Consider the following 113406-nt stretch of genomic DNA (forward strand, 5'->3'; position numbering starts at 1 on the left):
TCGCCTGGCTCGCGGCCTGACATCTCTCAGCTCTCTGGGGGTCGCCGGTCGCGCTGCTTCCAGGCTCGGGGCACGGGAGCGTTCCAGTTGAAGCGCACGCCGAGCACGCGGATCAGAAAGCACGTCGCCGCGGCGATGACGGCGGTGACGGGGCCGTAGAGTCCCAGGAGCCACGCGCCGACGGCGAACAGGGCACCGATGAACGCGGGCACGGCGTAGAGTCCATCGCTCAGCACCGACGGGATGCGGCCGAGCAGCGCGTCGCGAATGGTGCCGCCGCCGACGGCGGTGATGGTGCCGAGAATGATCGCCTGCGCGGGACCGAGCCCGAAGCCGACGGCCTTCATGGCACCCGTGACAGCGAAGAAGCTGAGACCGACAGCATCCAGCACCTCGATCGGCAACGTCAATCGATCGAGCCGATGGCCGAACGCGAACGCGATGAGCGCGCCGACGACCGCCGTCGCGAGGTAGCGCCAGTCCTGAAAGGTCGCGGGCGATGTGCTGAGCATGACGTCGCGAATGATCCCGCCGCCCATCGCCGTGATCATGCCGAGCGCGATCACGCCCACAATGTCAACGCGAGCGGCGCGCACGGCGGTGAGCGCCCCGTTGAGCGCGAACGCGAACGTTCCCGTCAGATCGAGGATCAGCAGAAGCAGCGACTGCTCCATCAGTGCTGCGTCCCTGTGCTCATGCGTCCATTCTGGTCACGTGCCGTGACCGGGGGCAACTGGGCCGCTCGCGGGTCAGTTGCCCCACTCAGTGGGAGGCCCGAGCGTGAGCAGCACGCAGAAGACCACGACGACAGCGATCACCAGGACGGCGCTGAGCAGAATCGGATGTTTCAAGAAGAACCGCAGAAGCGCGCTCACCCAGGTGGTGTCACGCGGATCGTCCGTCTTCTCACGCCGCCAGTCGCCGTCGAGCATGCCGCGGCGCTCGAGCCAGTTGTCGAACGGAATCGTCGCATAGGGAACGATCGCCGTCGCGACGGCTCCGACGATCTGCAGAGGGCGCCAGCGCTGATTGACACCGACGAGGCCCGCTGTGAACGCGTAGGCAACAAAAACGATGCCGTGCACGCTGCCGCCGACCGTAACGGGCCAGTCGCCAATCTGCACGACGTACTTGAGCAGCATCCCGAGAATAAGCAGCGTCCACGTGACGGTTTCGGCGATCGCGAGGATGCGGTAAAGACGGCGAGGCGTCAGCGACCCCGAAGCGGTCGTGGATGCTGGTGGAGTCGACATGTCGGTAGGGGCCATGCTCTCAATCCTCCCGGGTCGCCGGTGGCGGGGCATCGTCCGAAAGATGGAATGTGCGGGTCAGACCGCCTGCAGCGCCTGAATCGCCGAGGTGAAGAACCGCAGACCATCGACACCGCTGCGCATCGCAGCATCCGTGTCAGGTCCGAACCCGGGCTCGATTGCGTGCTCGGGGTGCGGCATGAGGCCCACGACATTTCCGCGCTCGTTCGTGACGCCGGCAATGTCTCGCAGCGATCCATTCGGGTTCACGCCGACATAGCGGAACGCGACGCGGCCCTCGCCCTCGAGGCGGTCGAGCTCGTCGTCGCTCGCGATGAATCCGCCCTCGCCGTTCTTGAGCGGAATGACGATCTCATCGCCCGAGGCGAAGTCGTTCGTCCACGCGGTGTCGGCGTTCTCGACGCGCAGCGTCTGGTCGCGGCGCACGAAGGTGCCGATCTCGTTGCGAATCAGACCACCGGGGAGCAAGTGCGCCTCGGTGAGCATCTGGAATCCGTTGCAGATGCCGAGAACGGGCACCCCCTTTTTCGCCGCATCGATGACCTCGGCCATGATCGGCGAAACCGACGCGATGGCGCCGGCCCGCAGGTAGTCGCCGTAGCTGAAGCCGCCGGGAAGCACGATCGCGTCGACGCCGCGCAGGTCATGGTCGCCGTGCCAGAGCGCGACGGGCTCAGCATCCGCAAACCGAATCGCCCGCTGTGCGTCGCGATCGTCGAGGGAGCCGGGAAAGGTGACGACGCCGATTCTCATCGTTCGTTTGCCTCGCGCACCGAGACGACGTCTTCGATGACGGAGTTCGAGAGGATCTCGCCAGCCACCTTCGTGACGTCGGCGATGACCTCGTCTGTCACCTCGTCGACGGTGATCTCGAATCGCTTGCCGATGCGCACACTCGAGACGGCAGAATGCCCGAGGCGCGACAGCGCACCGTGCACGGCCTTCCCCTGCGGGTCGAGAAGCTCGGCCTTCGGCATGACATCAACAACAAGAGTGGGCACGTGGGACTCCGAAACGAAAACGCTTGGCACAAGGATGCCTCCATTCTACTGTGTCGCGGGCTCAGCAAACTTTCGACGGATGCCAGCGAGATTCAGCACCCCATAGGCTCGGTGCATGAGACATTCTGCGCTGACTCCCGTCTTCACGGGACTGCGCTGGGCGTTGCACGCGCTGCTCGTGGCGCTCGTGGTCTTCGCCATGGTGCACGCCAGCGTCGTGCAGTCGGCGCACGAGGTGGCGGTGCACGTGCTGGGCAGCGCGATGCTCGTGGTGTACCTCGGGGGTGCAGCCGTCTCGCGCGTGCGATGGCTGACGGGACGGCGCCTCTCGATCTTCGCGATCGTCTGGATCGGCGTGCTCACGCTCGTCTGGCTGAGCATGCTCATGGTGACGCTGGACGCCGCATACATCGTCTTTCCGCTGTTCTTTCTCTTTCTGCACCTGCTTCCCATGACAGCGGGCATCGTCATGGTTGTCGTCTCGACGACCCTGACGATTGCGATGCTCGGATACCACTCAGGAATCAGTGTCGGCGGCGTCATCGGGCCGGTGATCGGAGCAAGCGTCGCCCTCGCGATATCGGGCGGCTACGGCGCACTTTACCGTGAAGCGCAAGAGCGCGAGAAGCTCATCGGAGAGCTGCAGGAGACCCGCGGCGAGCTCGCGATCGCCGAGCGCGAAGCCGGCGTGCTCGCCGAGCGGGAGCGCCTTGCTCGTGAGATTCACGACACCGTCGCACAGGGGCTGTCAAGCATTCAGATTCTGCTGCACGCTGCAGAGCGCTCCGATCCTGACCGGCCCGGGGTCGAGCAGTTGCAGCTGGCACGCGAGACCGCTGCGGACGCGCTCGTCGATGCGCGGCGCATCATCCGCGAGCTCACGCCGCCCGTGCTCGACGAGCAGACGCTGGCCGGCGCGCTCACACGGCTGACCGCGTCGTCTGAGCACACCCTGCGCACGAGCGGACGACCGACGCGCGTCAGGTTTCACCGCGTCGGCGAGATGCGGCCGCTTCCCATGGCCATCGAGACGACGCTGCTGCGCGTGGCGCAGAGCGGCATTGCCAACGTGCAGCAGCACGCGGGTGCCACGGTGCTTGATGTCACGTTGACGTTTGACGAGGATGCTGTCACGCTCGACGTCGTCGATGACGGAGCCGGCTTCGACGCCGCGTCGCTCGAGCGACGAGCGAACTCATCGTTTGGGCTCGCCGCCATGCGAGGGCGCGTGACTGAGCTGGGCGGTACGCTCACGATCGAGTCAGCACCGGGCGAGGGGACGGCGCTGGCCGCGACGATCCCGCTGACAGAGGAGACCTCATGATCCGCCTGCTGATCGCCGACGATCACCCCGTCGTGCGCGCGGGGCTGCGCGCGCTCTTCGCGACGGAAGCGGACATGGACGTCGTAGGCGAGGCTGCGACGGGCGAAGGGGCTGTGCGCCTCGCGAAGGCCGGCGTCGACCTTGTGCTCATGGACCTGCAGTTCGGCGAAGGGTCGCAGGGCGTCGACGCCACACGGCGCATTCGGGAGTCTGGCGGGCCGCGCGTGCTCGTGCTCACCAATTACGACACGGATGCTGACATTCTCGGCGCCGTGGAAGCCGGAGCGGCCGGGTACCTGCTCAAGGACGCCCCGCCCGCGGAGCTGCTCGCGGCCGTACGTGCGGCTGCGGCGGGAGAGACTGCGCTTGCGCCCAGCGTTGCCGGTCGGCTCGAAGCGCGGCGAGACGCAGCATCCGTGTCTCTGAGCCTGCGCGAAGCCGAAGTTCTCGATCTCGTGGCGAATGGGCAGTCGAACCGCACGATCGCGCGTCAGCTGTTTCTCTCGGAGGCGACGGTGAAATCGCATCTCGTGCACATTTTCACAAAGCTCGGCGTATCGAGCCGAACCCAGGCCGTCGCAGCGGCACGTGAGCGCGGCCTCATCCGCTCGCAGTAGGGCTGCGCCGCTCGCTGGCGCCGACACACCGGGTGCTGCAGATCCCATCGACGTCACGCGCTCCTTGCTCGTCGTTCACGGGAACGACACCCCGGCGACTCTCGAGGTTCGGTCGCGCCCCGTATGGTCGAGCCGACAGCGAGTCAGAGGGGGCGACGCGATAATGACGATCGACGGTGGAACGCTGACGGTTGAGCCGGCGCGGCGGATCGACGACGATGTCGAATTCTATGACGTGCCGGTTGAGCTTGCCGTGCTCGACATCGCGGGCACGACTCTGCGCGATACGTGGCTTGTCGAGGGTGCGTTCACGCGTGCCTCGGAGCACATCGGTCTCGTGCAGAGCGATGACGACCAGGAGCGCATGCTCACGTTCGTCCGAGAGACCATGGGGCAGTCCGCGATCGAGGTCTTCCGCTCGCTGGCTCACAACGAGTTCGCAGCGCAGCGTGCCGTGAGCATCTTCGAGAGCGCGTACCGTGAGCGCCTCAGCTCTGTCGTCCCCGTCGACGGTGCGGAACAGACGTTTGAGCTTCTGCGGGAAGCAGGCGTGTCAGTCGTACTCACGAGTGGCTTCAGTCGAGGCACACTTGACGCACTCATTGACGAGCTGGCGTGGCGTGATCTGGTCGATGCGACGCTCTGTCCGGCGGACGCGGGGCGGGGGAGCCCGTCTCCTGATCTGCCGCTCACGGCGCTTGTTCGAACAGAGGCGCAGAGCGTCGATTCGATGGTCGTCGTGGGAGACACCGTCAGCGACATGCGCGCGGGGATCGCTGCGGGCGCCGGCCTCGTCGGTGGTGTGCTCACGGGCGTGCACTCCGCCGAGCAGCTGCACCGCGCGGGAGCAGACGAGGTGCTGACGTCGATCGCGGTGCTCCCCGCAATGCTCGGCGTCAGCGCTGAGCTGTGATCTGCGGGTGAGCTGCCGGCGTCACCGTGCCTCGTCAGAGGGGTGCAGCGTCTGCAGCGCACTGACGACGTCGCGGTGCCAGCGTTCGGCAAGTGGCACGACGGCCCGGTAATCGACGGTGTCATGCACAGCACCCTTGTACTCGACCGCGGTCGCGTCGACACCCGCTGCCCGAAGCGCGTGGGCATATGCAGCGCCATCCCCGCGCAGCACGTCGTACTCCGCGGTGAGAATCGTCGCAGGCGGAAGGCCGCGCAAGCTCGTCGCGAGCAGCGGGGAAGCGAGCGGATGCCGTGCGCGCGTTCGATCTCCCAGGTAGGCCTTCGCCACCCCGACCATCTCTCGGCGGGCAAAGAAATACGGCACGCGCAGCGTTCGCAGGGGGCGCAGATCGAGGTGCTTTCCCGTGAGATCGAGAGTGGGTACCTCGAGAATCTGCATGCAGACCGGATGCTGCGACCGCTGCCGGTTCGCGAGGGCGACCGCCGCCGCGATGTTGCCACCGGATGAGATGCCGTTCAGTGCGATCTTCGTGGCGTCGACGCCAAGCTCTTCAGCGTTCTCATGCATCCATTCGAGTACGGCATAGCCCTGCTCGACGGGAGTCGGGAATCGGTGCTCAGGCGCGAGCGCGTAGTCGACGGCGATCGTGATCACGCCGGAGTCCGCCGTGCGCGAGCGAAACAGGGCGTCTTCGCTCGTCCAGTCGATGCCGCCGAGCTGAAACGAACCGCCGAAGAAGGCGATCACAGCGGGCCGGGACTTCCGCTCGCTCGCTGCTGGGCGGTAAAGACGTACCCGAACGTCGGGGAAGCCGGCGACGGCGACTGTGTGATCCTCAGTATCGAGGCCTGGGCCGTGCACGCCGATGCGCTCGAAGAACCTCGTGTCCCAGGCTCGAGCATTCTTGCGCTTCCACTCCGACGTCGACTGGCGCGCGGTCTTCGCCGCCTGAGCGCGTCGTTCCTCGTGCGCGGTGTCACGCACCGTGCGGCGACCGAATCGGGCGCCGAAGTGGCGTGCTGACAGCAGCATCCGCTTGCGAAACTGGTCGGTGAGGTCGCGCATGTGCGCGCGGTGCATGGTCTCGAAGTACGGATCTAGCGGCACGGGACACCTCCAGCATCCACTTTATGCCGTCAGGTCAACGACGCCTCGGGCCGTATTACGCCGCAGCGGTCACGGTGATGAGGTTGTTCCACGGGTCATCGAAGCTGAGTGAGCGCCCGTCGTCGCGCGTCTGCACCTTGTGGTGGCGCAGCCGCTCGTCGAGCTCGCCGACGCCATCCCGGGCAGGCAGCTCGATGTCGATGCGTCCGAGGCCGAGCGCTGGCATTCGGGGGCCAGCGCCCCTGCTGTTCCAGACGTTCATGGCCATGTGGTGGTGATAGCCGCCAGCCGAGACGAACAACGCTTGATTGCCGAGGGATGCTGTCGCGTCGAAGCCGAGCGTGTCCACGTAGAACGCGCGCGCGGTCTCCGTGTCGCCGACCGAGAGATGCACGTGTCCGACGACGGCACCGCCGAGCTCGACAGCATCCGGTGTTGTCGCACCCTGATCGGTGAGGTGCTCGCGCAGGTACTGGTTCGGGTCGAGGTAGAGCGTCGCCATCTCGACCTGTCCGTGCACCCAGCTCCACTCGGTGCGGTCGCGATCCCAGTAGAGTTCGACGCCGTTTCCTTCGGGATCGGTGAAGTAGAAGGCCTGGCTGACCAGGTGATCGGCGCTACCTGTGAAGGTCCCGGGCTCGGAGCGTGCAACCGAGTAGAGCGCTGCTGCGAGCGCCGATTGCGACTCGAAGAGGATGGCCGTGTGAAAGAGACCGGCTGCACCGGAAGCGGCGTGCTTCAGCTCAGGAGCGTGCTCGAGAATAACGACGGGCGTGCCCCCGCGGCCCAGCGTGGTCGAGTTGTCAGATTGTGACATCACGTGAAGCGAGACGGCGTCGCGGTAGTACGCGGTCATACGGTCGAGATCGGCGACAAGAAGAGTGACGGGGCCCATTGCCGTGTCGGCGGCGAGTTTGCCCGAGGTGTCAAGTGTGGTGGTCATGATAGAGACAACAATAGTTGTAGCGACAACATTCCCACAAGCTGTGACCCCTTGGCGGGAGTGAAATTCCGCCGTACGCTTCGAGAAAGCGACGAGAAGGAGGCAACGGTGAGTTGGGGACGTGTGTTGGTCAGAGTCGTCGTCGGGGGAATCTTCGTCGGTCATGGTCTGCAGAAGCTGAAGGGCTCGTTCGGCGGACCGGGGCTTGAGGGCACGGAGAAGATGATGGAGAGCCTCGAGATGGAGCCCGCTCGTGAGAATGCGCTCGCTGTCGCGCTCGCCGAGACTGGAGCCGGGGCGGGAATCGTTCTCGGTGCTGCGACGCCCGTGGTGGCGGGTGGGCTCATCGGCTCGATGGTGACGGCGGTGCGCAAGGTTCATGCCAAGAACGGCATCTGGAATTCAAACGGCGGTTACGAGTACAACGCCGTGCTTATTGCCACGCTCGTTGCCATTGCAGCGGAGGGGCCGGGTCGCGCATCGGTCGACGCGATGTTCGGGAAGTCCCGATGGGGCGGTGGCGGCGGCTTGTTCGCATTGCTCCTCGGTGTCGGGTCTTCGTTCGCCGTCGTCGAGATGGGCAAGCGCGCGGCCGAGCAGAAGCGTCTTGCCGACAACGACGGTGAGAGCTAGCGCGTCATGCGCTCAAGGAGTTCGCGGTAGCGATGTGACGTGCGCTCGATGATGTCGGCTGGCAGCTCAGGCGGAGTGCCTGTCATGTCCCAAATCTGGGTCAGCCAGTCGCGGACGATCTGCTTGTCGAAGCTGGCCATGCGCTGATCAGGCGTCTCGCCCGTCGTCCACGCTTGGGCGTCCCAGTAGCGCGACGAGTCAGGCGTGAGCACCTCGTCAGCGAGAGCGATGTCACCGGAATCCGGGTCACGACCGAACTCGAACTTTGTGTCGGCGAGGATGAGCCCTTTCGCCTCGGCAATGGCCGCCGCCTTCGTGTAGATCGAGAGGGCGAGGTCTCGAACGGCTGCGGCATCATCGCCACCGATGAGTTCGACGGTGCGCTCGAATGAGATGTTCTCGTCGTGCTCGCCCATGGGGGCTTTCCATGCGGGCGTGTAGATCGGCTCCGGAAGCCGGTCGCCGTTCTGCAGGCCGTCGGCAAGAGGGATGCCGCACACGGTGCCGTTCTGCTGATATTCCTTCCAGCCGGAGCCTGTCAGGTACCCGCGCACGACGGCCTCGACGGGAAACATGTCGAGCTTCTTCACGAGCATGGCACGGTCGGCTACCTCGGCCGGCAGGGCAGCATGCCCTGCTTCGCCGGGCGCGTGGCTCGCAACGAGGTGGTTCGGAACGTCGAGATTGTCGAACCACCACAGACTGAGCCGGGTGAGCACTTCGCCTTTGCCGGGGATGCCGGGGGAGAGCACGTAGTCGTATGCGCTTACTCGATCACTCGCCACGAGGAGCATGGCGTCACCGGCACCAGCGACATCGGTCGATGGTGATGCAGGCTCGAAGAGATCACGTACCTTTCCCGAGTAGAGGTGATTCCAGCCGGCGGGTGTCAGGTTTGTGCTCACTCGTCCATTATCAACGGTCTTTGTGGCGGTCGCTCGTGTGACAGAGTGATGCACGCGTTCGCAGTCGGGTTTCTCCACAGATTGGTCTCGAATACATCTTCGAGTCAAGTTATCCACATTCGTTGGTTTGCTCGAATGAATGTCGGTGGTTCGTGGTGGAATTGGTGCATGGATGAGTTCAGAGATTCCGCTCCGGACCCGGACAATTGGGGTCCGGCGGATGGGAGGGAAGAGTTATATCAACCGCCGCCGATCGGCTCGAACAATCGTGGGGAGAGTGGTCCACGCTTCGACGAATCCGAGCCTGACGAGCCAGACGCAGGGGTGCAGCCTCCTGCCGGGTTCACTCCGGCAGTCAGCGCTGACGAGCCGGCACAAGGCCCTGACGAGCCGGCTGATGCTGAGACTGCACCAGACGTGACGGTCCCGGCTCAGTCGCCGGAAGATGCTCACGAGGATGCTGTAGCGAGCGCGTTGCGTGAGCGGCTGGCTGGTGTTGTTGCTGATTCTCGTGCGATCTCGGCAGCGGAAGCATCGCGCATGCGCGGCATCTACGGGATGCTGCAGGAGGCCCTTGAGCATCCGGGTGTGTTCATCCCTGTCCCGGCCGGAACGTCTCGGGCGGATCTTGATGCGGAGGCTGAGGGGTGGGTGCGGTCTTCTTTGGCGCAGGAGATCGGTGCGGCGATCGGTGTCACGAAGGGTCACGCGCAGGGCCTGCTGAATGATGCTGAGTTTCTGTGTGAGAAGCTCTCGTCAACATTCGGCGCTTTAGAGGCTGGTGAGATTACGCGGCAGCATGTGGATGCGATGCTGCGTCAGGCCGTGAGCCTCGACCCAGAAGAAGCGGCCGCGTTCGAGACGAAAGCTCTCCCTAAGGCAAGGCAGCAGTCGGCGACGCAGTTTGCTCGTGCTGCGATCAAGATCCGGGAGGGTTTGTTTCCGGAGACGATTAGTGAGCGTCGGTGTGAGGCGGTGAAGCAGCGTCGGGTGGAGTGCTACGGCACCCAAGACGGCATGGGAGCTCTCACCCTGCACGGTCCGGTCGAGGTGGTGCAGAGCTTTCTGAATGCGGCCACGCGGACGGCGCGGGCGTTGAAAGCTGCCGGCGACGACCGGACTCTGGCGCAGATCGAAGCAGATGCTGTCACTGATGCCCTGATGAAAGGCTTCACCACCGACGGGCCTAAACCCGGTGTTGGTGCTTCGGGGGTGGGGGCTGACCGTTTGGGTGGGATTCGTCCGACCGTGCATGTCACCGTCCCCGTCATGACACTCCTCGGACACTCCGACGAGCCCGGACAGTTGGACGGATACGGGCCCATCGCCCCCGACATCGCACGCGAGTTGGCGGCGCGGGCACCGAGTTTCACGAGGTTATTGACGCACCCGGAGACCGGGGCGGTGCTGTCGGTGGGGCGTGACAGTTATGCGGTGCCGGCGGATCTGAAACGCACCGTGCGACTGCGCGATGAAACCTGCACCGGCATCGGCTGCGACCGGCCTGCCACCATTTGTGACCTGGATCACATCGAACAATGGCAACACGGCGGTGAAACAAAGTTGTCGAATCTGCAGCCCGGATGCGAACAGCACCACATGCTCCGACACCACACCATGTGGCAGGTTCATACCGACGGCGACCGGATCGAATGGATCTCACCCCTCGGAATCGCTTACCAGGTGCCACGCACCTCCAACGTCCAATTCCTGAAGACGGGCGCCGAGGACAAGGCGACGGTGAGCGGCGAGGCCGCAGCAGATGATGATCAGCGGGAGGCGCTACCCGAAGAACCGTTGTTCTGACGAACCGTCCCCAGGCTGACCATGGGCTGGCCGACGATGTCGTCGGCGGCGCTACCTGCCAGTTTTGCGGGACCGCATCGGGGAGGCGCTAAGGGAAGTTCCTGGGCCTGAACCCGAGCAGAGCCACTGCTCGGGCGGTCAACGCTGCATCAGAGCTGCCGGGGCGGCTGCGTCGCGAACTTGCGCTGTCGCTAGCTTGCCCTGTTATTAGCGTGCTCTGACGGTGGGCTGCGTTGTCGGCAGTCAGCGCTGTCTGCGGCCGGGAGTATATTCCTGTAGGGACTCGCGACGAATGACGGCGTTCCCTCACGCACGCAGATCAGGCAGGAACACTCATGGATCGCACTCTTCGCCCCTGGCCCGCCCTCTGGGCATTGGTCATCGGCTTCTTCATGATCCTCGTCGATACGACGATCGTGTCGGTGGCGAACCCCGCGATCATCGACGGCCTCGACACTGACATCGAGCAAGTGCTATGGGTCACGAGTGCCTACCTTCTCGCCTACGCCGTGCCCCTGCTCATCACAGGACGTCTCGGCGACCGCTTCGGCCCGAAACGGCTGTACCTGACCGGGCTCGCCCTCTTCACGCTTGCATCCGCCGCATGCGGACTATCGACAGACATCACCATGCTCATCGCGGCTCGCGTCGCTCAAGGCCTGGGAGCATCCATGATGACGCCACAGACAATGGCCGTCATCACACGAGTGTTCCCACCGAATAAGCGCGGAACGGCAATGGGACTGTGGGGCGCAACCGCTGGCGTCGCGTCGCTCGTCGGTCCCATCCTCGGAGGTGTACTCCTCGACAGTCTCGGCTGGGAATGGATCTTCTTCATCAACCTTCCCGTCGGCGTCATCGCTTTCGTCGCAGCGGTTCGGTACGTTCCACGTCTTCCTACGCACGCCCACCGCTTCGACATCGTCGGAGTCATTCTGAGTGCGCTCGGCATGTTTCTTCTCGTCTTCGGCATTCAAGAAGGGCAAAGCTACGACTGGGGATACATCTGGGGCCCGATTTCTGTCTGGTCACTGATCATCGCCGGCATTGTCGTACTCATCGCCTTCGTCGTCTGGCAGCGATTCACCTCGACAGAACCTCTCGTTCCGCTTCGCGTTTTTCACGACCGCAACTTCTCACTCGGCAACGCAGTGATCACCACCGTCGGCTTCGCCGTCACAAGCATGGCAATTCCGCTCATCTTCTATCTGCAACTCGTACTCGGACTCAGCCCGACGGAATCCGCGCTGATGATGGTACCCATGGCGGTGATCTCGGGAGTTCTCGCCCCATTCGTCGGCCGACTGATCGACCGCATCAACCCTCGGCTCGTCGCGACCGCAGGAATGACGTGCTGCGCCGTCGGGCTCACTTGGTACGCAGCCGTTCTGACGCCTGGCCAATCCATCATCGTGCTGCTGATGCCAAGCGCCATGCTCGGACTGGCGAACGCGGCGATGTGGGGCCCCCTCGCAACGATGACCACACGCAATCTCCCGCCTGCACTGGCCGGCGCTGGTTCCGGCGTCTACAACACAACGCGCCAGGTCGGTGCGGTGCTCGGCAGCGCGTCGATCGCGATGATGATGCAGGCACGACTCGCCGCCGAACTCCCCTCATCGGGAGACGCGCCAGCCGGCACGGAGGTTGGCCTCGCGACCGCGCTGCCGGAGTTTCTACACGAGGGCTTCAGCGCGGCAATGGGACAGGCGATGCTTCTTCCCGCCGCGCTCTCGCTCGTCGGCGCTGTCGTCACCCTGTTCTTCGCCAAGCCGAAGCCCCTCATCGACGAATGGGGCACCGCGGCCCAAGCTGATTGACCCGGCGACATTGCCTGGATAGCCTCAGGGCAAGCAATGAGTGCCGTGGGTGAGGGGAGCCACGATGAGCGAGTCGAAGAACTCCAGCGGGGTGATGAGTTTTCTTGCGACCGTCAACTGGGCTGCGCTCGTGTTGCTCGTGCTTGTCGTCATCTTCATGGTGCAGAACTCGCACGACGCGAATCTGACGATCCTATGGGTGACTGTACGGTGGCCGCTTTGGCTCGCAATCGGCATCGTGCTCGTACTGTCGTTCGCCGCAGGCTTTCTCTTTCGCGGACGCCGCGATAAGCGCAGACGCTCACGCCGGTAAGCAGTGCTCCTATAGCGCCGCGCGCTTCGCGATATCGGTGCGGTACTGCGCCCCCTCGAGCCCAATCAGACCGATCGCATCGTACGCACGCTCACGTGCCTCACCGAAGGTTGTGCCGAGAGCGACGACATTGAGTACACGACCACCGGATGCTGTCAGACGGGTTCCGTCGACGAGCGCGGTTGCCGCGTGCGCGATGTGCACGCCGTCAATCGCCTCGGCAGCGTCGAGTCCCGTGATCTCCCGACCGGTGATCGGGGTAGCCGGGTAGTTCTCGCTCGCGAGAACGACGGTGACGGCCGTTGTCATACCGAACTCGGGGCGCTCGGATTCGTTGAGCGTACCCGTCGCTGCCGCGTATAGAAGCGTCGACAGGGGAGTCGCCAGCCGCGGCAGCACGACCTGCGTCTCGGGGTCTCCGAACCGCGCATTGAATTCGATCACGCGGATTCCCGAGTCGCCGGCAGAGTCCTTCTTGTCTGTCAAGATGAGTCCTGCATAGAGCAACCCGATGAACGGCGTCTGCTCCTCGGCAAGCTGCGTGATCACGGGCTGCGCGATGGTCCTGATCACCTCGTCGACAAAGGCATCCTCACTGCCGAAACGCTCATCGAGCCAGGGCAGCGGAGAATAGGCGCCCATTCCGCCCGTGTTCGGTCCCGCATCCCCGTCACCCAGGCGCTTGTAGTCTTGCGCGGGCGACAGCGGAAGCACTCGGTGCCCGTCGCTGAGCAGAAAGAGCGAGACCTCTTGGCCGTCGAGAAATTCTTCGACGAGGATGCTGCCGCTGGGCAGGTACCGGCGCGCGTGATCGAGAGCAGCATCACGCTCTGACGTCACGAGCACACCCTTGCCCGCAGCAAGACCATCGGCCTTGACGACGTACGGCGCGCCGTAGGCATCCAGCGCTGCCTCGACCTCGGCCAGGTTCGTGGCACGCTGCGCGCGGCCGGTGGGTACGCCCGCAGCATCCATAACGCGCTTGGCGAATGTCTTGGACCCCTCAAGGTGCGCTGCGGCCTTTCCAGGCCCGAAGACGGGGATCCCCTGCTCGCGCAACTCGTCTGCAACACCCGCGACAAGCGGTGCCTCGGGGCCGATCACGACGAGGTCGACGGCACGGTCGATTGCGACATTCGCCACCGTCACCGGATCGTTGATGTCGAACGAGGCGACAGCGACGTCGCGTGCAATGCCAGCATTGCCCGGTGCCGCGATGATGTCGTGACCCGCATTCTCCGACAGAAGCGACAGGATGATGGCGTGTTCCCGGGCGCCAGACCCCAGCACAAGAATCTTCACGGGTACTAGCCTATGGGTATGGCTCGCGCGCGTATTTCGGATGACGTCGGCATTCCCGCCGTCGACAGCGCTGTGCGCGAGGCTGCTTCGCGCGACGCCATCGCGACGGCCGTGCGATACACGCTGCAGCTGCTTGCCGAACGGTTCCCGGGCAACACCGTCGAGGTGCGGGTTCCGCCGTTTGGCGCGACGCAGTGCATCGAAGGGCCGAAGCACACGCGTGGCACCCCGCCCAACGTCATCGAGACCGACGCCGAGACATGGCTCGCTCTGGCGACGGGAACGACAGCGTGGGCGGATGCTGTCGAAACAGCGTCCGTCTCAGCATCCGGAAGCCGAGCCGACCTGACCGGCAGACTGCCTGTACTGCGCGTGCGCGACTGACTGTGCTGTGCGTGCGCGGCTGCCCGTGCTACGCGTGCGCGACTGACTGTGCTGCGCGTGCGCGACTGGTCGTGTGCTCAGCACACAGCTTCATGCGCGACAATAGAGGGCATGAGCACCACTCCGGGCGACGCCTCCGATCGCCCCGTTTCTGACGCACCCACTGGGCAGCCCGCCGAGTCCAGCGTGCCCATCGAGCGCGCGACCTCGCACGAGGTGCCTGTGCGACGCGTACCCAAGTACCAGACGTTCTTGCTCATCGGGGTGATCGTCGGGCTGGTCGCCGCGATGATCCTCACATTCGCGTTTCAGCGGTCACCCGACGAGATCGATCCCTCGACGGGCGACGTGTACTTCTCACCCGTCCAGGTGTTCGGATTTCTGCTGCTGATCAGCATTCCGGTCGGAGTCGCGATCTTCGGTCTGCTCGCCTGGATTCTCGATGTGAGGGCCCGCAAGAAGACGCACACGGTGCGAGTCGATAAGGTTAATGTGCGCGTCAGCGAGCCGGATGCCGAGGCGCCCCACACAGCCGGATCATCCGACAAAGAGGACAATCTGTGAGCAGTTCCGCGACATATCGCGAAGCAGGAGTCGACACCGCTGCAGGCGATCTCGCCGTCGAACTCATGAAATCAGCCGTCTCGGCTACTCACGGGCCGCAGGTGCAGGGCGGTTTCGGCGGCTTTGCCGGGCTCTTCGACGTCTCGTACCTCACGAGCTATCGCAAGCCGCTGCTCGCGACATCGACGGACGGCGTCGGCACGAAGGTCGCGATCGCGCAGGCCATCGACAAGCACGACACGATCGGCCAGGACCTCGTGGGCATGGTCGTCGATGACATCGTGGTCGTCGGCGCGAAGCCGCTGTTCATGACCGACTACATCGCGTGCGGCAAGGTCGTTCCGGAGCGCATCGCCGACATCGTGCGCGGCATTGCCGAGGCGTGCTCCGCGACGGGAACAGCGCTTGTCGGGGGAGAGACCGCTGAGCATCCGGGGCTCATCGCCGCCGACGACTACGACGTGGCAGGGGCTGCGACGGGAGCGGTCGAGGCGGATGCTGTCTTGGGCGCTCACCTCGTGAAAGACGGCGACGTCGTCATTGCGTTCGCCTCGAGTGGCCTGCACTCCAATGGCTTCTCGCTCGTGCGGCACATTCTCGCGCAGCAGAAGATCGGCTTCACCGACACCTCGGCAGAACTCGGCGGCGTCGTCGGCGAAGTGCTGCTCGAGCCGACCCGTCTTTACACGGCTGCTGTGCTCGACGTGCTCGACGCTGTTCCCGGCGCCATTCACTCGCTGTCGCACGTGACCGGAGGAGGCATCGCCGCGAACCTCGCTCGCGTGCTGCCCGCCGGATCGTGGGCTGAGGTCGACCGGTCGACGTGGTCTCCGGCACCGGTTTTCCGCGCTCTGAGCGACATGGCCGGTACAGAGCTCGAGTCGAGCGAGGGCACGTGGAACCTCGGAATCGGATTCTTCGCGGTCGTCGACGCTGCGTCGGCAGCATCCGTCATCTCGCATCTGCACGCCGCGGACATTGCCTCGTGGCAAGTCGGCGAGGTGCACGTGGGCGCTCGCGATCTGAGCGGCTTCGAGCAGGGCGCGAAGGGTGTCGACGGCGGTGCCGTGCGCCTCGTCGGACGCTATGCGAACTGACATCTTCACCGCAGAACAACTGAACCTTTCGGGAGCTCCCTGACATGTGTGGAATCGTCGGAATCGTCTCACACGAGCCCGTCAACCAGCAGATCTACGATGCCCTGCTGCTGCTGCAGCACCGCGGGCAAGACTCCACGGGAATCGCCACGGCAGAGGGCCCGACCTTTCACATGGCCAAGGCGAAGGGGCAAGTGCGCGAAGCGTTCCGAACGCGCGACATGAGGTCTCTTGTCGGCAACATCGGGCTCGGTCACGTGCGGTACGTCACGAAGGGCGACGCTGCGAATGAGCAGGAGGCCCAGCCGTTCTACGTAAACGCCCCGTACGGGATCATTCTCGTGCACAACGGGAATCTGACGAACACGCGTGAGCTTGCAGAAGACCTGTTTCACGTCGATCGGCGTCATGTGAACTCGACGAGCGACACCGAGATGCTGCTGAACGTGCTCGCGAACGAGCTGCAGAGCCAGATCTCGGGTCTTGAACTCGACCCGGATCAGATCTTCACTGCCGTGTCGCAGGTGCACGAGCGCGTCGAGGGGTCGTATGCCGCGATTGCGATGATCGCGGGGCACGGTCTGCTGGCATTTCGCGATCCCTACGGCATCCGTCCGCTCGTGCTCGGCCGCCGGGCGACCGGAATGGTGGGTGACGACTGGGTCGTCGCGTCGGAGTCACTCGTGCTTGAAGCCGCGGGCTACGAGGTCGTGCGCGACATTGCACCGGGTGAAGCGGTCTTCATCACGCCGGACGGCGAGCTGCACTCACGCCAGTGCTCGCGCTCGCCGCGCCTTGTACCGTGCTCGTTCGAGTACGTGTACCTCGCCCGGCCCGATTCGATCATGAACGGCATTTCGGTGTACGACGCCCGGCTGCGCCTCGGCAACCGTCTGGCCGATACGATCACGCGGCACATGCCGCTCGGCGATGTCGACGTCGTCATGCCCATTCCCGACTCATCCCGTCCGGCAGCAATGCAAGTGGCTCAGAAGCTCGGCATCGAGTACCGCGAAGGGTTCTACAAGAACCGCTACGTGGGGCGAACCTTCATTATGCCCGGGCAGTCGCAGCGCAAGAAGAGCGTGCGCCAGAAGCTCAACGCCATGGGAAGCGAGTTCAAGGGAAAGAACATTCTGATCGTCGACGACTCGATCGTGCGCGGAACAACGTCGAAGGAGATCGTCGAGATGGCTCGGGCTGCGGGCGCGAACAAGGTGACGTTCACATCGGCGGCGCCGCCCGTGCGGCATCCTCATGTCTACGGCATCAACATGCCGTCGCGGGCGGAGCTGATCGCGCACGACCGCAAGATTCCGGAGATCGGTGAGGTTCTCGATGCAGACCACATGATCTTCCAGGAGATCAGCGATATGAAGGACGCCATCATTGAGGGGTCCCACGTGACAGACCTCGAGATGAGCTGCTTCACGGGCGATTACGTCACGGGCACGGTCACTCCCGAGTACCTCGACTGGATCGAGCGCACGCAACTGTCGTGATTGTGGCTGTCGCGAGCACGGCAGAGCCTTACCTGGTACCCAGGCACAGTCGTGCAAACGACGCAGCCGGGCACGGGTTAGCCGGCCCGGCTCTGCCTCGTTACGATGCGATCGCTATGCGCGCTCTTATGCTCGCTTCTGCTGATCTGACGAGAAGTCGTCTGCGTACTCAGACCACTTCGACATCTCGTCTTCGTAGGGGTCAGGTGATTTGCCCCCGAGCTCGCGCTCAAGCTGGTCGTAGTCCACTTCTGGACTGAACGACTTGAGCTCACGTGCGATCTTCGTGTGCTTTGCCTTTTGACGGCCACGCCCCATGCGAGACCCCCTCACAAAATCAGTATTCGGACAGCTGGTTGGCTGCCCGCGGTTGCACTAACCAGGGAACGATAAGACTAGCCTCAAGTTTAGCATGAGCTCTTCTTGATCTCTCCTGTGAGACGGCCCGCCTCGGTTCTGACTCGCGAGCCCGTGACACTACATGCGAGTGTCGGAATATGCTGGGAAACGAGCAATCAGCGATACGCTGAAGATACGGCGACGATGCCGATTCCAGTGGCGAGAGGAGTTCGACCATGCAGAACCTCGAGAACGGTCCGGTACTTGTCGGAGTCACAGGAGAACAGCCTGAGAGCGTTCCCCAGCGCGGGGTCTCGTTCGCCAAGGCGTTCGGGCGCGATGTTGTATTCGTCTGGGTGGATACCACGCAGTACACGTCTGGCTTTATGTCAGACGGAACCGTCGCGTTCACGACATTCGATCCGGACCCGTCTGCCGATCACGATGCCAATACCGAATGGCTCGAGGAGCGCGCGCGTGCCGCTGCGGATTCCGAAGGAGTCGCGTGGACGACCCGGGTGGGGGCCGGTCAGCCGTCTGCCGTGCTCGGAGCGATTGCCGACGAGATCGGCGCGAGCATGATCGTCGTCGGAACCCGCGAGCCCGGATTCATCGCCGGCCTGCAGGAGTTTCTCGGCGGCTCCGTGGCCGCGCACCTGGCGCACACGCAGTCCCGGCCCGTCGTTGTCGTTCCGCTGCTTCCGGCAGACAAGGGTGGCCGCGTGCCGTGGGAGCCCGAGGCCTGATCTGACCGCGGCCCCACTCAAGCGATGCCCTGCCCGGGCTGGCTCACCGAGTCATCGCGGGCGAAGGAGCTCTCGAACACGGGCAAGCTCTGCTCGCGCCATCGTGACGAGTTCGTCGTCGACGACTTTGCCTGCCGCGACGGCCTTGCGCAGGTCTGAGCGCAGCTCGCGCCGAAACTCGGAGACCGCGTTCTCGATCTCGTAGACGGCGACGCGACTCTCTGTTCGAGCGTCGGGCTCGCGGGGAGTCGCAACAGGCTCGTCCTGGGCGCGAGTCTTCGCCTCACGCGCCGCTGCAGCAAGTTCGGCGCGCAGAGAGCGCATCGCGTCAGTGACGCCCGTGCGCACCTCGTCGGCGAGTCGGCGCACCGAGTCGCTCACTTCGTCTTCGATCGCGTCGAGCTCGTCGGAGCGACGCTCGAGCTCGTCTCTTCCAGCATCCGTGATCTCGTAGACGTTCTTGTGCCCATCGCTGTTCTTGACGATGAGGCCGTCGTCGGCGAGCTTTGCCAGCCGCGGATAGACCGTGCCGGCACTTGGGCTGTAGGTTCCCCCGAAACGCTCACTCAACGCCTGGATGATCTCGTAGCCATTGCGAGGATGCTCCTCGAGGAGCTTGAGCAGGTACAGTCGGAGGTTTCCGTGTGCGAATACCGGGGTCATTGAACGGCTCCGTTCGCGTCGACGTTGTAGCCAGAAGAGTGCTGCGCTCGGCGGATCAGCGCGATGTCTCCCGACACCGTGTTGGCCGTCACCTCCACGGTGACGTTCGTGGTTCCGGGCGTGGTGACGGAGTATCCGCGGCCGAACGTGCCGTCGACGGACTCGCCATCGACGTGCATGCGACCGCTCACGGTATTGAGAACGCAGCGCGCGCCGACGTCGCCGTCAATGCGCGCCGTGAGGTTTCCCGACATGGAATTGACACGGATGCGGTCGCACGCACCACGAGCGTCGATGAAGACGTCGCCCGAAACCGTGTCTCCTGTGAACCGCTCGATCTCGCCGGACGCCGTGACGTCGCCGGAGACGGTGTGCACCGAGACGGCACCCGCATGATTGCTTACGTTGAGAGCGCCCGAGACCGCGTTGAGCTCGAGATCGCCTGTGAGGCTGTCGGCGCCGATCTCACCGCTCACGGTGCTGAGCCGCGCGTCTGTCTCGAGTCCCGAGAGCAGAGCCGTCGCGCTCACCACGCCGAACGACAGATCGATGTCGCGGGGAACGAGCACGCTCACGGCGGCCGTCGCCTTATTGGGCCCGAACGCCTTGAATGTGTCGATGAAGTTCTCCCAGCGGAGCTGGGGGTGGTCGATTTCGAGCCGGTCGCCGTCGATCGTCACCTTGAGCTCACGACCGGTCACATCGTGCACCTCGATGCGTGCGCTGTCTTCGTCGTGCCCGATCACGTCGATTGCGCCTCCGATGAGTGCGACCTTGAGCGATCGCACGATGCCGGTGTCGATCACGCGGGACTCTCCCGGGTTGATGAACCATTTCTCTTTGCTCACAAGATGCCTCCTCGGTGCATCCGATCGCGATATATCGCGAGTTATAGAAAACACGATATATCGCGTTTGTTCTCGCGTAAAGAGGATCGTGAGATATTTTTCTTGACATTGACGCTGCGTCAACTTCTAGCGTGGTGTTGGCGTCACAGCAGAGAGGAGAGCGAGATGCGTTTGTCAATCAACGAGACAGCCCGGCATGCCGGCACCACGAGTCGCACGTTGCGGCACTACGACCACATCGGTCTGCTGGCGCCCAGCCACGTCGGAGCGAACGGCTACCGCTACTACGACGAGGCTGCTCTCGTGCGACTGCAGCGCATTTTGCTGCTTCGCGAGCTGGGACTTGGCCTCGGGTCGATCGCAGAGGTCATCGATCGTGAGTCGGATGCTCCGACGGCGCTCCGTTCCCATCTCACGTGGCTGCGACGCGAAAACGACCGCATCGCAAGACAGATCGCGTCGGTTGAAGGCACCATCACGTCGTTAGAGAGAGGAGAGAGTGTCATGGCAGAGAACATGTTCGACGGGTTCGACCACACGCAGTACAAAGAAGAGGTCGAGCAGCGCTGGGGCGCGAGTGCCTACGAGCGCTCCGACTCCTGGTGGCGCAGCATGAGCGACGCCGAGCGCGCCGAATGGCAGAAGCGGGTGACAGACCTCAGCCGAGACTGGGCGGATGCTGCTGAGCGCAGCGTGGACCCGGCGAGCGATGAAGCGCGGGCCCTTGCTCGCCGTCACGCCGAGTGGCTCGGCGGGGTGCCGGGAACGCCGGGCAGCGAGCAGGGTCGTCCCACAGACGAGTACTTGCTCGGGCTCGGCGAGATGTACGTGGCCGACCCACGATTCGCCGCCAACTACGGTGGGCAGCCCGGCGCGGAGTTCGTGCGGGATGCCCTGCGAGCGTACGTGGAAGGCGGACGCGACGAGTAGCGGGGTGAGGGGCGGATGCTTCGCGACAGCATCCGCCCTGATCTCTCTCGTGCTCCCGCATGAAGCCGCGCAAACATGCGGCGTACTCGGAGGAAATGCACACAGGCTTGTGTGAAAGAATGCAGGCGCGGATTCCTGGCGTGCACGGCACAGCATGTGCACGCATCCGTTCCATCTCTGACCTTTTCGCAGGAGAATTGTGCATCTTCTCAGCGTCGCCAGCCTGAAGAACCGCGCGCTCATTGCGCTCGTCACCATTGTCGTCGCCGTGTTCGGGGTGATCTCACTGACGGGGCTCAAACAGGAGCTCGCGCCGAACATCACCTTCCCCCAGCTGGCGATCGTGACCAACTACCCTGGGGCGTCGCCCAACGTCGTGAACGACGATGTGTCGACGCCGATCGAGAAGGCGATCAGCGGGGTGCCCGGGCTTGAGTCGACGAGCGCGACGTCGAGTACGAATCTGAGCCTCGTCTCGGCGACGTTCGATTACGGAACCGACCTGAACACGGCCGAGCAGAAGATCAACCAGTCGATCGAGCGCATCTCGTCGACGCTGCCCGAAGACGTCGATCCGCAGGTGATGACCGGCAGCCTCGACGATCTGCCGATCATTCAGCTCGCCGTCACAGGCGGTGACAACGCCGAGCTCAATGACCTGCTCGAGCGCGTTGCCGTGCCGCAGCTTGAAGATGTCGAGGGCGTGCGCGAAGCCGCGATCGTCGGTGCGGCGGGGCAGCGGGTGACGATCACCCCCGACACCGAAGAACTTGCCGCCGCCGGGGCGACGACGCAGGCGATTCAAGACGCCCTGCAGCAGAACGGTACGCTTATCGGCGCAGGCGAGATCACTGAAGACGGCAGCACGTATTCGGTGCAATCGGGAACGAAGGTGCACTCGGTCGACGAGCTCGAGGCTCTGCCGCTCACGGGCGTCACCCCTCCCGACGGAGACGTCGTCACGCTCGGCGACGTCGCAACGGTCGAGCTCACGGAGAACCCGCAGACCACCCGCTCGCGCGTCAACGGCGAAGAGGCGCTCACGCTCTCGATCACCAAGCTTCCCGACGCCAACACGGTTGACGTCTCGCACGGCGTCACCGACGCGCTTCCCGAGCTCGAGGAGTCGCTGGGAGACAACGTCACGCTCACTGTCGTGTTCGACCAGGCGCCCTACATTGAGCAGTCGATCGAATCGCTCTCGACCGAGGGACTGCTCGGCCTTGTCTTCGCGGTTCTCGTGATCCTGCTCTTCCTGCTCGATGTGCGCGCCACGCTCGTGACCGCCATCTCGATCCCGACGTCCGTTCTGATCACGTTCATCGGCCTGCAGGTGTCGGACTACACGCTCAACATTCTGACCCTCGGCGCGTTGACGATCGCGATCGGGCGCGTTGTTGACGACTCGATCGTTGTCATCGAGAACATCAAACGGCACCTCGGCCTGAGCTACGACCGCAGCGGAAGCGGTCGGCTCCAGGCGATCGCCGCCGCAGTGCGCGAAGTGGCCGGCGCGATTACCGCATCGACGATCACCACCGTCGCGGTGTTCCTGCCGCTCGCCCTCGTCGGCGACATGACAGGTGAGCTGTTCCGGCCGTTCGCCCTCACCGTCACCATCGCTCTTCTCGCGTCGCTGCTCGTCTCGCTCACGATCGTGCCCGTGCTCGCGTATTGGTTCCTACGTGCCCCGAACGAGAAGCAGCTGGCGAAGATCGAGGCGCGCAATCAGAAGCGAACGGATGCCATCGAGGCCAAGAACCGTGCGCGTGACGATGCCGAGGCGGCCCGTGTTGCCAAGCGCGAGCAGAAAGAGGCAGCCAAGGCAGCCAAGCGCGAGTCGAAGAAGACAAAGACGCCGGATGCTGTCGCGTCGAGTTCCGCGGTCGAGCCTGCCGCAGCATCCGATGTTTCTACGGGTGCGAGCGCAACCGGGGCGAGCGAGACAGCCACGCCGTCGATCGCGCCGATGCCCGCGATCGTCTCTGCGTCGTACGTGCGCCCCGCGAAGGTGCGCGGCGTTCCCTTCGCCGAAACGGATGCTGACGAGTCCGCCGACGTCGGCGAGACGGCTCCCGTCTCGCCGGACGACGCCGACCTGACAGCATCCGCCCCCACTCGTCGGGGTCGCCGCCAGGCACAGACCGACCACGAAGACGAACTGAAGCACCCGACGCTGCTGCAGCGCGGGTACCTGCCGATCATTCGCTGGACGCTCAAGCACTCCGTGACGACGATCATTCTGTCGCTGCTGATCATGGGAGTCACCCTGGCGGCCGCACCGTTCATGAAGACGAATTTCCTCGGCGACAGCGGCCAGAACACGCTCTCGGTGACGCAGACGCTCGAGCCGGGAGCGAGCCTCGAGGCCCAGGACACCGCGGCGCAGAAGGTAGAAGACGCTCTTCTCGACATCGACGGAATCGAGACGGTACAGGTGTCAATCGGGTCGAGTGGCAGCTCCCTGAGCGACGCCTTCCTCGGCGGCGGCGCGGGAACGATCACGTTCTCAATTACGACAGACGTCGACGCAGATCAGGCTGCCCTGCAGCAGACGGTGCGCGACGAACTCGAGACGATCGACGATGCCGGAACTATCGAGGTCGCGTCGTCGAGCGGATTCGGAGCGTCGACCGACATCGAGGTCGACATTACGGCGACGTCGGCCGATGATCTTCAGGCCGCCGCCGATGCCGTGCATGATGCGGTGGCCGGTCTCGACAGCGTGGCTGAAGTGAGTGACAACCTTGCCGAGTCGCGTCCGTTCATCGAGGTAGCCGTCAATAGACAGGATGCTGCCGAGGCGGGGTACAGCGAAATCGCGCTGAGTTCGTTCGTTGCGAGCGCGACGAAGCCGCAACAGGCGGGCACGGTCGTGATCGACGATACGACGCTCACGATCTACATTCAGTCCGGCGATGAACCGTCGACGGTCGACGAGCTGCGTGACCTGGACGTGCCGACGCCGACGGGCATGGTTGCGCTGTCGACGCTCGCGAGTGTCGAGGTCGCTGATGGGCCGCAGAGCGTCACAACCGTGGACGGCGATCGCTCGGCCACGGTCAGCGCGACGCCCGCCGGAGACAACATCGGCGCAGCCAGTGCAGAGGTTCTGGAAGCGATCGAGAGCGTGGATCTGCCCGCCGGCGCGTCGGCTGAGCTCGGCGGAGTGAGTGCCGACCAAGAGACGGCGTTCCAGCAGCTGGGACTCGCGATGCTCGCGGCAATACTTATCGTGTACATCGTCATGGTCGCCACATTCCGGTCGCTGCGTCAGCCGCTGCTGCTGCTGGTGTCGGTGCCGTTCGCCGCGACCGGCGCGATCGGGCTGCAGCTGGCGACGGGTGTTCCGCTCGGTGTGCCGTCGCTCATTGGTGTGCTCATGCTCATCGGCATCGTCGTGACCAACGCGATCGTGCTCGTCGACCTCGTCAACCAGTACCGCGATAGGGGTCTGACGGTGGCGGATGCTGTCGAGCACGGGGCCGTGCGACGACTGCGCCCGATTCTCATGACGGCGCTTGCGACAATCTTCGCGCTCACGCCCATGGCGCTCGGCATCACCGGCCACGGCGGCTTCATTTCGCAGCCGCTCGCGATCGTGGTGATCGGCGGTCTCGTCTCGTCGACCGTGCTGACGCTTGTCGTGCTCCCGACGCTGTACAACCTTGTCGAGGGCGCGAAGGAACGTCGGGCGGCCAAACGCGAGCGCAAGAATGCGAAACGCGCAGAGCACGACGCGGCCGAGGCAGAGTCACCGAAAGCTGAGTCCGCCGGGGTACGGTAAGGCATGCCAACGCCAGAGTTCATCACGGCCCTCAGACGCAAGATCGGGCACGATGAGCTGTGGCTGAGTGGTGTGACGGCGGTTGTGACGCGTCGTGGTGCGCGCGGCACCGAGATTCTGCTGGTTCGGCGTGCAGACACGGGGCAGTGGACGAACGTCTCTGGCATCATCGATCCGGGGGAGCAACCGGCGGATGCTGTCGAGCGTGAGGTCCTCGAAGAGGCGGGCACTGTCGTTGTCGCCGAGAGGCTCGCCTGGGTGCACTCCCTTCCGCCCACGCAGTGGCCGAATGGAGACAAGGCTCGGTTTCTCGACCTGGTCTTCGCGTGTCGCTACGTCTCGGGCGAGGCAGCGCCCGAAGACGGCGAGAACACGGAAGCGCGCTGGTTTCTGTTGCGCAACATGCCGTCCATGAGTGTGTCGCAGCTGGAGCGTGTCGACGTGGTGCTCGAGGGCGATGCTGGCGCGCGCTTCGAACGTGGTGCGACGTCCTCCTGACCCGCGGGGTTCGCAACGTGTGGCCGCGACATCTTTCTTGATCGTGAAGCCCTGTGGATAACTCTCATGGGAGGGCGCCGTCTTTTCTACGCTGGTTCGTATGCGTTTCTCCAGGCTTCGGCGTGCTGTCGCGACTCTGGCATGTGCAACCGCTGTTGTCGCTGGGGCGACGGCCTGCACTCCGGCCGAGCCAGAGAAAACGCCGACGCCGACGAAGACGGCGATCTTTGCGAGTGAGGACGAGGCGCTGCAGGCCGCGGTCGATGTCTACCAGCAATACAGTGCAGCGTACGACGAGGCACTATCTTCTGCAGAGCCGGACTATTCAGCAGTGTCAAAGTACGCGACAGAACGCTTCATTAGCGAATTAGTCGCGGCGGACGAGGAGGTTGCGAACGGCTCCATGGTTGAGGGAACCTCCAGCTTCGATACGGTGTCGCTTGTTGATTTCGATCATCGATCAGATCCTGTCAAAGTCGACATAAAGCTCTGCCGGGACGTATCCAAACAAGCCATTGTGGACGCCAACGGTAAGGACATCACACCGGACGAACGGTTGGAGAGGTTTCCGTTCGAAGTACTGCTCGTGTGGGATGACGCGAATTCAACGCTAAAAGTAGATGATTTGGGCTCATGGCAAGGCGAAAACTTCTGCGCGTAGCGGCGCTGGGGATCTTGATCGGCGCGGTCCTTGGAGCTTCTCCGATAGGTATCACCCCACAGAGCTCGGCGGCCACGTGCTCGAAGCGTGAGGTGCAGCTCGGCACCTGCGTGAACACCGGTATTCGAGATGGCAACGTCGATGTCGGAGCAGACAAGACGTATCCCGGTGATGGAGGATCCGACGGTCGCGGCGGCGGCAATGGCGGCGGCGACCACAACGGTTCCGACAGTGACAACGGAGATGGCGACGGTCGCGTCATCCCAGAGCTGGAGAAGCCCTGCAGGCTAGAGGGCACGTGCCCCGACGAGGGAAGCGATCCCATCACCATTCACGACCTGGCGTCCTTCAGCCCTGAACAGGTACATGTGGCAATGGAGCCCGACGGATGGATGATCGTCGGACTGCCCGCCAACTTCTACGCCGACGCCGAGACCAACACCACGACGGGCGAACTGTTCGAAATTCCTATCACCGTACGATTTACACCCACCAGCTACGACTGGTCCTGGGGCGACGGATCGACAGCGAGAACAGACTCTGGCGGCAGCTCGTGGAAGAACCTCGACGTCAAGGAGTTCACAGCGACAGCAACCAGCCACACGTACACCGAGAAGGGCACATACACGGTGTCCCTGACCGTGAACTACTCCGTAGAGCTTCGGGTGCAAGGCGGAAATTGGGTTCCGGTGCAAGGGACACTGTCCAAAGCGGCATCCGGAGTCACCGCAATCGCAACGAGCGCTAACTCCGTCATCGTCGACAAAGAATGCAATCGCAACCCCGACGGGCCAGGATGCTGACGGTGCGAGATTCCTAGGAGCTCGCGGGCTCAGCCTGCCGCGCCAGCACCTCAATGAGAAGACGTTCCGCGAACTCGGCTGGCAGCTGCTCGACAAGGGCCATGAGCGGCGCCATCTTCGACGGCAACGGCGTCGAAGCGTCATCCGTCGAGGCAGAGGCACCGATACCGAATCGAGTCAGCAGCGCAAACGCCTTGTCAGCCGTGAGTTCACGCCCCAGAGCCCCCGACAGCCGCAGCACCTGCACCGCAAACCTCGGATTGGCCGGCGCTTTGCCCCGCACGTCGTCAGCGGCACGTGTCAGAGCAGCGCTGAGCTCTGGCAGCATCCGCTCGGTCACCGGCGTGATCGTCAGGTGCGTTGTTCGGGGAAGGGCAAAGCCGTTCGACTGCGTGAAACCGGGTTGCATCTGCAGGGTGAATCCGAGCTCGGCGACTCGGTCAGCCCAGTGATGAGGATCAACGCGCGACCGTTTGGACGCCGACGTGTCGGACTCCACGGCAATTAGTGGACCGGTGGGCGAGCCGACGACTCGGAGACCGACGGTGCCGTCGATGAGTGTGTGCAACTGCTCTGTCGACCGACGGCATGACGCCACGAGATCTGCGAAGCCGTCGGAACCGAGGCGCTGCACGATCGCCCACGCGGCAGCGAGAGCCCCCGCCGATTTGGAGCCGAGCAGCGTCGGATTGACGACGGGATATCCAGGCCACCTCGCCGTCGCGAAGAACTGCTGGCGCTGCCTGTCACGGTCGCGCTGCAGCAGCACAGAGGCACCCTTCGGCGCGTACCCGTACTTGTGCAGGTCTGCAGAGATGCTCGTGACACCGGGTACGGCGAGGTCCCACGGCGGCAGATCGCCCCACCAGGCAAGAGCGAATCCGCCGATGCATGCATCGACGTGGCAGGGAATGCCGTAGCGGGCAGCGGCGCTCGCCACCTCTTCGATGGGGTCGAGTGTGCCGAACGGATAGCTCGGTGCCGAGACGACGACGAGAGCGACATCGGGTCCGAATCGCGCAACGAGATCGGCAACGTTCACTCTCCCCTCAGCATCCACGGGAACGAGGTCGAGGTCGAGCCCGAAGTAGTGCGCCGCCTTGTGAAAGGCAGCGTGAACCGTCGACGGCGCTATGACGCGCGGCCTGAGCCCCAGCATCGGCTGCGTCGCGGGATCGCCAGAGATCTGCGCGGCGGCCCACACGTCGCGAGCGGTCTTGACCGCGAGCATGCAGCTCTCTGTGCCGCCGCTCGTGACGGTGCCGACCGTATCGTCGTCGCCGTGGAGCACCGTGCGGGCGAAGCCGACGACCTCACGCTCGAGTGTCGCGACCGACGGGAACACCGTGGGATCGAGACCATTCACCGGCTGCACGAGGCGCATCGCCTCGGTAGCGAGATCGTCGAGCTCGGCGAGCCCGGAGTCGTAGACATACGACAGCACGCGCCCGCCGTGGGTCGCGGCGTCGGCGCTACGAAGGCGTCGCAGTCGCTCGAGGATCGCCTGCGACTCGGCGCTCAGCGGCTGCATGGCTCAGTTCTCCTCGGGCTCGATGTCGGCGCGTCGAAGCCGATAGCGGCTCAGGGTGATGAGGCTCAGCAGCATGGCGATGGCAGGCACAACACTGAAGCTCAGGACGATCCCCGTGATCGCAGCATCCGATTGGCTGACGACGGCGACGCCGACCGACTCCTGGTAACCCGTGATCGCGAGCATGATCGTAAGCGCCGTTGCACCGAAGGCCATGCCCGCTGTTTCTCCCGCGGTCCAGAGACCGCCGAACACGCCGGCGCGACCCTCGCCATGCCGCTCGGCGTCGTGCGAGATGACATCGGGGAGCATCGCCATGGGAAGCGCCTGCATTCCGGCGTATGCTGCGCCGGCGACCGCGACAGGAACGAAGATCCACCACCCGGGCGACCACATGAGCATGACGAGCGACGCAGACGCGATGAAGAAGATGATGCTGGCGAACCAGTAGCCGCGCTCTTTGCCGATGCGCTTGGCGATGCCACCCCATGCCGGCGTGAGCAGCAGCGCGGGCGCGATGAGCGCGACGAACAGCAGCGTCACGGCCGTCTCTGAGCGCAGGACCCAGGTGGCTACGTACTGGGCGCCCGCGAGCATCATTCCGGTGGCGAGGCCCTGCAGCATGTACGTCGCGAGCAGGGCGCGGAACGGCTGGCTCCGAATGAGAGCTCGGATGCCGCCGCGGTAGTTCTGCACGAGAGACGCCGTGGGGCGAGTCTCGGGTTCGGGCACGTTGCGCGGCGCGACCGTCGACGACAACAGCATCCCGGTGCCGAGAATCACCCCGGCGACGATCGCCATGACGAGATAGCCCAGGTACGGGTCGTCGGGAAAGAGGTCGCGCAGCAGCGGCCCACCGGCGCCGAAGAGCAGAATGGCGACGGTCAGCACCACGACCCGCCACGTGAGAAGGCGCGTGCGTTCGTCGTAGCGGCGCGTGAGCTCGGCCGGCAGAGCGATGTACGGCACCTGGAACAGGCTGAACGAGCTGGCACAGAGAATGAAGGCGACGGTGACCCAGATGGCGGATGCTGCGGGCGCGAGTCCCGGCACAACCGCGAACGTCAACACGAAGAAGACGGGAAGCGCGACACCGCCGATTGTCATGAACCGCCGCCTGGAGCCGCTTCGCACGAGGCTGAAGTCGCTGCGCCCGCCGATCACCGGATCGATCACGACGTCCCAGATCTTGGAGATCGTGAGGATGAGCCCAGCAACTAGCGCTGTGACACCGAGCGTGTCCGTGAGGTAATACACGAGCACGAGGCCGGGCAGCGTCGCGAAGCCTCCCGTTCCGAGGGAGCCGATGCCGTAGCGCCAGAGCGTGCTTCGCGGCAGGCGAGAGCGCGAGACGCTGATGGGCCCTGTGGCGTCGTTGGGTTCGTTCACAGGACCTGCCTGTGAGCCGCGCATCGCCACATCACTGCCATGAACCGATCCTAGTGCTCGCGCGCAACCAAGGGCCAAGCCCCGCGTGCACGGTGCTAGCGTCGAAGTATGGCTGGCAACACCGCGTCGCTTTCGTACGACGACCTGTGGCCGCGTGCGGGGGACTGGCCCGGCTCGGAGACGATCAACGGCGATCTCGATCTGGCGCTCATCGGCATTCCCACGGCGCGGACGTCGCTGTCGTCTACGAACGCAGACGCGACGCCCGCGGCGGTTCGCGATGCGCTGCGTCGGTACAGCCCCTTCGCACATGCGCCCGACGCCGACATCGATGTGCTCACGCTCGCCGATGCCGGCGACATCGTCGACCCGGATGGCGAAGAGGATGCTGCGACACAGCGTGTCGCCGACGTCGCGACGCGCAGCCGGCTCGTCGTCGCGCTCGGCGGAGACAACGCCGCGACGGTTCCCGCGGCACTCGGCGCGTGGGGCAGCGATGTCGCGACGGCTGGCCTCATCACGTTCGACGCGCACTACGATTTGCGCGACGGCCGCTCGAACGGCTCACCGGTTCGTCGGCTCGTCGAGGCGGGGCTCGATGGGCGCCGCATTGTGCAGATCGGCATTCAGGACTTCGCGAACTCACGCGCCTATGCCGAGCGCGCCCGCGAGCTGGGCATCACGGTGATCGGACGCGACGCCCTGCTCGAGCGCTCCGTTGACGATGTGCTGGCAGAAGCGCTCGAGATAGCGGGCAGCGCGGGCGGCCCGATCCACGTTGACCTCGACGTCGACGTGTGCGACCGCTCCGTGGCTCCCGCGTGCCCGGCGTCGGCTCCGGGAGGCATCGCTGCCCACGAGTTGCGTCGTGCGGCACGCGTTGCGGCGCAGCATCCTCGGGTCTCGTCGATTGACATCACCGAGATCGACGCCACGACAGATGCCGTCGACGGACGCACGGTGCGGCTTGCGGCTCTCTGCGTGCTCGAGGCCGCGGCGGGGCTCGCCGTGCGCTGACGAGCCCGGCCCGCTGCCTCTGCCCACCGCACCATTCATATGTCGAAGATGGCGGGAACGCGAGCAAATTGCCGACAGTATTGACATCTGAATTGAGCCCGCCCTCGGGCTTGTGGATAACCGCCGTGGCTCTGCGGTCACTTTGGCAAAGTGTCGGTCATGACGCGCTCGCTCACCCCGCTTCCCGCATCGCTTGGCACTCACTTTTCGGTGGCGACGGCCGTTAAACGCGGAGTCACACACGGCAGACTGCGGGCAGTGGATCTTGAGTCTCCTTTCTACGGTGTGAGGATGCTCGTTGACGACGCCGTAGAGGAGGAGCCCGGTCCAGAGGAACTGATCCGTCGCCAGGCGCGTGCGTATTCGCCACGCATGCGTGATGTGGACTTTCTCAGTCACAGCACGGCGGCCGCCCTGCACCGTGCGCCATTGCCGCTCAAGACAGACACTCAGATTCACGTGTCCACGTTCAGGCCGGCACGCGCGCCACGAACACGGGGTGTCATCGGGCACAGCGCCTCAACGGAGGTGCCCGTTGCGACGGTGAACGGGGTACGCGTCTCAGAACCTGCCGAGACCTGGGCGATGCTCGGTCTGAGCCTTGATGTGCCGTGGCTCGTCGCCGTCGGGGACTACTTCTGCCGGGTGTGGCGAGAAGGGTACGGGCGACCGAACGCCGAGAGTGTGCCCCTGGCGACGCCCGAGAAACTTGCCCGTGCGCTGAACAGCTGCCGCAGGCTGGGTGCAGCGAAGCTGCGCGAGGCTCTTCCTTTCGTGCGCTGCGACTCGTGGTCGCCCCGCGAATCGTTGACGCGCTTCATCATGGTCACGAACGGGCTTCCCGAACCCGTGCTCAACAGCGACTTCTACGACGCGCGCGGCGGTCATCTTGCGTGCATCGACATGGCCTATCCCGAGTACAAGGTGGCTGTCGAGTACCAGGGCCGCGTCCACGGCGTGCAGTATTCTCACGACATCGAACGCATCGAACGGCTGCGCGCTGACGGTTGGATCGTCGTGCAGGTGTCGTCGGAGCTGTTCAACGAGCCGGACACACTCGTTCGCCGTGTTCGAAGTGCTCTGCGCTCACGCGGCTGGCACGGCTGAGTCGCGTGGCCCGCCCGAGCCGGACGCTCATCTGGCAAAATCTGCGTCCCAGAGGCACCCGGAGCGCCAACTTTGCCATCTGAATCTGCGGCAGCACACAGCTCAGATGCTGAGGCCGGCTACCCAGGTCCGTGCCACAAGCGGGACACCGGGGCGGTAGGCGAGGTGCACGTGACTCGGCGCGCGCAGCATCACGACGTCGGCACGGGCGCCAGGCGCGATGCGACCGACATCGTCACGGCGCAGAGCCGCAGCGCCTCCCGCAGTTGACGACCACAGCGCTTCTGCCGGCGTGAGGCCCATGTCTCGTGTCGCGACGGCAATGCAGAACGGCATGCTCGACGTGAAGCTCGATCCGGGGTTGCAGTCACTCGCAAGCGCAACGATGACGCCAGCATCCACCAGCCGTCGCGCGTCGGGATACGGCTGCTTGGTTGAGAACTCGACGCCGGGCAGCAAAGTGCAGACGGTGTCGGATGCTGCCAGCGCGGGGACGTCGTCATCGCTCAGGTACGTGCAGTGGTCGACGCTCGCGGCGCCCAGCTCTATCGCGAGTCGCACTCCGTCACCGTGTCCCAGCTGATTTCCGTGCACGCGCACGCCCAGGCCCCGGGCGGCTCCGGCCTCGAGCACGCGTCGTGTCTGCTCGGGCGAGAACGCACCGCGTTCGCAGAAGGCATCGACCCAGCGCACGTGCGGAGCACACGCGTCGAGCATGGCGCCGCAGACCAGCGAGACGTAGTCGTCGGGGTCGCCGTCGCTGCCCATACCGTTGTCGAACTCAGGAGGCACGACATGGGCGCCGAGGAACGTCACGTCGTCGGTGACCTCCCGCGCCAGACGCGCGAGCCGCTGCTCGTCGTTGACCGTCAGACCGTAGCCCGTCTTGATCTCGAACGTCGTAGTCCCCTGCGCGTGAAGCTCGGCGACGAAGCCCGCGAGCCGTGTACGCAGTTCGTCGTCGGTCGCCGCCCGCGTCGCAGCGACCGTCGACAGGATGCCGCCCGCCTCGTACGGCCGCCCCGCCATGCGCGAGGCGAACTCGGCAGAGCGGTCACCGCCGAACACGAGATGCGTATGGCTGTCGACGAAGCCTGGAATGACCGCTCTTCCTGCAGCATCCACGACCTCGAGGTCGTCGTCGCCGGCGTGAGGGCGAGCGGATGCTGCGTCGCCCACCCATGCGACGCGGTCGCCGTCCAGCAGCACGGCGGCGTTGTGACGGATTCCCAGACGCGCCGTTCCATCGTCGGGGACGCGTGCTCCGAGCCCCGCCGATGACGCGTTGTCGCTGACCGCATCCGGAGTGTTCGTGACGAGTTCGCCGATGTTGGTGATGAGCGTGCGCACGGCTACCTCTCGGTGTCTGTGTCGGGTCGGTCGTCGGCGTTCAGCATCGGAACGCGCACACCACGCTCGCGCGCGACGTCTGCCGCGCGATCGTATCCGGCGTCGACGTGGCGCATGACGCCCGTGCCCGGGTCATTCGTGAGCACGCGCTCGATCTTCTGCGCGGCAAGGTCGGTGCCGTCGGCGACGATCACCTGGCCCGCGTGAATTGACCGGCCGATGCCCACGCCTCCGCCGTGGTGCAGCGACACCCAGGTGGCGCCCGACGCCGTGTTGAGCAGGGCGTTCAGCAGCGGCCAGTCAGCGATCGCGTCTGAACCATCGGCCATGGCCTCGGTTTCGCGATACGGCGACGCGACCGAGCCCGAGTCGAGGTGGTCGCGCCCGATCACGATCGGCGCTGAGAGCTCGCCCGAGGCCACCATCTCGTTGAACTTCAGTCCCGCGCGGTGGCGCTCGCCGAAGCCGAGCCAGCAGATGCGCGCGGGCAGGCCCTCGAAGTGCACCTTCTCGCTCGCGCGGGTGATCCACCGGTGCAGATTCTCGTCGTCGGGAAAGAGCTCGAGGATCGCGCGGTCTGTTGCCGCGATGTCGGCGGGGTCTCCCGAGAGTGCCGCCCAGCGGAACGGTCCCTTGCCCTCGCAGAACAGCGGTCTGATGTACGCCGGAACGAAGCCCGGATACGCGAAGGCGCTCTCGCAGCCGCCCTCCGCAGCTTCGGCACGCAGCGAGTTTCCGTAGTCGAACACCTCCGCGCCAGCATCCTGAAACCCCACCATTGCATCGCAGTGCTTCGCCATCGAGGCGCGCGCGGCGGAGGTGAACCACTCGGGGTCGGATGCTGCCCGTTCGCGCCACTGCGCCACGTCGACGCCCTCGGGCAGGTAGCTGAGCGGATCGTGAGCGCTCGTCTGATCGGTGACCACGTCAACGGGGACTCCGCGCGCGAGAATCTCGGGGAATACGGATGCTGCGTTGCCGACGATGCCGATCGAAACGGCCTCGCGATCGGCCTTCGCCTGCAGTGCGCGCTCGAGTGCGGCATCGAGGCCATCAGAGATTTCGTCGAGATAGCCGTGCTCGCGACGCCGCTCGAGCCGGTCGCGGTCGACGTCGACGATGAGGCAGACGCCGTCGTTCATCGTGACGGCGAGCGGCTGCGCGCCGCCCATACCGCCGCATCCGGCCGTGAGTGTGAGCGTGCCCGCGAGCGTGCCCTCGCCGCGGCCTCGGGTCTCGAGCGACCGCGCGACCGCGGCGAACGTCTCGTAGGTTCCCTGCAGAATCCCCTGCGTGCCGATGTAGATCCAGCTGCCGGCCGTCATCTGCCCGTACATGGTGAGGCCCGCCGCCTCGAGGCGGCGAAACTCTGGCCAGGTCGCCCAGTCGGGAACGAGGTTGGAGTTAGCGATAAGCACACGCGGCGCCCACTCGTGCGTGCGGAACACGCCAACCGGCTTTCCCGACTGCACGAGCAACGTCTCGTCGGACTCGAGGTCGCGCAGCGTGGCGCAGATCGCGTCGAATGCCTCCCAGCTGCGCGCCGCGCGCCCTGTGCCGCCGTACACCACGAGGTCGTCTGGGCGCTCGGCGACCTCGGCGTCAAGGTTGTTCATGAGCATGCGCAGCGGCGCCTCGATCTGCCAGGACTTCGCGTTCAGCATGGTGCCGCGCGGTGCCCTGATCCGCGTGCTCGGTGTGCTGGCGCGGGTATCGTTCTGCGTCATCGCAGTTCTCCTGTCTCGTCTTGTGCCGCGGTCACGATGCGCCCCGTGCGCACCAGCTCGACGACGGCATCGATCTCGTTCGCCACGATGCGATCGGGCCCCGGCCCGTCCACCATCTCGCGCACGCACGCGAGCACCGCCCCGGTCGCGCGTCCGGGCTCGAGCGGGGCACGCAGATCGAGCGATCGGCACGCCGTCATGATCTCGATCGCGACGACCCGCGTCAGTCCGTCGACGGCGCGGCGCAGTTTGCGAGCGGCGTTCCACCCCATCGAGACATGGTCTTCTTGCATTGCCGACGACGGGATCGAGTCGACGGATGCCGGCACGGCGAGGCGCTTCAGCTCGCTCACGATGCCCGCCGCGGTGTACTGCGCGATCATGAGGCCAGAGTCGACGCCCGCGTCGTGCGCGAGAAACGCCGGAAGGCCCTTGCTGCGGCTCGGGTCGAGGTGGCGATCGGTGCGGCGCTCCGACATCGACGCGACGTCGGCGGCAGCGATTGCGAGAAAGTCGAGCACGTACGCGACGGGTGCTCCGTGGAAGTTGCCGTTCGACTCGACCCGGCCGTCGAGCGTGACGACGGGATTATCGATCGCGCTTGCCAGCTCGGCATGGGCGACGGATGCTGCGTGAGCAGCGGTATCGCGGGCAGCGCCGTGCACTTGCGGCGTGCAGCGCAGCGAGTACGCGTCTTGCACGCTCGGGTCGTCTGGTCCTCGGTGCGACGCGACGATGGGGGAGCCGGCGAGCAGTGCGCGAAGGTTCGCTGCCGAGAGCGCCTGTCCGCGCTGGGGCCGCAGCTGCTGCAGATCGTCGGCGAACACGCGGTCGGTGCCGAGCAGCGACTCGACGCTGAGCGCCGCCGCGATGTCGGCGGTGCGAAGCAGCATCCTCATGTCGTGCAGCGCAAGCAGCAGCATCCCGAGCATTCCGTCTGTGCCGTTGATGAGCGCGAGTCCCTCTTTCTCAGCGAGCGCGACCGGACGCAGACCCGCGGCAGCGAGGGCGTCGGCGGCGTTACGGAGCTGACCCTCGGCATTGCGCACCTGCCCTTCGCCCATGACGGCGAGAGCGCAGTGCGACAGTGGTGCGAGGTCGCCAGAGCAGCCGAGAGAGCCGTACTCGCGCACGACGGGCGTGATTCCCGCGTTGAGCATGTCGGCGTAGGCCTGCGCCGTCTCGAGTCGAACGCCCGTGCGGCCGGTCGCGAGAGTCTTGAGCCGCAGCAGCATGAGCGCGCGCACGACCTCGCGCTCGACCTCTGCGCCCGAGCCCGCGGCGTGCGAGCGGATGAGGCTCTGTTGCAACTGCGCGCGCTGCTCGGGGTCGATGAATGTGCTCGCGAGCGCGCCGAACCCGGTGGAAATGCCATAGTGCGGCTCGGTGTCGTCGGCGAGGCTCTCGATCGTGCGGCGCGAATCGGCAATCGCGGAAGCGGCGTCAGGCGAGAGTTCGACGCGGGCGCCGTCCCGGGCGACACGCACCACGTCGTCGGGATCGAGGGCGGCGCCGGTCGCAGTGCGGGCGCCGAGTGAGACGACGCGTCCAGAAGTCAGTGTGCTGCCCATACGACGATTTCACATGACGGCGGGAGCTGCGAGAACAGGCATAATGGCACATGTGTCCGGGATCCCGGACGCGGAGATGCGAGCGCGGCGTGTGACGCCATGCGAGAGACGTGACGGTGGAGAGGATGCTGCATGAGCAAAGCTCCCGCTGCGCAGCAGACGCTGCGCATGCTCACGTTTCTCGCGCGCCAGCGTGGACCGGTCGCCGCCGCGCGCATCGCTGAGGCGCTCGAACTGCCGCGCTCGACCGCGTATCAGCTTCTCGCCGAAATGCAGCGGCAGGGCTACGTCGTGCATCTGCCTGAGGAACGCCGCTGGGGCCTCGGCGTTGCCGCATTCGAGCTGTCGAGCGGATACGCAAGACATGAGCCGCTGAGCCGTCTCGGGAGGCCGCTGCTCGCCGCCCTCGTTGACGAGATCGGCGAGAGCGCCCACCTTGCGGTGCTGCACGGCCGCGATGTTCTGTACATCGTGGAGGAACGCGCGCCGCGCCGACCGCACCTCGTGAGCGACGTCGGCGTGCGTCTGCCTGCGCAGCTCGCGGCGACCGGGCGCGCTATGCTCGCTCAGCTGCCGAGACACCAGGTGCGCGCACTGTTTCCCGACCGCACGGCGTTTGTCGATCGCACGAGCCTCGGCCCGTCGCGCTACTCCGAGCTGCGGCGCCTGCTCGACGACACCGCTCGGCACGGCTTTGCCACAGAGAACGGCGAGATTACGCCGGGTCTTGCGTCTGTCGGCGTCGCAGTGACCGACCACGTGGGCTGGCCCGCAGCATCCATCGCCATCACCTTTGAATCAGACCGGAGCGATGCGCATGCGGCCGACCCTGCGCCCCTTGTCGGTCGTCTGTCGAGCGTCGCGAATGAACTGTCACGCCGCATCCGTGGGAATCCGCTCGCTCGCCCGAGCAGCATCGAGCTCGGCTGACAGGTCCGCCCGCTCGCGCCGCCGCCGCCGAAAGGTGACGATGCGGTCGATGACGAAGCCGATGACGAGGGCGAGAACGATGCCGATGAGCGCACCGAGAAGCGGACTGTCTTTCACGATGTTGCCCGCGATGAGCCCGATGCCCGTCGAGTACGCTGCCCACATGGCCCCGGCGATCGCGCTCAGCGGCATGAACCGGCGGCGAGAGTAGCCGAGCGCACCGGCCGTCATATTGACGGCGACGCGTCCGACGGGAATGTAACGGGCACCGAGAATGAGGCCGGCCCCCGAACGGTCGAGTGCGCGGCTCGCCCAGTCGAACGAGGCGGCGATGCGTGGGCGGCGCATCCAGCGGAATCGGTGGATGCCGACACCGCGGCCGATCGAGAACGCGATGTTGTCGCCGATCGCTGCGCCGATTGCGGCGATCGCGCACAGCAGAAGCATGTTTGTGCCGCCCGTCGATGCCGCAACTGCCGCCGCGGCGACCAGAACGGTCTCGCTCGGGATCGGCGGGAAGAAGCCGTCGATGACGGCGACGATGAACATCACCGCGTAGAGCCACGGAGAGGCGATCGCCTGCATGATGAAGTCGTTCACGATGTCCACCTGTGAAAACTATGCGGCCGGCAGGGTCGCCGGCATCACCCTCTGGTACTGTTCGGGTCCACCCACAGGTGGGTTTGCTGACGCGGTGAGGGCGACCCGCATGAGCAGAACGCTCGCGATCGCCGTCACGACGGTGATCCCGCTCACGAGCAGAACAATGACGCTCAGCACTCCAGCGATGCTCGCGAGTACAGCACGGCGGGTGGATGCTGTGGCAGCGGGCATTGCGCGCCGCTCCCACCGGCCGGTGGACTGCGCGACGACCGCTGTGACGGCAAAGGCCATGCCGATCCAGAACGGTCTGCTGAGCCACCAGCCGGCCGTGCCGGGCTCGGGCAGCGGAAGTGCTCCGCTCAGGGCGCCGACGAGACCGATGCCCGCGAGGGCGATGAGCACGGGCATGTGCCAGAGGTAGATCGTCATGGAGCGCGCGTTGATCCACGTCGAGATCTCGCGCACGGCCGAGCGCTCGGCAATGCGCCGAAGCCAGGGGCGAGCACATGAGAGCGCGGCAAGCTGCACGACGCCGAGCAGCACGAGTGCCGCAGACGGCGGATTGAGCCCCGCGTACATATTCGCCGGGTAGACGCCGAGCATCGTGACGGCGAACAGCGCGGCGAGAGCTCCGAGACCCGCCACGATGCGCGCCCGCGTGCTCAGGGCATCAACGCGGCCATCCGCGAGCCAGAACCCGAGCTGCTGAATGAGCAGCCACACCCCGGCGAGGTTGAGAAACGAGACGGCGCCGATTCCAGTCGCCGCGGCGACAGCATCCACCCCGGCAACGCCGAGAGCGAGCGCGGCAAGCGTGATCCACGGTGCTCGCTCATGCGCGGCGATCAACGCCGGGGCGAGGGCTTGGCAGAGCAGGTAGACGCCGAGGAACCACAGCGGCTGGCTGATGCGGAAGCCGGCTTCGGCGACCATGTCAGCGGGAATCCCCGAGAGCGTCATCGCGAGCAGCACGGCTCCGACGACCGCGATCATGACGATGGCGGGGCCGAGTAGACGCTGCACCCGGCCGGCGATGAACCCGGCTGGCGCCACGCCGCGCTCGCGTGCCGAGCGGTACGCCATGCGGGTGGAGAACCCGCCGACGATGAAGAAGAGCGGCATCACCTGCACGAACCACGAGAGGGGAATGAACCAGGCGTGACCTTCAGCGGCATTCTCGAAGATGGGACCGCTCGGACCGAGACTGACGCCGACCATGAGTGAGTGCAGCGCCACGACGACGGCGAGGCAGACAGCGCGCACGAGATCGATGCCCCTGTCTCGCGGTGCTCGTACCCGCTGTGGGCGCGTTGTCTGCGGCGATGCGACGATTGTCATGAGAGCCTCCTCCTGGCGGAACTACTGAGGAGACTAGATATCGGATGCTGTCGAGAGCATCGACCGCCGGGGTGAAAACAACGCTGCCTCACCCCCTACGAGGGAGTGAGGCAGCGCGAAGTTCTGGTGAGGCCTAGGCCGTCTGCTGGTTGCCGATGGAGAAGCTCACGGCGCCCTCGGCATTGACCTCGGCGTCGAGCACCTTGTCGTCGAGGGCCGCAGCAGCGCCCTCCTCGAGAAAGACCCTCGCGCCACCGGCTTCGACCACTTGATCGTCTGTTTCGGGAGACGAGGCCACGTCGACAGCGAAATCGCCGCTGCCCGGCTCCGTCTGGCTGCTGATTCGCAGTCCCGCATCGTCTTCGCCGGTCGCCTGCGAGGCGATCGTCTTGACGATGGTGCTTGCATTGTCGGTGAGGGTGAGCACAAGCTCTCCTTCCGGTTGCGGGTATGTCCGTGCCACGATTCCGCAGGGCTCGGCGCAGTTCAAGCCATGCCCAGCCATTGTCAGGCCATTCACACTCAGCTTGCGGGCGCGACCAGTCCCGCGTCGTAGGCGAAGATCACGGCGTGCACGCGATCGCGCAGCTGAAGCTTCTGCAGAACCTTGCCCACGTGGGTCTTCACGGTCTGCTCTGAGATGAACAGGTCGGTCGCAATCTCACCGTTGGAGCGTCCGGATCCGATGAGCGTGAGCACTTCGCGCTCGCGCTCCGTGAGGGCGTTGAGCTCGAGGCTCGCCCGCGGTGTCGTGGGGCGGCTCTTGCCGAACTGCTCGATGAGGCGCCGCGTGATGCTCGGCGCGAGCAGGGCATCGCCCGCCGCGACGACGCGCACGGCCTGAACGAGTTCGTCAGGCAGCGAATCCTTCAGCAGAAAACCGCTCGCTCCCGCCTGGAGGGCTTCGTAGACGTAGTCGTCGATGTCGAAGGTGGTGAGCATGATCACGCGCGGCACGTGCGGCAGAGGGTGCGCGGGAGAAAGGATGCGCCGCGTCGCCTCGAGACCGTCGAGCTGCGGCATCCTGACGTCCATGAGCACGACGTCCGGCTTCTCGCGTCGCACGAGGTCGACCGCCTCGGCGCCGTCCGCGGCCTGCCCGACCACCTGGATGCCTGACTGCGCATCGAGCAGGGCGGCGAAGCCGGCGCGCACCATTGTCTGGTCATCGGCGATGACGACAGTGATGGTCATGCGTTTCCCTCTGGATTCACGATGACGCTCCCTTCCGCGTCGAACGGTAGCACGGCGTGAACGAGCCAGCCGCCGTCAGGGGTCGCGTGCGTCTCGAGATGTCCGCCGAGCGCGGTCGTGCGCTCGCGCATGCCAATGAGTCCATGGCCGCCGCCCGCGGCGTCGACCGGAACACCGTCGGGCGCTGAGTTGATCACCGAGATGACGGCGCCAGAGGTGTTGCCGCGTGCAACTCCGACGCTCACGCGTGAACCGGGAGCGTGACGCAGCGCATTGCTGATGGCCTCTTGCACGATGCGAAAGGCAGCGACCTGCACCGAGAGGGGCGCCCCGCGCAGCTCATCGTCGATGCTCAGGTCGATGGGCACGCCTGAGCGGCGAGCGCTCTCAACGAGTCCGGGAATGTCACCGATCGTGCGCTGTGGCATGCGCTCGGCCTCTTCGCCGTCGGGTCGCAGGGTGCCGAGAAGCCGGCGCATCTCGGCGAGGGCAGAACGGGCGGATGCTGCGATATCGTCGAACTCCGCGATCGCGGGGTCATTCAGCTCGGTCAGCCGGTACTTCGCCGTGGATGCCTGCACTTGAATGACCGACATGCTGTGCGCGACGACGTCGTGCAGCTCTCGGGCGATGCGCGAGCGCTCCTCGACGAGCTGACGCCTCGCCTGCTCCTCAGCCGATACCTCCTTCTCACGGGCAAGTTCGTCACGAATCGTGACGCGACCGGCGATGAGCAGAGCGATGACGTACGCGGCGGCAGCTATGGAGAACGTGACGATGAGGTCCGCGATCTCTGCCCCCGTCATCGTGGGGAACCCGCTTCGGCCGGACAGCGAGGGGATCGCGGTCGCGGTGGCGAGCGCGAGGAGCCACGCGACCGCGCCGAGGCGCCACCCGCGGCTGTAGACGATGAGGCCGATCAGCGCGGCCAGCGTAATGATCTCGAGCACGGGAACGGGCCCCGGCCAGAAGGGGTCACGGTCATCGCCGGCGAGTATTCCGTTGCCCAGCAGCCCGACGACGAAGAAGGCCAACGCAGCGCGCGGTCTGGTGAGCGACAGCGGAAGCGCTCCCGCTGTGAACGCCGAAAGGACGAACGCGATGGCGACCGGAACCTGGTAGAGAACCGCGTTGACCGGCACGGCGATGGAATAGATGACGATCGCCATGCTGCCGACCGTGATCCACAACCACAGGGGATGTGTACGCTGCTGAGACATGCCAGCATCCTGTCACGGCAGAAACGGCCGCGGCATCACCCCGTGGTGTGAAACGCGGCTACCGGCTCTCGGACCCAGGCGGTGCTGAACGCAAACGTCGGCCCCGGAATACCTCCGGAGCCGACGTTGGTACGCGGTTATGCGTCAGCGCGCTTGCGGCCGAAGATCAAGCCCCAGATGAGCAGCACGATGATCGCACCGCCGATGGCCAGCAGCCAGCTGGATAGGCTCCAGAATTCGTCGACCCCCACACCGAAGATCACGTTTCCGAGCCATCCGCCGAGGAGGGCGCCGACGACTCCCAGAATGAGAGTGACGATCCATCCGCCGCCCTGCCTTCCAGGAAGGATCAGCTTGGCAATGACTCCGGCGATGAGGCCGAGAATGAGAAATGCGATGAAATTCATAATGATGCCTTTCTTTCTGGGCTCGTGACTCTCGGGCACATGGTGAGCTTCACATTACGAGGGAGCGATTTTCTGGGGGAGGGGGTTGCGAAAGTGCAATGTTCTGTGCTGGCTCACAGCACGTGCACGTAGACTGAGGAGGTCGGCTCTGGACACCGCCTTCGACGAGGGTGGATGGGTTTGTTAGTCCGCTGGGCCGGTTTCCTCTCGAGAACGAGAAGCGAATTCACACGATGTGAACGGTCCCGGCCATAGGACGCCCGGGTGATGATCGCCGCCGATGAGGCGAGCGGCTCTTACGTTTCATGCGCAAAACCAACCCGGAAAGCACCACCATGCCCAAGAACAAGAAGCCCGCCGGTGGCCGTCCCGCCCGCAATTTCGACCCCGACTACGTCGCGAAGCGTCGTGCGCAGCAGGCTAAGAAGGGCCCGAAACCCGGAAGCCGCAGCCCAGGACACCGGGGATATCGCTCGCCGGAGGAGACTCCGAAGAAGAACAGGTGGGATGCTGCTGAGCGCGCCGAACGTGCGGAGCAGCGTCGCCAGGGCGACCGGCGCTTCGACCGCGACGACCGTCCGCAGCGCGAGCGCTTTGACGAAGATCGGCCGAAGCGTCATTACGAGCGAGATGACCGGCCGCGCCGCCAGTTCGCCCGTGATGACCGGCCGCGCCGCGATGATCGAGCTCGCGATGATCGAGCTCGCCGCGATGACCGCGGTTCGCGATTCGCGCGCGACGACCGACCGGGTCGCGACGACCGTCGATTCGACCGCGATGCTCGGCCTCAGCGTCGATCGTTCGACAGTGACGATCGCCCACGCCGCTCGTTTGAGCGGGACTCTCGCCCGCGGCGAGACGATCGCAGCACTCGTTTTAATAGTGACGATCGCGCGCAGCGTCGCTACGAGCGAGACGACCGCCCGCGCCGGCAGTTCGATCGGGACGAGCGTCCGCAGCGGCGTCAGTTCGACCGCGATGACCGTCCGCAGCGTAGGTTCGACCGGGACTCGCGCCCGCAGCGCCGCGACTCGTTCGCGAACCGCGACGCGAAGCCGCGCTTCACGCCGCAGGACGACGTTGTGCTCGAGCGGCTCGAGGCCGACGCCATTCAAGCCTCCGACGTCGAAGGTGTGAGCTTCTCAGACCTCGGTCTCGGCGGCAACATCGTGCGCACGCTCGGCGAACTGGGCGCAGCATCCCCGTTCCCTATTCAGGCTGCAACGATCCCCGATGTGCTCGCGGGCAAAGACGTGCTCGGCCGTGGCCGCACAGGAAGCGGCAAGACCATCGCGTTCGGTGCTCCTCTCGTTGAACGGCTCATGGAGAACAAGGGTGGAACCAAGCGCGAGATGGGCCGCAAGCCCCGCGCGCTCATTCTTGCTCCGACGCGCGAGCTTGCTCTGCAGATCGACAGAACGGTGCAGCCGATCGCCCGCAGCGTCGGACTCTTCACGACCCAGATCTACGGCGGCGTGCCGCAGGCGCGCCAGGTCGGCGCCCTCAAGCGCGGCGTCGACATCGTGATCGGCACACCGGGACGCATCGAAGACCTCATCGAGCAGGGCCGCCTTGACCTCTCAGACGTGAAGGTTTCTGTGCTCGACGAAGCCGACCACATGTGCGACCTCGGGTTCCTCGAGCCCGTGCAGCGCATTCTGCGCCAGACCGCTCCGAAGGGGCAGAAGCTGTTGTTCTCGGCAACGCTCGACACGGGCGTTGCGGCTCTCGTCAACGAGTTTCTCGTCGACCCCGCCGTGCACGAGGTCGCGGGTGAAGACCAGGACTCGGGAACCATCGACCACCGCGTGCTCGTCGCACTGCGCGAAGACAAGGTGCAGCTGCTCACCGAGCTTGCCGACCGTGACGAGAAGACCCTGGTCTTCACGCGCACGCGCGCCTATGCCGAGCAGCTCGTCGACGACCTCGAGGATGCCGGCGTGCGCGCCGTCGCCCTGCACGGCGATCTCAGCCAGGGGCGTCGCCAGCGCAACCTGGAGCGGCTCACGTCCGGTCGCGTGAAGGTGCTCGTCGCCACCGATGTCGCCGCGCGCGGCATTCACGTCGACGACATCACGCTCGTGATCCAGGCGGACATGCCCGACGAGTACAAGACTTACCTGCACCGCTCCGGCCGCACCGGTCGTGCGGGCAAGGCCGGTCGCGTCGTCACCGTGATTCCGCGCAACCGCCGTCGCCGCATGACCGAGATGCTCGAGCGCGCCGAGATCGACGCTCCGATCGTCGATGTCTTCCCCGGCGACGACGTCGTCGACGAGATCGCCGGGCGCCCCACGATCGCCGACCTCACGTCGTAGCGACAGCGCCGCCTCGAGAATGTGCGGGACATGCATGCTCAGGTTCAGTCTTGAGGTGCACGTGCCTCACGTTATGCGGTGCGCATCGCCGGTCGGCCGAGGCCGTGGCGGATGTTCTGTGCGGAGCATCAGTCGAACGAGAGCGCGCCGTTGTCGATGAGGCGCGTCGCGCCCACGCGGGCAGCGATCACGAGAACAGCGTCGCCACGGAAGCCGGGCGGGCACTCGGCGAACGTTGCCCGCTCGACGAGCGTTGCGTAATCGACGGAGAACTCCGGATGCTGTCGCTCAGCGCTCGCGAGCGTGCGCCGCGCAGCATCCTGGGCCTCCGTCGCTGACTGCTCCGAACGTGCCGCATCGATCGCGGCGGGAAGCGCGAGGGCTGTCGCGCGCTCGGCGGCGCTGAGGTAGCGGTTGCGGCTCGACAGCGCGAGCCCGTCGTCGTCGCGCACGATCGGAACGGCATCGATGCGCACGCCGAGGTCGAGGTCGGTCACGAGTCGCTCGACGAGGGCCAGCTGCTGGGCGTCTTTCTGGCCGAAAACGGCCGTGTCGGGGTGCACGAGCTGGAACAGCTTGGTCACAACCGTCAGCACGCCGTCGAAGTGGCCGGGCCGCGCTGCACCCTCGAAGACGGTTCCCATGCGTCCCGCGCTCACGGTGACCTGCGGCTCACGCGGATACATCTCGTCGAGCGTCGGCGCGAACACGAAGTCCACATTGTCGGCGCGGCAGATCGCGAGGTCCGCCTCGAGGTCGCGCGGGTACCGGTCGAAGTCCTCGTCTGGGCCGAACTGCAGCGGGTTGACGAAGACGCTCACCGCGACAGCATCCGCCACCTGCTTTGCACGCGCGATGAGCTGACGATGACCCTCGTGCAGCGCTCCCATGGTCGGAACGAGCGCGACGGTGCCTTCCATGCCTGAGCGCCACGCCTCAAGGGCCGCCAGGCCGCCATGCTGCGTCACGAGAAGTCGCGCTCAGATTCGGGGAACATCCCAGAGGCCACGTCGCTCACGTACGCGCGCACGGCGTCGCCGAGCACCTGATCGAGGTTGGCGTAGCGCTTGACGAAGCGCGGCACCGGTCCCGTGCGCAGCCCGGCCATGTCTTGCCACACCAGCACCTGAGCGTCGCAGCTCGCACCCGCGCCGATGCCGACCGTCGGCACCGGCACCTCGGCCGTGACGCGCGCGGCGAGCTCGGCTGGAACCATCTCGAGAACGACGGCGAATGCCCCGGCCTCGACGACGGCTTTGGCATCGTCGAGAAGCTGCTGTGCCGCGTCGCCGCGGCCCTGCACCTTGTACCCGCCGAGTGCGTGCTCGCTCTGCGGCGTGAATCCGACGTGCGCCATGACGGGAATGCCCGCGTCGACGACCGCGCGAACGCGGTCAGCCATGCGCGTGCCGCCCTCGAGCTTCACGGCGTGAACTTCGGCCTCCTTCATGAAGCGGATGGCCGTCGTCGCAGCCTGCTCCGGCGACACTTCATAGCTGCCGAACGGAAGGTCGGCGATGACGATGGCGCGCGACGTGGCCCGGGTGACGGCACGGGCGAGAGGAATGAGCTCATCGACAGTGACCGGCAGCGTCGTGTCGTGCCCGAAGACGTTGTTGGCGGCCGAGTCGCCCACGAGCAGCGCCTCGACGCCCGACCGCTCGAAGAGCGACGCCGTGTATTGGTCGTAGCTCGTGAGCATCGCCCACCGGCGACCCTCGCGCTTCGCCTTCTGCAGATCAAGGGCACGGATGCGGCGACGCGGCGCAGCCGCGTACGGCGCTGTTTCTGCTGTGGCCGGTTCTCGGCGGGCAGGCTGCGCGTGCCCAGGCTGCGTTGGTTCAGGCTGCGCTGGCTCAGACTCAGTTTGCTCAGACACCGACACTCGCCTCCGACCGCACGGATCCCTGCGCCGGTTCCGACGGGTCCGAGCCGAGACCCGTGATGCGATTGAGCTCGTCGACGTGCACAATGCGCGGACGGTGGCTCTGCAGCTCCGTCTCGTCGACGAGCCCGTACGCCACGACGATCACGAGGTCGCCCGGGTGTACGAGGTGCGCAGCGGCGCCGTTGATCTCGATGTCACCGGCACCCGCGCGCCCGGTGATGACGTACGTCTCAAGACGCGCGCCGTTCGTGATGTCGAGAACGGCGACCTTCTCGCCGTCGACGAGCCCCGAAGCATCCATAAGCTCACTGTCGATCGTGATCGATCCGACGTAGTCGAGGTCGGCCGCGGTGACGGTGGCGCGATGAATCTTCGAGGTGAGCACTGTTCGAAGCATGACTGACATGGTAGCGACGGTTGCCTGGACGGCGCCCAATACGTCGGCGAGCAGTGGTGCGTAGGATGAACCACATGAGAATCGTCGTGGGAGTGTGCGGCGGGATCGCCGCGTACAAGGTCGTCGGCGTCATTCGCACTCTCGTGCTTCGGGGGCATGATGTGCACGTGATTCCGACCGACTCGGCGCTCAAGTTCATCGGGGCGCCAACGTTCGAGGCCATCAGCCGCAACCCCATCGCGACCGATCTCTTCGACGGCGTGGCCGAGGTGAAGCACGTCTCGCTCGGCCAGAGCGCCGACGTGATCCTCGTCGCACCCGCGACGGCCAACACCATCGCGAAGATCGCGAACGGCCTGAGCGATGACCTGCTGACGAACAGCATTCTCGCCTCGACCGCGCCGCTCGTCGTGGCGCCGGCGATGCACACCGAGATGTGGCAGAACCCCGCAACCCAGCACAACGTCGCCACGCTCGTCGACCGGGGCGCGCACATCGTCTGGCCCGAATCGGGGCAGCTCACCGGCAGTGACGTCGGCGTGGGTCGGCTCGCCGAGCCCGAGTCGATCATCGCGGGAGTGGTGGCAGCGGCCGGCTCACGCGATCTTGCCGGCACGAGGGTGATCATCACGGCCGGCGGCACCCGCGAGCCCATTGACCCCGTGCGCTTCATCGGCAACCGCTCGAGCGGTAAACAGGGCGTTGCGCTCGCTGAGGCTGCGCGCGACCGCGGTGCCGACGTCGTACTCATCGGCGCGAACCTCGAGGTCGCTCCTCCCGTCGGCGTCGACTTCGTACCGGTGTCGACGGTCGCCGAGCTGCGCGACGGCGTCGTCTCTCGCTCGCCTGACGCCGACATCGTCGTCATGGCCGCGGCAGTCTCCGACTACCGGCCCGTGACCGTCGCCACGACGAAGATGAAGAAGGATGCCGAGGGAGACAGCTTCTCGATCGAACTCACCGCCAACCCGGACATTCTCGCGGAGTTGGGTCAGCGACAGCATCCGAGACCCGTGCTTGTCGGCTTCGCCGCCGAAACCGAGGCGGATGCTGGCGAGCTCATCGCACGCGGAGCGGGCAAGGCAGAGCGCAAGAACGCCGACCTCATCGCCGTGAATCGTGTCGACGAGGGGCGGGGCTTCGGCGCCGCAGACAACGAGGTGACGATCGTCGACCGCTACGGAGAGGTGCATGCGCGAGCTGCTGGCTCGAAGCGCGAGGTTGCCGACGCCATTCTCGCGGCGGCGCGCGGGGTGCGAGCCTAGCCGATGGCGCCGCTGATGATCGTGACGCCGGCGATCTCAAGAGCGACGGTTGCCGCAATCGCGACCGTCGGTACCCACCAGGCAATCCGGCGTGTGACGAGCAGCGGAACCGCGACGACCACGCCGAGCACTGGGGGAATCCAGACTCCGCCGACGGCGAGACCCGTGCCGACATCAATCGCCCTGAAGTCGCACGTGGCCGGCGTGCACGGATCGGTGAGCATGACCGAGAGCGCGCCCCAGTACATGGCCCCGAGAGCGATGACGATGCTCAGCGCCGTGAGCACGATCGTCGCGCCGAGGTCGGCAATGGAGCGTCGACGGGTACCGGAAGTCGCAGAGGCTGCGGGCTCCGGAAGAGGCTCGTCCATGATTCAAGAGTAGCCAGACGTTCTCGATACAGTGGAGACACTGTGACGACCCCTGACACCGCCGGCATGCCCGGAGCCGATGAGAAGCGCGCGCTCTTTCCGCGCGTGCGCACCGGGCGACGGTGGCTCAATCTCGTCTGGACGATTCCCGCGGCCGTCGTCGTTCTGCTCGCGGTTGTGGCCGTCGGCATCGGCCTGCGTCAGCTCCCCGGCGTCGAGGACTTCATTGCACAGCATCCAGGCACCGTCGCACGCGCCGAGCCGCAGGGATTTCCCTGGTGGCTGCGCTGGCAGCACTTTCTGAACGTCATCTTCCTGCTGCCGATCATGCGGTCGGGACTGCAGGTTCTCGCCGGGCGGCCACGGCTGTTCTGGAAGCTCGGGCAGCGTCCCGGAGCCGAGTGGCTGCGCATGAATGGGCCGGTCGAGCCGGGAGCCCGCGTCTCTCCGAGGCACGACGCGGTAGCACTGCCGACGCAGCTGGGTCTGCCCGGCACGCGGCGCTCAACAGCATCCGCCCGCTGGTGGCACCTCACGTGCACGATGCTGTGGCTGCTCAACGGCGTCGTGTTCTACATCGTGCTGTTCGCGACAGGGCAGTGGACGCGCGTAGTGCCGACGAGCCTCGACGTGTTTCCCAACGCCGTGAGCGCTGTGCTGCAGTACGCGTCGCTTGACTTTCCCGACCAGCGGTCGTGGGTCGCGTACAACGGCATTCAGCTGCTCACGTACTTCATCACGGTGTTCGTCGCGGCACCGCTCGCCGTGCTCACGGGGTTGCTGCAATCGCCGCGCATCAGCAAGGCCGTGGGCGCCGCACACTCGCGCCTCTTCAACGCCGAGGCAGCGCGCTCGGTGCACTCGATCGTGCTGGCGTGGTTCGTGGTCTTCACGATCGTGCACGTCGCACTCGTGCTGACCACGGGCGCTGCCGAGAACCTCAACCACATCACCGTCGGGCACACGGGCACCGGCCCGGCGGGACTTGTGCTCTTCGCCGTCGGCGTCGTCGTGCTGGCCGTGCTCTGGGCGATCGCATCTCCCGTCACGAATCGGTGGCCCGGCGCCGTTCAGGCCGTAGCGGTGCGAGTGCTCGGCCCGATCGCTCGATTGTTCTGACGAACAGTGCCCCTCTCGTTAGGCGGACTGAGTCTTCGCCCATTCCTCGACGCGCCGCGCTGATTCTTCTGGCGAGAGGTCCTCCACGCGTGTCATGACGGACCAGCGGATGCCGAAAGGATCGACAATCGAACTGAACCGGTCGCCCGAGACGAACGTGCTCGGCTCCTCGCGGATCGTCGCACCGGCGGCCCTCGCTCGCTCGGTGACGCCGTCGACGTCGGCGCAGTACAGCGCCATGGAGTAGTCATGGCCGCGCTCAGGGTCGGGGACAATGAGCGCGTTCGACTCCATGGGATCGCTGAGCGTCAGCATCCCGGTGCCGAAGTCGAGAACCGCGTGCGCCACGACGTCGCCGAACCGTGTGACGTCGACGACGCGAGCGCCGAACGACGATGAATAGAACCTGATCGCCTCCTCGGCCGGAGACACGACGATGTGCGGAGTGAGTGACGTGCTGCCGTGCGGAACTCCGCCTGTCGTGTGTGTGCCGGATGCTGCTGACGTGTGTATTTCTGTGCTCATGTGTTCAGCGTAGAAAGCGCATGTCAGCACCGTCTTGTATTTTTGCGACATGACGGATGCTGTGCAGACTCCGCCGCGCTCGCGAGGCCATCTCAACCCCGGCGCCGCCGGAGTGCGGTTCGATCGCTTCGCACTCGGGGCAGGCATGGAGGCGCTCGTGCGACACGTGTGGCTCGTGACGTGGTCGCTTCCGCCCGGCGTCGCCAGAGCCCAGCGTGTGCTCAGCTACCCGACCGTCAACATCGTGTTCGAGCCGCACACCGTCGCGCTGTATGGACCCGATTCTCGCGTTGACACTCGCGTGCTCACCGGGTCGGGGTGGGCCGTCGGCGTTCTGTTCCGGCCGGCCGCGTGCGTTCTGCTCACGCACACGGAGCCCCGTGATCTCGCTCACGCGGCTCCGCTCGGGGAGCCCGTCGAGTCTGCGCCGTGGTCGAGTGTGAGCGCGTGCCTCGGCGAGAGCGAAAGGGGCAGGCTTGTCGGCACTCTGCGGTCGTGGCTCGCGCCTCGCGCCGACGAGATCGACGACGGCGGGATGCTGCTGAATCGCGTGTGCGCCATGGCCGAGGGCGACGAGGACATTGTGCGCGTCGACGAGCTGGCGGCATCCGTGGGCGTCTCGGTGCGCACACTCGAGCGGCTCTCTCGCGCGCGGCTCGGAGTATCGCCCAAATGGCTCATCGAGTGCCGACGCATGCAGAACGCGGCAACGCGGCTCTACGCGGGCGAGGCTCAGGATCTCTCGGCGCTCGCCGCTGAGCTCGGCTTCGTCGACTACGCCCATTTCTCGCGCCGCTACTCGACGGTGCTCGCCGAGACTCCCGACCAGACGAGGCGCGCGGGGGAAGAATCGCGTCGCTGACGTCGCTGGTTTCTCTTAGAACAGAGTCTGCGCCGCGTCCGCGGGCGCCGGGAGCACAGTGGGAGTGGCCGTGCGTGGCTGTTCTTCAAAGCGAACGCCGCGACGTCGCTCGAGCCCGTGTGCGCGCAGCAGCGGTCGCACGCGCTCGGCCAGCTCTGCGCGGTACTGCTTCGGTGCGTAGGCGCCCTCGGCATACAAGGCGTTATACCGCGACATGAGTTCAGGATGCTGTCGCTGCAGCCACATCATGAACCACGGCTTCACGCCCGGCTTGAGGTACAGCGTCGAGAACAGCGCGTAGCTCGCGCCGGCCTCTTTCACCCGGCGCAGTGCGTCGTCGAGCTGTTCCGTGGAGTCGGTGAGGTAGGGCAGGATCGGCATGAGAAACACGCCGCACTCGAGCCCGGCATCACGCACCGCCTTCACGGTCGCGAGCCGCGCCGTCGGCGTGGGAGTCCCTGGTTCGACGGAGGACTGCAGCTCGTCGTCGTAGACGGCGATGGACATCGCGACATCGACGCTCACGTGCTGTGCGGCATCCTCCAGTCTCGGAATGTCGCGCCGCAGCAGCGTGCCCTTGGTGAGAACAGAGAACGGCGTACGTGACTGAGCGAGCGCGTCGATGATCGACGGCATGAGCCGATAGCGGCCCTCGGCGCGCTGATAGGGGTCGGTATTTGTGCCGAGTGCGACAAGATCGCGCCGCCACGATGGTCGGGCGAGTTCACGACGCAGAACCTCGGCCACGTTGGTCTTCACGACCACCTGCCGGTCGAAGTCTTCGCCCGCGTTGAGCTCAAGATAGGCGTGCGTCGGCCGGGCAAAGCAGTAGGTGCACGCGTGCGAGCAGCCGCGATACGGGTTGATCGTCCAGCCGAAGGGCATCTCAGAGCCGCCAGGCACACGATTGAGCGCGGACTTGGCGAGCACCTCGTGAAAGGTCATGCCGGCGAACTCGGGTGTCTGCACCGAGCGCACGAGACCGGCAGGCTGAGCGAGACCCGGTAGAGCGTTTCCGTCACTCCTCGAGAGCTTTTGAGCATCCCATCGCATGCGTTAAGTAGAACATACATTCGGTGGGTTGTGGAGTTGTGAGTCAGAAGAATAGAAGACCTGCGAAGATGACCATCGTCACCGCCCAGAACGCGACGACGAACACGGCATCGCGGGTGCGAAGCGGGAGCTCGTAGCGTTCTGTGCGCGAGGGATGCGCTCCGAACGCCCGCGCGTCCATTGACAGCGAGACGCGCTCGGCGTGCCTGATCGCGCTCGCGAGCAGGGGCACGATGTAGCCGATCGTTCGTCGTACTGCCGCGATGGGGCCGCGACCGCCCATGGTTCCGCGCACGCGGTGCGCTTTGCGGATCACATCGAGCTCCGCGCGAAAGCGTGGCACGAATCGATAGGACGCGAGTGCGGCGTAGCCGATGCGGTAGGGAACGCGCAGGTGCGCGACCGCGGAGCGCACGAGGTCGGGACCGCTCGAGGTCAGACCCGTGAGCAGTGCGAGCACGACGATGCTGACCAGGCGCAGCGCGGTCGCCGCTCCGATCTCGACGGCACTGAGGTACAGGTGATAGTCGCCGATGCGCAGCAGCGTCGTGCTGTGATCGAGGTCGCCCGCGTCGGTCCAGAGGCTGAACCCGACGGCGAGAATTGCTGCGGCGACGGGTAGAGCGATGAACAGCAACACAAGCCGAGACGTACTGAGGCGAGCGCCCGTGAGCAGCAGCAGATATCCGAGCGCGATGAACGTGACGGGCGTCGCGATATCGCGCGTGAAGACGAGCGCGAGCATTGCCGGAAGGGGCCCGGCAATGGTCGCGAGGGGGTTCAGGGCGTGCAGGTAGCGGCCTGTCGCACGCCGAGGCAGAGCCACCGTCATCGGGTCGCTCCAGGCAGGTCGGTGAACCGCGTCACGCGGCGCCACGCGGCGTCGTCGACACCGCTCATCGCCCGAGCAAGCGGAGGCTGTCGCAGGCTGTGGCGCCGAAGCAGCTCGATGTCAGAGAGGATGCTGGCCGGAGCGCCGTCGGCCGCGATTCTGCCGTTGGCGAGCACAACGACGCGCGATGCGTAGTCGGCGACGAGCTGCATGTCGTGCGACACGATGATGATCGTCGTTCCATTGACACGAAGCTCGCTCAGCATCGCCATGAGCTCGTCGGCGCGTTCGCGATCCTGCCCGAACGTCGGCTCGTCTAGCGCGAGAATCGGAGCGCCGATGATGAGCGCCGTTCCGACGGAGAGGCGCCGCTTCTGCCCTCCCGACAACAGAAAGGGATGCACGTCTCGCAGCTCCGAGAGCCCGAGCCTGTCGAGCATCGCATCCACGCGATCGGCGATCTGCGGGGGAGCGAGACGATCGCCAGACGAGTCCCCGTGCACCCGAAGGCCGTACGCGAGCTCGTCGGCGACACTGTTGGCGACGAACTGGTGCTCGGGATTCTGAAAGACGAAGCCAACGCGCCCGGCGAGTGCTCGTGCGTCACGCGTTGCCGCGTCGACCCCGGCAAGCGACACGTGCTTCTTCGGAGGCCGGGCGACACCGGTGATGGCCTGGATGAGCGTCGTCTTGCCCGCTCCGTTCGCGCCGACGATCGCGAGAAAGTCTCCCGCCCGCACGTCGAGACTCACCTGATCGAGAAGGATGCTGTCGCCGCGGGCGATCGTGAGATCGCGCACGCGGATGAGCGGTTCTCCCGACGAGTGCTCGTGCGTGAGCGCGGGTGGAGCGGGAAGTGCGACGTCGTTCATGGCGCGCGTGAGCTCGGGCAGCGTGAGGGGGACGGCTTTGAGCTCGATGCCCGCGGACGCAAGCTGCTCGGCCGCCATGGTCGCGGTCGGAAGCCACACGCCCATCGCCGTGATCTCGTGCGCGTGGCCGACGATCACATCGCGAGGAGCGCCCGTGAACGCCGTGCGGCCGGCTCGATCGAGAACGACGACCCGGTCGACGATCGGCAATGCCGCATCGACATCGTGCTCGATGAGTACGACCGAGCGGTCTCCTGTGGCCGTCACACGTCGCAGCACGGCGTACACGTCGTCGCTGCCGCTCGGGTCGAGGTTTGCCGTCGGCTCGTCGAGAACCAGAATGGGCGTGCGCATGGCGAGTGCGCAGGCGATCGCGAGTCGCTGCCGTTCCCCGCCCGAGAGGATGTCGGGAGAGTCATCGCGCCGCTGCCACAGCCCGACCGTGCGGAGCGACTCCTCAGCGCGCGCGAGAATCTCGGTCACGGGCAGCAGCATGTTCTCGAGCGCAAAGCAGGTTTCGTCGAGCACCGATTCGGTGACGATCTGAGCATCGGGATCTTGAAAGACCAGGGCGACGTGCTCCGAGAGCAGAGCCGTCGTCGTCGACGACGCATCGCGGCCGAGAACAGTCACCGTGCCGTCGACCTCCGCGGGAATCGACTGCGGAACGAGACCGTTGATGGCGAGGGCGGCGGTCGACTTGCCGCAGCCGCTTGGACCGAGCAGAAGCACGACCTCACCAGCATCCACCGTCAGGCTCACACCCGCTGGTGTGGGTTCAGCGCGATCCGCGTGACGAATACGGACGTCGTCGAGAGTGAGCGCGGGCGCCGGCATCGCCGCGTCAGGCAGCCGTCATCGATCGGACCGAGTGGCGATGACGCGTGTGGCGACTCTCGCGGCGATCGACGTCTCGCTGCACCCCTCGAGCGACGCCCGTCTTATTGATGCCCGCCGCGATGACGCGCCCGAGCCAGGTGAAGAGCACGGGACTCACGGCGAAAAGGCCGAAGTAGACGAAGTTTGCCCACCCGGCGAAGTGCTCCATGCCCACGCCGATGAATACTCCACCGCCGAAGATCACGCCCATGACGGCAGCGGCGACGTAGAACACCCACGGCTTCCAGTACCGGTACCTCGAGATCGCAAAGGGAACCTCTTGGAGCAGACCGATGGCGAGCCCCGCGGCGAGATACCGCATGATGAACGCCGGGTTCACGGCGGAGCCGACGAGACCGGCGATGAGGCTCGTGATCAGGGCGACGCCGGGAAGGCGCAGAAGCGACTGCGCGATGACGCCGGGAAGAAAGTAGACGCCGATCGAGAGACCGTAGACGATCGGAGCGGCGGCCGCGACGATCCCGTTGATGAATCCCGCGACGGTGAAGACGATCCCGCTTCCCACGCCGATCGCGGCACAGGTCATGAGGAGGCGGGTGCTGAACATGGGTATCCCTTGAGACTCGGGTTGCGGAGAACTCCAGTGTCTCAAACTTAGCTGAGCCTTGCCTACATCGGCAATGGATGTGTGCGGCGAGAATCGGCTCACCGGCGACGGCGTCGCGGTGCGAGCGTGACGGTCGGGAGCGGCGGTGCGGGAATACGCTCTTCGCCGTGCCCAGGCACTGCTCCGAATCGCGAGGATCCAGCTTCCCAGTCATCGCGAGCACTCACGATATCGGCATGCGAACGCCCGACGAAGTTCCACCACATCACGAGATCTTCGCCGAACGGCTCGCCGCCGATGAGGATCACGCGGGCGGCAGCGTCCACTCTGATATCGATCGTGGAGCAGCCCTCGCCGATGTACAGAAGCTGGCGAGCAGAGACGAGCACATCGTCGACGGTCACCTCTCCGTCGACGACGAAGACGGCGTGCTCGAACGCGGGGTTCACGGGAAGCCCCTCGCTCGCGCCCGCGTCGACTTCGACGTCTGCGCCGACAAGCGGCGTGAACGTCGTGGCGGGCGACACCGCCGTCGCGAGCGAGCCGATGAAGACGCGAGCGTGCAGTCCGCCGTGGTGCCAAACCGGCAGCTCGGAATGCTGCTCGAAGAACGGCTCTGCCTCGGCAGCTTCCGGCGGCAGGGCCACCCACAGCTGTACGCCTCGCAACGCCGCGGACTCGTCACTCGGAATCGTTGAGAACTCGGAGTGCGCGATTCCGCGGCCGCTCGTCATGATGTTCAGCTGGCCCGGCTCGATCATGACGTCGCTCAAGACGGTGTCTCTGTGCCGGATCTCGCCGTTGAGCGGCCACGTGACCGTCTGGAGCCCGATATGCGGATGCGGCAGAACGCGCATGGGAACGCCCGCCTCGTCGAAGTAGTCGAGAAAGCACCAGGCCCCGACCGTGGGAAGAGCGCGCTGCGGCAGCGCGCGGTGCACGGTGATTCCCCGGATTCCGCCGAGGGGCACCTCCCGTGACTCGAGCAGGAGGGTCTCGGGTCCCGGCGAGGGCACCTGCCGCGTCAGCAGCTCCTCGCTCGGCCGGTCGAAGCGGGTCACGTGATGCTACCTGCGCTCGTGCTTCGGCGTGGGCCAGGCCACGTGCGACTCGTATTCGTGGTGCCGCTTCAGGTACGCCTGAATGAACGGGCAGTGCGGCACGATGATTTCGTCACGGGCAACGGCGTCGTCGAGCGCGCCCTTCGCCAGCACGCTCCCCAGTCCCTGCCCGCTGTACTCGTCGTCGACGACGGTGTGCGTGAAGGCCGTTCCGCTATCGTGCCTCTCGAATTCGGCGCGTCCCACCATGGTGTCGCCGAGCCAGAGCTCGTAGCGGCTCTCGGCCTCGTTTCGCGTCACGCGCGACTCGTTCTCTGCCATGCTTCCCCCGTTCGTCGCTTGCCCCAACCGTACCCGCGCCCGCCGGTCGAGGCCAGAGAGCGATTATGCTGGACGGCGGAGGGAGACGGTATGGGTCAACGCGGCATTCGCGCCCTGCGCGGAACGATCGCCGCTGCCGTTTCCACGTTCATCGCCGCGACGTCGCACGGACTCGCCGATGGGCATCCGCCGAGCTTCTTCGCGGTGAGCGTCGCGGTCACAGCATCCGTCTTCGTCTGCATCGCGCTCGCCGGAAAGACGCTGTCGCGCTCCCGGCTTGCTCTCGCCGTTGCGCTCAGCCAGCTTGCCTATCACGGCATGTTCGCATTCGCGCCCTCGGGCGGCACCGTCGATTCGCGCGGGATCGGTGCGCACGCGCAGCATCTCGCGGGCCCGATCGAGCTCACTGCCGGCGGTGTCGCGCACGTGCACGGCACAGGCATGTGGCTCGCACACGTCGCCGCGGCGATTGTGACCACGATCGCTCTCGCGAAGGGCGAGCAGGTTGTGCGCGGGCTCTTGGCGACGCTGCGTCTCGCCGTGGCGGCGCTCTGCGAAGCGCCCGCCCCGGTGATGATTCCGCCGGTGGCGTCGATGATTCCGGATGCTGTCGCGTCACGTCGCGCGTCGGCTGTTGTTCCCTCGTGTTCGGAGCGCGGACCGCCAGCGCTCGCCCTGGCCTGAGCGCGCTTCGCGGCGCACTGGCCCACGCACCTCCATTTCGCCGATGCCTCGCGAGGCGCGGCGACGCGGGCATGAATGTTGCGGGTTCTCCGCCGCGCCCGCGTGCGCAACGAACAAGAGAGAAGACAGAACAGACATGACCAGATCAACGCAGAAGCTTGTGGGACTCGGCGCGGTCGCGGGTGCGGCACTTGCGCTCGCCCTTCCGCTCGCGGCCAGCGCTCACGTGCACGTGACGCCCGAAGAGGCGGCAGCAGGGTCGAGCACCGTGCTCACGTTCACCATCGGACACGGTTGCGACGGCTCGCCAACGACGGCCGTGCGCATCGGAATGCCCGACGATGTCGTCACGGCGAAGCCCGTCGTCAATGCCGGCTGGACAGCCGAAACGCAGACCGAGCCGGTCGATGGTGTGACCGATCAGAATGGCGAACCCGTGAGCGAGCGCACGAGCGCCGTGCAGTTCACGGCGAATACGCCGTTGGATGCTGAGCAGATCGATACGCTCTCGGTGCAGGTGTCGCTGCCCGAAGACACAGCGGGCAAAACACTCGCCTTCCCCGTCGAGCAGACGTGCGAGACCGGCGCGACGGCGTGGGATGAGGTTGCGGAGCCGGGCGAGGATGAGCCTGAGCATCCGGCCCCCGTGATCACGGTCGGTGATGTCGCCGAAGCGGGCCACGGGCACGGATCGGCAGCGGACGACACGAGCGATCACGCCGGCTCGGCAGAGGCAGCGGGCGCGGCGGCCGACGATGACACCGACATGGTCGCGCGTATCATCGGGATTGCAGGGCTCGCTGTCGGCGCCGCCGGAATCGTCCTCGCGGTGCTGGCCCGACGGCCCCGCGCAAAGGAGACGAAGTGACGAACAGAACGACAGAACGCAGGCGTGCTCCACGCGCGATTGCGCTCGCGCTCGCGGCGGGAATTGCGGTCTCGATCGCCGGAGCGCTCCCCGCTGCGGCCCACACGCAGGTGTCTCCCGCTGCTCCCGAACCGGGGTCAACGGTTACGACGGGCCCTGTCACCGTGGCCCTTGAGACAACCGAGCCGATTCTCGAGAGCGGACAGAAGAGCATCATCGTGAAGGGTCCGGGAGACGAGGAACGTTTCTTCGGTGATGGCTGTACCGATGTGTCGAACGGTACGACGCTCAGCGCCGAGATCACGCTCGGCGAGCCGGGAGAGTACACGGTCGTCTGGACGCTCGTCGCCGAGGACGGCCACACCCAGAGCTCGAACGACTTCGAACCGTTCACGTTCACCTGGCAGCCCGATGAGGGCCAGCAGACTGCCGAGGGATCACCGTCGGTGCCCACGTGCGGCGACGAATCCTCGTCGGGTGCGACGGGTGATGAGGGGTCGTCGGGTGCTCGAAGCAGCGACGAGGCGTCAGGCTCAGAGTCTCAGGGCGACGAACCGACAGACAACGACGCGAGCGCGGCCGACGGCAGCGACATCGCATGGCTGATCGCCGCTGCGGGGATCGTCTTCATCGCAGCCGCTGCGGTCGTGATGATCGCCGTGCGACGCAAGATGCTCGCCGATGACGCCGAAGACGCCGACGCGGATGACGACGCGGCAGTTCCCGACGACACGTCGCAGTCGGGACCACCCGCAACATCGTGAGGCTGACGGTGCCACCGGCTACGGTGGAGTCGATGACTTCTCCTGCCGGTGGCACCGCTCTCGACGTGCTCAGCCACGTCTTCGGATACGGCGCCTTTCGTGGTGAACAGGCGGACATCGTCGAGCACGTGTCGGCGGGCGGCGACGCTGTCGTGCTCATGCCGACGGGCGGAGGCAAGAGCCTCTGCTACCAGATCCCCGCGCTGCTTCGCGAGGGAACCGGGGTCGTCGTGTCGCCGCTGATCGCGCTCATGCACGACCAGGTTCAAGCGCTCCGCGCCGCGGGCGTGCGCGCGGAGTACCTCAACTCAACGCAGACGCTAGAGGAGCGCTCTCGCGTCGAACGCGCGTACATCGCAGGTGCGCTCGACATTCTGTACGTCGCACCCGAGCGTCTGAACACCCCGTCGACGCGATCGTTGCTGGCGCGCGGAGAAATTGCTCTGTTCGCGATCGACGAAGCGCACTGCGTCTCGCAGTGGGGTCATGACTTCCGCCCCGACTATCTAGCGCTCTCTGACCTTGCCGAACTCTGGCCAGACGTTCCGCGCATCGCATTGACCGCCACCGCCACAGAGGCGACCCATCGTGAGATCACGCAGCGGCTCAGCCTCGGCAACGCACGGCACTTCGTCGCGAGTTTCGATCGCCCGAACATTCAGTACCGAATCGTCCCGAAGCGCGACCCGAGGGCTCAGCTCGTGGAGTTTATTCGAGCCGAGGGGCAGGATGCCGCGGGCATCGTGTACGCGCTCAGCAGAGCGTCGGTCGAGCGCACCGCCGAGTATCTCGTGCAGCGCGGCATTCCCGCCCTTCCGTACCACGCGGGTCTCGATGCTCACCTGCGCGCCGAAGCGCAGTCGCGGTTTCTGCGTGAAGACGGCCTCGTGATCGTCGCGACGATCGCATTCGGCATGGGAATCGACAAGCCCGACGTGCGATTCGTCGCGCATATCGACCTCCCGAAATCGGTCGAGGGCTACTACCAGGAGACCGGTCGAGCTGGTCGAGACGGCGAACCGTCGGTGGCGTGGCTCGCCTACGGCTTGCAGGACGTCGTGCAGCAGCGGCGCATGATCGACGATTCGACGGCGGATGCCGCGCATAAGCGGCAGGCGATGCAGCACCTTGACGCCATGCTCGCGCTCTGCGAGACCGTGCAGTGCCGGCGCGTGAACCTGCTGCGCTACTTCGGCCAAGATAGCGCTCCATGCGGAAACTGCGATACGTGCCTCGAGCCGCCCGCCGTCGTCGACGGAACGATCGCCGCGCAGAAGCTGCTTTCGACGGTCGTTCGGCTCGACCGGGAACGCAACCAACGGTTCGGCGCGGGTCAGCTCATCGACATTCTGCGCGGCAAAGAGACGCAGCGCACAAGGCAGCACGGACACGACAGCCTGAGCACGTGGGGCATCGGCGCCGATACGTCAGAACAGCGATGGCGCGGCATCGTGCGGCAGATACTGGCGCAGGGCCTTCTGGCGACGCGCGGTGAATACGGTGTGCTGGGAATCACCGAGGCAAGCGGCGACGTGCTGCGCGGTGACAGGGCGGTGCAGCTGCGTGACGAGCCCGAGAAGTCCCCTCGTGCGCGGGCGACGCGGAAAGCTCCGGCACACGAGCTCGAGCCCGCTGCGGCAGAGCTCTTCGAGAAGCTGCGCGAGTGGCGGGCAGCGACCGCACGCGAGCAGAGCGCGCCCGCCTACATCGTCTTCTCAGACGCGACGCTGCGTGAGATCGCCGTCGCGCGCCCCACGGATGTCTCGGCGCTCGGCGGCATCAGTGGCGTTGGCGACAAGAAGCGCGCGAAATACGGCGATGCCGTTGTGGACCTCGTGCGCGCCTACGCCGCGCTCGGCTCGTGACCGCCGTGCCCCGGTTCGCGACCGCATCCGGGCTTCATCGACGGCACGTGCGGTGGCGACGTGCGGTTCATCCAGTCCTGCCACGTGGTTGAGCCGCGCCGCGACGAAGGAACGAGGTTCGCGCCCGCTCGCAGGTAGCGTCCGATCGCGAAAATGAGCGGCACAGGCACGAGCAGGCACCGGCGCCCCGTATGCGCCATCCACTGACGTGAAAGCGTGCGCACCGACTCCACCTCGGGTCCGCCGTACGAGCGGATCTCGTCTGCTCCCGTGTCAGCGGCGGCGTCGATGATGAGCTCGGCGATGTCAGCGACATCGATGGGCTGAAGCCGTGCTCGGTCCGACGTGGGCATGACCCGGAAGCGCGCGGCCCTCGTCGCGAATTCCCAGACCTGCTCGTAGAGCACGGTGAATCGCACGACCGTCGTGGGCACGGGCGAGTCGAGGTAGACGCCCTCCTGATCCGTCTTCGCCTCGTAGTATGCGAAGTCGCTCTGGTCGCAGCCGACGTCGGACACCACGACGACGCGCTTGATGTCCGCCCTTGCGGCAGCATCCGTGATCTGAACCGCGCCGATGCGGAAGATCGCCTGGGCAACGTGCGACACCCCGTTGAGGCAGTCGATGACCACGTCGACGCCGGCCAGATGCGCATCGAGCTCGGGAGCCGCCGCGTGGTAGAGGTCGCACGCACGATAGTCGACGCCCGCGACGACGCGTGAGTCGCTGGAGCCCGGAACCGCTCGTGACAGAGAACGAACCTCGTGCCCGCGAGCGCGCGCGGCAGCGCAGACCGCGCTCCCTGTGGGCCCCGTCCCACCGACAACCAGAATGCTGGCCATACGTGACTTCCTTCTTCACGACGCGCGACGCATCGCGTGTTCCCCCACACCACCAGTTGACACTTTTCACACTACGCGCAGTAAGTCCCCATCCGGGGGAGTAGCTTGTGTGAATCGGCAGAGAAGTCCGACGGATGCTGTGGAGCAGCGACAACACTTCAGCGGCATCGTGCGACGCGCTTTGTAGCCCGCGGACGGAGGGCTCCGCGCCTCGCGGGGATCGGCCTATCGTGTGGACAACGACGACCGAGAAGGGCGAGGGAACAGCAGTGACCCAGAATCTGGAAACTCCCGACGACGTGATCGATGTGGCAAACGTGCGCGAGACGGTGGACACGGGTCCCGTGCGGGTTTCGGGATCGGTGTCGTTCGACGCGGCAGAGGTTCAGCGCGTGCTTCTCGGGCGATGGGCAGACATCAGAACGAGCGCGCGCGAACTCGCCGCGCGCCCCGAGATGCAGCGCATCGAAGGCCAGCCGATGGACGAGCACCGTGAGCGCGTGCTCAAGCAGCTGCACCTTCTCGTCGAGAACGGACAGGTGCTTCGCGCCTTCCCGAAGCGGCTCGGCGGAGACGACGACGCGGGTGGCAACATCGCCGGGTTCGAAGAGCTCGTGCTCGCTGACCCGTCACTGCAGATCAAGTCGGGTGTTCAGTGGGGTCTGTTCGGTGCGGCGGTTCTGCACCTGGGCACGGAGAAGCATCACGATCGGCTCCTTCCGGGCATCATGACCCTTGACGTGCCCGGCGCGTTCGCCATGACCGAGATCGGGCACGGGTCAGACGTCGCATCGATCGGAACGACGGCGACGTACGACGAGTCGACGCAGGAGTTCGTGATCAACACGCCGTTCAAGGGGGCGTGGAAGGAGTTCCTCGGCAACGCGGCGCGCGACGGCATCGCCGCCACCGTGTTCGCGCAGCTCATCACCAAGGGCGTCAATCACGGCGTGCACTGCTTCTACGTTCCGATTCGCGACGAGAATGGCGCGTTCCTCCCGGGCGTCGGCGGCGAGGACGACGGCCTCAAGGGCGGCCTCAACGGCATCGACAACGGGCGACTGCACTTCACCGACGTGCGCATCCCGCGGGACAACCTGCTCAACCGGTACGGCGATGTCGCCGAAGACGGCACCTACAGCTCGCCGATCGCGAGCCCGGGGCGCCGCTTCTTCACGATGCTCGGCACGCTCGTGCAGGGGCGTGTCTCGCTGGATGGCGCTGCGACGACAGCATCCGCTCTCGGCCTCACGATCGCGATTCGCTACGCCGACCAGCGCCGCCAGTTCAACGCGGCGTCTGACACCGACGAAGAGGTGCTGCTCGACTATCAGAAGCACCAGCGGCGCCTGCTGCCGCGCCTGGCGCAGACCTACGCGCAGACGTTCGCGCACGACACACTGCTGGCGAAGTTCGACGAGGTCTTCAGCGGACGCGCCGACTCTGATGACGATCGGCAGGACCTCGAGACCCTCGCCGCTGCCCTCAAGCCGCTCTCGACGTGGCACGCCCTCGACACGCTGCAGGAGTGCCGCGAGGCGTGCGGCGGCGCCGGGTTCATGAACGCCAACCGGTTCACGAGCCTGCGCGCCGACCTCGACGTGTACGTCACGTTCGAGGGCGACAACAACGTTCTGCTGCAGCTGGTCGCGAAGCGCCTGCTCACCGATTTTTCGAGCAAGTTCCGCAAGGCGGACGCGGGAGCGCTCGCGCGCTACGTCGTGGCGCAGGCGGCCGACCGCGCCTATCACGGCAGCGGCTTGCGCACGCTCGGCCAGACGCTCGGCGATCTGGGGTCGACGGCGCGTTCGGTCGGGCAGCTGCGCGAGACCGATGTGCAGCGCGAGCTGCTCACTGATCGGGTCGAGACCATGATCGAGAAGATCGCGGCAGAGCTGCGCCCCGCATCGAAGATGTCGAAGAAAGACGCCGCCGACCTGTTCAACTCGCAGCAGGCTGAGCTCATTGAGGCGGCGCGAGCGCACGGAGAGCTGCTTCAGTGGGAGGCGTTCACGGCGGGCCTGGGTGCTGTTCAGGATGCTGACACGCGTCAGGTTCTCACGTGGCTGCGTGACCTGTTCGGGCTGAGCCTGATCGAGAAGCATCTGGCGTGGTACCTCATGAACGGACGGCTGTCGTCGCAGCGCGCCGAGGCCGTGAGCGCGTACATCAACCGTCTCGTCGCGCGGCTGCGGCCCTATGCGGTGCAGCTCGTCGACGCGTTCGGCTTCGACGAAGCCCACCTGCGCGCGCCGATCGCGACAGACGGAGAGCAGCAGCGCCAGGACGAGGCACGCTCGTACTACGAGGCTCTGCGTGCATCGGGAGAGGCACCGGTCGACGAGAAGGTGCTGCGGGCCCGCGAGAAGGCTGCGGCGAAGAAGCTCGCGCGATAGATCGACACGCACATACAGCGAGAGGGCGGATGCTGCGACGCGCAGCATCCGCCCTCTCACTGTCGGCGGTGGGTCAGGACGGACGTTCCGTTGGTGTGTCGGTCTTCGACGGATCGCGCTCGACGACGTGACCGATCACGGAATCGATGCGGTCGAGGAGCTCCTGATCGAGCGTCGTTCCCGATGCCGCGACATTGTCGGCGATCTGCTCGGGGCGTGACGCTCCGATGATCGCCGTCGCGATGTTCGGGTTGCTGAGCACCCAGGCGATCGCGAGCTGCGGCATGGTGAGCCCGGCCTCCGCGGCAATCGGCTTGAGCTGCTGCACAGCCGTGAGCACGTCGTCGCCGAGGTACCGCGCGACGGTCTTCGAACCGGCCTCGTCTGTCGCCCTGCTGCCCGCTGGCGCAGGCTTGCCCGGCTCGTACTTGCCTGTCAGCACGCCCTGGGCGAGGGGAGACCACACGATCTGCGAGATGCCGAGGTCGACGGAGGCCGGAACGACCTCCTCTTCGATCACGCGCCACAGCATGTTGTACTGCGGCTGGTTCGAGACCAGGTGAATGCCGAGTTCGCTGGCAAGGGCGTGCCCCGCGCGGAGCTGTTCGGCGGTCCACTCGCTCACGCCGATGTAGAGAGCTTTGCCCTGTCGCACGATGTCGGAGAACGCGAGCATCGTCTCTTCGAGGGGCGTCTCGGGATCGTACCGGTGCGCCTGGTACAGGTCGACGTAGTCGGTGCCGAGGCGCTGCAGCGATCCGTTTATCGACTCCATGATGTGCTTGCGGCTGAGTCCCGAGTCGTTCGGTCCCTTCGGCCCCGTCGCGCCCCACACCTTTGTGAAGATCTCGAGTGATTCGCGACGCTGCCCTGCGAGAGCATCCCCGAGCACCTGCTCAGCGACGGTGTTCGCGTACACGTCTGCCGTGTCGAACGTTGTGATGCCGTGGTCGAGGGCGGCGTGCACGCACGTCGTCGCCGTGTCGTTCTCGATCTGGCCGCCGTGCGTCAGCCAGTTGCCGTAGGTGATGTCTGAAATACGCAGTCCGCTGCGTCCGAGGTATCGATAGGCCATGCCCCAACGCTACGCCGATCGGAGTCGCACAAGAAGAACATGGTTCGCGTGGTGAATTTTCGCCGTGACGGGGCCGTATTCACGGTATCGTCGCACCATGCGAGAGATGTACCCGAACATCGAACCGTACTTGACGGGGATGCTCGACGTGGGGGACGGCCAGCGGATCTTCTGGGAGGCCAGCGGCAACCCCGACGGAAAGCCCGTCGTCTTTGTTCACGGTGGACCGGGCGGTGCCACGAATCCTGAGCAGCGCCGCGTCTTCAACCCCGAGAAGTACAACATCGTGCTCTTCGATCAGCGTGGCTGCGGCAAGAGCACGCCGCACGCGAGCGATCCTGAGGCCGACCTCACCCAGAACACGACGTGGAAGCTCGTCTCCGACATGGAGCAGCTGCGCGAAACGCTCAACATCGAGCAGTGGCAGGTTTTCGGCGGCTCGTGGGGAAGCGCCCTTGGGCTCGCGTATGCCGAGAAGCATCCGGATCGCGTCACAGAACTCGTTCTACGCGGAATCTTCACGCTGCGTCAGGTCGAGATCGACTGGTTCTACGAGGGTGGCGCGGCGGCGCTGTTCCCTGACCTGTGGCAGAAGTTCGTAGAGCCGGTCGCTTTGCAGGACCGCAATCACATGGTGCAGGCGTATGCCGAGATGCTCGCCGACCCCGACCCGGAGGTGCACGTTCCTGCCGCGCAAGCCTGGTCGGAGTGGGAGTCCGCCACGATCACGTTGACGCGCGACGAGTCGAAGATCGCGTCGTTCACGGAGCCCGCGTTCGCGACGGCGTTTGCCCGCATCGAGAACCACTTCTTCGTGAACAAGGGCTGGTTCGAAGAGGGTCAGCTGATTCGGGATGCTGTGAAGCTCCGCGACATCCCCGGTGTCATCGTTCAGGGACGATACGACATCTGCACGCCGATGATGACCGCGTGGGATCTGCACGAGGCATGGCCCGAGGCTGATCTGCAGATCATTCCCGATGCGGGGCACGCCTTCGATGAGCCCGGGATTCTCTCGGCGCTCATTGAGGCAACCGACCGCTTCGCCGATTAGGCGCCGCGACAGCGGCGGAGGTTCGCTACTGTCCCTGCGCGGTGTAGCGGGCTTCGGCGACGCTCTTTTGAGGTTCCCACCACGCCCGATTGCGCGTGTACCAGTCGATCGTCGACGCGAGACCTTCAGAGAAGTTTGTGAAGCGGGGTCGCCAGCCAAGTTCTGACCGCAGCTTCGCCGAGTCGATGGCGTACCGAAGGTCGTGTCCGGCTCGGTCTGCCACGTGATCGTATGCATCGAGCGGCTGCCCCAGCTGCTGCAGGATCATCTCTAGGACGTCGCGGTTGCTCATCTCGCCGTCCGCTCCGATCAGATAGGTCTCGCCGATGCGACCGCGTTCGAGTATCGCGAGCACCGCTGACGAGTGGTCGTCTGCGTGGATCCAGTCGCGAACGTTCACTCCCGAGCCGTAGAGCTTGGGACGCTGGCCGGTGAGGACGTTCGTGATCTGCCGCGGAATGAACTTCTCGACGTGCTGATAGGGGCCGTAGTTGTTCGAGCAGTTGCTGATGGTCGCCTCGACGCCGAACGAGCGGCACCAGGCGCGCACCAGCAAGTCGCTTGCCGCTTTCGTCGACGAATAGGGGCTTGAGGGATTGTATGGCGTCCCCTCCGTGAAGCGATTCGGGTCGTCGAGAGCGAGATCGCCATAGACTTCGTCGGTGGAAATATGGTGAAACCGTTTGCCGTGCCGCCGCGCCGCCTCAAGCAGCGTGTACGTGCCGATGACATTGCTGTCGAGGAAGGGGCGAGGATCATCGAGTGAATTGTCGTTGTGACTTTCGGCGGCATAGTGAACGATGCCGTCGTGTTCACGCACCAGTCCATCAACGAGGTCAGCGTCCGTGATGTCACCGTGCACGAGCTGAAAGCGGGACGCGGGCAGATCGGACAACGACGCAGGGTTCGCTGCGTAGGTCAGTTTGTCGAGCACCGTGACGGAATACGAGGTCGCGCGCAGAACGTGGCGCACGAAGTTTGCGCCGATGAATCCGGCACCGCCGGTCACGAGAAGGTCTGACACACCGATCACTCTAAGTCAGTCATCGTACTGCGGCGCGTGGTGAGGAGATGCTCGAATACCCCAGTTCGCGCGGCATCGTGCAGAGCATCCCGCCACGGCCGCATGGCGGGTAACGGAGTCGCTCGCCATGCTGCGTGCCCCAGGACCGAGTTGGCCGGCCGACGCGCCGATTGCGCGAAGCTGGCGCTATCGGTGGCCCGAATGCGCGATGGGTCGAGGCCGCACTCGGCAAAGACGGCCTGAGCGAAATCGAACCATGTGGCATCGCCGCTGTTCGTGCCATGGTAGATGCCGGGTGCAGCGTTGCAGTCGAGGAGTCGTTGAATCTGAACGGCGAGATCCCGCGTCCATGTGGGCTGCCCACGCTGATCGCTGACGACATCGATCGTCTGACGAGACGAAGCGAGTGTCAGCATCGTCCCAGCGAAATTCGATCCGTTCCGCCCGTACAGCCACGCTGTGCGCACGATGAACGTGCCGTCGGGATAGATGCTGCGCACGAACCGCTCTCCAGCGGCTTTGGTTCGCCCGTACGCCGACACGGGGTGCAACGGTGCATTCTCGCTGTACGGCAGGGGAGACGTGCCATCGAAGACGTAGTCGGTGGAGACCTGAAGGAATCGTGCTCCTCCTGCCTTCGCGGCCTCTGCCAGATACCGTGGGCCATCTGCATTGATCCGGTAGGCGAGGTCTTCGTTCTTCTCTGCCTCGTCGACGCTCGTATAGGCGGCGGCGTTGATCACGACGTCGTGTCCCGCCACGGCGCGGCGAACCGCAGCAGCATCCGCAATGTCGAGATACTCGTGGTCGGCGGCCGTCACCTCGTGATGGATGAGCTGCTCTCGAAGATCGGTTCCCAGCATTCCGCGTGCCCCGGTGACCAGTATGCGCATGACGGCACCTTCCCCCAATTGTGAGTACATCTCAGTTTTCGGGCCCATTACAAGGTTAGACTCCCCGCGTGAACACCCGAAATTGTGCTGTCCCCTGCAGCACTCCGAGCGGCCAGCTGTCCGGGCGCGGCGCCCGGCGTGCCCGTGCTGCTGGTTGCCGAGCGAGCGTGAGCTGACATGCGCGGGATCATCCTGGCGGGCGGCTCTGGCACGCGGCTGTGGCCCATCACGCGCGGCATCTCGAAGCAGCTGATGCCCATCTACGACAAGCCGATGATCTACTACCCGCTGTCGACACTCATGATGGCGGGCATCCGCGAAGTTCTGATCATCACGACCCCGGAGCATCGTGCGCAGTTCGAGTCGTTGCTCGGTGATGGCGCGAATCTCGGTATTCGTCTGGAGTACGCTGTGCAGCCGGCGCCGGAGGGACTCGCCCAGGCGTTCCTCATCGGCGAAGAGTTCATTGGCGACGACAGCGTTGCCCTCGTGCTCGGAGACAACATCTTCCACGGCACGGGGTTGGGCACGGCGCTGCAGGGGCACAGCGCGCTCACGGGAGCACTTGTCTTCGCCTACCACGTGGCAAATCCATCGGCATATGGCGTCGTCGAGTTCGACGAAGACTGCTGCGCTGTGAGCATCGAAGAGAAGCCCGCCCGGCCGAAGAGCAATTATGCGGTTCCCGGTCTCTACTTCTACGACAATCGTGTGATCGAGATTGCGCGCACGATCGCGCCGAGCGCTCGCGGCGAACTCGAAATCTCGGCTGTCAACGAACGCTACCTCGAGTCGGGCGACCTGCGCGTCGAGATACTCCAGCGGGGTACGGCGTGGCTTGATACCGGAACGGTACTGTCGATGATGCAGGCATCCGAGTATGTGCGCGTCATTGAAGAGCGCCAGGGCTTCAAGATCGGATGCATCGAGGAAGTCGCTTGGCGGCAGGGCTGGATCACGGAAGCGCAGCTCTTGGAGCTGTCGGCTGCCTATGCGAAAAGCGGGTATGGCACTTATCTCTCGAGTCTGCCGGCGTAGCCGCTCTCGATGGCCGGAGTGCCCGCTGGTGCCCCTAAACTGGGGTGAATCCCAAACGTGAGTAATCCTCTAATATGACTAAAGCTGAGCAACACTCACTTTAGATCAGCGGTCACTGGCCCAGCCTCTCGTCACTCTCGTGTAGTTCTCGAGTGCGGGTGTCAGTGCGCAGCGGAGGAGGGACGATGAGTCGCATTGAGGCCAGGCTCGCGCCCCCGGACTCGGTGTTCCGGGCCATCGCCGCGAGTACTGCCGTGATGCGCAGCGAGACACGTCGAACGACGATGCGGCCCAGAGCGATCGCCCTCTGGGTGGTCGTGACCGACGCGCTCGTCGTTCTCGCAGCGCTCGCGACGACTGCGGTTGTTCCAGGAGCAGGTCTTAGCTCACTTGGATTGAACGCGCTCGTCTTCGTCGGCTGGCAGGTTGCGCTCATCGGGACCCGATTGCGAGCGGGTTCTGCTTCACGTTCAGATGCGGGCGGGCCCGCACGCGTGATCGCGGCGACGGGCATCGTCTTCGGTACTCTCGCCGTGAGCGCAATCGCGCTCGACGTCCCGATGGATCGCGCGCTGTTCACCATCACCCTTCCTCTGGGAACAGTACTTCTGCTTGGTTCTCACAGTCTCTGGCGATCAGCCGTTCGCACTCTGCAGCATGCTGGTCGCTTGGAGCATGCCGCGGTCGTGGTTGCGTCACCGGAGGACGCCGACGGAATTGTCAACGGACTGCGCCGCGACCGCGCAGCCTCGACGACCGTCGTGGACGTCGTCACCGATTTCGACGACGCCGTTGCGCTCGCCCGTCGTGCTGCGGTGGACACCGTCATCGTCGGCCCGACCGCGCACGGCGGTGACGTGCGCCGTCTTGCATGGCGGCTGGAAGGTACGCGAGCGACACTTGTTCTTGCCACGCGCACGTCCGACGTCGACCCTCATCGGCTGCGCCTTGAGACACGTGAGGGACTTGCACTCCTCTCGGTCAGGCCTGCTCGGTTCAACGGCGCCTCCCACGTCGCGAAGCGAGTGTTCGATGTCAGCGCCTCGGCTCTGACGCTCATCGCTCTGGCCCCGCTCATGGCGTGCATCGCCGCCGTGATCCGCATCGATAGTGCTGGTCCTGCCCTGTTCCGCCAGACCCGCGTCGGCAAGAACGGTGAAACCTTCACCATGCTGAAGTTTCGGTCGATGGTGAACGACGCTGAGCGGGGAGTCGAGCAGCTGCGCGAGCTCAACGACGCTTCTGGGTTTCTCTTCAAGATGCACGATGATCCTCGCGTGACTCGAGTCGGAGCCTTCATCAGGCGTCACTCACTGGACGAGCTGCCACAGCTGATCAACATTCTTCGCGGCGACATGAGCATCGTCGGTCCACGTCCGCCGCTGCCGCGAGAAGTTTCGTCGTACGAGGGCGATGTGCACCGGCGACTTCTCATCAGGCCGGGTCTCACGGGGTTGTGGCAGATCAGCGGCCGCTCCGACCTCAGCTGGGACGACAGCGTTCGCCTTGATCTGAACTACGTCGAGAACTGGTCGCTCTTCGGCGATGTGAGGGTCATCGCCAAGACCGTGAGCGCCGTCGTGCGCCCTGTCGGCGCCTACTGATCATCATGAGCTCGCTGGCCAGATCCGCTGCCCTCCGACGCGTCGGAGCCTGTTGCCCATGACTATGGCTCGAGCACGTCGCCGTCGGCTCGCCGCGTACAGCGCGGGGGCGATCGTGATCGCGCTCGCGGCATCCGTGGGGATCGCGGCGGTTCTGATCCAGAACGCCGGGATCGGCCGCTCTGCGGCGTCAGCATCCGACATGCGACCCGCCGTTCCAGTGTGCGGATTTCCCGGCGCACTCGTCGGGAAGATCGTCGCTGATGCACCGCGAGACCAGGACACCGAGCCGATCGGGTCGCGCTATCGACTTTCCTTGAACGACGATCTGCACATTGCGGGTCTGTACATGACGGATGCCGGGGCGCTCGTTGAGTCGCAGAAGGACGACGGGTCACGAGTATTCGCGCCAGTCACAGGCGGTGGCGCTGACCGTGGGATCGTCGTCGACTTCGACCGGGACACGCGCGAACCGCACAACAACGGCTCTGTGGCCGTCGCGCCGGACGGAACTGTCTACGCAATCGATTCCTACGAGGGGCGGCGAGACATCGCCGTGTTCGACGCGAGGGGAACGCAGACCGCCGCGATCGCCGTGCCGAAGAGTGATGCCTCCGAGGAGCATCCGCTCGACCTTCACGGAGTCACGTGGGTTCCCGACTTCGACGGTGAGCCCGTGCTTCTCGTGGGCGAGCGCGGAGTGGTGACACACATCTTTCGCGAAGATGGAACGTATCTCGGGGTGAGCAACAGTCTTCCCGGCGCGATCATCGGCGCGTCAGGCAACCTGGTGACGGCAGTCGAGCCCATCAGCACCGACACGGTCGCTCTGAGTGTCACTGATGTCGCGACCGGTGAGACCGTCATGAGCGCGTCATACCGCCCGGCCGATGGCGAGAGCGGCGCTGGCACTCCCGGTCTCGAACGGCCCGGTGCTGTGGTTCCCGCGCCGCACGCGGACGGGTTTCTCATCTACGAGGCGGGTGAGAGCCTCACCTGGGTCGACAGCATCGGCGTGCGGCGCGGAATATGGCTCGGCGATCAGCATTCGTCCCCGAGCCCGGTCGGAGACATTGTCACCCACAGCGGCACGTACTGGATGAGCGTCACCGTCGAGGGTGAGGAATCGGTGCTGAAGCTGTCGGCGGACGAGATGGCTGCGATGCTCGCGACGCCCGTCAGCTACAAGGCGCAGAACGGCCCCGCGATCGCGCAACTGGGAATCGGCGTCGGGGTAGTCAGCGATGCACCCTTCAATCACGCGGACTGGGGTGAGCAGCTCACCGTGAGCCTGCGCTTCGAAAGCGGCTGGGGACTGCTAGACGGGGACTCCGCCGCCGACGACCTGGAGTTTCGCTACAGCATTCGGGGCGACCCGCTATCAGCGCAGCCGATCACGGAGCCCGAGCGCGACGTCGATCCCGAAGTGGGTGGTGGTGAGGTGTCGCTGGAGGTGCCGTCAGCTGTTCCGGGGCCCTATGAACTCAGCATCAGGATGGTGGACGGCGCGTCGGGTGAGACCCGCTCGGCTGCGTGCTTCCGATACAGCATTGGCGCTGAGGGTTCCGACCTGAATCTCGATGATCTGGCGCCGGGTGCGGGCTGGGGCGGGCCCGATCCGCTGCGAGGCGTTCAGCTCGCCGACCGTCTCGGCATCGGCAGCTTTCGCCTTCAGCTCGACATGGGCACGCTCATCGCCGACCCGGCCCAAACACCCGCGGCCACGCGCATCGACTGGTCGAACCTGCCCGGCGCGGCCGACGATGCGACGTCTGTCTTAGACGGGTTCCGGCAGATTCGTGCGGCGTCTGACTATGCGCTCGCGCACGACGTCGAGGTGATCGTGCAGGTCGGGCAGAACGGCGATGCTGAGCGAGCCGCTGTCGATGCTGGAACGTGGGACGGCTGGGCTGGCGTTATCGTCGCAGCGTTCGCACGTCACGCACCCGGGATCACTCTGTGGTCGCCCTGGAATGAGCCGAATGTTTCCTTCGACTCGGGCGCGGATTTCTCGACGCGTGTCGATATTCCGTTCGCACGTGCTGCACACGCGGCAAATTCCGAGGCGCGAGTGATCGCTGGAAACACCCTGGGCTTCGCCGACGAGTGGTGGACGGATGCTGCGACGACGCCGCTGTGCCAGGAGGTCGACGCGCTTGCTGTGCACCCGTACACCGGATGGAATCGGTCGTGGGAAGAGGAAGGCTTCGCGGGTGCCGGTGCTGGATATGACAGCTTCAGAAAGGCGATCGGAGCCGAATGCGCTGACCTCCCCGTCTGGGACACCGAGTCAGGATGGACGTCGGATGGCACGCTGCCGTACTGGACGCAGGGGTCGAAAGTCGCGCGCAAGCTTCTCTGGAACCGGCTCGACGACGTCGCTGGCTGGACGTATTTCTTCAGCGAAGGCGGGTGGGGCGAGAACAACCTGAGCTGGTCGCTCATCCAGTACGAATCTCACGTCAAACCGGGAGCGTTGGCATTCGCCGCCGTCAGCCGGACGCTCGTCGGGCTGGGGACGCCGAGCCTCGTCGACACCGGCATTCCGGTTGCGCACGCTGCGGCGTTCGCTGATGCTCCAGGCACCCTTGCCGCGTGGACGGACGAGGCGCGCGTGGACGCGGAACTGACCGCTACCGCCGCGACGGCGACCGTCACTGACCAGTACGGCGCGACGCGCGAGATTGAGCTCACCAACGGCAGAGCAGAGGTCGTGCTCACCAGCAACCTGCAATTCTTCTCGACCTCCGACGGCTCCGAAGTGCACGTCGCGCCAGCCGAACCGTTCGGCGATGACGTGCTGAGGGGCGCGCACGTTCGAGCGTCATCGACAGCTGAGGGAAGCGACGCGCAGATCGTCACCTCGGGGTCTGTGAACCCCTACCTCCCGTGGCGCTCCGGAACCGCTGAGGGCCGTGTCGACGAGAACCCGGCTCTTACGGTCTCGCTGGACAAGCCTGTGACGATCAACCGCATCGCTGTTGCCAGTGGAAGCATGGAATGCTGCGAAACGGGACTGCGCAGCTACACCATCTCGGTTCGCTCCGAAGACGGCGAATGGCAGCGGGTCGCATCCGTCGAGGACCAGTTCTGGTCGCGGGTACGGATCAGTGAGTTTGACCCGATCTCGGTCACCGCCGTCCGCGTCGAGGTGCCGTGGACGACAATTCGGGACACACGCGTGCTGGACGTCAACTACTCCGGACTGGTCGGCGGCTTGCCCCCGCCGTTTCTCGGAGTTCAGACGGCGTCGTCCGAGGCCGTCTCGATCGCGGCGATTTCTGCGTGGGCGCCCGGTTAAGACGTCACAGCCACAGAATGCGACAACGAACGGAGATGCGGATGATGACTCGAGTACCGATGCTCGACAGGGTGGCCATTGCGACGATAGCAACGGCTGTCCCGATGGGGGCACAGGTGTACCAAGAGGCAGTGGCGGCGCGCGCGCATCGCACGCTCGATGAGGTCGCCGGTCCGGATTGGACGGTTACGCGCGTGATCGCTCGGTCACTGCGTTCGAGTCTCGCCGGCAACAGACGCATCCCCGTCGGATCCCTCTCGCGGATGGGCGCGGCGGGCCGCCGTTCTGTGGGAAGAATGCTCTATCCGCGTGGCGCGCTCGTACACAGGATGGACCTCACGCTTCCGCCAGCGCCACGTGAGGTGCTGACCATGCACGACACCGTCGCGTGGAGATTCTCCGATGAGGGAACCCCGAATCCGGCGGTCCTCGACGAGATCCGTCGCGCGGCTGCCGTGGTCTGTGTCTCGCAGAACACGGCGCAAGATGTCGCCGACCTCACCGGGCGCACTGACCTGCGCGTGGTGCATCCGGGCGTCGATGAACGATTCTTCTCACCGGAGCCGCTTTCTCAGCAGGAGCGCGAGAGCCTCGGCCTGTCGGGCCCGTTCGTGCTGCACGCCGGCGGTGCAAGCGCGCGCAAGAACCTGGAGGCTCTCGCCGCGGCATGGCGGATCGTCCACTCATCCGTCCCCGGCGTCACACTCGCCATGGCAGGCCCGCAGCATCCTCGTCGAGATGCCCTTGTTGCTGACCTGCCTCGCGTCGCACGGCTTGGGCGCGTCGCTGACGAGCTCGTGCCGCGCCTGCTTGCGTCTGCAGAGGCCGTGGTCGTTCCGTCTCTCTATGAGGGGTTCGGACTCCCCGTCATCGAGGCGATGGCAGCGGGTGTTCCGGTGATCGCCGCGCGTACGAGTTCGCTGCCCGAGGTAGCCGGAGGTGCCGCGGTGCTCGTCGAACCGGACGGTTGGAGTATCGCCGAGGGAATGGAGTACGTCCTCAGCGGAGCGGCAGACGTCGCGGCGCTCCGTGAGAGGGGACGCGCCCACGCTCGGTCGTTCACATGGGACGAGAGCGTGCGGGCTCTGGCGCGAGTGTGGGTGGATGCTGCGCGCGCAGCGTGAGCCGGCTGGTCTCGGTCAGATCTTTCGCGCCAGCAGAGCCTCCCACGCGAGCAGCGGACTGCGGTAGCTGCCGTCGAATCGCTGTTTGAGACGCTGCACCGAGTTCTCGAGATCGCTGATCGCCGCTGCGACGCGCTCGGGAGAGGCTCGGCGGGCGAAGCCGATGAGCTGATCAACCGTCATGTCGGGCGCGAAATCGAACCGACGAGTCTGTTCACCGCGGCTTACAACGCTCTCGTGATCGAGAAACTTGAAGTCGCCGCCGATGAGCACGGGCTCGAGCATCGTCCAGCACGCGGGAATTCCGTACGAATCCGCGATGATGACTCCGTGCAGTGATGTTGAGACGATCGCCGCGCACGAGGCGATGTCTCGAATGACGGCGGCCGGACTGCGAGCGACATCGATAAGCATCACGTCTTTCGGATGCGTGAGAGCGATCCGCCGAAAGTGGGCATCGTCGAAATGGCTGCCGTGCGGAACGATCCCGAGGCGATGAGTTACGCGAGGGCGCCGCAGCACACGCGATGCGAGAAGCCCGGGGTCCCCGAGGGCGACGGAGCCGTCTGCACCAAGCGCCCGCTGTGTCAGAGGACCGCGGACGGCCAGGGGCTCGGCCGAAGGAAGCGTGACAGGGGCGTCGGAGATCAAACCTGTTCCCCAGATCAGTCCAGAGTAGTCACGGGGAACGAACTGCATGAGGCTGCCGACCCCGATCACCTGAGCCCTGTGAAACTCCGCGTGCACGGGAATGAATCCGAAATGTCGCAGCAGCCACGGTGTGAGAGCGTCGCCGAAGTTCGGATGGCCGTCCCACCAGTAGGCCTCGACGAGTGGCGCCCGTGGGTAGAGACGCGGATCGAGCATCGAGCGACCGAGCGAGAGAGCGCTTCGCGTTCTGCGCCATGATGGCCGTGCGTAATTGCTGTCGATGAACTCGCGGAGACTCATCATGGGACGATTCTGCTCTCGGGCCGCTTTAAGGGGGGTGTCGCGCGCGAGGTCGCGCTCGAAGGCCGTCACGAGCGCCGCGTGCGCTGCGCCGCGACGGGAAGGTGCGATGGCGAGCTCGGGTAGAGGCCTGACGCGATGTCGGCGAGTGCCTCATCGAGGAGAGCGATCATTGTCTTCCACCGTGAAGCTGTGCGACCTGTCGGGTCGTCAATGTCGTCCTCAGGATTGTCGCCGAGAAAGTCGAGTGCCGACTGGTCCGATTCGTCATCTAGCCATGACCCGAGTGAGACTCCGGAAGGGCGCTCATGCCCGTCGATCCACTGTGCAAACTGTCTGACCGTGAACAGGCGAGGAGCGATGTCGGACGTCGACGCCAGAAGGGTGCGAGCGTGCTCGCGTGTGAGCGTGAGTATCAGGTCGTACTCGGTCAAGGATGCTGGATCGACCTGTGTACTCGTATGAGAGCTCAGGTCGAGCCCCGCCGCCGCGGCGTGCAGCGCGGCAGTCTGAGATGCTCCGCGGCCTGTCGCCTCGGTGCCCGCGGAATCGATGTCGAGCGCGCTTCCGCGGGTTTTCGCACGGAGCATCGCAGCGGCGAATGGCGAGCGGCTCTCGTTCGCGGTGCACACGACGAGCACGCGGTCGCGGCGTTCGTGTGGTCGTGGTTCACTGCGGTCCGCGCGAGGTGCCCTCACGCTACTCTGCCGGTCCATTCGGTCGAGCCTCTCCCCGTGAGGCATGCGCGGTCGCTCGTCATCGGCGAGGTAATACGCCGAATAGCTGCGCGGGAGCTTATGCCGGGTCCTGTTGGCGACGGTGCCGAGCACAGCAGCGCCGTTTGCGGTGAGCGTCGTGAAAACGTGAGAAAGCAGAGGCTGCTTCGTGCGGTTCATGCTGGCCAGTACGATCGTTCCGTCTGCGTACCCGGCAACCATCGAAGCATCGGCGAGGGCGAGAGCAGGAGGAGTGTCGACGATCACAATGTCGGCAGTGTCGCTCAATGCGCGCAGAAGCGCGCCCATGCGCGCTGTGGCGAGCGCGTCAGCAGGATCGTCGCGAAGCGCGCCCGGTGGGAGCACGCGTAGGCCGTCGATTGCCGTCGGCTGGAGGGCATCGAGTGCGCGAACGGGGAGGGCGATGTCGTCTGCTGGGCCGGACGCGGAGAGCAGTCCTCCGAGACCGGGACCTCCCATGCTGTCGGGAAAGTACGCGTCGAGGCTCGGCCTGCGCAGGTCACCAGCGACGAGAACGACACGGCGCCCTGTGCGCGCCCACGACGCGGCGAGGTTCGCCGAGACGAACGTCTTGCCGTCGCCAGGCTCGACGCTCGTGACGACGAGTACTCCGCTCTCGCGGGGCATGGCGACCTGAAGGGTTGTGCGCAGCGAGCGCAGCCCCTCGCTCATCGGCGACGATTCACCGCCTTCTGCGGGAAGATAGCCGCTCTTTCGGGTTGCACGCCTGTCAATCGGCAGCTGTGCGAGAACGGGGGAACTCGTTGCGCGCTCAATCTCATCAGGACGCCGGATGCGCGTATCGAGACGATCGCGCGCCAGCGCGAGACCCAGACCCGCGAGCAGGCCGGATGCCAGCGCAACCCCGGCGACGGTGAGCGTCGTCGGGTTGGTCGAGGCGCCAGCGCTCGCCGCGGCCGTGATCGTCGCGGGCGGCCCGGCCGTCTGCAGGGAGGTGATCGATGCGTTCAGCGCGTTCACCCGGGCCAGTGCCGTCGTCAGGTTTGTCTGGGCAAGCTGGTCGGCCGGGTCATCGTCGACCTGATTCTGGTACGTCTTGGCCTCCCCTGAGACCTCCGCCAGCTGCTCGGAGAGCGCCTTCTGGGTTGAAGCCATCACCCCGTCGAGATAGGCGGAGTACGCAGCCGCCGCAGCGGCGGCCCGTTGCTGAGAGACGCGAGGGTCTCCCGCCGAGGCTGTGACGTGGAACGTCGACGTCGTCGTGGTCGCCGTTTCAATCGGCTCCTGTGAAATCGAGCCGACCAGGGATCCAGAGGGGACCTTCAGCTCGACTTCCGCAGCCTCGAGAACTGTCGGGGTGGATATCACGGAGGGATCGACATCGACGGCGATTCCCGACAGCATCCCCGTGTTGATGGCCTCGGTCATCAGGGGGCTGATGCGAATTGTCGTCGATGACTCGAAGTTCGGGGTGAGCCGCTGAAGATAGGACACGGCGATTGCCGAAGCGAGGACCGTCACCGCGATGATGATCCACTTGCGCCGCCAGATAACGGTGAAGATGTCGTTGATTGTCACGGTCTGCCGTCCGATCTCGGGTGGCGCGTCGCCACGGGGTGGGGGAGGGAAGGTGAAATGTGCGAGCTGCGACGTCGTTGGTCGACGAGCTCACGAAGAACCGCCGCGAACTGCTTCACGCGGCAGCGCCAGTCGGGTACGTGTTCGCGATGGTGCGCGACTGTGGGCCGCTGCAGCGCTTCGACGACGCGGGCCGGGAAATCTGCGGCGCTCGCAATGTCAAGCGTTCCGGGTTGCTCGTTCTCTCGAAATCCTGCGACCGGCGTGCTCACGACGGGCCGGTCGACGGCCTGATACTCGTACAGTTTGATGGGGTCGAGGCTTTCGGTGAAAGGCGTGACCGCGTGGGGAACGATGAGCACCTCTGCGTGCTGCAGGTAGCCGGGGATCGCCTCATATGGGCGAATCCCCAGCATCAGCACGCCGGGCGATAGCACCAGACGCTGCGTGTTCTCAGGCGTCAGCGCGTTCGGGCCGACGAGTACGCACGTGCCGCCGATGGCGCTCAGTGCGGCGCCCGTGCGGACAACGAGATCGACGTCGATGCGGTCTTCGTGGAGAGTGCCGGCGTAGACCGCGCACGCACCGTCAGGGAGATCGGTCGGCCGGGACGCGGGTTGGCGGTATCGCTCGACGTCGACGGCATTGGGAATGGTGACCAGGTCGGGTCGGGAGCTCCTGCGGCTGGTGGCGAGACCAACGGAGCAGACGACGATGGCCCCGCACGTCTGCATGAGAGCGTCCTCGTCGCGCACGAGCCTGTCGTGTTCGCGGTCCGTACGCCGGGCGGCGAGCCAATCGTCTGTCATGTCGTAGAGAGCGGGTGCGGAGTACACCGTGAGCATCGAAGCCCATCGGGGGTCGTTGAACCACAGCACCGAGGGGGTGCTACCAACACGTCGCAACGCTCGGCGTACGCTGCTCTGCAGCATCCGGTCGGCTCCGGGACCCAGAACTCGGGGCAGCCATTTGGTTGGCTGGATGAGCGTGAGCCGCCCGTCATAACCGTCTGCGATCCGGGTACCGGAACCGAAGCGCGGCCGTCTGCCTGAGAGCACGTCGTGTGCGATGTCGGAGGGAGGTTCGACAAAGAACACGCGGATGCTGTCGTCGGCGCGCACCAAACCGTCGACGAGGTACTGGTTGCGGCGCCAGACCGTGTCCCACGGCTCGAGTGAGAACAGCAGAATCGTCAGCGACGAGTCTGCAGAAGCGGGTTCGGTGTGCGGCTCAGAGCGTGCCGTTCGGATGATGCGTGTTTCTGCACTCATGACAGACATCCTTCGTAAACTGCGAGCGTGGCGTCGGCCTGCGCGCGCACGGTGAACCGCTCGCGTTGCGCTCTCTGCGCACGAAGCCCGTAGCGTCGGCGACTCTCGGCATTGGCGACGGCGATGTCGAGAAGACGTGCGGCGCCGCGAACATCGTCAGGTTGAAAGAGCAGAGCACCTTCGACGCTGCCGATCGTCTCGGCATGGCCGCCGGAGGCGGATGCGACAACGGGCAGCGCGCACGCCATCGCCTCGAGCACGGAAAGACCAAGACCCTCTCGTGCTGTGGGAGCGAGAAACACCCCGGCGTCGGGCATGAGTGCGCGAACATTCTCCTGGTGACCGAGGAAACGCACGGAATCTCTGACACCGAGAGCGGCCGCCTGGCGTTGCAGCCGCTCTCGCTCGCTGCCGTCGCCGGCGATGTGCAGCTCCCAGCCCTCATCTCGTGCGCGCGACGCCGCCCAGGACGCGATCGCGACATCGGTTGCTTTCTCGGGCTCAAGGCGCTGTGCCATGAGCACGATGCGACGGCCGCACGCTCCCGCGGCAGCATCTGTCACCCCGGTGTGGACGACGCTGCTGGGCTCGCCGATGCTGCCCGCAACGAAGTGAGAGATGGAGATCTGCGCGGCGAACCGACGACGCGCCATGCTGAACGCTGCACGGATCGGGCGCGAACGTCCACGAGGAGCAGCGAAATGGCGCGTGCTCACGAGGTGCGAATCGCTCCTCACCGACGCCATGATTCCGGCGAGGTCGGCGTTCGACATGTGGGTATTCACGATGTCGGCTCGCGAAACCAATCGAAGGGCGGCGCGCGCAGAGCGCAGTGTTTCCGCGGGCAGAAACCGAACGTCGGATCCCCCGAGCGACTGCTTCATGGGCTCGGTGGCACCGCCGATCACGGTCACACGCCAGCCGCGATCTGCCTGACGCGGTGCGAGCAGGCTCACATATCGTTCGACTCCGGCAAAAGCTGCAGAGCAGGTCAGGTGCACGACGTGCTTGGCGCCTGAATCCGTGGAGCTGGTCATGGCGCTTCCTCTCGACGATTCAGGTGCGATCCGCCAACCGCGGTGAGCGGCCGGCCGAAGGCGGTGGCTTGCGGCCCTCTCGGGAGCCCTTTGTCGCGGTAAAGCGCGCCGAACGTGATGCCGGTGACGATCCAGAGGAGCGAGGCTTGACCCGCTACCCAGTAGAGGTCGAGCTGCGCCTGCGCCAGACGAGTGACGACAACCGCAGCACCTACCGTTCCGTACGCGGGATCGAGACGCCAGAGAGCGACGATCGCGACGACGAAGAGGGCGAGAAAGGCGATCAGCCCGACAACGCCGACCGAGGTCAGAACCTCGAGCTCGGCGTTGGGAGGCTGAAAGCCTTCGCCGAAGCGCGACGTGTACCACCAGCGCAATCCGACCCCGAATATGGGAGAGGTCAGCCAGATATCCACGGATTCCTGATACCACGTCAGACGCTGGTAGGCGGAGTTGAATTGGTTTCCGCTCTCAAGCTGGGTCTCGAGCATTGAGAACGCGAAGACAAGTACGGGGAGGGCTGTGACCCAGATGAGCACGGGGCGTCTCCCGGTTTCGGGTCGGGGTCGCAGACTGATGATCACAAGGCCCGCAACAGCGGCGATCATTCCCTGGCGTGACTGCGAGGCGGCGACGCCCCCGGCAAGGACGATGAGCGTTCCCCAGTACAGAGCAGCAGGGCTGAGGCGAAGCCACGGCGGGCGCGCATAGACGATCACGATGGCGGCGCTGAGCATGCCTCCGATCGTGTTCTTGTGGAGGTGGGGGAGGTATACCTCCTCGGCCGCGCCCGTCAGAGCGAACACGATAACAAACTTGCCGATCGCCCAGACGGCAATCACCAGGCAAGCGACGATGTAACTGCCGATTGCAAATCGCGTGCGGCCCTGACGGCCGATGGCGAAGCCCACGACCATGCTGCCCATTACGAGCACGAGTTCGTGCGCCCATTCGATGACGTTCTCGGAGTAGACGTTCAGAATCAACGTGGGTATCGACGCGCCGCTGTACGCTGCTCCCGCCCAGAGCAGAGACTGCATCGACGAAAGACCACGCGGCCGGATCATCACGACAGCGACGGCTGTCGCAGCAGCGAGCACAAGATCGGAAACGCTCAGAACGCCGTTGACACGCATAAGGATGAGAGTTGCGGGAACGGCGAGTGCCACGATCACCATGGGGTCGTAGACGACGATGCCGACGACAAGGACGGCTGCAGCCGCAATGATCGCCCACTCGGACTTCTGCGTCGCTAATACACCGAGCGCCGCCGCCACGAGTGCCGCCGGGACTGTCAAGATAAGCACCCGCCCGATACCGCTCCTTCGAGGAGCGAGCCACCGCTGCTTCGTCTCGCGGCCGAAAGCCGTCGCCGAGTTCATGACGCGGAAACCCCCTGTGCCGGGCCTCGCAGATACAGTCGGAGACGCGCCAGAGCCGACTGCCGCCGGCTCGAGCGGAGCACCGCTGAACGCGCAACGGCGCCCACGACTATCGCGCTTCTGTAGAGCTGCCAGCCAGCGGTACCGAAATGCTTGCGCAGATACAGCTCTCCGCTCGCGTGAAAGTACCGCTCTCGACGTGCGCCGCTCTCGCTTGTGGCTCCTCCGAGGTGCATTGCTTTGACGGCCGCAACGTCGATTGACCAGCCGTGATCGACCGCGCGCTTCTGCCAGTCCACTTCTTCGGCATACAGAAAGAAACGTTCGTCGAAGCGGCCGACGTCCGCGACGGCTTCTGCCCGCAGTAGGAGTACCGATCCGATGGCGAACCCGTGTGCGCGATTGAGGACACCGAGACCGAGCGCTTCGATCCAGGCGCGAACCGGGTGAGGGAACGGCCACCACACGCGCGTCTGCTGTCCGCTCGTCGGGTCGACTTGAGTTGCACCGACGGCTGCGACGCGAGGGCGAGCATGCATGAGAGCGTGCATTGTCCGCACTGATCCGGCGCTGATCTGGGCGTCTGGGTTGAGGAGAAGAACGTCTCGGTCGCTCATGCCGTTGTCGGCGAGCCAGCGCAGGGCGACATTGACTCCCGCGCCGAATCCGAGGTTCCGACCGGGGTCGATGTATATCGCATCGTGCTCGTCTGCGACTCGACGTGTTTCGGCCGACGACGAGTTGTCGACGATCGTGACGGGAAACTCGGCTTCGAGACTCCGAAGCGCGTTGCTCAGCATGTCGGGAGAGCCGTACGCGACGATGACCACGTGAGGGGTGAGGTCTCTGCCGAGGCTGTTCTCGCCGACGGTGTCCCGATAGAGCTCATTGTGCTGTTCTGCGATCCGAGGCCACGTGAACGTTCGTGCTCGTTCACGTCCACGAGCACGAAGGTCGGTCCACGTCGTGAGGTTCAGCGCGCGTGAAATGCCGTCACTCAGCGCAGAAGAATCGCCTGGGGTCGTGAGTATCCCCGCGTCCCCGACGACGTCGGGTAGTGCACCGCTCCGGCTGGCGACGACCGGCACACCCGACGCCATCGCTTCGACGGCCGATCGGCAGAACTGTTCGAGCCAGCCGGGTGTGTCTAAGGACGGAACGGCAAGCACGTCCAGGTCCTGGTAGCGGGACGCGAGTTCCGCGTCCTCCGCGAACCCGAGGAATGACACGCGGTCGGCGATGCCCAGTTCGCGGGTCAGGGCGACAAGGTCGGAGTACGCGCTGCCTTCACCGGTGATGCGTACGTCCCACGACGGGTTCGCAGATACCGCGCGTAACAGCACCTCACATCCCTTGTGCGGCTCGAGCCTTCCCACGTACCCGATCACGGGGCGGGACGACGGCGTGCGGCGATCGCGAGGGGCGAATCGCGTGATGTCGACGCCAAGAGGAATGACACGACAGAGGCCGCGCATGCCTTTGCGGCTCAGAATCGCGCCCGCATCGCTGTTGCAGACATAGGCGCCAATGGCGTGCTTGAGCGCGTAGGCCTCGAACCACCGGAAGGGGATCGGGTAGCGCTTCTCGATGTTCTGCGCCGAGTAGAAGACGAAAGGCGTTCGCCGTCGCCGGAGAGCGCGAAGGAGCAGGACCTCGGCCGTGGCCAGCGAGAAGGGTTCCTCATGCAGGTCGATGACGTCAGGGCGCTCACCAAGCGCGCGCCAGAGCGGCACCGGGTCGTACAGAAACGCGTTGGGGTGCCTGCCGACCGTCCGCACGCCCGTCACGAACGTGTCGCTCGACGCATCGAGTTCGACGCGACGTCCGCCTTCGTTCCACCGTCGCGCAGAGAGCATGGTCACGTCGGCACCCAACTCTCGCAGCTGACGCTCACGCTCGCGCCATGCCGCGACGACGCCGTGATGGGCGACTCTGAGCACTTTCATCGCTCATCCCCGCTCTCGGTGAGGTCCGTGGTGCCCGCCCGCCGCCGCGCCAGAAGGCGGTCACCGAGCAGGGCTTCGCGTGGCGCGGGACCTGCAAGGTATTCACGGGTGAAGGGAGCGGGCATAGGCTCATGCTACGGCTAACATGAGATATCCTCACATGCCCCAATTCGGGGCTATCTCGAGTGCTCTCGTGTGCCCCTCTGTGCCCTTAATGTGGGGCTCCGCGTCCGGTGACGTGAGTAATCCTCAATTGTATGCTGAAGTCTCGGCGGACAGGAGAATCGGTGGACGACAGCACATCACTCGATCGCGGCGGCATCCAACGTCGTGCCGTTCAGGGCGTGAGCTGGACTCTCATTCACACAGTGATCTCTATTCCGGTGGCATTCATCGGGACGCTCGTCGTTGCGCGCGTTCTCGGCGTCGTCGATTTCGGACGCCTTGCGTACCTCACCACGGTGATGGAGATTGTGACGGCGGTGCTCACCGCCGGACTGGGAACTGCGCTCGTGCAATTCGGCGCCCGACGGCATGCGACCGCGAGGTACGGAGAGGTAGAGCATCTCCTGGCGATCTCGCAGGGTTTCCGGTTGGTGATCTTCGCGCCGCTGCTCGTCATCGCGATGCTTCTCGTCGTCGATGTTCCGACGCCGCTCATGGTGACAGCCATTGTGTTCGGGGTCCTTCTGCCTGGCTACTTCGGTGAAGCATCCTCGGGCCTCGCCATCGAGAACAAGACGGCGGCCGACGCGAAGATCGCCATGCTGAGCAATCTCGCGATTCAGGTTGCCGTCGTCATTGCGGTACTGATGATGAGGCAAGCGGATGCTGTCTGGGCGACGCGCATCGCGGCTGCGGGTCTCGCCACTGCCCTCGCTCTGATTCCCCTGCGTGCGAGCTATCGTCGCGCGGTGCTTCGACCGAAGCTCCCGCGACGCTTCCCACCGGGCTTCTGGGCCTTCGCGATACCGACGGGAATCTCGCTGCTGATCGCTCAGCTGGTCATCTCGCGCACCGAAGTGGTGCTCCTCGAGGCATTGAGCACGCCGGCTGCGGTCGGAATCTATGCCCTCGCGTTCGGTGTGGCGGGCAATGTCTTCGCGCCAGCTCGAGCGTTCACAGGACCGCTCATTCCGGCGCTGTCGAGCCTGTCGGAAACGACTGATCGCGCGACCATGGGGCGCGCGTTCGCCCGGACACTTCGCGCATCGTCAACGGTGAGCAGTCTGCTCACCGCGGGCGGGATCCCCGCCATCGCTGTGCTCGTTCCCGTGCTGTACGGAGCTGACTTTGCCAGTGCAGCTCTGCCCGTTCTCGTGCTCGGCTGCGCCAGCAGCATTGCTGTTGCATCGACTCCGGTCATGGCGTTCACTCTGGCGCGGCAGTCCGCCCGTCATCTCCTTGTCGTCAACGTCGGAGCCCTTGTCGTCAATGTCGCTGCTGCGTTCCTGCTGATTCCGCCACTGGGTGTCTGGGGCGCGGTGCTTGCGAACATTGCCGGTGTGCTCACGCGTCTGATCGTTCTGCTGGCGGGTGAGGCTCGCGCTCTCGATATTCGCAATGGCGCGGTGCTGCGCATGATGGTGCCTGTCGTCTGTGGGATTGGTGCAGCGTGGATCTCGTGGGGCGTGGCAGCGCTGGCTCCGCTGCCGGCAATCACCGAGGCATTCGTGTGCGGGCTCGTCGGCCTGGCCGCCGTGTTCGCCCTGCTGCGACTCTGCCGCACGGGAATCGATGCGCACGACGCACGCGTCATTCTTGACGGCGCGCCTCGACTTCTCGTGCCCATCGCGCGTCCCGTGATCGCTCTGCTCACGCGCCGCTGAATAGTCAGATGTGCGCGTACAGGGCGTCGTATGCGCTCGCCGTGTGATCCCACGTGAACGATCTGACGCGGCGGCTGCCGTTCTGGGCGAGGGCCGTCGCCTCTGAAGCGTTCGTGAGTACAGCGCGAAGTGTGGCGGCAAACGCATCGATGTCCGTCGGATCGCACAGCATCCCGTCGACACCGTGGGTGACGAACTCGGGTGGTCCGCCCCGATCAGTCACGACAAGTGGCGCCCCGGCACGCCATGCTTCAAGCGCAGCGATTCCGAATGCCTCGAACCGGCTTGGTACGGCGACGACCGCGGCGTCGCGCATGAGACCGGCAACGTGCTCCCGTGAGAGCCTGCCGGGCAGGATCACGCGATCGGCGACCTCGTTCTGGATTGCCATCTCTCGCAGCTGCCCGGCTTCTGGTCCGTCCCCGCCGATCACGAGGCTCACGCCAGCGCCCAGGTTCGCCCGGGCGAACGCACGTACGAGCAGATCGAAGCCCTTCACGTGCTGGAGGCGGCCGACAGCCGCGATGTACGGCCCCGAGATTCCGAGCGATGGCGTCTCAGCCGGCTCCTCAAGGGCGATGCCATTGGCGACGACCGTGCCGTCGTTCGGTGCGAGGCCGAACCGCTCTTCAAGATCGGCCAGCACGACCCGTGAGCATCCCGTGACGACCACCGACCGGCGAATGGCCGATTGCAGGCTCGTGCGCGCCAGCCGTGAGTGGTCGAACACTCCTGCATCATCGGCGATGGTCTCGCCGTGAGAGCTCACGATCAGCGGAGTGCGATGGGCGGCGGAGAGGGCGGTCGCAAACGTACCGTTCGGGCCGAAGCAGTGCACGTGAATGATGTCGGGCCGTAGCGCGCGGAACGCTCGGTTCCAGTGGCTCCACGCACGAGGTGCCGCTGCGGCAAACCGCGCAACATCGCGAACGTTCCGGGCAGGCAACGGAGCGGGCAAGTCCCAGACGGGGACGCCGTCGAGCTGCCGAATGGAGAACCCACCATCGCGGTCGACCGTCCATACAGCGACCTCGTGACCTCGCCGACGCAGGGCAGTCGCGACATTGCGCACGTGCTCTTCGACGCCTCCCACGTGAGGTGAGTAGGAGCTCGTCGCGAGTGCGATTCTCATTGACGGTGCCTTCCGTGACGCGAGGCGTGCGCCCCGAACGGGGACAACCATAGTGCGAAGCCGATTGCTAATGTGAGCCCACAAGGAGGGCACATGAGCCAGAGGCGCACACTTGTGCTGAGCCACACGGCGCAGGAAGGCGGCGCCGAACTCGCGCTCGTCAGGCTCGCTCGCGTGCTTCGCGAACGAGGCGAAGACGTGCGCGTGCTGCTCTTCGCCACGGGTCCGCTCGAGAAGACACTCGCCGCCGCCGGTGTGCCTGCGGACGTGCGCCCGCTTGACCCCGGCCTGGTCTCAGCATCCCGTGCCGACATCGCACGAGGGGGACGGATGCTGTCGCAGCTCGCAGCCGCGGCAGGCTTCGCTGTCAAACTCCGCACCGCCATTCTCCAGGGCAACGCAGACCTCATCGTCGCGAATACGCTCAAGGCCGCCGTCTTTGCCATGGTCGCCGCGCCGATCTCCGGGCGAGCGTGGGTATGGCACCTGCACGATCGTCTTGCCCCGGACTACCTTCCGCGCGTGCTCGTTACTCTGATGCGCGCCATCGCCTTGTTCGGACCGCGCACGATCGTCGTCAATTCGCAAGCGACGCTCGCGACGATCCCTCGAGGCGCACGGAGCCGGGTTGTCCTCGCGTATCCCGGTCTCACTGACGAGGCATTCGTCGACGCGACGCCCGATTCTCCGCGAGTCGTCGGCATCGTCGGACGAATCAGCCCGACGAAAGGTCAGCGAGTGTTCGTGGAGGCCGCCGGAGAGCTCGCCCGGACCCATCCGGACGTTCGCTTTCGGGTGATCGGCGCGGCACTCTTCGGCGAATCGGACTATGACGCGAGCGTGCGCGACGCAGCCGAACGATGGGGCCTGGGAGACCGGGTGGAGTTCACAGGCTGGGTGAGCGACGTGTCGGCGCAGATCGCGCGACTCACTGTGCTCGTGCACGCGTCGCCCGTGCCAGAGCCGTTCGGCCAGGTGGTCGTCGAGGCGCTCGCCGCAGGAGTGCCGGTTGTTGCCGCCCAGTCCGGCGGCATGGTCGAGATTCTGGATGCCAGCGAGCCTGCGACGCAGACGCCGCAGTGCGGATGGCGAAGCACCGACACCGGTGTGCTCGTTCGCCCCGGCGATTCCGTCGCGCTCGCCGCTGCGATCTCGGCTGTGCTCGACGACCCGGCAGCAGCCCGCACACGGTCATGCGCGGCGCGCGCCGTCGTGCGAGATCGATTCACCATCGCCGGCACAGCGGACGCCGTATCCGGCGCCTGGGGCGCGGTGCGTCGTCAGAGACCATCCCAACGAATGAGGAGAAGACGTGAAACTGCGAACTGAGGGAGTCACCTGGCAGGAAATCGATGGAGAACTCGTCATTCTCGATCTGGAATCCTCGGTGTATCTCACAACGAACGTAGCCGGCGCAGTGCTGGCAAAACGCTTGCGCGAAGACCGCACCATGGCCGATCTCACCGGTACGCTCACCGCGGAGTTTGGCATCGACGCAGAGACGGCACAGCGCGACGCATACGACTTCGTGCAGCAACTGCGCGAGAAGAATCTTCTGCTCGAGGTCTGACCTGGTTGAGGCGCGAGTGCGCCGCAGATGCACCTGTCCCCCTAAGTGAGGGTAGCTCACGTTCTGTCTCGCGGGTAGTGTTTCGCCTAGTCGGTGAAACCACGAGCGAAGGAGTCGGAATGTCAGAGAGTGAGCGCGATTTCACCCTGTCGAACCGTGCCCAGACGTTCCTGCACGAGATGGTTCCCGGCGGTGCCCACACCAATGCGCGCGGCTCTGACCAGTACCCCGAGGGCATGGCGCCTATCATCGTCCGCGGCGACGGAGCGCGCGTCCTTGACGTCGACAGCAACTGGTTCGTCGAGTATGGTGCCGGGCTCAAAGCCGTGACGCTCGGACACGGGTACGAGCCCGTCGTGCGGCGCGTCTGCGAAGCTGCAAGCAGTGGGGTCAACTTCACGCGCCCGTCGGTATGGGAAGTGCGAGCTGCCGAACGGTTTCTCGAGATGGTGCCGACAGCGGACATGGTCAAGTTCGCGAAGAACGGCTCTGACGTCACAACGGCAGCGGTGAAGCTCGCCCGGGCCGCGACAGGGCGGGACCTGATCGCGGTATGCCGGACGCAGCCCTTCTTCTCCGTCGACGACTGGTTCATGGCGACGACGTCGATGGCCAGCGGGATCCCTCGTGCCGTGCGCGACCTCACCGTGCACTTCGACTTCAACGACCTGGAATCGCTGAGGACTGTCCTCGCGCAGCATCCGGGTCAAATCGCCGCAATCGTGATGGAGCCGGCTACCGGCACGCGTGAGCCTCAGCCGGGATTCCTCGAGGGCGTCCGTGAGCTGGCGAACCGCGACGGCTCTGTGCTGATCTTCGACGAGATGATCTGCGGCATGAGATGGTCTTCTGCCGGTGCGCAAGCCGTTTACGGCGTCACGCCCGACCTGTCGACCTGGGGTAAGGCGCTCGGCAATGGGTTCAGCGTGTCGGCCCTCGCGGGCAAGCGCGATCTCATGGAGCGCGGCGGGCTGAACACCGACGAGTCGCGGGTCTTCTTGCTGTCGAACACGCATGGTGCCGAAACGACCGGACTCGCAGCCTACCTCGCCGTCGCAGACACGTATGCCGAGCGCGACGTCGTGACCGAGATGGAGGCGGCGGGGCAGAAGCTTCAGATCGCCCTGCTCGATGTGATCGAGTCTGCGGGAATCAGCGAGTATCTCAGTGTGTTCGGGCGACCGTCAGCACTCGTTTTCGGCACACGGGATGCCGCTGGCGCACCGTCCCAGGAATATCGCGCACTGCTGTTGCAGGAGCTGCTGCGACACGGGGTGCTCTGCCAATCGCTTGTGATCTCTGCGGCTCACACCGACGACGACATCGACGTCACGGTGGAAGCATTCCGGCGTGCCTCAGCCGTATATGCACGCGCAATCGAGTCGGGAACGACGTATGGGTACCTCGCCGGCCGGGCTGTCGCGCCGGCGATCCGCGAATTCGCGGCTCCCCGAAGACTGGAGGTTCAGGCATGAAGGTCGTGCTGTTCTGCGGCGGGATGGGAATGCGCATCCGCGCCGACAACCATTCTCTGCCCAAGCCGATGACCATGATCGGCGACCGGCCGATGCTCTGGCACATCATGCGCTGGTACGCCTCTCACGGGCACACCGACTTCATTCTCTGCCTCGGCTACGGTGCCAGCGCGATCAAGGACTTCTTCTTGTCGTACCGCGAAACCGGCTCCAATGATTTCCGTCTCTCTGAGGGAGGCAAGACCATCGAGATGTTCGACACGGACATCTCGGACTGGACGATCACGTTCGTCGATACGGGACAGTCAACCGCAATCGGAGAGCGGTTGCGGCGCGTGCGCCCGTACCTGGGATCGGACGAGATGTTCCTGGCGAATTACGGAGACGGACTCTCGGACGTCGACATGAACAGTCTTATCCGCTCACTTCCCGAGTCGAGCGTCGGCAGCCTCCTCGCCGTTCCGCCACAGGATTCCTTCCACGTGCTCGGTTTCGGTTCCGACGGGCGCATGACGGGTCTTGAAGCCGTCGCCGACATGGATATGTGGATCAACGGCGGGTTCTTCGTGTTGAGGCAAGGGATCTTCGACTATCTGCAGCCTGGGGACGACCTCGTCATGAATGCGTGCATTCGGGCCGCCGCCGACGGCCGCTTCACGGCAAACCGGTACACGGGATTCTGGGCGTGCATGGACACTCTCAAGGAACGGGCATATCTCGAAGAACTGCATGCAAGCGGCGAGGCTCCCTGGGAAATCTGGAAGCAATCGGTGCCCAGCATGCAGCTGGTCTCGTAGCCGAGCACTGTGAGCGCGCACGTGCATCTGCCGTCAGGTCCGCTGACGGTGCTCGCCATCGGTGCCCACCCCGACGACATAGAGATCGGATGCGGCGGGGCGCTGCTGAGCCTTGAGCGACGCGGCGCCGTCGACGTGCGCATGCTCGTGATGACGGGCACCGAAGAGCGACGTGCCGAGGCCCGCCACGGTGCGAGGCTCTTCGGCGCTTCTCGCGAGCCCGTGCTTCCCGGACTTCTCGACGCTCGGCTTCCTGAGCACTGGGGCGCCGTGAAAGACGCCATGCACGACTTCCGCGACAGCTCGCCATCACCGGATATCGTCTTCGCGCCTCGCGTCGACGACGCTCACCAGGATCACGCACTCGTCGGATCTCTCGCATCCACGGTGTGGCGAGGACCTCTCCTTCTGCACTATGAGATCCCGAAATGGGACGGCGATCAGGGCCGACCGAACGTCTACCTCCCACTTGCCGATGACGTTGCCGTCGACAAAGTCGGCCGCCTCAACGAGGCGTATCCGAGCCAGCATTCGCGTGTCTGGTGGGACGACGAGTTCTTCTTCAGCATTCTGCGTCTTCGTGGTGCCGAAGCTGCCACACGTTATGCAGAGGCGTTCACAACCCGCAAACTGACGTTTGCGTTGTCGTGACTCGATCCCGAACGCGGCAGATCAACTCGCCGTGACGGGCGCGGCCTCCCGGACGGCATTCAGATAGGCGCGGCGCGCGGCAGCATCCGGAATGTCCTCGTCGAGCGGATTTGCCGCTGTGCCGCTTCGGCGAACCTGCGCTTCGATACGACGAACGTCCGCCCACTGCCAGAGGGCCGACCCAAGTGACCCGAGCGCGCTATCGCGTGCGCTTGAGAACTCCAGACCCGAGAGTCCCGGGTCGTCGGGCAGCCCGGGGAACGGGCGTGACGCATCGCGCAGCCGCGCGGCGCGACCGGACAGCGACGCGGCCACCGCCCGCAGTTTCGGAGGCGTGGGGAGCACGACGTCGAATGTTCGCTCAACACGTTCGAGGACCATCGAGACGGGGGTGGCCACCCGTGTGCGCAGCGCATCCGCGGCGAATCGCTGCCAATCGACAGCGGGGTTCAGCGCCGCGTGCAGCACGTCGGCGATCCAGACCAGACGGTTCGCGCCGTTCTGAGCGGCGTGAAAAGCGACGTGGAGCAGCAGGTCACCCGGGTCGAATACGGGCACGGTGACCCCGGTTCCGAGTGTGATCAGCTCGGTGCGCTCCAGCATCTCGGGAAGATCGATGCGGAAGGTAGACCGGGCCCTCGGAGTGACAGCGATGTCCCAGTGCAGGTCAAGGGGAAAGCCGGACGGCCCGCTCATGGCCATCTCGGCGCGCGAGAGCCGGCGCATCTCCGGCCAGTTTCGATCGACGAGGCAGAATCCGGATGCCTCGAGCGACGCGAGTGCGGGGGCGAAGTCCGCGGGGTGCACGAACACGTCGACGTCCGTGTACTCACGCATGTCGGGGTGAGGCCACACCGTATCGCTAAGGACGGGTCCCTTGGACACCGCCCACCGAACGCCGGCGGTGGCGAAGGCGCGAGCGACACGGCCCAGGTCGTGACCGGCCTGCATATGACGCAGCAGCTGCTGATGCCGTTGGGCGTCGAGAATCGGCATCCATTCGCTGGCCTCTGGGCACCCGTGCAGCCGTCGCCGGAGAGCGGGAAGGACCCGGTGCATGCGACCGGCCTTTAGGAGCTGCCGGGCGTCAAGGTTGGCGGGCAGGTGCTCTCCGGAGCGGTCGCCCGCGGCACTCTCGACGAGGAGAGTGGCAAGCGGGCGACGCAATGTGCTCACGAGTTCACCTCGGCGAGCAGCGCACTCGTGATTCCCTCGGGAAACGGCGGTCCCCAGGGAACATGCCCGACCAGCACGGGAACGCGAGTGACGAGTGCGGACGCGTTCTGAAAGACGAGCGATAGCACGTTCGGGTCTCGCCACCCCATCAGCCGAGGGAAGGCGAGCAGTGCGAGGAGCGCGTCTTTCTCGGACAATCTCTCGAAGCGCAGCGGCGAGTCATCACGCGTGGGCCGGGGAATCACGATCGCCCGCAGGGGAACGCGTTCTGCCTCCGCAGGGCGCGGGGCGATGACCTGGCGCTCATCTGCGCTGACGCGCGAGCTGCCCATCGCCGCGCGTGACGCGAGCTCTTCGATTCCGGAGCGGAGGCGAAGCTCCCGGGAGCCGCGGCGGATCGTCGGCAGGGTAGCCGCGTCGTCGATCACCAGCACATCGTCGGTGATGACCGATGCTCCTTCGCTGCAGAGCAGCGTCGCCATCGTCGTCTTTCCCTGGCCGGAGTGCCCGACGAACGCGATCCCAGCACCGTCGACATCGACGGCGCTGCCGTGAAAGACCGGCGATCCTTTGAGATAGAGAAGAAGCGACATGAGGGTTCCTGTCGTCATGACGCCGTCCATGCCCTGGTCAACCCCGGCGAGCATGCGGAGCTCGACGTCGCGGAAGTCCGGCGAGATCAGGTAGTCGCAGACCCCGTGCACGCGAAAATGCAGGTCGCCAGACGCTGTCCTGACGAGGGTGTACCACGGTTCGTTCGTCTCGAAGTTGAGAAGATGCTCTCCCGCGGGCTGCGGTGAGCTCGCCTGGGAGTAGGGCCCGGTTCGCACGCGAATGTCGGCTTCGCCCATGCCCGAGTATCCGGCGTCGTGAAGATCGAAATCGGTGTCGATCCCAAGGCCGTACAACATGGTCAGGCTCATCATGCTCCCTTCGTCGGAACCGTCAGGACGGCGTATCGATCGGAGCCGTCGGGATCGAGAGCGACGCCGTTGACCTCGAGCCACGCGTGAGCGGCGACAACTCCATCGGTCTTTGACACACCGATGCGGAGAATGGGATCTCGTGAGCGCAGAAACGAGCCGCCGACGATTGCGCGCCGAAGGCACGTGCCGTTGAAAGGGCTCTGCCTCAGCAATCGCCAGGCTGTGTCAAGCTTCTCGCGATCGCGGGGCGTCAGCCCGGCGTCATCGAGGGATGCTGTCGGGGCGGCATCGCCGTCCATGACCACGCGAACGTGCCCGATGCGCGCCGCCCGTTCGACGCCGCCGCGGCGAAGCGCCGACTCGACGCGCGCCGCACGCACGGTCGCGATGGCCAGATCGACCCAGCGGTGGGGAGGGTATGCGAGAACGGTGCGCACGCGGTGTCTAAGCGGCATGGGGCACGACCGGGAGATTGTTCTGCGCCAGCCAGGCTGCGTGAAGACTGATGGTGCTGTGTGTCGACGGACTTTCGCCAAGCCACTCGCTCCGCAAACGTTCGGGGTCGATCAGGTCGTGGTCGACGCCGTCGCCGTTCCACGACCGCGCGAACTCCCGTTCAGGCTCAAGCCACCGCGTCTCGTTGAACGCCGCCTTCGTCGTGCGGCTGAGGATGGCGTCGGGAAGAAGATCGTGAAAGAGAGCGCGCATCATCTGCGTTCGCCCTCCGAACCCCCAGTACCCGCCGGTCCTCTCCAAGGCCCGGAAGAACCGCTCATCGTCGAACGGAGAGAGCGGACTGTGCCCGTGGGCTCGCGCAACCGCTGCAAAGTTCGCCCGCGCCATTGACGCTGGGCGAGAATCGACCAGCGCGCGAAGTGAGCGATTCCACGCGAGAGGTTCCTTTGCCGAATGGATGACCTCTGTGAGCCGACGTTGACCCTCCCGGGTCAGCCAGGGAGAGCGTGCGACGAGCGCAGACGTGAGATCTGAATCGTTGCCGCGATGCGCGACGAGGGCATAGGCCTCACGCAGCGAGGTGCGCACCCAGATGTTCCTGACGGCCTCGCTGAGCGGTGTGATGCGCCGCCCCTCGATGACCAGGTCGCCCCCTTCACCTGTCAGCAGCACACCGGGGACGAGCTTCGTATAGATGGCACCGTGGAGCTGAAGAGCCGACGGCCAGAGCAGCCCGTGCGCGGTGAGCCCCGCTTGGGCGGCCTCACTGAGAAGCGACTGCTCACCACGAAATTCGAGTACGATGCGTTCGCGAATGCTCAGGTGCTCGAGCACCAAGTCTTGCCAGTCAGATTCGTCAGACCGGGGAGCGTCAGGGTGTTTCACGGTGACAGGGATCGGGTCATCGGCGTCGAGGGATCGTGCGATGGCCGTCGCGAGCGCGAGAATCGCCGACGAGTCGCGCCCGCCCGAGAAGAGAACGTAGACCGGTATGCCCGTGAACGCCGTTTTGACGATCTGCTCAAGTGCTACGCGTGGCGTCGCTGATCGCTGCTTGTGCTCTGCGGTGCGAGCAAACGGCTCTCCGCTAGGGAAAGCGAATGCCTGCTCCTCTGGTCTCAACCGCACGAAGTCGTTCATGGTGTACGTCGCGGCGGACGGCCGCTCCGCCGTCCGCCGCGTCCCCGATTCACTCAGCGTGATCCCTTGGGGGATGAGCCACCCCACCAATAGGTGTTGTCGTCGAAATCGAGAGCCCACGGATCCCCGAGTGTGACGCTCGAGAACCGACCGATCTCCGTGACTTTCGGTGATTCATATGCCATGATTTCTCTCCGCTCTACATGTGATTCATCTCGCCTGGGAATCAGGAGAGATGGCCAAACCGTAGCAAACGTGAGTAACGCTCACAATAAAAACTATGGTCAAAACGTGAAGAACCCTCGAATTGGGGGTGAGCGATGCGGTCAGGGGCCTCGGACTGAGCGGAACGCGTGGCTATGCTCGCCATGTGGCCAACGCACAGGTGCCCCCGACATCGAAAAGCCCCCGCCGGCTCTACCGGCTGGTGTCGTTCAGTCTGTCGTTGGTGTGGACGGCATCGCGCAGCTCGTTCGTCTGGCTCGTGGTGCTGCAGCTGGCCGGTGCGGCGGTGATTGCCGGCCAGGTGTTCGCTGTGCAGTGGGTGCTCGCCGGCATCCTCGGCCTCGGGGAGCCGTCGGCGTCGGTCAGTACCCTGGTGGCAGCTGTCGTCGCTCTGGCGGTCCTCACCGCCCTCGGCGCCGTTTTCGGCTCAGTGCAAGGATCGCTCAGCCGTTTCGTCGGCGAGTCCGTCGCGCGAGCGATGTGGCATCGTCTGCTCGACGTCTCCACGGGCGTTGGTTTGAAGAAGTTCGAGTCCCCCGAGTTCTTCGACAGGCTCGAGCGCGTGCGCACGAGCGCGCTGACACGCCCGTTTCTCGTCACGAACGGTGTGATCGCGGTGATCGGCGCTGTTGCAGCAGGACTGGGCCTCGCCATCACCCTCGCGGCATTCCATCCCGTTCTTCTGCCGTTGCTTCTGATCAGCGGTCTTCCTGTTCTGCTGACGAGCAGGCGTGAGAGTCGACTGGAATTTCGATTCAACGTCGATCAGACGCAGCCGATTCGGCAGCGGACCTATACATCGATCCTGCTCACAGGGCGTGACGAGGCGAAAGAAATCCGGGCATTCGGTCTTGCGCGCTCGCTTCGGGCCCGGTTCGACGCGCTGTACCGGCGCTATCTTGCCGATCTCGGCGCGCACTTGCGCCGTCGTGCCGTCTACAGCGTGATCGGGCAGTTCACCGCCGCCGTCGTGCTCGGGGCGACACTGCTGGTTCTCGTGTGGCTGATCACTCTCGGGCAGATCGGCATCGCGGCCGCCGGGGCAGCGCTCGTCGCGGTGCGGATGCTGTCGGCCCAGGTGCAGTCGCTGACCGGCGGGATTCAGACGATCTTCGAATCCGGGCTCTTCATTGACGACCTGCGAGAGTTCATCTCGCTGACGGACGATGATTCCGAAGGCGAGGCGATCGCGAAACCGCGCACGTTCGCATCGCTCGAACTGTCAGACGCGACGTTCACCTACCCCGGTCGGGACGTGCCGGCCGTCGACAGAGTGGATGTTCGGATCGGAAAGGGCGAGGTCGTCGCCCTTGTCGGAGAGAACGGTTCGGGCAAGACAACCCTCGCCAAGATCGTCGCCGGCCTGTATCCGGTCGACCGCGGCAGCATCCTCTGGGATGGGCGAGACGTCGCATTGCTTCCGGAGGGCACGCTCAGGGCGAGCACAGCAGTGATCTTTCAGGATTTCGTGCGCTATGCGATGAGCGCCTCAGCGAACATCTCATTCGGCAATCCGGATGCCCCTCTGAGCGAGGAGCGGGTCAGAGCCGCTGCGACAGCATCCGGTGCCCGTGAGTTTCTCGATGATCTGCCGCAGGGCTTCGAGACGCCATTGACGCGCCTGTTCGAAGGTGGCCGCGATCTGTCGGGAGGTCAATGGCAGCGCGTCGCAATCGCCCGCGCGTTCTACCGCGATGCACCTCTCGTCGTGCTGGACGAGCCCTCGTCCGCGCTTGATCCTCGAGCCGAGTATGAGCTGTACTCGTCGTTGCGCGAGACGCTGCGCGGACGCTCTGCCCTGGTGATCTCGCACCGGTTCTCGACGGTGCGCAACGCCGACCGGATCTACGTGCTGAAAGACGGGCGGGTGGCCGAGCACGGCACGCACGACGAGCTCATGCGACGCCGGGGCGTCTACGCTGAGCTGTTCACGCTTCAGGCCTCTGCCTACCTTGAGGACGAAGACGTGGCGTGACGGGATTCGCCGTCGCCACCCAGACGACCAGCCAGGTGCCGGCGAGCGTTGCCGTGGCGAACGAGGCGATCGTTCCGGCGACGGCGCCGGCCAGAGGTGCCAGAGCGATGAGTCCAAGTGTGACAGCGGCGATGGCCCCTGCCGGTCCGTGCGCGAGGGTGCGAAGCTGCCTCAGCGACGCAACGCGCATGCGGGCTGCCCACGGCGCGACGATTCCCGCAAGAGCGATTCCGCCCAGAACGTCGCTGGGGCGATGCGCAAGCGTCGTGACGGAGGCGATGCCGACGAGGGTCACGGCGGCGACGACGCAGCACACTGCGACGAGGCGGATGTTCCTGCCCCGCAGCATCCGAACGACCATGATGCCGGCAAGAGCGCTTACCACGACGTGCCCGCTCGGGTACGTGTTGACCGAGTAGCCGAAGTCGCCGAAGTACGGGCGCTCAAGAACGAGATGCTTGAGGATGCTGCTCGCCGCGTACGCTCCCACGATCGCCGAGGCGCCGACCGCGGCATCTGTCGCGAGGCCCCGGCACGCACCGACGATGCCGAGGATAGCCGCCGCGACGCCAAGTGCGTAGGGAGTGAGGGAACGTGCTCGAGCGAACGCCAGATCGGCGGATGGCGGAAGCCAATCGAACACGCCGAGACTGAACGCGTCGGTGTACTGCCCGGCGGGGGTGAGCACGGCGGCGACGAAGACCAAGGCGAACGCGAGAGCGAAGCTGATGCTCCAACCGGCGGCGCGACGCAGGTGACGCTGCAGATCGCGCCGCCGGTCAGCAGCGAGCAAGCTCCTCATCGACGATCGTGTGAAGTCGGCTGATGAAGCGGCTTTCCGAGAACTCCTCCGAGTGGTCGACGATGGTGCGCGTCGACCAGGAGCGCTGGACCATCTGCTCGACGGCGGCAGCGACAGAGGTGGCATCTGGTTGGTCGAAGAACACGCCCGTGATGTTCTCGACGACGGTGTCGAGGTAGCCTCCATCGCGCAGCGCAGCGGTGGGTCGACCGAAACCGGCGGCTTCGAGCGGGGTGAGCCCGAAATCCTCGTACGAGGCGGCGACGAGTCCCGAGCAGTTTTCATACAGCCAACGCAGCTCGCCATCGCTGACGCGTCCGAGGATGTGCGTGTTTCCGACCCGCTCGGCCAGTGCGTCGAGTCGCTTGCGTTCCGGTCCGTCGCCGACGATGACCAGGCCCAGATCGGGCAGTTGCGAGACGGCCTCAATGACGGTGTCGACGTTCTTGTACGGCAGCAGCCGAGCGACGCAGAGGACGAATGGCTGCTGTACGCGGGCGACAGGTTCCGGCGTCGCGGAGAGGGCGGACATGGCCGGAGGCGGGGGAAGCACCTCGGCGTCGATCCCGTACACTTCAGCGACGGCTCGCTTGATGATCGTCGAATTCACGACGTAGCGGTCGGCGGTCTGGGCCGCCTTCTGGTCCCACGTGCGCAGCTCGGGGCCGATGGCGCCCGCCACGGCTTCGATGGCGCGGGAGCGAAGGCTGTGGCCGCCGTTCGAGCCGGAGTAGCGAGTCGTCTGGTAGAGCCAGCGTGCGGGGGCGTGGCAGTAGACGATCTTGCGGCCCGTCGTCTGGATGCCGTGAGCCCACCCGCTCGAGCTCGCGACGAGCACGTCGGCGTCGAGGCGACACTGCGAGACAGCATCCTTCAGAAAAGGAAGTGCAAGACGGTGATGCTGGCGGAGCAGCCTCCAGCGGTTGATCGGCATGGGTTTGACGTCGATGGCACCGAACTCCGGGAATGTGCTGCTCGGGTTGTACAGCGTGGTATGCAGGGCGAGACGGGGGAAGGCGTGCGTGAGTGTGAGAGCAACACGCTCGGCGCCTCCTCGTTGCGTCACATAGTCATGAGCAAGGGCGATGTCCGCCACGGCGAGTCCTCTCGAAGTGATCGAATCGAGCGCGTCCTAAAAGTGAGGAAAGCTCAGATATAGCAATTCGAGACTACGGTTGGAGCGTGGAGGATGCATGACCCCAATGCGAGGGTGAGGAATCCTCACATTTAGTGCGGTGCATTACCGCGGTGGTCGCTCACGCGTGAGGTGCCGTGTGTTCGGTGGTGCCGACGCTGTCAGCGCCGCGTGATCCAGCCCGCGTCCCACGGGAGGCGCGCGACGTCACCGGCGACTGAGCGAAGCTGTGGGGCGGCCCAATATCGAAGCACAGCGTTGAAGCAGCGACGCCGCTCAGCCATGCTCAAGGGGGCGCGTGCAACAGCCTTCATCATGAGAGTGATGCTGCGCGAGTACGGGAACGGAACGTTCGGGCGGCTCGGGTCGATCCACTCGGCTTCGGAGTTGCGGTGCCCGCCGCTGCGGTCGACGTGCTGCCGAATCGAGAGGCGCTTTGCGTCAGGGGACGAAAGCAGGCAGCGACCGCGCAGCGCCATGGAGGTTGGCATGATGAACTCTCCACCCGTTGACACGGAGATGCCGCCCGACTCTCGAACCACGTGCGTGCGCATGAGGCCGAACTGAATCTGCGCGACCTTGCGCTGGAACAAGACGCGTATCCGCTCGTGCGCGGACGGCTGACCGAGGTCGAGATCGCCGTCCTCATGCTGACCCACGACGGCGCTGTTCTCATCGATGAGATTGACGCGCGGGTAGGCGACGACCGCTGATTGCCCGGCATCTGAGAGTCGGTCGACGGAGTCTTTGATCAGAAGTGGATGCGGTTCGTCGTCGTGGTACGCCCACATGATGAGCGGCGCGGAGGCGTCGGCGAGGAGCGCGTTGGAATTGCGTGCGCCTCCGATGTTCTGCTCGTTGCGCGTGTAGCGGATTCTGCTGTCGGACGACGCGAACTCCTGAACGATGCCCTCGGTGTCGTCTGTCGACGCGTTGTCGCGGATGAGCAGCTCGAAGTCGGCGAAGGTCTGGCTTTGCAGAGCGGCAAGCGATCGGGCAATGTAGTCAGCCCCGTTGTACACGGGCATCGCGATCGTGACGGGTGGCACGGCGGCAGTCATGTCGAAACCCTTCCTTGTATCGAGGTGATTCCAGATTGAGAGAACTCGCGGAGGGCAGTGGCGCGAAAAGCATTCGTGCGCTCGACCAGTCGATGTCTGATCTCGGATCTGGATGCGGAGCATCGCTCCACGAGTTCGAGGACCTTTTGGCTCGTGATGGTTTCTGCATGCAGGACTGTCTCGGTGAGCCCCAGCTGCTCCATGAGCGCTACGTCTTTATGCGCGTGCGCTAGGGCAACAATGGGAGTCGCGGCGAGTGCCGATGCGACGATCACGTGATAGCGGCTCGCGATGACCACGTCACACTCGGCGACGGCGGCCACCATGTCGGCGAACGCGCCGAACGGGAGTGCTGGATCCAGGTCGCCTGACGAGCTCGACATCGCATGACCGCACACCCATTCCGTCGGGCCGGCATCCGCACGGTCGCCCAGCAAGAACCTCACCCGTCGCCCACTGGCCGATATTTCTTGAGCGACGTCGGCAAGCACCTCGAGATAGCGCTCCCGGGCCTGGGGATCCTCTGGCTCATAATTGATGACGGAAAGCCCGACGACACCGGTACTGTCTGGTGACGAGAGCACGTCGAATGAGGAGCTGAAGACAACGTCGGGAACGACGCGATCCGTGCGTGCGCGAGCTCCGATCGACGACGCTGTCGCCTGATCGCGATAAGACCGATAGTGCGGAAATCGACTCGCGGCAACGGCGGTCAGGCGCTGCATCGCTGGCAGTGCATCGCTGCCTCCGAGAGCAAACCACGCGAGCGGCACTCGCTTCATTTGGCACGCGATCGAGAGTAGTAGCAGCCATGTCTGGTCGCCGCCGGGAAGTCGCCCGGCGACGCGTTCGAGCAGTCCGGTTCCGGGAACGATGACCGTATCAAAATGCGAGACGATGCTGACGAGATTCGCCAGGTCGAGAAGCTTGTTGCGCACCTTCGAGAAGAAGTGCCGGGCTGCGCTCTGATGAGAGGAACGGATGGGGAGTGCGGGAATCCCTAGCGACACGGTCGCGCGATCGGGGGCGGGCGATATCGCTGTGATCTCACAATCTGGCGCGACCGCGCGCACGAGTTCGATCATCGCTGCCCCAGACGCGTCGTTACCCATGTTCCCGATGCCGAAGTCGCCGAATAATGCAATACGGGTCCGTCGTTCCGCAGAAGTCGATGAGAGCGCGCCGGGTTTCGAGGGGCGAGCGCGGGATGCTGCTGAGCGCGCGGTCGCGGCACGTGGATGGGCTGGAGGGCCTGCGTTCACCGAACGGTTCCGAATCACGGGCTGCCTCCTATCCGGTGATTATGGGTGCTGGTGTGAACAGCGCGCGTCCGTGGTTTGCTCGGGCTCGGGGCGACGTTAGCAAAACTGAGTGACCCTCACAATAGATTCTGACCACAAACAGCTGTTATGCCCTCGAAGTGGGGGAGTCGTGAGCACGAGCGCCGACGTGCATGAGGGTGCGGAGCAACGGCGGTCCGATTCGCCGTGCCCCCAATTGCGGGTACGAGTGTGGTTCGGCGCCCTGGTGATGTCGTACCGTTGCACCATGACGTCGTACTTTGAGGAAGCCTCAGTTTTTGTCACCGGGCATACTGGGTTCAAGGGCGCATGGCTCTGCCTGCTGCTCGACCGGCTCGGCGCACGGGTGCACGGGTACGCTCGACAGACTCCGGATGACTTCCTGTACCAGCGCGCGCACGTCTCATCTGCTCTGGAGGCCGACGAGCGCGGCGACATCCGCAACGTCGAGCAGCTCACCGCGAGCATGCGGCGCTCCGGTGCCGAGACCGTTCTGCACTTGGCCGCGCAGTCAGTCGTGCGTGAGTCATATGCAACGCCTCGTGAGACGTTCTCTGTCAACGTCGATGGAACGCTCGCTGTGCTTGAGGCTGCGCGCAGCACAGAGTCCGTGCGCCGCGTAGTCGTTGTGACGACGGACAAGGTCTACCGCAACAACGAGTGGCATTGGGGCTATCGCGAACAGGACATGCTGGGAGGCGACGACCCGTACAGCGCGAGCAAAGCGGCGGCGGAACTCGCAACCCACTCGTTCGCCGTCTCTTACCCTCGCGAAGGACTGGCGATCGCGACAGCACGGGCGGGCAACGTCGTCGGGGGAGGCGATGCCACCCCCGACGCGCTCATTCCCGAGTTGATCGGCGCGTTCCGCAGCGGCCGGCCGGCATCGCTCAGGCGCCCACGCGCGACCCGTCCCTGGCAGCACGTTCTCGAACCGCTCACCGGATACCTCAGACTCGCGGAGAAACTGGATTCGTCGCGCCACGACTCGGCCTGGAACTTCGGGCCGTCGACAGACGAAGTGCTGACGGTCGGCTCGGTCGCCGACGAGCTGGCTCATCTCTGGGGCGACGGCGCCCAGTGGTCGGCGGTGGACGATGACGGCCCGCACGAGGCCGGCCTGCTCATGGTCGATTCGGCGCGAGCTCGGCACGACCTCGGCTGGTCGCCCACACTGAGCGTGCGCGAGGCGCTCGCGTACACGATCGACTGGGAGAAGTCGGTCGACGCCGGCGCATCGCCCCGCAGCGCCACCGAGCGCCAGATCGACGACTATCTCGCGGCGGCAGACCGCCGTTCAGCGCGCACGTCACCGGCACTGTCGCGCTGAGCGACAGCATCCATATTTCGATTCACGACAGACAGAAGGACACCATGAAGACCATTGCTACTGATATCGAGGGACTCATTGTTTTCGAGCCCACCGCCCATCGCGACGAGCGCGGGTACTTCACGCGCACCATGGACGTGACGGTTCTAGCGGAGGCGGGGATCGACCCTGCGGGCTTTAAGCAAGAGAACCAGTCACGCTCCTATCAGGGTGTTGTTCGCGGATTGCACGGGCGCATGAACAACGGGGAAGCAAAACTCGTGAGGTGCGCACACGGCGCCGTACTTGACATCGCCATCGACGCCCGCCCGGGTTCGGCGACGTTCGGTCAGGTGCGCACGTTCCTTCTCGACGACCAAGTGCATCGCCAGGTCTACATTCCGCGCGGCTTCCTTCACGGCTATCAGGCGCTGACGTCGGTGACGGACTTCTGCTATCGCATCGACGACTTCTACGGCCCAGATGAGGACATCACGATCTCATACAACGACCCCGATCTCGCCGTCGCATGGCCTGCCCCCATCACCATCGTGAGTGAGCGCGACCGCAATGGGATCTCGTGGCAGGAGTACACACGGCTTGTCGGGATGGCGTAAGCCGCGCCTCAGGCGCGAATCTCGGTCGGTCTCGGATCAACGATCACCCATGTTCCCCCGTTCGCCTCAATGCCGGGGAGGGAGTTGCGCACCTCAGGGAGCAGGTCCGAGACGAACAAGAGAACGCGATCCGGTCGCGCGGCGACGAGGTCTTCGGGCGACACGATCGGGATTCGCGAGCCGGGCATCGTCCGGCCGTGCTTGGCGGTCGACGCGTCGGCGATCATCACGATATCGTCCGATGTGACATTCGCCGAGCTCAGGAGCGCTGCGGTTCGCGAGGCGGCGCCGTACCCGGCAACGGTTAGACCGAGGGATGCTGCCTGCTCGAGGTACTCCCTGATGGCGCTGACCGAGTCCACCATTGACGTGTGAAGTGACGTTTGGAGTCGCTCGGGATCGAGGACGCCGATCGCCGTCTCTTCGGCAATGAGCTCCGTGACAGACGGTGCTTGTTCGCCGCCACGGCTGCTTCCGCGTCGAGCGAAGGCGAGCATCGTCGTGCCGTTGTTGTAAAGCGGATACGACCACGCGCCGATGGCGACGAGCCCGATCTCATGTGCCATGCGCACGAGAGAGGGGGTGGTGTAGTACGCGAAATGACCGTTCTTCAGGGCATTCCACATTCCCTCGCGAACGATCGCTGAGGCGTTGTGAATCATGAACAGCATGACGCCATCGTCGGCGAGCGCGTCCAGTCGCTCGCGAAAGGCCGCCTGCTGGTCTGCAGCGTGCATCATGCCGTGCACGTCGACAATGAGGTCCGCGGTGCCGTCGGTGACCTCTGTGAGGTGGAACGGCTCGAGTTGCGGACGCCACGAACCGCCGTGCGGACTCGGATAGTGCAGAACGCGCGAGCCCGGCCTGATGAGACCTGCCGCCGTCGCGTCCGCAACGCACAACTCAGCCTGATGCACGAGCGCCGCGGGCTCGACGCCCATGACCTCCTCGGGGGTCGTCGGGTCCGCCTCGAGTTGTAGGAGACCGCTGCCGTGGGCGAACACCATTCGCATCGGGTATCGCGGGTCAGGCAGCGTATCCGTCGGGTGAGGGAAATAGTCGGATGCTGGCTGATCGCCGAGGTCAAGCACGACGGTTCCGTCGGCCTGACCAGACCAGCGGTCGCGCCAAGAGGTTTCGGGTTCGGAAGTGTGGAGCGAGCGCATGGGGTATGTCTCTCGGGTAGGGGGTGAGATTGCTCACAGTGTATTGAGCGAGAGGATGCTTGTCGCTTCCCCTCTTCGGGTTACGTGAGTAATTGTCATTTTAGCGCGAATCGAGAAACGCCTGGTGAAATTGTGATTGCGGGGACCGCATCCTCGTACGGGTGCTTCACATCACTGCAGGCTGAAGCCACCGTCGCTCGTGAGTACCTGACCGATGACCCAGGACCCGTTGCTCGTGCTGAGCCAACCGATGAGCTCGGCCGGATCGTCCGGACGCCCGAATCGCCCAAACGGGGTCTCGTCTAGATACCGCTGCAGTTCGCCAAGAGGACGGTCCGTCGTCTCGGGGTCCAGGTACCCCGTGTTGACCGGCCCGGGATTGATTGTGTTCAGCACGATTCCCCATTCGAGAAGCTCGGCCGCGACGGTCGGCGTGAGTCCGGCGAGCGACGCTTTGCTCGCCGCATACGCTACTTCGCCGCGCATCGGACCGTGCAGCTGGCCCGATGTCGTCCAGAACACGTGACCCGTCGGGGAGTCGACGGGCCCGCGGCCGGTTATGCGCTCGCCGGGACGTGCGGCCTCGATCGCGGTGCCACCCGCCTTGTGCCGGGCAAACTCAGCGGTGAGCAGGATCGTGGACCGGGTGTTCGTCTGCCAGTGCGCGTCGAGGCGGTCAGGCGTCATGTCGAGGATGCTGCCGTCGTCGCCGCTCTTGGCATGATTGCAGACGAGAATGTCGAGAGAGCCTGTGTGATGCGCGGCCGACTCGATGAGCGGGGCGATCGCTTCAGCATCCGTTAAGTCGATGTCGTGATCGTGCATGGTCGCAGCGCCGATGAGCGAAGATCGGAGGCCCGCTCGAACAGCCTCGAGGTCGTCGCTGCCCCACGGCTGGTTCTCGTCGTGGCGCTGGTAATGCTGAATGACGATGTTCGCGCCAAGGGGCGCAAGCTTGCGGGCCACCGCGTAGCCGATGCCGCGTCGACGGGAGACGCCCGTGACGAGCGCCGTCTTGCCTCGAAGCGGCGCCGAGGAGCGTTCCACTGTCAACCTCCATGCTGAGCGTTGTCGCATCATCCGCGCGGCACACGGTGAGGGCGTCTCGAACCCTGATGCTGCGGATTCACGCTATCGGATGAAGACCGTCTCATGCCTGCTCGCCCCTGTGCTCCAATCTCGCGTCCCACTACCCTCGGTACATGGGCAACGATGTCTATGAACGCGATTCATCCGGGTACGATCGCGCGCTGGGTTTCTTCGACGCGATCTACGGGTTCTCGCTGACGCTCCTGATCGCCAACCTTGATGTGCCGCCACCGGAGGCATGGCAGAGCATCGATACGCTCCTCGCGCATGAGGTCGGCAGCCAGCTGACCGGATTTCTCATCAGCTTCGTCGTGATTGCAGTTTTCTGGCGTGTGAACCATGGAACGATCGACCGCCTGTCGCGCATCGATTCCCGGGTGATCACCGTCAACATCATTGCGGCGGGGCTGATCATCTTCATTCCGTTCTCGACCCAGGGCATGAGCGACCCCGCGACGGCTAACTATGCGCTGCCCACGTCGCTCTACGCTGTCAATATCGCGGCTGCCATGGTGGCGCAGTCCGCCATCGTCTTCGTGGCGCGTCGGAGCGAAGACGGTGCTGATCTTTCACGCAGGCAGTGGATGCTGTGGATACTCGACGCCATGGTCGGGCCTGTGGTCTTTCTCGCGTCGGTACCGGTGGCCTACGTGTGGGGAGGGAACGACGCGAAGTTCGTCTGGCTCGCGCTCATCGTTCTCGGTCCGCTGAGTGCTCGGCTCACGCGTGCGGCATCCCCTGCGTCTGACACAGCATCCTCGTAGCAACCCCCTTTTCAATCCAAGTGTGACGAGAGACCCTGATCGTCAAGACTGAAGGAAGAACAAGGGAGTAGCAATGCTTGGGCTCATCATCACCTTGCTCGTGATCTGGCTGATCCTGACCATTCTGGGACTCGTGATCAAAGGACTCGCCTGGCTGGCGGCCATCGGAATCATCCTCTTCGTCGTGACCCTCGCGTGGGTCGGCATCCGACGTCTGCTTGCAAGTAGGAGAGACTCGTAACGATGGTCCCCGCGTGCGCTGGCGCGGGACAAACCATTAGGGCAGTTTCGACTGAACCGCAGGCGTCACAATCGTCTCGTGAAACAAGAAAACCCCCGGCTAAGCGGGGGTTTTGTGGCTCCGACCGGCGTCGATCCGGTGACCTTTCGATTTTCAGTCGAACGCTCTACCAACTGAGCTACAGAGCCAATGCGACACAAGTGCCACATAGGGAGAAAAACCCTTCCTTTCGGAAGGGTTTTTCACCTGCGACCCTGACCGGACTTGAACCGGCGACCTCCGCCGTGACAGGGCGGCGCGCTAACCAACTGCGCCACAGGGCCAAACTGTGTTTCGCTATTCAATTGTAGAGCACGTTGAGCAGTGCTCGTGACCCCAACGGGATTCGAACCCGTGCTACCGCCGTGAAAGGGCGGCGTCCTAGGCCGCTAAACGATGGGGCCTCAAAACCTCTCCGAAGAGCTGCTTTGACTACCGACGTAAAAGCATATGGGCAACCACTCGGATATACAAATTGCGTGTCAACCCGGGCGTGCCGATGTTGCGACGAGCCCGAAATGTCACGCGAAACCGGTGCGCCGACGGTTAGATTGCCCCTACAACGTGGGTATGGATCCCTTGATTTCACGCGTGCAGTCGTGGATTCTTGTGGATAGTGTTAACGCTGTTACGTCTGTTACATATGTGAAAAGGTCGGTGCACTCAGATGTCGAAGCGAGATCGCGAGCCTCGCGCGGGCATTTTCTCGCGACCCCACGACGGAGAATCGCGGTCGGAGACAACGCGGCGACAGGTCATCTCCATCGGCGTCTTCGGCGTCGTCACAGCCGTCGCTGGACTTACCGGCATCGCTCCGGCGTGGGCAGACAAGTACCCGAGCTGGGACGACGTTAAGCGCGCAAAGAACAATCAGGCTGCCAAGGCCGAAGAGGTCAAGAAGATCAAGAACCTCATCGCTTCACTGCAGCAGCGGGTCGCCGACACGAAAGCGGCAGAGGAAGAGGCGGGGCAGAAGCTTTACGACGCCGGTATCGCCCTCACAGAGGCGACGGCTCGCGCCGAGCAGCTGCAGCAGCAGGCGGATGAAAAAGAGGTGGAGGCTGACGCCGCGATAACCAAGGCGGGGCAGCTTGCCGCACAGCTCTACCGGTCGGGTGGAGACAACGCGAGCCTTGGCCTCATCTTTGATGCGACAGCATCCGGACCCGATGACTTGCTCGCCGCGCTCGGCAGCATGACGAAGCTCGTAGAGCACAACCAGTCGGTATACCAGAGCGCCCTCACCGCAAAGAACACGGCGCAGTCGCTGAGCGACCAGGCCGTCGTCGCGCGCGACGAGCGGGATCGGCTGAAGCAGGAGGCCGAAGAAGCATACGAGGCAGCGCAGGCAGCAGCGGAGGCCGCTCGCAACGCTCTCGCCGAGCAGGAGTCCAAACAGGAGACCCTCAAAGCGCAGCTCGAAGCGCTGCAGGACAAGACTTCGAAGACCGTCGAGCAGTACAAGAAGGGCGTCGAAGAGCGCCGCAAGGCCGCAGAAGCTGCCCGCAAGGCACGCGAAGCAGCGGCGAGACGGGCTGCCGAAGAAGCCGCCAAGAACAACGGCGGCGGTGGCGGCGGTGGCGGTGGCGGTTCCACCGGCGGGGGAGGCGGCGGTGGCGGCTCCTCGAGCGGTTGGCGCTGGCCATGCAGCGGCGGCTACATCACCTCGCCATTCGGATGGCGCACGCACCCGATCTCTGGAACGAGAAAGTTCCACGAGGGTATCGACATCTCGGGGAGCTCCGGCGAGGCGATCTGGGCTGCGAAGGGCGGCACCATCGCCTACGCCGGATGGTACGGCGGATACGGCAACTATGTCCTCATCAACCACGGCGGCGGGCAGTACACCGGTTACGGCCACATGAGTTCGATCTACCGCTGGAGCGGATGGGTGAACGCGGGCACGGCCATCGGAGCGATGGGCAGCACGGGAAACTCGACCGGCACGCACCTTCACTTCGAGGTGCGCAACGGGCGTTGGAATCCCGTCAACCCCCTCAACTACGTATAAGCGAAACCGAAGCGGCCCCGCAGAATGAACTGCGGGGCCGCTTCTGTGCTCAGGGCAGGGATGGGTCAGTGGCCGCCGTCCTCTGCGAGCTTGGCGATTCCCGCCTGAACAATCTGCTCGGCCTCGGCGACGTCGCCCCAGCCCTCGATCTTCACCCACTTGTTCGGCTCGAGGTCCTTGTAGCGCGTGAAGAAGTGCTCGATCTCGGCACGCTGGTGCTCGGGCACATCGCTGATGTCCTGAATGTGCTGCCAGCGCGGGTCTTTGTACTGAACACAGACGACCTTGGCGTCGGACCCGGCCTCATCGCTCATGTTGAGCACGCCGACCGGACGCACCTTGATGCCCACACCGGGGAAAACCGGGTACTCGAGCAGAACAAGCGCGTCGACGGGGTCGCCGTCGAGGCCGAGGGTGTTCTCGAAGTAGCCGTAGTCCACCGGGTACACAAAATTCGTGAACAGCACACGGTCGAGATAGACGCGACCGGTCTCGTGGTCGACTTCGTACTTGTTGCGGCTGCCCTTGGGGATCTCTACGACGACGTCGTACTCGGCCATGTGCTTTCTCCTTATGATCGTGATGATCGAAAAACCTGAACTAACGTTACTTGATGCCCTCGACAACTTCCCATTCACCTGAGCCAGGACGCCCGCGGCTTGATTCCGCGACCGCTGCCGTGCGTCTTGGCGTACGCCAGAGCCTCAACGAATGCTCCGACGGCGCAGTTGTTCTGGTGTGTGTGAGCGGCGGCGCCGACTCGATGGCACTCGCGGCGGCCACCGTCTTCGAGGCGAAGCCGCGCAGCATCCGCGTGCATTCGATCACCGTGGATCACGGCTTGCAGCGAGGGTCGGATGCTGTCGCGCAACGTACGGCGAACGCTCTCAAAAGGTGGGGGATCGAGGCGCACCTCGAGCGCGTCCAGGTGGTGGATGCCGGTGGGCCGGAGGCCGCGGCACGGCAGGCGCGCTATCGAGCAATCGACGCGACGGCACAGCGCGTCGGGGCAGAGCTCGTGCTGCTCGGGCACACCCTCGACGACCAGGCCGAGACCGTGCTTCTCGGGCTCGCGCGCGGATCGGGTGCCGGAAGCCTGAAGGCGATGGCCCCGCTGAACGGCCGATATGCGCGACCGCTCCTTGGCGTTCGGCGACAGCAGACGCGCGACTCGTGCGCCGCTCGCGGGATCGACGTCTGGGACGATCCGCAGAACGACGACGGGTCCTTTGCACGAGTGCGCGTTCGCAACCTCGTGCTGCCCGTTCTCGAAGAGCAGCTGGGACCGGGCATCGCCGAGGCACTCGCGCGCACCGCCGAGCAGGCGCGCGAAGACGACGACGCGTTCGAGCAGATGATCGAGGAGTTCATCGAAGAGGTGTGTGAGCCGGCCGAGGCCGGGATCGCCGTCGAGGTGAGTGCGCTCGCCCACAACCCGGCGGCGCTGCGCAACCGGCTCATCCGCTACGTCGCTGCCGCCGAGTTCGGTGTGTCGCTCTCACGCACACACACGCTCGCAATCGCCGCGCTCGTCACTGAGTGGCGCGGTCAGGGACCGATTCACGTTCCCGGCATTGTCGTGTCGCGTTCCGACGGGCGTCTGGTGTTCACAGCGGCCGAAAAGGCGCACTCCCGATCAGGCACGTAGACTCGATCCATGCACGCGAGTGAAATTGAGAGCGACCTCACGAAGGTTCTCGTCACGGAAGAGCAGATCGACGCGAAACTCGAAGAACTCGGGCGCACCATCGACACCGACTACGCGGGAAAAGACCTCCTGCTCGTCGGTGTTCTGAAGGGCGCCGTCATGGTCATGGCCGATCTCTCCCGCCACCTCGGACACAACGTTGAGATGGACTGGATGGCGGTCTCGAGCTACGGGGCCAGCACGAAATCGAGCGGCGTCGTTCAGATCCGCAAGGATCTCGACACCGACATCGCCGGCCGCCACGTACTCATCGTCGAGGACATCATCGACTCGGGGCTGACGCTCTCGTGGCTCCTCGACAACTTCGCGTCGCGCGGTGCGGCATCCGTCGAAGTGTGCGCTCTGCTGCGCAAGCCGGATGCTGCGAAAGTGACGATCGACTGCAAGTACGTCGGCTTTGACATCCCGAGCGATTTCGTCGTCGGATACGGTCTCGATTTCGCCGAGCGCTACCGCAATCTTCGTGACGTCGCCGTTCTCGCTCCGCACATCTACTCGGAGGAGTGATGCCGGTGTACGCCCTCGGGGAACACCGAGGGCGCGCACAGCAGGCACACGTTACGCTAATGCCACGGGGCTGGTCTGCCCCGTCGATCTCACCGGAAAGGTGCTGAGCCTCCCGCTCCAATTCCCATGAACCTGAAGCGCATCTTTAAAGGCCCCATTCCCTACATCCTCATCGCTATTCTGGCGTTCTGGATCGGGTCGAGCCTGCTGAACATCGGCGGATACAAAGAGATCTCGACGCAACAGGGGCTCGAGCTGCTGAAGGGCGACACCGTCACCCAGGCCGTGATCACGCAGGGCGACAACCGCGTCGACCTCACGCTGAGCAAGGCTGCGGGCGACAGCGGCAAGATGGTGCAGTTCTACTTCATCGACGCGCGCGCCGACGCCGTCGTCGATGCGGTGGATGCCGCGTCGCCGAAGGACGGATTCAACGATGAGGTCCCTCAGGGCAACTGGTGGCTGTCCATGGCCAGCATCCTGCTTCCCTTGCTTCTCATCGGGCTGTTCTTCTGGTTCATGCTCTCGAGCATGCAGGGCGGCGGCGGAAAGGTCATGCAGTTCGGCAAGTCCAAAGCCAAGCTCGTCTCAAAGGAATCGCCGAAGGTGACGTTCGCCGACGTTGCCGGTGCCGAAGAGGCGATCGAAGAGCTGCACGAGATCAAGGACTTCTTGAAGGATCCGGCGAAGTTCCAGGCCGTCGGGGCGCGCATCCCCAAGGGCGTGCTGTTGTATGGTCCCCCCGGAACCGGTAAAACCCTGCTCGCACGCGCCGTCGCGGGTGAGGCGGGAGTTCCGTTCTACTCGATCTCGGGCTCCGACTTCGTCGAGATGTTCGTGGGTGTCGGTGCAAGTCGTGTGCGCGATCTGTTCCAGCAGGCCAAGGAGAACTCGCCGGCGATTATCTTCGTCGATGAGATCGACGCCGTCGGACGTCACCGCGGCGCCGGCATGGGCGGCGGACACGACGAGCGCGAGCAGACGCTCAACCAGCTGCTCGTCGAGATGGACGGATTCGACCCCAAGACGAACGTAATCTTGATCGCGGCCACGAACCGCCCCGACATTCTCGACCCGGCTCTGCTGCGCCCCGGGCGCTTCGATCGGCAGATCGGCGTTGATGCTCCGGACATGCAGGGTCGCCTGCAGATTCTCGAGGTGCATGGCCGAGGCAAGCCGCTTGCTGAAGGCGTCGACCTTGAGGTCGTCGCGCGCAAGACCCCTGGCTTCACGGGCGCTGACCTCGCCAACGTGCTCAACGAGGCAGCGCTGCTCACCGCGCGCTCGAACGCGCAGCTGATCGACAACCGCGCGCTCGACGAGGCGATCGATCGCGTGATCGCCGGACCGCAACGCCGTACCCGCGTGATGAACGAGAAGGAGAAGCTCATCACGGCGTACCACGAGGGCGGCCACGCGCTCGCTGCTGCGGCGATGAACCACACGGACCCGGTGACGAAGATCACGATCCTTCCGCGCGGTCGTGCGCTCGGCTACACCATGGTGCTCCCGCTCGAAGACAAGTACTCGGTCACGCGCAATGAGTTGCTCGATCAACTCACGTACGCCATGGGCGGCCGTGTCGCCGAGGAGATCGTGTTCCATGACCCGACCACGGGAGCCTCGAACGATATCGAGAAGGCAACCGGAATTGCACGCAAGATGGTCACCGAATACGGCATGACCACCGACGTCGGACCGGTCAAGCTCGGACAGGCGTCGGGTGAGATGTTCCTCGGGCACGACATGGGCCACCAGCGCGACTACTCGGAAGAGCTGGCCGAGCAGGTCGACAAGCAGGTGCGCGAGCTCATCGAGCAGGCACACAACGAAGCGTGGAAGGTCATCAACGACAACCGCGACGTTCTCGACACGCTGGCCCGTGAGCTTCTCGAGAAGGAGACGCTCGACCACAACCAGCTGGCCGACATCTTCGCTCCCGTTCGCAAGCTCGCCGAGCGGCCCGTCTGGCTCTCGAGCGAGGGCCGGCCCGTGAGCGATCTGCCTCCCGTTGAGATTCCGGCGTCTGCGCCGATCGAGCCGGACGTGACCGACGGCAACGTGACGTCGCAGGACTCGGGACCCGTTTCCGACACCGACGATTCCGAGTCCGACCCCGACGAGGCGGATGCTGGCAGAGGTTCGAGCGCGTCGAACGCGTAGATCATGTCGGGCGTTGATCGGGAGCGCATCGAAGCGGCGACGCGTGAGCTGCTCGTCGCGATCGGCGAGAGCGTCGACCGCGCGGGCCTTGAGAACACGCCGCAGCGCGTCGCCGAAGCTTATGCCGAGTTCTTCCACGGCGTCGGCGAAGACCCGCTCGAGCTGCTCGGCGAAGGCATCCCTCTCGACGAGGGAGACTCAGGCGAGATCGTGATGGTGCGCGACATCGCGCTCCGGTCGATGTGCGAGCA

At 65.2% G+C, this 113406-nt stretch carries 107 protein-coding genes and 3 tRNA genes (2 of these 110 running past the window's edge); 51 read left to right on the top strand and 59 right to left on the bottom strand.

Going from position 1 to position 113406, the window contains the following annotated elements:
* Window positions 1-20, top strand: partial view of an amidohydrolase gene (locus tag ATJ78_RS06370; protein ID WP_098406833.1) — the end only. The gene continues 1234 nt to the left of window position 1, outside the view; 20 of the gene's 1254 nt are visible here — the last part of the coding sequence; its start codon lies beyond the left edge, outside the window; its stop codon occupies window positions 18-20.
* A gap of 6 nt (window positions 21-26) precedes the next feature.
* Here ATJ78_RS06370 and ATJ78_RS06375 read toward each other — a convergent pair whose 3' ends face one another.
* From ATJ78_RS06375 to purS, 4 genes are all read right to left on the bottom strand, one after another.
* The gene (locus tag ATJ78_RS06375; protein ID WP_098406834.1) at window positions 27-674 is read right to left on the bottom strand and encodes a trimeric intracellular cation channel family protein; all 648 of its coding nucleotides are present in this window, start codon (window positions 672-674) and stop codon (window positions 27-29) included.
* A 75-nt stretch (window positions 675-749) separates the two neighbouring features.
* Window positions 750-1268, bottom strand: a complete 519-nt coding sequence (locus ATJ78_RS06380) for a DUF3817 domain-containing protein (protein WP_245836229.1) — start codon at window positions 1266-1268, stop codon at window positions 750-752.
* Between the two features lie 60 nt (window positions 1269-1328).
* Window positions 1329-2024, bottom strand: a complete 696-nt coding sequence (gene purQ, locus ATJ78_RS06385) for a phosphoribosylformylglycinamidine synthase subunit PurQ (protein ID WP_098406836.1) — start codon at window positions 2022-2024, stop codon at window positions 1329-1331.
* The gene (gene purS, locus ATJ78_RS06390; protein WP_098409244.1) at window positions 2021-2272 is read right to left on the bottom strand and encodes a phosphoribosylformylglycinamidine synthase subunit PurS; all 252 of its coding nucleotides are present in this window, start codon (window positions 2270-2272) and stop codon (window positions 2021-2023) included. The genes purQ and purS overlap by 4 nt, the downstream gene beginning before the upstream one ends.
* Before the next feature lie 115 nt (window positions 2273-2387).
* Between purS and ATJ78_RS06395 the strand changes: the two genes are divergently transcribed.
* From ATJ78_RS06395 to ATJ78_RS06405, 3 genes are all read left to right on the top strand, one after another.
* Complete coding sequence (locus tag ATJ78_RS06395) at window positions 2388-3596, top strand: sensor histidine kinase (RefSeq protein WP_098406837.1); 1209 nt, start codon at window positions 2388-2390, stop codon at window positions 3594-3596.
* A complete protein-coding gene (locus ATJ78_RS06400; protein WP_098406838.1) occupies window positions 3593-4213 on the top strand; it encodes a response regulator transcription factor in 621 nt (206 codons plus the stop codon). Before ATJ78_RS06395 ends, ATJ78_RS06400 begins: the two co-directional genes overlap by 4 nt.
* A gap of 163 nt (window positions 4214-4376) precedes the next feature.
* Complete coding sequence (locus tag ATJ78_RS06405) at window positions 4377-5126, top strand: HAD family hydrolase (RefSeq protein WP_098409245.1); 750 nt, start codon at window positions 4377-4379, stop codon at window positions 5124-5126.
* A 21-nt stretch (window positions 5127-5147) separates the two neighbouring features.
* Here ATJ78_RS06405 and ATJ78_RS06410 read toward each other — a convergent pair whose 3' ends face one another.
* Both ATJ78_RS06410 and ATJ78_RS06415 read right to left on the bottom strand, forming a co-directional pair.
* The gene (locus tag ATJ78_RS06410; protein ID WP_098406839.1) at window positions 5148-6236 is read right to left on the bottom strand and encodes an alpha/beta hydrolase; all 1089 of its coding nucleotides are present in this window, start codon (window positions 6234-6236) and stop codon (window positions 5148-5150) included.
* A gap of 55 nt (window positions 6237-6291) precedes the next feature.
* Entirely contained in the window at window positions 6292-7179 is an 888-nt protein-coding gene (locus tag ATJ78_RS06415) for a VOC family protein (protein ID WP_245836230.1), read from the bottom strand.
* Between the two features lie 108 nt (window positions 7180-7287).
* On the opposite strand from ATJ78_RS06415, the gene ATJ78_RS06420 reads away from it, so the two are divergent.
* Window positions 7288-7812 (top strand): DoxX family protein, encoded by a 525-nt coding sequence (locus ATJ78_RS06420; RefSeq protein ID WP_169923407.1) that lies wholly within the window; start codon window positions 7288-7290, stop codon window positions 7810-7812.
* On the opposite strand, the gene ATJ78_RS06425 is transcribed toward ATJ78_RS06420, so the two are convergent.
* Window positions 7809-8717: a phosphoribosylaminoimidazolesuccinocarboxamide synthase gene (locus ATJ78_RS06425; RefSeq protein ID WP_098409246.1), complete on the bottom strand. Its 909-nt coding sequence runs from the start codon at window positions 8715-8717 to the stop codon at window positions 7809-7811. The genes ATJ78_RS06420 and ATJ78_RS06425 overlap by 4 nt on opposite strands.
* A gap of 540 nt (window positions 8718-9257) precedes the next feature.
* On the opposite strand from ATJ78_RS06425, the gene ATJ78_RS06430 reads away from it, so the two are divergent.
* The 3 genes from ATJ78_RS06430 (at window position 9258) to ATJ78_RS06440 (ending at window position 12656) form a co-directional block, all read left to right on the top strand.
* Window positions 9258-10523, top strand: a complete 1266-nt coding sequence (locus ATJ78_RS06430; protein WP_098406842.1) for an HNH endonuclease signature motif containing protein — start codon at window positions 9258-9260, stop codon at window positions 10521-10523.
* A 335-nt stretch (window positions 10524-10858) separates the two neighbouring features.
* Window positions 10859-12343 (top strand): DHA2 family efflux MFS transporter permease subunit, encoded by a 1485-nt coding sequence (locus ATJ78_RS06435; RefSeq protein ID WP_098406843.1) that lies wholly within the window; start codon window positions 10859-10861, stop codon window positions 12341-12343.
* 64 nt (window positions 12344-12407) lie between these two features.
* Complete coding sequence (locus ATJ78_RS06440; RefSeq protein ID WP_098406844.1) at window positions 12408-12656, top strand: LapA family protein; 249 nt, start codon at window positions 12408-12410, stop codon at window positions 12654-12656.
* Window positions 12657-12665: 9 nt separating this feature from the next.
* On the opposite strand, the gene purD is transcribed toward ATJ78_RS06440, so the two are convergent.
* Window positions 12666-13958: a phosphoribosylamine--glycine ligase gene (gene purD, locus ATJ78_RS06445; RefSeq protein WP_098406845.1), complete on the bottom strand. Its 1293-nt coding sequence runs from the start codon at window positions 13956-13958 to the stop codon at window positions 12666-12668.
* Between the two features lie 18 nt (window positions 13959-13976).
* On the opposite strand from purD, the gene ATJ78_RS06450 reads away from it, so the two are divergent.
* From ATJ78_RS06450 to purF, 4 genes are all read left to right on the top strand, one after another.
* On the top strand, window positions 13977-14342 hold the full coding sequence (locus ATJ78_RS06450; protein ID WP_098406846.1) for a sterol carrier family protein: 366 nt from the start codon (window positions 13977-13979) through the stop codon (window positions 14340-14342).
* Between the two features lie 111 nt (window positions 14343-14453).
* Complete coding sequence (locus tag ATJ78_RS06455) at window positions 14454-14906, top strand: hypothetical protein (RefSeq protein WP_245836231.1); 453 nt, start codon at window positions 14454-14456, stop codon at window positions 14904-14906.
* Window positions 14903-16003, top strand: coding sequence for a phosphoribosylformylglycinamidine cyclo-ligase (purM, locus tag ATJ78_RS06460; protein ID WP_098406847.1), 1101 nt, complete (start codon window positions 14903-14905; stop codon window positions 16001-16003). Before ATJ78_RS06455 ends, purM begins: the two co-directional genes overlap by 4 nt.
* Window positions 16004-16047: 44 nt before the next feature.
* On the top strand, window positions 16048-17505 hold the full coding sequence (purF, locus tag ATJ78_RS06465) for an amidophosphoribosyltransferase (protein ID WP_098406848.1): 1458 nt from the start codon (window positions 16048-16050) through the stop codon (window positions 17503-17505).
* A gap of 126 nt (window positions 17506-17631) precedes the next feature.
* Here purF and ATJ78_RS06470 read toward each other — a convergent pair whose 3' ends face one another.
* On the bottom strand, window positions 17632-17823 hold the full coding sequence (locus tag ATJ78_RS06470; protein ID WP_098406849.1) for a DUF3073 domain-containing protein: 192 nt from the start codon (window positions 17821-17823) through the stop codon (window positions 17632-17634).
* Between the two features lie 257 nt (window positions 17824-18080).
* On the opposite strand from ATJ78_RS06470, the gene ATJ78_RS06475 reads away from it, so the two are divergent.
* On the top strand, window positions 18081-18590 hold the full coding sequence (locus tag ATJ78_RS06475) for a universal stress protein (protein WP_098406850.1): 510 nt from the start codon (window positions 18081-18083) through the stop codon (window positions 18588-18590).
* 51 nt (window positions 18591-18641) lie between these two features.
* Here the strand turns inward: ATJ78_RS06475 and ATJ78_RS06480 are convergent, their stop codons facing one another.
* Window positions 18642-19253 (bottom strand): PadR family transcriptional regulator, encoded by a 612-nt coding sequence (locus tag ATJ78_RS06480; protein ID WP_098406851.1) that lies wholly within the window; start codon window positions 19251-19253, stop codon window positions 18642-18644.
* A complete protein-coding gene (locus ATJ78_RS06485; protein ID WP_098406852.1) occupies window positions 19250-20101 on the bottom strand; it encodes a DUF4097 family beta strand repeat-containing protein in 852 nt (283 codons plus the stop codon). The genes ATJ78_RS06480 and ATJ78_RS06485 overlap by 4 nt, the downstream gene beginning before the upstream one ends.
* 165 nt (window positions 20102-20266) lie before the next feature.
* Between ATJ78_RS06485 and ATJ78_RS06490 the strand changes: the two genes are divergently transcribed.
* From ATJ78_RS06490 to ATJ78_RS06515, 5 genes are all read left to right on the top strand, one after another.
* On the top strand, window positions 20267-21031 hold the full coding sequence (locus ATJ78_RS06490) for a MerR family transcriptional regulator (RefSeq protein WP_098406853.1): 765 nt from the start codon (window positions 20267-20269) through the stop codon (window positions 21029-21031).
* A 199-nt stretch (window positions 21032-21230) separates the two neighbouring features.
* Window positions 21231-24818 (top strand): efflux RND transporter permease subunit, encoded by a 3588-nt coding sequence (locus tag ATJ78_RS16070; RefSeq protein WP_245836232.1) that lies wholly within the window; start codon window positions 21231-21233, stop codon window positions 24816-24818.
* Between the two features lie 3 nt (window positions 24819-24821).
* A complete protein-coding gene (locus tag ATJ78_RS06505) occupies window positions 24822-25316 on the top strand; it encodes an NUDIX hydrolase (RefSeq protein ID WP_098406854.1) in 495 nt (164 codons plus the stop codon).
* A 100-nt stretch (window positions 25317-25416) separates the two neighbouring features.
* Entirely contained in the window at window positions 25417-25977 is a 561-nt protein-coding gene (locus tag ATJ78_RS06510) for a hypothetical protein (protein ID WP_098406855.1), read from the top strand.
* A gap of 110 nt (window positions 25978-26087) precedes the next feature.
* A complete protein-coding gene (locus tag ATJ78_RS06515; protein WP_143741383.1) occupies window positions 26088-26780 on the top strand; it encodes a PKD domain-containing protein in 693 nt (230 codons plus the stop codon).
* 13 nt (window positions 26781-26793) lie between these two features.
* Here the strand turns inward: ATJ78_RS06515 and ATJ78_RS06520 are convergent, their stop codons facing one another.
* Together ATJ78_RS06520 and ATJ78_RS06525 are read right to left on the bottom strand one after the other, a co-directional pair.
* Complete coding sequence (locus ATJ78_RS06520) at window positions 26794-28311, bottom strand: pyridoxal phosphate-dependent decarboxylase family protein (protein WP_098406857.1); 1518 nt, start codon at window positions 28309-28311, stop codon at window positions 26794-26796.
* A 3-nt stretch (window positions 28312-28314) separates the two neighbouring features.
* Window positions 28315-29700: an MFS transporter gene (locus tag ATJ78_RS06525; RefSeq protein ID WP_245836233.1), complete on the bottom strand. Its 1386-nt coding sequence runs from the start codon at window positions 29698-29700 to the stop codon at window positions 28315-28317.
* Between the two features lie 108 nt (window positions 29701-29808).
* On the opposite strand from ATJ78_RS06525, the gene ATJ78_RS06530 reads away from it, so the two are divergent.
* Entirely contained in the window at window positions 29809-30717 is a 909-nt protein-coding gene (locus tag ATJ78_RS06530; protein WP_098406858.1) for an arginase family protein, read from the top strand.
* A gap of 258 nt (window positions 30718-30975) precedes the next feature.
* Entirely contained in the window at window positions 30976-31824 is an 849-nt protein-coding gene (locus ATJ78_RS06535) for a hypothetical protein (RefSeq protein ID WP_143741384.1), read from the top strand.
* A 102-nt stretch (window positions 31825-31926) separates the two neighbouring features.
* Here the strand turns inward: ATJ78_RS06535 and hutI are convergent, their stop codons facing one another.
* The 3 genes from hutI to hutH are packed head-to-tail and all read right to left on the bottom strand — an operon-like array spanning window position 31927 to window position 36472.
* Entirely contained in the window at window positions 31927-33174 is a 1248-nt protein-coding gene (hutI, locus tag ATJ78_RS06540; protein WP_098406860.1) for an imidazolonepropionase, read from the bottom strand.
* A gap of 2 nt (window positions 33175-33176) precedes the next feature.
* Window positions 33177-34901: a urocanate hydratase gene (hutU, locus tag ATJ78_RS06545; RefSeq protein ID WP_098406861.1), complete on the bottom strand. Its 1725-nt coding sequence runs from the start codon at window positions 34899-34901 to the stop codon at window positions 33177-33179.
* Window positions 34898-36472, bottom strand: coding sequence for a histidine ammonia-lyase (gene hutH / locus ATJ78_RS06550; protein ID WP_098406862.1), 1575 nt, complete (start codon window positions 36470-36472; stop codon window positions 34898-34900). Before hutH ends, hutU begins: the two co-directional genes overlap by 4 nt.
* Window positions 36473-36604: 132 nt before the next feature.
* Here hutH and ATJ78_RS06555 point away from each other — a divergent pair, with 132 nt between their 5' ends.
* Window positions 36605-37402 (top strand): IclR family transcriptional regulator, encoded by a 798-nt coding sequence (locus tag ATJ78_RS06555; RefSeq protein ID WP_098406863.1) that lies wholly within the window; start codon window positions 36605-36607, stop codon window positions 37400-37402.
* On the opposite strand, the gene ATJ78_RS06560 is transcribed toward ATJ78_RS06555, so the two are convergent.
* The 6 genes from ATJ78_RS06560 to ATJ78_RS06585 all read right to left on the bottom strand — a co-directional run bounded on the left by ATJ78_RS06560 (window position 37346) and on the right by ATJ78_RS06585 (window position 42164).
* Window positions 37346-38011 (bottom strand): DedA family protein, encoded by a 666-nt coding sequence (locus ATJ78_RS06560; protein ID WP_098406864.1) that lies wholly within the window; start codon window positions 38009-38011, stop codon window positions 37346-37348. The two genes, ATJ78_RS06555 and ATJ78_RS06560, sit on opposite strands and share 57 nt — an antisense overlap.
* A gap of 9 nt (window positions 38012-38020) precedes the next feature.
* Entirely contained in the window at window positions 38021-39343 is a 1323-nt protein-coding gene (locus ATJ78_RS06565; RefSeq protein ID WP_098406865.1) for an acyltransferase family protein, read from the bottom strand.
* A 133-nt stretch (window positions 39344-39476) separates the two neighbouring features.
* Window positions 39477-39770: a Fe-S cluster assembly protein HesB gene (locus tag ATJ78_RS06570; RefSeq protein ID WP_098406866.1), complete on the bottom strand. Its 294-nt coding sequence runs from the start codon at window positions 39768-39770 to the stop codon at window positions 39477-39479.
* Between the two features lie 95 nt (window positions 39771-39865).
* Window positions 39866-40537 carry a response regulator gene (locus ATJ78_RS06575; protein ID WP_098406867.1) on the bottom strand — a complete coding sequence of 224 codons (672 nt, stop codon included), beginning with the start codon at window positions 40535-40537 and terminating at the stop codon, window positions 39866-39868.
* Window positions 40534-41757, bottom strand: a complete 1224-nt coding sequence (locus ATJ78_RS06580; protein WP_098406868.1) for a sensor histidine kinase — start codon at window positions 41755-41757, stop codon at window positions 40534-40536. The genes ATJ78_RS06575 and ATJ78_RS06580 overlap by 4 nt, the downstream gene beginning before the upstream one ends.
* A 137-nt stretch (window positions 41758-41894) precedes the next feature.
* Window positions 41895-42164 (bottom strand): GlsB/YeaQ/YmgE family stress response membrane protein, encoded by a 270-nt coding sequence (locus ATJ78_RS06585; RefSeq protein WP_098406869.1) that lies wholly within the window; start codon window positions 42162-42164, stop codon window positions 41895-41897.
* 335 nt (window positions 42165-42499) lie between these two features.
* On the opposite strand from ATJ78_RS06585, the gene ATJ78_RS06590 reads away from it, so the two are divergent.
* Window positions 42500-44482 (top strand): DEAD/DEAH box helicase, encoded by a 1983-nt coding sequence (locus ATJ78_RS06590; protein WP_098406870.1) that lies wholly within the window; start codon window positions 42500-42502, stop codon window positions 44480-44482.
* Between the two features lie 128 nt (window positions 44483-44610).
* Here the strand turns inward: ATJ78_RS06590 and panC are convergent, their stop codons facing one another.
* From panC to panD, 3 genes are read right to left on the bottom strand one after another with little or no spacing between them, the layout of a single operon-like run.
* A complete protein-coding gene (panC, locus tag ATJ78_RS06595; protein WP_342744783.1) occupies window positions 44611-45450 on the bottom strand; it encodes a pantoate--beta-alanine ligase in 840 nt (279 codons plus the stop codon).
* The gene (gene panB, locus ATJ78_RS06600; protein ID WP_098409250.1) at window positions 45447-46361 is read right to left on the bottom strand and encodes a 3-methyl-2-oxobutanoate hydroxymethyltransferase; all 915 of its coding nucleotides are present in this window, start codon (window positions 46359-46361) and stop codon (window positions 45447-45449) included. The genes panC and panB overlap by 4 nt, the downstream gene beginning before the upstream one ends.
* Entirely contained in the window at window positions 46354-46767 is a 414-nt protein-coding gene (gene panD, locus ATJ78_RS06605) for an aspartate 1-decarboxylase (protein ID WP_098409251.1), read from the bottom strand. The genes panB and panD overlap by 8 nt, the downstream gene beginning before the upstream one ends.
* Window positions 46768-46832: 65 nt before the next feature.
* Here panD and coaBC point away from each other — a divergent pair, with 65 nt between their 5' ends.
* Window positions 46833-48032, top strand: a complete 1200-nt coding sequence (gene coaBC, locus ATJ78_RS06610; RefSeq protein ID WP_491522962.1) for a bifunctional phosphopantothenoylcysteine decarboxylase/phosphopantothenate--cysteine ligase CoaBC — start codon at window positions 46833-46835, stop codon at window positions 48030-48032.
* Here coaBC and ATJ78_RS06615 read toward each other — a convergent pair.
* Window positions 48029-48403 (bottom strand): hypothetical protein, encoded by a 375-nt coding sequence (locus ATJ78_RS06615; RefSeq protein WP_098406873.1) that lies wholly within the window; start codon window positions 48401-48403, stop codon window positions 48029-48031. The two genes, coaBC and ATJ78_RS06615, sit on opposite strands and share 4 nt — an antisense overlap.
* A 42-nt stretch (window positions 48404-48445) precedes the next feature.
* Here ATJ78_RS06615 and ATJ78_RS06620 point away from each other — a divergent pair, with 42 nt between their 5' ends.
* Window positions 48446-49522, top strand: a complete 1077-nt coding sequence (locus ATJ78_RS06620) for a cytochrome b/b6 domain-containing protein (protein ID WP_098406874.1) — start codon at window positions 48446-48448, stop codon at window positions 49520-49522.
* An 18-nt stretch (window positions 49523-49540) separates the two neighbouring features.
* Here ATJ78_RS06620 and ATJ78_RS06625 read toward each other — a convergent pair whose 3' ends face one another.
* Window positions 49541-50047, bottom strand: coding sequence for a VOC family protein (locus tag ATJ78_RS06625; protein WP_098409252.1), 507 nt, complete (start codon window positions 50045-50047; stop codon window positions 49541-49543).
* Between the two features lie 49 nt (window positions 50048-50096).
* Here ATJ78_RS06625 and ATJ78_RS06630 point away from each other — a divergent pair, with 49 nt between their 5' ends.
* Window positions 50097-50909, top strand: coding sequence for an AraC family transcriptional regulator (locus tag ATJ78_RS06630; protein ID WP_098406875.1), 813 nt, complete (start codon window positions 50097-50099; stop codon window positions 50907-50909).
* Window positions 50910-50924: 15 nt separating this feature from the next.
* Here the strand turns inward: ATJ78_RS06630 and ATJ78_RS06635 are convergent, their stop codons facing one another.
* The 6 genes from ATJ78_RS06635 to ATJ78_RS06660 form a co-directional block, all read right to left on the bottom strand.
* Entirely contained in the window at window positions 50925-51962 is a 1038-nt protein-coding gene (locus tag ATJ78_RS06635) for an Rv2578c family radical SAM protein (RefSeq protein ID WP_098406876.1), read from the bottom strand.
* Between the two features lie 43 nt (window positions 51963-52005).
* Window positions 52006-52794: an energy-coupling factor transporter transmembrane component T gene (locus tag ATJ78_RS06640; protein ID WP_098406877.1), complete on the bottom strand. Its 789-nt coding sequence runs from the start codon at window positions 52792-52794 to the stop codon at window positions 52006-52008.
* Window positions 52791-54428, bottom strand: a complete 1638-nt coding sequence (locus ATJ78_RS06645) for an ABC transporter ATP-binding protein (protein WP_169923408.1) — start codon at window positions 54426-54428, stop codon at window positions 52791-52793. Before ATJ78_RS06645 ends, ATJ78_RS06640 begins: the two co-directional genes overlap by 4 nt.
* Window positions 54429-54510: 82 nt before the next feature.
* On the bottom strand, window positions 54511-55113 hold the full coding sequence (locus ATJ78_RS06650; protein ID WP_098406879.1) for an ECF transporter S component: 603 nt from the start codon (window positions 55111-55113) through the stop codon (window positions 54511-54513).
* 98 nt (window positions 55114-55211) lie between these two features.
* Window positions 55212-56174 carry a pirin family protein gene (locus ATJ78_RS06655; protein ID WP_098406880.1) on the bottom strand — a complete coding sequence of 321 codons (963 nt, stop codon included), beginning with the start codon at window positions 56172-56174 and terminating at the stop codon, window positions 55212-55214.
* A gap of 6 nt (window positions 56175-56180) precedes the next feature.
* Window positions 56181-56495 carry a GNAT family N-acetyltransferase gene (locus ATJ78_RS06660; protein WP_098406881.1) on the bottom strand — a complete coding sequence of 105 codons (315 nt, stop codon included), beginning with the start codon at window positions 56493-56495 and terminating at the stop codon, window positions 56181-56183.
* Between the two features lie 90 nt (window positions 56496-56585).
* Between ATJ78_RS06660 and ATJ78_RS06665 the strand changes: the two genes are divergently transcribed.
* The 4 genes from ATJ78_RS06665 (at window position 56586) to recQ (ending at window position 60676) form a co-directional block, all read left to right on the top strand.
* The gene (locus tag ATJ78_RS06665) at window positions 56586-57179 is read left to right on the top strand and encodes a hypothetical protein (protein WP_098406882.1); all 594 of its coding nucleotides are present in this window, start codon (window positions 56586-56588) and stop codon (window positions 57177-57179) included.
* A 136-nt stretch (window positions 57180-57315) separates the two neighbouring features.
* Window positions 57316-58047, top strand: coding sequence for a YcnI family copper-binding membrane protein (locus ATJ78_RS06670; protein WP_098406883.1), 732 nt, complete (start codon window positions 57316-57318; stop codon window positions 58045-58047).
* The gene (locus ATJ78_RS06675; protein WP_098406884.1) at window positions 58044-58811 is read left to right on the top strand and encodes a copper resistance CopC family protein; all 768 of its coding nucleotides are present in this window, start codon (window positions 58044-58046) and stop codon (window positions 58809-58811) included. The genes ATJ78_RS06670 and ATJ78_RS06675 overlap by 4 nt, the downstream gene beginning before the upstream one ends.
* Before the next feature lie 32 nt (window positions 58812-58843).
* Window positions 58844-60676, top strand: coding sequence for a DNA helicase RecQ (recQ, locus tag ATJ78_RS06680; RefSeq protein WP_098406885.1), 1833 nt, complete (start codon window positions 58844-58846; stop codon window positions 60674-60676).
* On the opposite strand, the gene ATJ78_RS06685 is transcribed toward recQ, so the two are convergent.
* Window positions 60655-61518 (bottom strand): SDR family oxidoreductase, encoded by an 864-nt coding sequence (locus tag ATJ78_RS06685; protein ID WP_098406886.1) that lies wholly within the window; start codon window positions 61516-61518, stop codon window positions 60655-60657. The genes recQ and ATJ78_RS06685 overlap by 22 nt on opposite strands.
* A 134-nt stretch (window positions 61519-61652) precedes the next feature.
* Here ATJ78_RS06685 and ATJ78_RS06690 point away from each other — a divergent pair, with 134 nt between their 5' ends.
* Entirely contained in the window at window positions 61653-63914 is a 2262-nt protein-coding gene (locus ATJ78_RS06690; protein WP_098406887.1) for an acyl-CoA dehydrogenase family protein, read from the top strand.
* A gap of 73 nt (window positions 63915-63987) precedes the next feature.
* Here the strand turns inward: ATJ78_RS06690 and ATJ78_RS06695 are convergent, their stop codons facing one another.
* Complete coding sequence (locus tag ATJ78_RS06695; protein ID WP_098406888.1) at window positions 63988-64989, bottom strand: aldo/keto reductase family protein; 1002 nt, start codon at window positions 64987-64989, stop codon at window positions 63988-63990.
* A 97-nt stretch (window positions 64990-65086) separates the two neighbouring features.
* Here ATJ78_RS06695 and pip point away from each other — a divergent pair, with 97 nt between their 5' ends.
* A complete protein-coding gene (gene pip, locus ATJ78_RS06700) occupies window positions 65087-66043 on the top strand; it encodes a prolyl aminopeptidase (protein WP_098406889.1) in 957 nt (318 codons plus the stop codon).
* Window positions 66044-66068: 25 nt separating this feature from the next.
* On the opposite strand, the gene rfbB is transcribed toward pip, so the two are convergent.
* Both rfbB and rfbD read right to left on the bottom strand, forming a co-directional pair.
* Window positions 66069-67067 (bottom strand): dTDP-glucose 4,6-dehydratase, encoded by a 999-nt coding sequence (gene rfbB, locus ATJ78_RS06705; RefSeq protein ID WP_098409253.1) that lies wholly within the window; start codon window positions 67065-67067, stop codon window positions 66069-66071.
* Between the two features lie 5 nt (window positions 67068-67072).
* The gene (gene rfbD, locus ATJ78_RS06710) at window positions 67073-67960 is read right to left on the bottom strand and encodes a dTDP-4-dehydrorhamnose reductase (protein WP_098406890.1); all 888 of its coding nucleotides are present in this window, start codon (window positions 67958-67960) and stop codon (window positions 67073-67075) included.
* 177 nt (window positions 67961-68137) lie between these two features.
* Between rfbD and rfbA the strand changes: the two genes are divergently transcribed.
* From rfbA to ATJ78_RS06730, 4 genes are all read left to right on the top strand, one after another.
* Window positions 68138-68998, top strand: coding sequence for a glucose-1-phosphate thymidylyltransferase RfbA (rfbA, locus tag ATJ78_RS06715; RefSeq protein ID WP_098406891.1), 861 nt, complete (start codon window positions 68138-68140; stop codon window positions 68996-68998).
* Between the two features lie 185 nt (window positions 68999-69183).
* Window positions 69184-70602 carry a sugar transferase gene (locus ATJ78_RS06720; RefSeq protein WP_098406892.1) on the top strand — a complete coding sequence of 473 codons (1419 nt, stop codon included), beginning with the start codon at window positions 69184-69186 and terminating at the stop codon, window positions 70600-70602.
* Window positions 70603-70660: 58 nt separating this feature from the next.
* The gene (locus tag ATJ78_RS06725) at window positions 70661-73903 is read left to right on the top strand and encodes a galactose-binding domain-containing protein (protein ID WP_143741385.1); all 3243 of its coding nucleotides are present in this window, start codon (window positions 70661-70663) and stop codon (window positions 73901-73903) included.
* Window positions 73904-73944: 41 nt separating this feature from the next.
* Complete coding sequence (locus ATJ78_RS06730) at window positions 73945-75027, top strand: glycosyltransferase family 4 protein (RefSeq protein WP_245836234.1); 1083 nt, start codon at window positions 73945-73947, stop codon at window positions 75025-75027.
* A 15-nt stretch (window positions 75028-75042) separates the two neighbouring features.
* On the opposite strand, the gene ATJ78_RS06735 is transcribed toward ATJ78_RS06730, so the two are convergent.
* The 6 genes from ATJ78_RS06735 to ATJ78_RS06760 form a co-directional block, all read right to left on the bottom strand.
* Entirely contained in the window at window positions 75043-75981 is a 939-nt protein-coding gene (locus tag ATJ78_RS06735) for a polysaccharide pyruvyl transferase family protein (protein ID WP_143741386.1), read from the bottom strand.
* Window positions 75982-76046: 65 nt separating this feature from the next.
* Window positions 76047-78254, bottom strand: coding sequence for an arsenate reductase/protein-tyrosine-phosphatase family protein (locus ATJ78_RS06740; RefSeq protein WP_098406896.1), 2208 nt, complete (start codon window positions 78252-78254; stop codon window positions 76047-76049).
* Window positions 78251-79525 (bottom strand): glycosyltransferase, encoded by a 1275-nt coding sequence (locus ATJ78_RS06745; RefSeq protein WP_098406897.1) that lies wholly within the window; start codon window positions 79523-79525, stop codon window positions 78251-78253. Before ATJ78_RS06745 ends, ATJ78_RS06740 begins: the two co-directional genes overlap by 4 nt.
* Window positions 79522-80562, bottom strand: a complete 1041-nt coding sequence (locus ATJ78_RS06750) for a glycosyltransferase family 4 protein (RefSeq protein ID WP_098406898.1) — start codon at window positions 80560-80562, stop codon at window positions 79522-79524. The genes ATJ78_RS06745 and ATJ78_RS06750 overlap by 4 nt, the downstream gene beginning before the upstream one ends.
* Window positions 80559-81869: an O-antigen ligase family protein gene (locus ATJ78_RS06755; protein WP_169923409.1), complete on the bottom strand. Its 1311-nt coding sequence runs from the start codon at window positions 81867-81869 to the stop codon at window positions 80559-80561. The genes ATJ78_RS06750 and ATJ78_RS06755 overlap by 4 nt, the downstream gene beginning before the upstream one ends.
* Before the next feature lie 71 nt (window positions 81870-81940).
* Window positions 81941-83890: a glycosyltransferase gene (locus ATJ78_RS06760; protein ID WP_098406900.1), complete on the bottom strand. Its 1950-nt coding sequence runs from the start codon at window positions 83888-83890 to the stop codon at window positions 81941-81943.
* Window positions 83891-84177: 287 nt separating this feature from the next.
* Between ATJ78_RS06760 and ATJ78_RS06765 the strand changes: the two genes are divergently transcribed.
* Entirely contained in the window at window positions 84178-85719 is a 1542-nt protein-coding gene (locus ATJ78_RS06765; RefSeq protein ID WP_169923410.1) for a lipopolysaccharide biosynthesis protein, read from the top strand.
* Window positions 85720-85723: 4 nt separating this feature from the next.
* On the opposite strand, the gene ATJ78_RS06770 is transcribed toward ATJ78_RS06765, so the two are convergent.
* Window positions 85724-86851, bottom strand: coding sequence for a glycosyltransferase family 4 protein (locus ATJ78_RS06770; RefSeq protein ID WP_169923411.1), 1128 nt, complete (start codon window positions 86849-86851; stop codon window positions 85724-85726).
* A gap of 93 nt (window positions 86852-86944) precedes the next feature.
* On the opposite strand from ATJ78_RS06770, the gene ATJ78_RS06775 reads away from it, so the two are divergent.
* The 5 genes from ATJ78_RS06775 (at window position 86945) to ATJ78_RS06795 (ending at window position 91344) form a co-directional block, all read left to right on the top strand.
* Window positions 86945-88180 carry a glycosyltransferase gene (locus tag ATJ78_RS06775; RefSeq protein ID WP_098406903.1) on the top strand — a complete coding sequence of 412 codons (1236 nt, stop codon included), beginning with the start codon at window positions 86945-86947 and terminating at the stop codon, window positions 88178-88180.
* Window positions 88164-88421 carry a PqqD family protein gene (locus ATJ78_RS06780; RefSeq protein ID WP_098406904.1) on the top strand — a complete coding sequence of 86 codons (258 nt, stop codon included), beginning with the start codon at window positions 88164-88166 and terminating at the stop codon, window positions 88419-88421. Before ATJ78_RS06775 ends, ATJ78_RS06780 begins: the two co-directional genes overlap by 17 nt.
* 119 nt (window positions 88422-88540) lie before the next feature.
* Window positions 88541-89896, top strand: coding sequence for a glutamate-1-semialdehyde 2,1-aminomutase (locus ATJ78_RS06785; protein ID WP_098406905.1), 1356 nt, complete (start codon window positions 88541-88543; stop codon window positions 89894-89896).
* Complete coding sequence (locus ATJ78_RS06790; RefSeq protein WP_098406906.1) at window positions 89893-90693, top strand: glycosyltransferase family protein; 801 nt, start codon at window positions 89893-89895, stop codon at window positions 90691-90693. The genes ATJ78_RS06785 and ATJ78_RS06790 overlap by 4 nt, the downstream gene beginning before the upstream one ends.
* 9 nt (window positions 90694-90702) lie before the next feature.
* Entirely contained in the window at window positions 90703-91344 is a 642-nt protein-coding gene (locus ATJ78_RS06795; RefSeq protein ID WP_245836235.1) for a PIG-L deacetylase family protein, read from the top strand.
* A gap of 21 nt (window positions 91345-91365) precedes the next feature.
* On the opposite strand, the gene ATJ78_RS06800 is transcribed toward ATJ78_RS06795, so the two are convergent.
* Genes ATJ78_RS06800 through ATJ78_RS15770 form a run of 5 tightly spaced genes read right to left on the bottom strand, consistent with a single transcriptional unit; the run spans window position 91366 to window position 95227 of the window.
* Window positions 91366-92520, bottom strand: a complete 1155-nt coding sequence (locus ATJ78_RS06800; protein ID WP_098406907.1) for a nucleotidyltransferase family protein — start codon at window positions 92518-92520, stop codon at window positions 91366-91368.
* Window positions 92517-93446 carry a hypothetical protein gene (locus tag ATJ78_RS06805; protein ID WP_098406908.1) on the bottom strand — a complete coding sequence of 310 codons (930 nt, stop codon included), beginning with the start codon at window positions 93444-93446 and terminating at the stop codon, window positions 92517-92519. The genes ATJ78_RS06800 and ATJ78_RS06805 overlap by 4 nt, the downstream gene beginning before the upstream one ends.
* Window positions 93443-93883: a lasso peptide biosynthesis B2 protein gene (locus ATJ78_RS06810; protein ID WP_169923412.1), complete on the bottom strand. Its 441-nt coding sequence runs from the start codon at window positions 93881-93883 to the stop codon at window positions 93443-93445. The genes ATJ78_RS06805 and ATJ78_RS06810 overlap by 4 nt, the downstream gene beginning before the upstream one ends.
* 7 nt (window positions 93884-93890) lie before the next feature.
* The gene (locus ATJ78_RS06815) at window positions 93891-95042 is read right to left on the bottom strand and encodes an asparagine synthase-related protein (protein ID WP_098406910.1); all 1152 of its coding nucleotides are present in this window, start codon (window positions 95040-95042) and stop codon (window positions 93891-93893) included.
* Window positions 95043-95095: 53 nt separating this feature from the next.
* Window positions 95096-95227 carry a lasso RiPP family leader peptide-containing protein gene (locus ATJ78_RS15770; protein WP_143741387.1) on the bottom strand — a complete coding sequence of 44 codons (132 nt, stop codon included), beginning with the start codon at window positions 95225-95227 and terminating at the stop codon, window positions 95096-95098.
* Between the two features lie 185 nt (window positions 95228-95412).
* Between ATJ78_RS15770 and ATJ78_RS06820 the strand changes: the two genes are divergently transcribed.
* Window positions 95413-97242 carry an ABC transporter ATP-binding protein gene (locus ATJ78_RS06820; protein WP_245836236.1) on the top strand — a complete coding sequence of 610 codons (1830 nt, stop codon included), beginning with the start codon at window positions 95413-95415 and terminating at the stop codon, window positions 97240-97242.
* Here the strand turns inward: ATJ78_RS06820 and ATJ78_RS06825 are convergent.
* The 4 genes from ATJ78_RS06825 to ATJ78_RS06840 all read right to left on the bottom strand — a co-directional run bounded on the left by ATJ78_RS06825 (window position 97196) and on the right by ATJ78_RS06840 (window position 101352).
* Window positions 97196-98044 carry a phosphatase PAP2 family protein gene (locus tag ATJ78_RS06825; protein ID WP_098406911.1) on the bottom strand — a complete coding sequence of 283 codons (849 nt, stop codon included), beginning with the start codon at window positions 98042-98044 and terminating at the stop codon, window positions 97196-97198. The genes ATJ78_RS06820 and ATJ78_RS06825 overlap by 47 nt on opposite strands.
* Complete coding sequence (locus ATJ78_RS06830) at window positions 98022-99140, bottom strand: glycosyltransferase (protein WP_098406912.1); 1119 nt, start codon at window positions 99138-99140, stop codon at window positions 98022-98024. The genes ATJ78_RS06825 and ATJ78_RS06830 overlap by 23 nt, the downstream gene beginning before the upstream one ends.
* Before the next feature lie 200 nt (window positions 99141-99340).
* Entirely contained in the window at window positions 99341-100240 is a 900-nt protein-coding gene (locus ATJ78_RS06835) for a glycosyltransferase family 2 protein (RefSeq protein WP_169923413.1), read from the bottom strand.
* Window positions 100237-101352 (bottom strand): polysaccharide pyruvyl transferase family protein, encoded by a 1116-nt coding sequence (locus ATJ78_RS06840; RefSeq protein ID WP_098406914.1) that lies wholly within the window; start codon window positions 101350-101352, stop codon window positions 100237-100239. The genes ATJ78_RS06835 and ATJ78_RS06840 overlap by 4 nt, the downstream gene beginning before the upstream one ends.
* Window positions 101353-101788: 436 nt before the next feature.
* Here ATJ78_RS06840 and rfbG point away from each other — a divergent pair, with 436 nt between their 5' ends.
* Complete coding sequence (rfbG, locus tag ATJ78_RS06845; protein WP_098409256.1) at window positions 101789-102871, top strand: CDP-glucose 4,6-dehydratase; 1083 nt, start codon at window positions 101789-101791, stop codon at window positions 102869-102871.
* Between the two features lie 44 nt (window positions 102872-102915).
* Complete coding sequence (rfbC, locus tag ATJ78_RS06850) at window positions 102916-103467, top strand: dTDP-4-dehydrorhamnose 3,5-epimerase (RefSeq protein ID WP_098406915.1); 552 nt, start codon at window positions 102916-102918, stop codon at window positions 103465-103467.
* 8 nt (window positions 103468-103475) lie between these two features.
* Here the strand turns inward: rfbC and ATJ78_RS06855 are convergent, their stop codons facing one another.
* Window positions 103476-104633: a class I SAM-dependent methyltransferase gene (locus ATJ78_RS06855; RefSeq protein ID WP_098406916.1), complete on the bottom strand. Its 1158-nt coding sequence runs from the start codon at window positions 104631-104633 to the stop codon at window positions 103476-103478.
* 171 nt (window positions 104634-104804) lie between these two features.
* Complete coding sequence (locus tag ATJ78_RS06860) at window positions 104805-105680, bottom strand: SDR family oxidoreductase (protein ID WP_342744784.1); 876 nt, start codon at window positions 105678-105680, stop codon at window positions 104805-104807.
* A gap of 155 nt (window positions 105681-105835) precedes the next feature.
* Between ATJ78_RS06860 and ATJ78_RS06865 the strand changes: the two genes are divergently transcribed.
* On the top strand, window positions 105836-106486 hold the full coding sequence (locus ATJ78_RS06865; RefSeq protein ID WP_098406917.1) for a TMEM175 family protein: 651 nt from the start codon (window positions 105836-105838) through the stop codon (window positions 106484-106486).
* A 73-nt stretch (window positions 106487-106559) separates the two neighbouring features.
* Window positions 106560-106727 (top strand): hypothetical protein, encoded by a 168-nt coding sequence (locus tag ATJ78_RS15940; RefSeq protein ID WP_169923414.1) that lies wholly within the window; start codon window positions 106560-106562, stop codon window positions 106725-106727.
* Window positions 106728-106842: 115 nt separating this feature from the next.
* On the opposite strand, the gene ATJ78_RS06870 is transcribed toward ATJ78_RS15940, so the two are convergent.
* From ATJ78_RS06870 to ATJ78_RS06880, 3 genes are all read right to left on the bottom strand, one after another.
* Window positions 106843-106915, bottom strand: a tRNA-Phe gene (locus ATJ78_RS06870).
* A gap of 61 nt (window positions 106916-106976) precedes the next feature.
* Window positions 106977-107050 (bottom strand) — tRNA-Asp (locus tag ATJ78_RS06875).
* Window positions 107051-107097: 47 nt separating this feature from the next.
* Window positions 107098-107170: transfer RNA gene (locus tag ATJ78_RS06880), tRNA-Glu, on the bottom strand.
* 263 nt (window positions 107171-107433) lie between these two features.
* On the opposite strand from ATJ78_RS06880, the gene ATJ78_RS06885 reads away from it, so the two are divergent.
* Window positions 107434-108777, top strand: coding sequence for a M23 family metallopeptidase (locus tag ATJ78_RS06885; protein WP_098406918.1), 1344 nt, complete (start codon window positions 107434-107436; stop codon window positions 108775-108777).
* 65 nt (window positions 108778-108842) lie between these two features.
* Here the strand turns inward: ATJ78_RS06885 and ATJ78_RS06890 are convergent, their stop codons facing one another.
* Entirely contained in the window at window positions 108843-109337 is a 495-nt protein-coding gene (locus ATJ78_RS06890; RefSeq protein ID WP_098406919.1) for an inorganic diphosphatase, read from the bottom strand.
* Window positions 109338-109390: 53 nt separating this feature from the next.
* Here ATJ78_RS06890 and tilS point away from each other — a divergent pair, with 53 nt between their 5' ends.
* From tilS to folE, 4 genes are all read left to right on the top strand, one after another.
* A complete protein-coding gene (gene tilS / locus ATJ78_RS06895; protein WP_098406920.1) occupies window positions 109391-110425 on the top strand; it encodes a tRNA lysidine(34) synthetase TilS in 1035 nt (344 codons plus the stop codon).
* Between the two features lie 9 nt (window positions 110426-110434).
* Window positions 110435-110992 carry a hypoxanthine phosphoribosyltransferase gene (gene hpt, locus ATJ78_RS06900; protein WP_098406921.1) on the top strand — a complete coding sequence of 186 codons (558 nt, stop codon included), beginning with the start codon at window positions 110435-110437 and terminating at the stop codon, window positions 110990-110992.
* 126 nt (window positions 110993-111118) lie between these two features.
* Window positions 111119-113155 carry an ATP-dependent zinc metalloprotease FtsH gene (gene ftsH, locus ATJ78_RS06905; RefSeq protein ID WP_098406922.1) on the top strand — a complete coding sequence of 679 codons (2037 nt, stop codon included), beginning with the start codon at window positions 111119-111121 and terminating at the stop codon, window positions 113153-113155.
* 3 nt (window positions 113156-113158) lie between these two features.
* Window positions 113159-113406: the 5' portion of a GTP cyclohydrolase I FolE gene (folE, locus tag ATJ78_RS06910; protein WP_098406923.1), read on the top strand. Its footprint extends 334 nt past the window's final position; 248 of the gene's 582 nt are visible here — the first part of the coding sequence; it begins with the start codon at window positions 113159-113161; the stop codon falls past the right edge of the window.

The organism is Paramicrobacterium agarici (assembly GCF_002563955.1).
GTDB lineage: Bacteria > Actinomycetota > Actinomycetes > Actinomycetales > Microbacteriaceae > Paramicrobacterium > Paramicrobacterium agarici.

Excerpts from the sequence above, each read along its gene's own strand:
- ATJ78_RS06375 (WP_098406834.1), bottom strand. The coding sequence starts at position 674 with ATGGAGCAGTCGCTGCTTCTGCTGATCCTCGATCTGACGGGAACGTTC.
- ATJ78_RS06380 (WP_245836229.1), bottom strand. The coding sequence starts at position 1,268 with ATGGCCCCTACCGACATGTCGACTCCACCAGCATCCACGACCGCTTCG.
- purQ (WP_098406836.1), bottom strand. The coding sequence starts at position 2,024 with ATGAGAATCGGCGTCGTCACCTTTCCCGGCTCCCTCGACGATCGCGAC.
- ATJ78_RS06395 (WP_098406837.1), top strand. The coding sequence starts at position 2,388 with ATGAGACATTCTGCGCTGACTCCCGTCTTCACGGGACTGCGCTGGGCG.
- ATJ78_RS06400 (WP_098406838.1), top strand. The coding sequence starts at position 3,593 with ATGATCCGCCTGCTGATCGCCGACGATCACCCCGTCGTGCGCGCGGGG.
- ATJ78_RS06405 (WP_098409245.1), top strand. The coding sequence starts at position 4,377 with ATGACGATCGACGGTGGAACGCTGACGGTTGAGCCGGCGCGGCGGATC.
- ATJ78_RS06415 (WP_245836230.1), bottom strand. The coding sequence starts at position 7,179 with ATGACCACCACACTTGACACCTCGGGCAAACTCGCCGCCGACACGGCA.
- ATJ78_RS06430 (WP_098406842.1), top strand. The coding sequence starts at position 9,258 with ATGCGCGGCATCTACGGGATGCTGCAGGAGGCCCTTGAGCATCCGGGT.
- ATJ78_RS06435 (WP_098406843.1), top strand. The coding sequence starts at position 10,859 with ATGGATCGCACTCTTCGCCCCTGGCCCGCCCTCTGGGCATTGGTCATC.
- ATJ78_RS06440 (WP_098406844.1), top strand. The coding sequence starts at position 12,408 with ATGAGCGAGTCGAAGAACTCCAGCGGGGTGATGAGTTTTCTTGCGACC.
- ATJ78_RS06450 (WP_098406846.1), top strand. The coding sequence starts at position 13,977 with ATGGCTCGCGCGCGTATTTCGGATGACGTCGGCATTCCCGCCGTCGAC.
- ATJ78_RS06455 (WP_245836231.1), top strand. The coding sequence starts at position 14,454 with ATGAGCACCACTCCGGGCGACGCCTCCGATCGCCCCGTTTCTGACGCA.
- purF (WP_098406848.1), top strand. The coding sequence starts at position 16,048 with ATGTGTGGAATCGTCGGAATCGTCTCACACGAGCCCGTCAACCAGCAG.
- ATJ78_RS06470 (WP_098406849.1), bottom strand. The coding sequence starts at position 17,823 with ATGGGGCGTGGCCGTCAAAAGGCAAAGCACACGAAGATCGCACGTGAG.
- ATJ78_RS06475 (WP_098406850.1), top strand. The coding sequence starts at position 18,081 with ATGCAGAACCTCGAGAACGGTCCGGTACTTGTCGGAGTCACAGGAGAA.
- ATJ78_RS06480 (WP_098406851.1), bottom strand. The coding sequence starts at position 19,253 with ATGACCCCGGTATTCGCACACGGAAACCTCCGACTGTACCTGCTCAAG.
- ATJ78_RS06490 (WP_098406853.1), top strand. The coding sequence starts at position 20,267 with ATGCGTTTGTCAATCAACGAGACAGCCCGGCATGCCGGCACCACGAGT.
- ATJ78_RS06505 (WP_098406854.1), top strand. The coding sequence starts at position 24,822 with ATGCCAACGCCAGAGTTCATCACGGCCCTCAGACGCAAGATCGGGCAC.
- ATJ78_RS06510 (WP_098406855.1), top strand. The coding sequence starts at position 25,417 with ATGCGTTTCTCCAGGCTTCGGCGTGCTGTCGCGACTCTGGCATGTGCA.
- ATJ78_RS06520 (WP_098406857.1), bottom strand. The coding sequence starts at position 28,311 with ATGCAGCCGCTGAGCGCCGAGTCGCAGGCGATCCTCGAGCGACTGCGA.
- ATJ78_RS06530 (WP_098406858.1), top strand. The coding sequence starts at position 29,809 with ATGGCTGGCAACACCGCGTCGCTTTCGTACGACGACCTGTGGCCGCGT.
- hutU (WP_098406861.1), bottom strand. The coding sequence starts at position 34,901 with ATGACGCAGAACGATACCCGCGCCAGCACACCGAGCACGCGGATCAGG.
- hutH (WP_098406862.1), bottom strand. The coding sequence starts at position 36,472 with ATGGGCAGCACACTGACTTCTGGACGCGTCGTCTCACTCGGCGCCCGC.
- ATJ78_RS06555 (WP_098406863.1), top strand. The coding sequence starts at position 36,605 with ATGAGCAAAGCTCCCGCTGCGCAGCAGACGCTGCGCATGCTCACGTTT.
- ATJ78_RS06565 (WP_098406865.1), bottom strand. The coding sequence starts at position 39,343 with ATGACAATCGTCGCATCGCCGCAGACAACGCGCCCACAGCGGGTACGA.
- ATJ78_RS06575 (WP_098406867.1), bottom strand. The coding sequence starts at position 40,537 with ATGACCATCACTGTCGTCATCGCCGATGACCAGACAATGGTGCGCGCC.
- ATJ78_RS06580 (WP_098406868.1), bottom strand. The coding sequence starts at position 41,757 with ATGTCTCAGCAGCGTACACATCCCCTGTGGTTGTGGATCACGGTCGGC.
- ATJ78_RS06585 (WP_098406869.1), bottom strand. The coding sequence starts at position 42,164 with ATGAATTTCATCGCATTTCTCATTCTCGGCCTCATCGCCGGAGTCATT.
- ATJ78_RS06590 (WP_098406870.1), top strand. The coding sequence starts at position 42,500 with ATGCCCAAGAACAAGAAGCCCGCCGGTGGCCGTCCCGCCCGCAATTTC.
- panD (WP_098409251.1), bottom strand. The coding sequence starts at position 46,767 with ATGCTTCGAACAGTGCTCACCTCGAAGATTCATCGCGCCACCGTCACC.
- coaBC (WP_491522962.1), top strand. The coding sequence starts at position 46,833 with ATGAACCACATGAGAATCGTCGTGGGAGTGTGCGGCGGGATCGCCGCG.
- ATJ78_RS06615 (WP_098406873.1), bottom strand. The coding sequence starts at position 48,403 with ATGGACGAGCCTCTTCCGGAGCCCGCAGCCTCTGCGACTTCCGGTACC.
- ATJ78_RS06625 (WP_098409252.1), bottom strand. The coding sequence starts at position 50,047 with ATGAGCACAGAAATACACACGTCAGCAGCATCCGGCACACACACGACA.
- ATJ78_RS06630 (WP_098406875.1), top strand. The coding sequence starts at position 50,097 with ATGACGGATGCTGTGCAGACTCCGCCGCGCTCGCGAGGCCATCTCAAC.
- ATJ78_RS06635 (WP_098406876.1), bottom strand. The coding sequence starts at position 51,962 with ATGCGATGGGATGCTCAAAAGCTCTCGAGGAGTGACGGAAACGCTCTA.
- ATJ78_RS06640 (WP_098406877.1), bottom strand. The coding sequence starts at position 52,794 with ATGACGGTGGCTCTGCCTCGGCGTGCGACAGGCCGCTACCTGCACGCC.
- ATJ78_RS06650 (WP_098406879.1), bottom strand. The coding sequence starts at position 55,113 with ATGTTCAGCACCCGCCTCCTCATGACCTGTGCCGCGATCGGCGTGGGA.
- ATJ78_RS06660 (WP_098406881.1), bottom strand. The coding sequence starts at position 56,495 with ATGGCAGAGAACGAGTCGCGCGTGACGCGAAACGAGGCCGAGAGCCGC.
- ATJ78_RS06665 (WP_098406882.1), top strand. The coding sequence starts at position 56,586 with ATGGGTCAACGCGGCATTCGCGCCCTGCGCGGAACGATCGCCGCTGCC.
- ATJ78_RS06670 (WP_098406883.1), top strand. The coding sequence starts at position 57,316 with ATGACCAGATCAACGCAGAAGCTTGTGGGACTCGGCGCGGTCGCGGGT.
- recQ (WP_098406885.1), top strand. The coding sequence starts at position 58,844 with ATGACTTCTCCTGCCGGTGGCACCGCTCTCGACGTGCTCAGCCACGTC.
- ATJ78_RS06685 (WP_098406886.1), bottom strand. The coding sequence starts at position 61,518 with ATGGCCAGCATTCTGGTTGTCGGTGGGACGGGGCCCACAGGGAGCGCG.
- ATJ78_RS06690 (WP_098406887.1), top strand. The coding sequence starts at position 61,653 with ATGCTGTGGAGCAGCGACAACACTTCAGCGGCATCGTGCGACGCGCTT.
- ATJ78_RS06695 (WP_098406888.1), bottom strand. The coding sequence starts at position 64,989 with ATGGCCTATCGATACCTCGGACGCAGCGGACTGCGTATTTCAGACATC.
- pip (WP_098406889.1), top strand. The coding sequence starts at position 65,087 with ATGCGAGAGATGTACCCGAACATCGAACCGTACTTGACGGGGATGCTC.
- rfbD (WP_098406890.1), bottom strand. The coding sequence starts at position 67,960 with ATGCGCATACTGGTCACCGGGGCACGCGGAATGCTGGGAACCGATCTT.
- rfbA (WP_098406891.1), top strand. The coding sequence starts at position 68,138 with ATGCGCGGGATCATCCTGGCGGGCGGCTCTGGCACGCGGCTGTGGCCC.
- ATJ78_RS06720 (WP_098406892.1), top strand. The coding sequence starts at position 69,184 with ATGAGTCGCATTGAGGCCAGGCTCGCGCCCCCGGACTCGGTGTTCCGG.
- ATJ78_RS06725 (WP_143741385.1), top strand. The coding sequence starts at position 70,661 with ATGACTATGGCTCGAGCACGTCGCCGTCGGCTCGCCGCGTACAGCGCG.
- ATJ78_RS06730 (WP_245836234.1), top strand. The coding sequence starts at position 73,945 with ATGATGACTCGAGTACCGATGCTCGACAGGGTGGCCATTGCGACGATA.
- ATJ78_RS06735 (WP_143741386.1), bottom strand. The coding sequence starts at position 75,981 with ATGATGAGTCTCCGCGAGTTCATCGACAGCAATTACGCACGGCCATCA.
- ATJ78_RS06745 (WP_098406897.1), bottom strand. The coding sequence starts at position 79,525 with ATGAGTGCAGAAACACGCATCATCCGAACGGCACGCTCTGAGCCGCAC.
- ATJ78_RS06750 (WP_098406898.1), bottom strand. The coding sequence starts at position 80,562 with ATGACCAGCTCCACGGATTCAGGCGCCAAGCACGTCGTGCACCTGACC.
- ATJ78_RS06760 (WP_098406900.1), bottom strand. The coding sequence starts at position 83,890 with ATGAAAGTGCTCAGAGTCGCCCATCACGGCGTCGTCGCGGCATGGCGC.
- ATJ78_RS06770 (WP_169923411.1), bottom strand. The coding sequence starts at position 86,851 with ATGAGAATCGCACTCGCGACGAGCTCCTACTCACCTCACGTGGGAGGC.
- ATJ78_RS06775 (WP_098406903.1), top strand. The coding sequence starts at position 86,945 with ATGAGCCAGAGGCGCACACTTGTGCTGAGCCACACGGCGCAGGAAGGC.
- ATJ78_RS06785 (WP_098406905.1), top strand. The coding sequence starts at position 88,541 with ATGTCAGAGAGTGAGCGCGATTTCACCCTGTCGAACCGTGCCCAGACG.
- ATJ78_RS06790 (WP_098406906.1), top strand. The coding sequence starts at position 89,893 with ATGAAGGTCGTGCTGTTCTGCGGCGGGATGGGAATGCGCATCCGCGCC.
- ATJ78_RS06805 (WP_098406908.1), bottom strand. The coding sequence starts at position 93,446 with ATGATGAGCCTGACCATGTTGTACGGCCTTGGGATCGACACCGATTTC.
- ATJ78_RS06815 (WP_098406910.1), bottom strand. The coding sequence starts at position 95,042 with ATGAACGACTTCGTGCGGTTGAGACCAGAGGAGCAGGCATTCGCTTTC.
- ATJ78_RS15770 (WP_143741387.1), bottom strand. The coding sequence starts at position 95,227 with ATGGCATATGAATCACCGAAAGTCACGGAGATCGGTCGGTTCTCGAGC.
- ATJ78_RS06825 (WP_098406911.1), bottom strand. The coding sequence starts at position 98,044 with ATGAGGAGCTTGCTCGCTGCTGACCGGCGGCGCGATCTGCAGCGTCAC.
- ATJ78_RS06835 (WP_169923413.1), bottom strand. The coding sequence starts at position 100,240 with ATGACTGCCGCCGTGCCACCCGTCACGATCGCGATGCCCGTGTACAAC.
- ATJ78_RS06840 (WP_098406914.1), bottom strand. The coding sequence starts at position 101,352 with ATGGGTAACGACGCGTCTGGGGCAGCGATGATCGAACTCGTGCGCGCG.
- rfbG (WP_098409256.1), top strand. The coding sequence starts at position 101,789 with ATGACGTCGTACTTTGAGGAAGCCTCAGTTTTTGTCACCGGGCATACT.
- rfbC (WP_098406915.1), top strand. The coding sequence starts at position 102,916 with ATGAAGACCATTGCTACTGATATCGAGGGACTCATTGTTTTCGAGCCC.
- ATJ78_RS06855 (WP_098406916.1), bottom strand. The coding sequence starts at position 104,633 with ATGCGCTCGCTCCACACTTCCGAACCCGAAACCTCTTGGCGCGACCGC.
- ATJ78_RS06865 (WP_098406917.1), top strand. The coding sequence starts at position 105,836 with ATGGGCAACGATGTCTATGAACGCGATTCATCCGGGTACGATCGCGCG.
- ATJ78_RS15940 (WP_169923414.1), top strand. The coding sequence starts at position 106,560 with ATGCTTGGGCTCATCATCACCTTGCTCGTGATCTGGCTGATCCTGACC.
- ATJ78_RS06885 (WP_098406918.1), top strand. The coding sequence starts at position 107,434 with ATGTCGAAGCGAGATCGCGAGCCTCGCGCGGGCATTTTCTCGCGACCC.
- ATJ78_RS06890 (WP_098406919.1), bottom strand. The coding sequence starts at position 109,337 with ATGGCCGAGTACGACGTCGTCGTAGAGATCCCCAAGGGCAGCCGCAAC.
- tilS (WP_098406920.1), top strand. The coding sequence starts at position 109,391 with ATGCCCTCGACAACTTCCCATTCACCTGAGCCAGGACGCCCGCGGCTT.
- hpt (WP_098406921.1), top strand. The coding sequence starts at position 110,435 with ATGCACGCGAGTGAAATTGAGAGCGACCTCACGAAGGTTCTCGTCACG.
- ftsH (WP_098406922.1), top strand. The coding sequence starts at position 111,119 with ATGAACCTGAAGCGCATCTTTAAAGGCCCCATTCCCTACATCCTCATC.